The sequence below is a fragment of the Pandoraea bronchicola genome, from assembly GCF_902459805.1.
In the GTDB taxonomy this organism is placed as follows: Bacteria; Pseudomonadota; Gammaproteobacteria; order Burkholderiales; family Burkholderiaceae; genus Pandoraea; species Pandoraea bronchicola.
Map to the genome: position 1 here is coordinate 1 of NZ_CABPST010000016.1, position 115,343 is coordinate 115,343.

General features: G+C 61.9%; 93 protein-coding genes, 1 tRNA gene and 5 pseudogenes (1 of these 99 running past the window's edge). 31 read left to right on the forward strand and 68 right to left on the reverse strand.

What is annotated here, in order from left to right:
- The first annotated feature begins 277 nt into the window (after positions 1-277).
- Positions 278-1,288, forward strand: a complete 1,011-nt coding sequence (locus PBR20603_RS21945) for a serine/threonine protein kinase (RefSeq protein ID WP_150561579.1) — start codon at positions 278-280, stop codon at positions 1,286-1,288.
- A 40-nt stretch (positions 1,289-1,328) separates the two neighbouring features.
- Here PBR20603_RS21945 and PBR20603_RS21950 read toward each other — a convergent pair whose 3' ends face one another.
- Positions 1,329-1,787, reverse strand: a complete 459-nt coding sequence (locus tag PBR20603_RS21950) for a metal-dependent hydrolase (RefSeq protein ID WP_150561580.1) — start codon at positions 1,785-1,787, stop codon at positions 1,329-1,331.
- A gap of 267 nt (positions 1,788-2,054) precedes the next feature.
- Here PBR20603_RS21950 and PBR20603_RS21955 point away from each other — a divergent pair, with 267 nt between their 5' ends.
- From PBR20603_RS21955 to PBR20603_RS21965, 3 genes are all read left to right on the forward strand, one after another.
- Positions 2,055-2,783, forward strand: coding sequence for a transporter (locus tag PBR20603_RS21955; RefSeq protein WP_150561581.1), 729 nt, complete (start codon positions 2,055-2,057; stop codon positions 2,781-2,783).
- Positions 2,784-2,945: 162 nt separating this feature from the next.
- A tRNA-Met gene (locus PBR20603_RS21960) sits at positions 2,946-3,022 on the forward strand.
- 247 nt (positions 3,023-3,269) lie between these two features.
- Entirely contained in the window at positions 3,270-3,830 is a 561-nt protein-coding gene (locus tag PBR20603_RS21965; RefSeq protein WP_150561582.1) for a cysteine hydrolase family protein, read from the forward strand.
- A gap of 17 nt (positions 3,831-3,847) precedes the next feature.
- Here the strand turns inward: PBR20603_RS21965 and PBR20603_RS21970 are convergent, their stop codons facing one another.
- The gene (locus PBR20603_RS21970; protein ID WP_150561583.1) at positions 3,848-4,816 is read right to left on the reverse strand and encodes a bifunctional helix-turn-helix transcriptional regulator/GNAT family N-acetyltransferase; all 969 of its coding nucleotides are present in this window, start codon (positions 4,814-4,816) and stop codon (positions 3,848-3,850) included.
- 103 nt (positions 4,817-4,919) lie between these two features.
- Complete coding sequence (locus PBR20603_RS21975) at positions 4,920-5,258, reverse strand: hypothetical protein (protein ID WP_343041979.1); 339 nt, start codon at positions 5,256-5,258, stop codon at positions 4,920-4,922.
- 306 nt (positions 5,259-5,564) lie between these two features.
- Between PBR20603_RS21975 and PBR20603_RS21980 the strand changes: the two genes are divergently transcribed.
- Positions 5,565-5,906: a zinc ribbon domain-containing protein YjdM gene (locus PBR20603_RS21980; protein WP_150561585.1), complete on the forward strand. Its 342-nt coding sequence runs from the start codon at positions 5,565-5,567 to the stop codon at positions 5,904-5,906.
- Positions 5,907-5,966: 60 nt separating this feature from the next.
- On the opposite strand, the gene PBR20603_RS21985 is transcribed toward PBR20603_RS21980, so the two are convergent.
- The 12 genes from PBR20603_RS21985 to badH form a co-directional block, all read right to left on the reverse strand.
- Positions 5,967-7,145: a CmpA/NrtA family ABC transporter substrate-binding protein gene (locus tag PBR20603_RS21985; protein ID WP_150561586.1), complete on the reverse strand. Its 1,179-nt coding sequence runs from the start codon at positions 7,143-7,145 to the stop codon at positions 5,967-5,969.
- Between the two features lie 9 nt (positions 7,146-7,154).
- On the reverse strand, positions 7,155-7,730 hold the full coding sequence (locus PBR20603_RS21990) for an ANTAR domain-containing response regulator (RefSeq protein ID WP_150561682.1): 576 nt from the start codon (positions 7,728-7,730) through the stop codon (positions 7,155-7,157).
- 99 nt (positions 7,731-7,829) lie between these two features.
- On the reverse strand, positions 7,830-8,636 hold the full coding sequence (gene cobA / locus PBR20603_RS21995; RefSeq protein ID WP_150561587.1) for a uroporphyrinogen-III C-methyltransferase: 807 nt from the start codon (positions 8,634-8,636) through the stop codon (positions 7,830-7,832).
- 90 nt (positions 8,637-8,726) lie between these two features.
- The gene (locus PBR20603_RS22000) at positions 8,727-11,444 is read right to left on the reverse strand and encodes a nitrate reductase (protein ID WP_150561588.1); all 2,718 of its coding nucleotides are present in this window, start codon (positions 11,442-11,444) and stop codon (positions 8,727-8,729) included.
- A gap of 25 nt (positions 11,445-11,469) precedes the next feature.
- Positions 11,470-11,835 carry a nitrite reductase small subunit NirD gene (gene nirD, locus PBR20603_RS22005; protein ID WP_150561589.1) on the reverse strand — a complete coding sequence of 122 codons (366 nt, stop codon included), beginning with the start codon at positions 11,833-11,835 and terminating at the stop codon, positions 11,470-11,472.
- 10 nt (positions 11,836-11,845) lie between these two features.
- Positions 11,846-14,296, reverse strand: coding sequence for a nitrite reductase large subunit NirB (nirB, locus tag PBR20603_RS22010; protein WP_150561590.1), 2,451 nt, complete (start codon positions 14,294-14,296; stop codon positions 11,846-11,848).
- A gap of 314 nt (positions 14,297-14,610) precedes the next feature.
- Positions 14,611-14,892, reverse strand: coding sequence for a hypothetical protein (locus tag PBR20603_RS22015; RefSeq protein ID WP_150561591.1), 282 nt, complete (start codon positions 14,890-14,892; stop codon positions 14,611-14,613).
- Between the two features lie 82 nt (positions 14,893-14,974).
- Positions 14,975-16,144: an acyl-CoA dehydrogenase family protein gene (locus tag PBR20603_RS22020; RefSeq protein WP_150561592.1), complete on the reverse strand. Its 1,170-nt coding sequence runs from the start codon at positions 16,142-16,144 to the stop codon at positions 14,975-14,977.
- 13 nt (positions 16,145-16,157) lie between these two features.
- Positions 16,158-17,828 (reverse strand): cyclohexanecarboxylate-CoA ligase, encoded by a 1,671-nt coding sequence (aliA, locus tag PBR20603_RS22025; protein WP_150561593.1) that lies wholly within the window; start codon positions 17,826-17,828, stop codon positions 16,158-16,160.
- Positions 17,829-17,902: 74 nt separating this feature from the next.
- Entirely contained in the window at positions 17,903-19,057 is a 1,155-nt protein-coding gene (aliB, locus tag PBR20603_RS22030; RefSeq protein ID WP_150561594.1) for a cyclohexanecarboxyl-CoA dehydrogenase, read from the reverse strand.
- A gap of 15 nt (positions 19,058-19,072) precedes the next feature.
- A complete protein-coding gene (badI, locus tag PBR20603_RS22035) occupies positions 19,073-19,855 on the reverse strand; it encodes a 2-ketocyclohexanecarboxyl-CoA hydrolase (protein WP_150561595.1) in 783 nt (260 codons plus the stop codon).
- A 65-nt stretch (positions 19,856-19,920) separates the two neighbouring features.
- Positions 19,921-20,688 (reverse strand): 2-hydroxycyclohexanecarboxyl-CoA dehydrogenase, encoded by a 768-nt coding sequence (gene badH, locus PBR20603_RS22040; RefSeq protein ID WP_150561596.1) that lies wholly within the window; start codon positions 20,686-20,688, stop codon positions 19,921-19,923.
- A 145-nt stretch (positions 20,689-20,833) separates the two neighbouring features.
- Between badH and PBR20603_RS22045 the strand changes: the two genes are divergently transcribed.
- The 6 genes from PBR20603_RS22045 to PBR20603_RS22070 all read left to right on the forward strand — a co-directional run bounded on the left by PBR20603_RS22045 (position 20,834) and on the right by PBR20603_RS22070 (position 26,727).
- Positions 20,834-21,370, forward strand: coding sequence for a MarR family winged helix-turn-helix transcriptional regulator (locus PBR20603_RS22045; RefSeq protein WP_150561597.1), 537 nt, complete (start codon positions 20,834-20,836; stop codon positions 21,368-21,370).
- 194 nt (positions 21,371-21,564) lie between these two features.
- Positions 21,565-22,038, forward strand: a complete 474-nt coding sequence (locus tag PBR20603_RS22050; protein WP_150561598.1) for a MarR family winged helix-turn-helix transcriptional regulator — start codon at positions 21,565-21,567, stop codon at positions 22,036-22,038.
- Between the two features lie 3 nt (positions 22,039-22,041).
- Entirely contained in the window at positions 22,042-24,051 is a 2,010-nt protein-coding gene (locus PBR20603_RS22055; RefSeq protein WP_150561599.1) for an FUSC family protein, read from the forward strand.
- A complete protein-coding gene (locus PBR20603_RS22060; RefSeq protein ID WP_150561600.1) occupies positions 24,048-24,257 on the forward strand; it encodes a DUF1656 domain-containing protein in 210 nt (69 codons plus the stop codon). The genes PBR20603_RS22055 and PBR20603_RS22060 overlap by 4 nt, the downstream gene beginning before the upstream one ends.
- The gene (locus tag PBR20603_RS22065) at positions 24,254-25,216 is read left to right on the forward strand and encodes an efflux RND transporter periplasmic adaptor subunit (protein ID WP_150561601.1); all 963 of its coding nucleotides are present in this window, start codon (positions 24,254-24,256) and stop codon (positions 25,214-25,216) included. Before PBR20603_RS22060 ends, PBR20603_RS22065 begins: the two co-directional genes overlap by 4 nt.
- A gap of 17 nt (positions 25,217-25,233) precedes the next feature.
- Positions 25,234-26,727, forward strand: coding sequence for an efflux transporter outer membrane subunit (locus PBR20603_RS22070; protein WP_150561683.1), 1,494 nt, complete (start codon positions 25,234-25,236; stop codon positions 26,725-26,727).
- 196 nt (positions 26,728-26,923) lie between these two features.
- Here the strand turns inward: PBR20603_RS22070 and PBR20603_RS22075 are convergent, their stop codons facing one another.
- The 3 genes from PBR20603_RS22075 to PBR20603_RS22085 form a co-directional block, all read right to left on the reverse strand.
- Positions 26,924-27,193 carry a DUF4148 domain-containing protein gene (locus PBR20603_RS22075; protein ID WP_150561602.1) on the reverse strand — a complete coding sequence of 90 codons (270 nt, stop codon included), beginning with the start codon at positions 27,191-27,193 and terminating at the stop codon, positions 26,924-26,926.
- A 340-nt stretch (positions 27,194-27,533) separates the two neighbouring features.
- Positions 27,534-28,409 carry a helix-turn-helix transcriptional regulator gene (locus PBR20603_RS22080; RefSeq protein ID WP_150561603.1) on the reverse strand — a complete coding sequence of 292 codons (876 nt, stop codon included), beginning with the start codon at positions 28,407-28,409 and terminating at the stop codon, positions 27,534-27,536.
- A 37-nt stretch (positions 28,410-28,446) separates the two neighbouring features.
- Entirely contained in the window at positions 28,447-29,340 is an 894-nt protein-coding gene (locus PBR20603_RS22085; RefSeq protein ID WP_150561604.1) for a LysR family transcriptional regulator, read from the reverse strand.
- 29 nt (positions 29,341-29,369) lie between these two features.
- On the opposite strand from PBR20603_RS22085, the gene PBR20603_RS22090 reads away from it, so the two are divergent.
- Positions 29,370-30,641: an MFS transporter gene (locus tag PBR20603_RS22090; protein WP_217425988.1), complete on the forward strand. Its 1,272-nt coding sequence runs from the start codon at positions 29,370-29,372 to the stop codon at positions 30,639-30,641.
- Here PBR20603_RS22090 and PBR20603_RS22095 read toward each other — a convergent pair.
- Complete coding sequence (locus PBR20603_RS22095; RefSeq protein ID WP_150561605.1) at positions 30,541-31,494, reverse strand: LysR family transcriptional regulator; 954 nt, start codon at positions 31,492-31,494, stop codon at positions 30,541-30,543. The two genes, PBR20603_RS22090 and PBR20603_RS22095, sit on opposite strands and share 101 nt — an antisense overlap.
- Before the next feature lie 118 nt (positions 31,495-31,612).
- Here PBR20603_RS22095 and PBR20603_RS22100 point away from each other — a divergent pair, with 118 nt between their 5' ends.
- Positions 31,613-32,209: a nitroreductase family protein gene (locus PBR20603_RS22100; protein WP_150561606.1), complete on the forward strand. Its 597-nt coding sequence runs from the start codon at positions 31,613-31,615 to the stop codon at positions 32,207-32,209.
- A 105-nt stretch (positions 32,210-32,314) separates the two neighbouring features.
- On the opposite strand, the gene PBR20603_RS22105 is transcribed toward PBR20603_RS22100, so the two are convergent.
- Genes PBR20603_RS22105 through PBR20603_RS22115 form a run of 3 tightly spaced genes read right to left on the reverse strand, consistent with a single transcriptional unit; the run spans position 32,315 to position 38,165 of the window.
- Positions 32,315-33,778, reverse strand: coding sequence for an efflux transporter outer membrane subunit (locus PBR20603_RS22105; RefSeq protein WP_150561607.1), 1,464 nt, complete (start codon positions 33,776-33,778; stop codon positions 32,315-32,317).
- Positions 33,775-36,921: a multidrug efflux RND transporter permease subunit gene (locus tag PBR20603_RS22110; RefSeq protein ID WP_150561608.1), complete on the reverse strand. Its 3,147-nt coding sequence runs from the start codon at positions 36,919-36,921 to the stop codon at positions 33,775-33,777. The genes PBR20603_RS22105 and PBR20603_RS22110 overlap by 4 nt, the downstream gene beginning before the upstream one ends.
- 2 nt (positions 36,922-36,923) lie before the next feature.
- A complete protein-coding gene (locus tag PBR20603_RS22115; RefSeq protein ID WP_425495838.1) occupies positions 36,924-38,165 on the reverse strand; it encodes an efflux RND transporter periplasmic adaptor subunit in 1,242 nt (413 codons plus the stop codon).
- A gap of 338 nt (positions 38,166-38,503) precedes the next feature.
- On the opposite strand from PBR20603_RS22115, the gene PBR20603_RS22120 reads away from it, so the two are divergent.
- The 4 genes from PBR20603_RS22120 to PBR20603_RS22135 all read left to right on the forward strand — a co-directional run bounded on the left by PBR20603_RS22120 (position 38,504) and on the right by PBR20603_RS22135 (position 42,822).
- Positions 38,504-39,376, forward strand: a complete 873-nt coding sequence (locus tag PBR20603_RS22120) for a LysR family transcriptional regulator (RefSeq protein ID WP_174978024.1) — start codon at positions 38,504-38,506, stop codon at positions 39,374-39,376.
- A gap of 4 nt (positions 39,377-39,380) precedes the next feature.
- Positions 39,381-40,448, forward strand: a complete 1,068-nt coding sequence (locus tag PBR20603_RS22125) for a helix-turn-helix domain-containing protein (RefSeq protein WP_150561609.1) — start codon at positions 39,381-39,383, stop codon at positions 40,446-40,448.
- Positions 40,449-40,564: 116 nt separating this feature from the next.
- Entirely contained in the window at positions 40,565-41,929 is a 1,365-nt protein-coding gene (locus PBR20603_RS22130; protein WP_150561610.1) for a PEP-CTERM sorting domain-containing protein, read from the forward strand.
- Positions 41,930-41,943: 14 nt separating this feature from the next.
- Positions 41,944-42,822 (forward strand): hypothetical protein, encoded by an 879-nt coding sequence (locus PBR20603_RS22135; protein WP_150561611.1) that lies wholly within the window; start codon positions 41,944-41,946, stop codon positions 42,820-42,822.
- Here the strand turns inward: PBR20603_RS22135 and PBR20603_RS22140 are convergent.
- From PBR20603_RS22140 to PBR20603_RS22190, 11 genes are all read right to left on the reverse strand, one after another.
- Positions 42,800-43,282 (reverse strand): YaiI/YqxD family protein, encoded by a 483-nt coding sequence (locus PBR20603_RS22140; protein ID WP_150561687.1) that lies wholly within the window; start codon positions 43,280-43,282, stop codon positions 42,800-42,802. The two genes, PBR20603_RS22135 and PBR20603_RS22140, sit on opposite strands and share 23 nt — an antisense overlap.
- 76 nt (positions 43,283-43,358) lie before the next feature.
- Positions 43,359-44,753, reverse strand: a complete 1,395-nt coding sequence (locus tag PBR20603_RS22145) for a histidine-type phosphatase (RefSeq protein WP_217425989.1) — start codon at positions 44,751-44,753, stop codon at positions 43,359-43,361.
- Between the two features lie 59 nt (positions 44,754-44,812).
- Entirely contained in the window at positions 44,813-47,041 is a 2,229-nt protein-coding gene (locus PBR20603_RS22150; RefSeq protein WP_246174933.1) for a TonB-dependent siderophore receptor, read from the reverse strand.
- Between the two features lie 255 nt (positions 47,042-47,296).
- Positions 47,297-47,716: an ExbD/TolR family protein gene (locus PBR20603_RS22155; protein ID WP_150561612.1), complete on the reverse strand. Its 420-nt coding sequence runs from the start codon at positions 47,714-47,716 to the stop codon at positions 47,297-47,299.
- The gene (locus PBR20603_RS22160; RefSeq protein WP_150561613.1) at positions 47,717-48,487 is read right to left on the reverse strand and encodes a MotA/TolQ/ExbB proton channel family protein; all 771 of its coding nucleotides are present in this window, start codon (positions 48,485-48,487) and stop codon (positions 47,717-47,719) included.
- A gap of 27 nt (positions 48,488-48,514) precedes the next feature.
- Positions 48,515-49,324, reverse strand: coding sequence for an energy transducer TonB (locus PBR20603_RS22165; protein WP_150561614.1), 810 nt, complete (start codon positions 49,322-49,324; stop codon positions 48,515-48,517).
- A gap of 288 nt (positions 49,325-49,612) precedes the next feature.
- Positions 49,613-50,557, reverse strand: coding sequence for an inositol monophosphatase family protein (locus tag PBR20603_RS22170; protein ID WP_217425990.1), 945 nt, complete (start codon positions 50,555-50,557; stop codon positions 49,613-49,615).
- Positions 50,554-51,687 (reverse strand): ABC transporter ATP-binding protein, encoded by a 1,134-nt coding sequence (locus PBR20603_RS22175; protein WP_217425991.1) that lies wholly within the window; start codon positions 51,685-51,687, stop codon positions 50,554-50,556. The genes PBR20603_RS22170 and PBR20603_RS22175 overlap by 4 nt, the downstream gene beginning before the upstream one ends.
- Positions 51,684-53,525 carry an ABC transporter permease gene (locus tag PBR20603_RS22180; protein ID WP_174978025.1) on the reverse strand — a complete coding sequence of 614 codons (1,842 nt, stop codon included), beginning with the start codon at positions 53,523-53,525 and terminating at the stop codon, positions 51,684-51,686. The genes PBR20603_RS22175 and PBR20603_RS22180 overlap by 4 nt, the downstream gene beginning before the upstream one ends.
- 118 nt (positions 53,526-53,643) lie before the next feature.
- A complete protein-coding gene (locus PBR20603_RS22185) occupies positions 53,644-54,816 on the reverse strand; it encodes an ABC transporter substrate-binding protein (RefSeq protein WP_246174934.1) in 1,173 nt (390 codons plus the stop codon).
- A gap of 27 nt (positions 54,817-54,843) precedes the next feature.
- The gene (locus tag PBR20603_RS22190) at positions 54,844-55,815 is read right to left on the reverse strand and encodes a LacI family DNA-binding transcriptional regulator (RefSeq protein ID WP_343041981.1); all 972 of its coding nucleotides are present in this window, start codon (positions 55,813-55,815) and stop codon (positions 54,844-54,846) included.
- Here PBR20603_RS22190 and PBR20603_RS24425 point away from each other — a divergent pair.
- Positions 55,751-55,969 carry a hypothetical protein gene (locus tag PBR20603_RS24425; RefSeq protein WP_246174936.1) on the forward strand — a complete coding sequence of 73 codons (219 nt, stop codon included), beginning with the start codon at positions 55,751-55,753 and terminating at the stop codon, positions 55,967-55,969. The genes PBR20603_RS22190 and PBR20603_RS24425 overlap by 65 nt on opposite strands.
- Before the next feature lie 313 nt (positions 55,970-56,282).
- On the opposite strand, the gene PBR20603_RS22195 is transcribed toward PBR20603_RS24425, so the two are convergent.
- From PBR20603_RS22195 to PBR20603_RS22215, 5 genes are all read right to left on the reverse strand, one after another.
- A complete protein-coding gene (locus PBR20603_RS22195) occupies positions 56,283-56,966 on the reverse strand; it encodes a GntR family transcriptional regulator (RefSeq protein WP_150561617.1) in 684 nt (227 codons plus the stop codon).
- A 126-nt stretch (positions 56,967-57,092) separates the two neighbouring features.
- Positions 57,093-58,544 (reverse strand): aldehyde dehydrogenase, encoded by a 1,452-nt coding sequence (locus tag PBR20603_RS22200; protein WP_150561618.1) that lies wholly within the window; start codon positions 58,542-58,544, stop codon positions 57,093-57,095.
- A gap of 55 nt (positions 58,545-58,599) precedes the next feature.
- Entirely contained in the window at positions 58,600-59,499 is a 900-nt protein-coding gene (locus PBR20603_RS22205) for an acetoacetate decarboxylase family protein (RefSeq protein WP_150561619.1), read from the reverse strand.
- A gap of 108 nt (positions 59,500-59,607) precedes the next feature.
- Entirely contained in the window at positions 59,608-60,471 is an 864-nt protein-coding gene (locus PBR20603_RS22210; RefSeq protein ID WP_150561620.1) for a fumarylacetoacetate hydrolase family protein, read from the reverse strand.
- A gap of 36 nt (positions 60,472-60,507) precedes the next feature.
- Positions 60,508-61,440: a VOC family protein gene (locus PBR20603_RS22215; RefSeq protein WP_150561621.1), complete on the reverse strand. Its 933-nt coding sequence runs from the start codon at positions 61,438-61,440 to the stop codon at positions 60,508-60,510.
- Positions 61,441-61,673: 233 nt separating this feature from the next.
- Here PBR20603_RS22215 and PBR20603_RS22220 point away from each other — a divergent pair, with 233 nt between their 5' ends.
- From PBR20603_RS22220 to PBR20603_RS22230, 3 genes are read left to right on the forward strand one after another with little or no spacing between them, the layout of a single operon-like run.
- Positions 61,674-62,909 carry an MFS transporter gene (locus tag PBR20603_RS22220; protein WP_246174937.1) on the forward strand — a complete coding sequence of 412 codons (1,236 nt, stop codon included), beginning with the start codon at positions 61,674-61,676 and terminating at the stop codon, positions 62,907-62,909.
- Positions 62,910-62,944: 35 nt separating this feature from the next.
- Entirely contained in the window at positions 62,945-64,549 is a 1,605-nt protein-coding gene (gene mhpA / locus PBR20603_RS22225) for a bifunctional 3-(3-hydroxy-phenyl)propionate/3-hydroxycinnamic acid hydroxylase MhpA (protein WP_150561622.1), read from the forward strand.
- Positions 64,546-64,950, forward strand: a complete 405-nt coding sequence (locus PBR20603_RS22230; protein WP_246174938.1) for a nuclear transport factor 2 family protein — start codon at positions 64,546-64,548, stop codon at positions 64,948-64,950. The genes mhpA and PBR20603_RS22230 overlap by 4 nt, the downstream gene beginning before the upstream one ends.
- Positions 64,951-65,074: 124 nt before the next feature.
- Here PBR20603_RS22230 and PBR20603_RS22235 read toward each other — a convergent pair whose 3' ends face one another.
- The 5 genes from PBR20603_RS22235 to PBR20603_RS22255 all read right to left on the reverse strand — a co-directional run bounded on the left by PBR20603_RS22235 (position 65,075) and on the right by PBR20603_RS22255 (position 70,519).
- Positions 65,075-65,668, reverse strand: a complete 594-nt coding sequence (locus PBR20603_RS22235) for a malonic semialdehyde reductase (protein ID WP_150561624.1) — start codon at positions 65,666-65,668, stop codon at positions 65,075-65,077.
- A gap of 81 nt (positions 65,669-65,749) precedes the next feature.
- Positions 65,750-66,181: a nuclear transport factor 2 family protein gene (locus PBR20603_RS22240; protein WP_246174939.1), complete on the reverse strand. Its 432-nt coding sequence runs from the start codon at positions 66,179-66,181 to the stop codon at positions 65,750-65,752.
- Positions 66,182-66,229: 48 nt separating this feature from the next.
- Positions 66,230-67,765, reverse strand: coding sequence for a carbohydrate porin (locus PBR20603_RS22245; protein ID WP_150561626.1), 1,536 nt, complete (start codon positions 67,763-67,765; stop codon positions 66,230-66,232).
- A gap of 48 nt (positions 67,766-67,813) precedes the next feature.
- The gene (locus PBR20603_RS22250; RefSeq protein ID WP_150561627.1) at positions 67,814-69,142 is read right to left on the reverse strand and encodes an MFS transporter; all 1,329 of its coding nucleotides are present in this window, start codon (positions 69,140-69,142) and stop codon (positions 67,814-67,816) included.
- Positions 69,143-69,226: 84 nt separating this feature from the next.
- A complete protein-coding gene (locus tag PBR20603_RS22255; protein ID WP_150561628.1) occupies positions 69,227-70,519 on the reverse strand; it encodes an acyl-CoA dehydrogenase family protein in 1,293 nt (430 codons plus the stop codon).
- Positions 70,520-70,787: 268 nt separating this feature from the next.
- Here PBR20603_RS22255 and PBR20603_RS22260 point away from each other — a divergent pair, with 268 nt between their 5' ends.
- Positions 70,788-72,662 carry a hypothetical protein gene (locus PBR20603_RS22260; protein ID WP_150561629.1) on the forward strand — a complete coding sequence of 625 codons (1,875 nt, stop codon included), beginning with the start codon at positions 70,788-70,790 and terminating at the stop codon, positions 72,660-72,662.
- Here the strand turns inward: PBR20603_RS22260 and PBR20603_RS22265 are convergent.
- The gene (locus PBR20603_RS22265) at positions 72,626-73,165 is read right to left on the reverse strand and encodes a flavin reductase family protein (RefSeq protein WP_150561630.1); all 540 of its coding nucleotides are present in this window, start codon (positions 73,163-73,165) and stop codon (positions 72,626-72,628) included. The genes PBR20603_RS22260 and PBR20603_RS22265 overlap by 37 nt on opposite strands.
- 222 nt (positions 73,166-73,387) lie before the next feature.
- On the opposite strand from PBR20603_RS22265, the gene PBR20603_RS22270 reads away from it, so the two are divergent.
- The 3 genes and pseudogenes from PBR20603_RS22270 to PBR20603_RS22280 form a co-directional block, all read left to right on the forward strand.
- Entirely contained in the window at positions 73,388-74,320 is a 933-nt protein-coding gene (locus tag PBR20603_RS22270; protein ID WP_174978026.1) for a helix-turn-helix transcriptional regulator, read from the forward strand.
- Between the two features lie 116 nt (positions 74,321-74,436).
- Positions 74,437-75,402 carry a 3,5-dioxohexanoate:acetyl-CoA acetone transferase gene (gene kce, locus PBR20603_RS22275; protein ID WP_150561632.1) on the forward strand — a complete coding sequence of 322 codons (966 nt, stop codon included), beginning with the start codon at positions 74,437-74,439 and terminating at the stop codon, positions 75,400-75,402.
- A 227-nt stretch (positions 75,403-75,629) separates the two neighbouring features.
- A pseudogene (locus PBR20603_RS22280) lies at positions 75,630-76,470 on the forward strand (IS3 family transposase); the annotation flags it as partial.
- 75 nt (positions 76,471-76,545) lie between these two features.
- Here the strand turns inward: PBR20603_RS22280 and PBR20603_RS22295 are convergent.
- The 7 genes and pseudogenes from PBR20603_RS22295 to PBR20603_RS22325 form a co-directional block, all read right to left on the reverse strand.
- Positions 76,546-77,610, reverse strand: coding sequence for a helix-turn-helix domain-containing protein (locus PBR20603_RS22295; protein ID WP_150561634.1), 1,065 nt, complete (start codon positions 77,608-77,610; stop codon positions 76,546-76,548).
- Between the two features lie 760 nt (positions 77,611-78,370).
- Positions 78,371-79,450, reverse strand: a pseudogene (locus PBR20603_RS22300) (IS3 family transposase).
- A 136-nt stretch (positions 79,451-79,586) separates the two neighbouring features.
- Positions 79,587-80,273, reverse strand: coding sequence for a hypothetical protein (locus PBR20603_RS22305; protein WP_150561635.1), 687 nt, complete (start codon positions 80,271-80,273; stop codon positions 79,587-79,589).
- A 36-nt stretch (positions 80,274-80,309) separates the two neighbouring features.
- Positions 80,310-82,031 carry a hypothetical protein gene (locus PBR20603_RS22310; protein WP_150561636.1) on the reverse strand — a complete coding sequence of 574 codons (1,722 nt, stop codon included), beginning with the start codon at positions 82,029-82,031 and terminating at the stop codon, positions 80,310-80,312.
- A gap of 14 nt (positions 82,032-82,045) precedes the next feature.
- Complete coding sequence (locus PBR20603_RS22315) at positions 82,046-82,735, reverse strand: hypothetical protein (protein WP_150561637.1); 690 nt, start codon at positions 82,733-82,735, stop codon at positions 82,046-82,048.
- Between the two features lie 62 nt (positions 82,736-82,797).
- Complete coding sequence (locus PBR20603_RS22320) at positions 82,798-84,474, reverse strand: hypothetical protein (protein WP_150561638.1); 1,677 nt, start codon at positions 84,472-84,474, stop codon at positions 82,798-82,800.
- Positions 84,475-84,658: 184 nt separating this feature from the next.
- A complete protein-coding gene (locus PBR20603_RS22325; protein ID WP_174978027.1) occupies positions 84,659-89,149 on the reverse strand; it encodes an autotransporter outer membrane beta-barrel domain-containing protein in 4,491 nt (1,496 codons plus the stop codon).
- A gap of 557 nt (positions 89,150-89,706) precedes the next feature.
- Between PBR20603_RS22325 and PBR20603_RS22330 the strand changes: the two genes are divergently transcribed.
- Positions 89,707-90,093: a hypothetical protein gene (locus PBR20603_RS22330; protein ID WP_150561640.1), complete on the forward strand. Its 387-nt coding sequence runs from the start codon at positions 89,707-89,709 to the stop codon at positions 90,091-90,093.
- A gap of 717 nt (positions 90,094-90,810) precedes the next feature.
- Here the strand turns inward: PBR20603_RS22330 and PBR20603_RS22335 are convergent.
- The 11 genes from PBR20603_RS22335 to PBR20603_RS22385 form a co-directional block, all read right to left on the reverse strand.
- Positions 90,811-91,947: a choloylglycine hydrolase family protein gene (locus PBR20603_RS22335; RefSeq protein ID WP_217425992.1), complete on the reverse strand. Its 1,137-nt coding sequence runs from the start codon at positions 91,945-91,947 to the stop codon at positions 90,811-90,813.
- A gap of 14 nt (positions 91,948-91,961) precedes the next feature.
- Positions 91,962-92,783: a hypothetical protein gene (locus tag PBR20603_RS22340; protein ID WP_150561641.1), complete on the reverse strand. Its 822-nt coding sequence runs from the start codon at positions 92,781-92,783 to the stop codon at positions 91,962-91,964.
- Position 92,784: 1 nt separating this feature from the next.
- The gene (locus PBR20603_RS22345) at positions 92,785-93,711 is read right to left on the reverse strand and encodes a helix-turn-helix domain-containing protein (RefSeq protein ID WP_150561642.1); all 927 of its coding nucleotides are present in this window, start codon (positions 93,709-93,711) and stop codon (positions 92,785-92,787) included.
- Positions 93,708-94,511, reverse strand: coding sequence for a helix-turn-helix transcriptional regulator (locus PBR20603_RS22350; RefSeq protein ID WP_150561643.1), 804 nt, complete (start codon positions 94,509-94,511; stop codon positions 93,708-93,710). The genes PBR20603_RS22345 and PBR20603_RS22350 overlap by 4 nt, the downstream gene beginning before the upstream one ends.
- Before the next feature lie 185 nt (positions 94,512-94,696).
- Positions 94,697-96,742: a hybrid sensor histidine kinase/response regulator gene (locus PBR20603_RS22355; protein ID WP_174978028.1), complete on the reverse strand. Its 2,046-nt coding sequence runs from the start codon at positions 96,740-96,742 to the stop codon at positions 94,697-94,699.
- 22 nt (positions 96,743-96,764) lie between these two features.
- The gene (locus tag PBR20603_RS22360; protein ID WP_281356102.1) at positions 96,765-97,409 is read right to left on the reverse strand and encodes a response regulator; all 645 of its coding nucleotides are present in this window, start codon (positions 97,407-97,409) and stop codon (positions 96,765-96,767) included.
- A 185-nt stretch (positions 97,410-97,594) separates the two neighbouring features.
- Positions 97,595-99,046: an EAL domain-containing protein gene (locus PBR20603_RS22365; RefSeq protein WP_150561646.1), complete on the reverse strand. Its 1,452-nt coding sequence runs from the start codon at positions 99,044-99,046 to the stop codon at positions 97,595-97,597.
- Positions 99,047-99,396: 350 nt separating this feature from the next.
- Positions 99,397-99,849 carry a hypothetical protein gene (locus PBR20603_RS22370; RefSeq protein WP_150561647.1) on the reverse strand — a complete coding sequence of 151 codons (453 nt, stop codon included), beginning with the start codon at positions 99,847-99,849 and terminating at the stop codon, positions 99,397-99,399.
- A gap of 133 nt (positions 99,850-99,982) precedes the next feature.
- A complete protein-coding gene (locus tag PBR20603_RS22375; protein WP_150561648.1) occupies positions 99,983-100,951 on the reverse strand; it encodes a hypothetical protein in 969 nt (322 codons plus the stop codon).
- A gap of 70 nt (positions 100,952-101,021) precedes the next feature.
- Complete coding sequence (gene aqpZ / locus PBR20603_RS22380) at positions 101,022-101,735, reverse strand: aquaporin Z (protein ID WP_150561649.1); 714 nt, start codon at positions 101,733-101,735, stop codon at positions 101,022-101,024.
- Positions 101,736-101,919: 184 nt separating this feature from the next.
- Positions 101,920-102,729, reverse strand: a complete 810-nt coding sequence (locus tag PBR20603_RS22385) for a LysR family transcriptional regulator (protein WP_150561650.1) — start codon at positions 102,727-102,729, stop codon at positions 101,920-101,922.
- A 177-nt stretch (positions 102,730-102,906) separates the two neighbouring features.
- On the opposite strand from PBR20603_RS22385, the pseudogene PBR20603_RS22390 reads away from it, so the two are divergent.
- Positions 102,907-103,625: pseudogene (locus tag PBR20603_RS22390) on the forward strand (SDR family oxidoreductase).
- A gap of 53 nt (positions 103,626-103,678) precedes the next feature.
- On the opposite strand, the gene PBR20603_RS22395 reads toward PBR20603_RS22390, so the two are convergent.
- Positions 103,679-105,040 (reverse strand): serine hydrolase domain-containing protein, encoded by a 1,362-nt coding sequence (locus PBR20603_RS22395; RefSeq protein WP_150561651.1) that lies wholly within the window; start codon positions 105,038-105,040, stop codon positions 103,679-103,681.
- A gap of 1,398 nt (positions 105,041-106,438) precedes the next feature.
- Between PBR20603_RS22395 and PBR20603_RS22405 the strand changes: the two are divergent.
- Positions 106,439-106,897 (forward strand): annotated as a pseudogene (locus PBR20603_RS22405) (IS3 family transposase); the annotation flags it as partial.
- A gap of 56 nt (positions 106,898-106,953) precedes the next feature.
- Here the strand turns inward: PBR20603_RS22405 and PBR20603_RS22410 are convergent.
- From PBR20603_RS22410 to PBR20603_RS24645, 4 genes and pseudogenes are all read right to left on the reverse strand, one after another.
- Positions 106,954-107,334 (reverse strand): annotated as a pseudogene (locus tag PBR20603_RS22410) (transposase); the annotation flags it as partial.
- Between the two features lie 258 nt (positions 107,335-107,592).
- On the reverse strand, positions 107,593-109,215 hold the full coding sequence (locus PBR20603_RS22415; protein WP_150561654.1) for a hypothetical protein: 1,623 nt from the start codon (positions 109,213-109,215) through the stop codon (positions 107,593-107,595).
- A 93-nt stretch (positions 109,216-109,308) separates the two neighbouring features.
- Complete coding sequence (locus PBR20603_RS22420; RefSeq protein ID WP_150561655.1) at positions 109,309-109,842, reverse strand: hypothetical protein; 534 nt, start codon at positions 109,840-109,842, stop codon at positions 109,309-109,311.
- A 394-nt stretch (positions 109,843-110,236) separates the two neighbouring features.
- Positions 110,237-110,362 (reverse strand): FAD-dependent monooxygenase, encoded by a 126-nt coding sequence (locus PBR20603_RS24645; RefSeq protein ID WP_174978029.1) that lies wholly within the window; start codon positions 110,360-110,362, stop codon positions 110,237-110,239.
- Positions 110,363-110,725: 363 nt separating this feature from the next.
- On the opposite strand from PBR20603_RS24645, the gene PBR20603_RS22435 reads away from it, so the two are divergent.
- Positions 110,726-111,064 carry a hypothetical protein gene (locus PBR20603_RS22435; RefSeq protein ID WP_174978030.1) on the forward strand — a complete coding sequence of 113 codons (339 nt, stop codon included), beginning with the start codon at positions 110,726-110,728 and terminating at the stop codon, positions 111,062-111,064.
- Positions 111,065-111,635: 571 nt separating this feature from the next.
- On the opposite strand, the gene PBR20603_RS22440 is transcribed toward PBR20603_RS22435, so the two are convergent.
- On the reverse strand, positions 111,636-112,370 hold the full coding sequence (locus PBR20603_RS22440) for an SDR family oxidoreductase (RefSeq protein WP_150561658.1): 735 nt from the start codon (positions 112,368-112,370) through the stop codon (positions 111,636-111,638).
- A gap of 111 nt (positions 112,371-112,481) precedes the next feature.
- Here PBR20603_RS22440 and PBR20603_RS22445 point away from each other — a divergent pair, with 111 nt between their 5' ends.
- A complete protein-coding gene (locus PBR20603_RS22445; RefSeq protein WP_150561659.1) occupies positions 112,482-113,333 on the forward strand; it encodes a LysR family transcriptional regulator in 852 nt (283 codons plus the stop codon).
- A 1,935-nt stretch (positions 113,334-115,268) separates the two neighbouring features.
- Positions 115,269-115,343 carry the start of a DUF4232 domain-containing protein gene (locus PBR20603_RS24650; protein ID WP_150561660.1) on the forward strand. It continues 453 nt past the right edge of the window, so 75 of the gene's 528 nt are visible here — the first part of the coding sequence; the start codon lies at positions 115,269-115,271; the stop codon falls past the right edge of the window.

Consider the following 115,343-nt stretch of genomic DNA (forward strand, 5'->3'; position numbering starts at 1 on the left):
CGTTCGCTGCCGTAGCAACTCACAAGCTCCAAAACCACTAACCACCGGGCTTTCCAGCCCGTCGCCTCAACCGCTTCACCGCTTTCGCTGCGTCGCTGTCGTTGCGAGAGACGAGATATTAGTCACGTTCGGCAAACTGCGCAAGCACTTTGTGAAACTATTTTGTACACGGCGCATTTCCCCGCGTTTCGTCCGCATCAACGCTGCACGCCTTCATATAGAGAAGACGTCAGACAGAACCAGCGTCGTCCCCGCCGCCTTTGGCACAATAGCGGGCATGAACTCCGATCTTTCCCCCGACGCCTCCGGGCACAAGCATCCCTTCGCAGCCTTGCTGCCCGACGTTGTCATTACCGCCGTCGAGCAATTGGGCAGCTACAGCGATGGGCGTATGCTCGCACTCAACAGTTATGAGAACCGCGTCTATCAGATAGGGATGGAAGACGGGCCGCCCCTGATCGCCAAGTTCTACCGCCCCGAGCGCTGGACCGACGACGCCATTCTGGAAGAGCACGCCTTCACGCAAGCGCTCGCCGAGCGCGAAATCCCCGTCGTCGCACCTCTGGAGATTCAGGGCAAGACCCTGCACCATTTCGACGGATTCCGCTTCGCGCTCTTCCCTCGGCGTGGCGGTCGCGCCCCGGAGCTACAAGACCCCGACACGCTCAACTGGCTCGGCCGGTTTCTCGGACGCATCCACGCACTCGGTGCCGCTCAGCCGTTCCAGCACCGCCTCACCCTGGATATCGACAGCTACGGACACGCCCCCGTCGACTACCTGTGGACGAGCCACTTCATCCCCGTCGACTTGCGCGACGCCTGGCGCAGCATCGTTGACCTGGCGCTTGCCGGCATCGCCCGCGCCTACGAGCGTGCGGGAGACGTGAAGCTACTGCGCGCGCACGGTGACTGCCATGCCGGCAACGTTCTGTGGACCGACGCCGGCCCTCACTTTGTCGACTTCGACGACACCTGCATGGCCCCGGCGATGCAGGATCTGTGGATGCTGCTTTCGGGCACACGCCCGGAGATGACCGCCCAGTTGGACGAAGTGCTCTCCGGCTATGAAGACTTTGCCGAGTTCAACCCGCGAGAGTTACACCTGACGGAAGCCTTGCGAACACTGCGGTTGCTCCATTACAGCGCCTGGCTGGCGCGCCGCTGGGATGATCCCGCGTTCCCCGCGGCCTTCCCCTGGTTCAACACGCAACGCTATTGGCAGGACCGCATTCTTGAGTTGCGCGAACAGGTCGCCCTCATGGACGAGCCGCCACTGATCTGGCGCTGATCGGCCAGCGATCCCCGCCACACCGCCACACCGCCCGCACTCACCACCATCGCCACATGGCGAACGCGAGTGCGGCGGCGACACACCACTCCGCAGCCGACCCCGTCGTGACATACAGCGGCGAGCGAAAGCGCGTGCGCAACGGCCAGCAAAGCGGCACCCCGGAAGGCGTGAGCCAATCTGCCAGAAGATGCGACAGATACCCGGCACATAGCGCGATCGCCCAGGCAGGCACTCGTCCCCATCCATATAGACAGGCGACGACCGCCAGCACCGGCAGCAACAGCGAATGCGTCATGCCACGATGTCCGAACACACCGGAAATCGCGAGTGAGAGCGGCGCGACGCGGCGCCCCAACAGGCTCTTTGGATGATCGACGTCGGGAAGCAACGCACCGACGAGTGTCAGAGGCCACGCATGGACGCTAGCGGCCCATCCGGTGCGATGCATCAGCCAGGTCGCGCCGATACCGAATATGAGATGACTTCTGGCTTGCATGAAAGACCGGCGGCGATGCGCGGGAAGGCCTCGCGCATCTGAAGAGGGGGCCGAAGTCTACCACCGGGCACACATCACTGGCATCTGCGTGACTCCCTGCGCCGATCACATCGAAAACGGGAACGCAACGCTCGAGAGCGACAACGCGCAAATACGCCACATCCCGCGCGATTCGATTGACGGTGTCACACACGGCCCGTACGATCCGCCCGACGGATTTCCAGACTTTCGCGCCCAGACGAGCGAATCGCCCCGCAGGAGTTTTTGATGAAGAAGTTTCTGATCCTTGCCGCAGCACTGACACCCCTTGCCGCACAGGCCGCGAACCCGCTCGTCACGGACGACACCGGCACGCAGGACACCGGCAACTGGCAGCTCGAGCTGAACAGCGAATGGACGACGCAGCAGACGGCGCGCCAGCAGCAGTGGAACAACACGCTCACCTATGGCGTGCTGCCCAACCTCGATGTTGCGATCCAGGCCCCCTACCAACGCACCCGCCCTGACGGCGACGGCTGGACCAACGGCTTCTCCGACCTCCAGTTGCAGGCCAAATGGCGTTTCCTCGAAGGCGAGCAATGGAGCCTTGGCCTGAAGCCTTTCGTCACACTGCCAACGGCCAGCCGCGACCGCAGTCTTGGCAACGGCCGCGCGACGACCGGCGCGAACCTGCTGATGCAATACAACCTCGATCGCTGGACATTCCTCGCCAACGCGGGCTACACATGGAACAACAACGGCATCGGCAATCGGCAAAGCCTGTGGAATGCTTCCACGGCCGTGCTTTTCAGTGCGACGGACACGCTGCGTCTGGTGGCTGACGTTGGCCTTGCGACCAATGCGGACACCACCACCCAAACGAAACCGGCCTATGCACTGGTCGGGGCAATCTACAGCCCGACCAAGGATCTCGATCTGGATGTCGGCTACAAACGCGGCCTGAATCCCGCGTCGATCTCTCACTCGGTGCAGGCGGGCGTCACCATTCGCTGGTAAGCGCCGCCGCCCGGCAGAGCGGCGCGCGCATCGCGATTTCCTTCGCGCGCAAGATGCCGGGAAAATGCACGCCTCGTGCATGATTTTCGGGAAGTTCATAAAACAAATGTCATAAACGCTTGACACAATGCGCAGAATTCCCGTAATATTCAATTCTTCAGACGCGGGGTGGAGCAGTCTGGCAGCTCGTCGGGCTCATAACCCGAAGGTCACAGGTTCAAATCCTGTCCCCGCAACCAAATTCGAAAGCCCGTCGATCGCAAGATCGACGGGCTTTTGTCTTTCCGGGTGGCCGTATCGCAGACGTTGAAGCGGGCGCGCCCAGCCCCCTTCAAATAGACGAAGCCGCTGAGCGGTCGTGATAGAGTCGGCCATCCTTCTCTATCTTCTCTATCGCGTAGCCATATGTCACCTTCCGTTGAACGTGGGCCCGCCGATTCAACCGATCGTCCATCGGGCGTGGACAGCGCCGCCAGCGCGCACAGCATGCCCCTCTCTCCCGCGAAAACCGCCCTGCTGGTCATGCATTACCAGACCGACATCATGGCGCTATTCCCGTCGGTCGCGCCCACGCTCCTGTCCAACACGCGCCAGCTTTGCGACGCTGCTCGCGCCAAGGGCATCAGCGTCTATTTCGCCAAGATTCACTTTAGCCCAGGCTATCCGGAAGTCAGTCCGCTGAACCGGAACGGACAAGGCATCAAGCAACTAGGGCGCTTCGTTGAAGACCGGATCTCGCCCGAACTCGGCCAGCGGGCTGATGAGCCGCTCATCATCGCGCATCGCGCCAGCGTGTTCTACGGCACCGACCTGCAAGTGCGGCTTTCGGCGCAGGGAATCGATACGCTGCTGATGGTGGGCATTGCCTCGACTGGCGTGATGTTGTCGTCAATCGCATACGCGAGCGATGCCGACTTCCGCTTGTTCACCGTCAAGGACTGCTGCTACGACCCGGATCAGGTCGTGCACGATCATCTCTTCTCGACGGCCTTCGACTCTCGCACAACGGTGCTTTCGCTGGCCGATGCATTGGAACTACTGGCCTGAGCGACGGTCTGCGGCGCTCACTCAGCGCGACGCCAGAACCGTTGCTCAACCACTTTGCTTCCCCATTGGTCACCCTCCGACTCGTCGGTCAGCCGAAAGCCGAACGACTCATACAGATGGCGGGCCGCATCCAGCCCCTTGAACGTCCACAGGTAGGTCTCGCGAAAACGCTCGTCGACAAAGCGCATCGCTTGCGACATCAATTGCCGCCCAACACCGGAACCGCGCAACGAATCGTCGACGATGAACCATCGCAGATGCGCGATGCGGGTCGCCTCATTCCCGTCGATGGCCAGAGAGGCGAGCGTCCGGCCATTTTCAACGTATCGCCATAGGGCTTTACCGTCGGCCGGCAGCGCGCCTGCAAACTCGGCAAGCTCCGTGGCCACCTTCTTCTCGAAGAACGCCCCGAATCCCCAATGCGCCGAGTAAAAACGGGCGTGCAGGCCGGCAATGTCGCCGATGCAACCCGGTTGATACCCTTGCACGATTTGTGCGGACACATCACCGTCGGCTGCGCCTTGGGCTGCGTTGTCCTGTGCGAGCGCGTCGGCATACAGCGCGAGTGACCGGACCAACGCCGCCTGATCCGCCGGCACGATCCGCCGCAGCGCGCTGGACACCTGCTCCGTCGCAAAGCGGTCGATCTTCTTCCGGAGCGCCTGCCCGGCATCCGTCAGATAGAGTTCAGACGAACGCGCGTCTTCATTGGCCGTTATGCGCCTCACGAGACCGCCCGCCTCGAGCTTGGCGAGTTGGCGGCTCGTGTTCGATTTGTCCAGCCGCAGGAGATTACCGAGGTCTTTGGCGCTGATCCCCGGCGCCGCCCCGATTTCGATGATGGCGTGCACTGCGGATGGCGCAAGATCGCTGCCCGCCAGCGTCGTTCGCATGAACCCCAGTTCGCGAACCAATCTGCGCGAAAAGTCCCGGAGTGCCTGAATCTCCGCTTCGCGAGGCTTGCCGGGAAGATCGACGAGGTCCATGAGTGATCCCAAAAAGGTTGCGCAATGCAACCAATGTAGTTGCGACACGCAACTTATGCAAGCCCGACAGAATTCGATTGATATCGTGGCCGCTGATGAACGGTCACTGGCCCTCGGTGCCAAAAAGACCGTGGGCGTCCAGAATGGCGTAGGCAATCTCGGGGCGCTGATCGAGACAGCGGCGGATGGCGGCAGGAATCGCCGCGTGGGTCTTCCGGCAAAGTCCTGGCTGCGCTTCCAATCGGATAACGATGCCGCGAACCGTGCGAACTTCGTTCGGACTCGGCGCAATCCGCAGCGCAATGCCAAGCTGGGTATGCATGCGCTGCGCCACGCGCAGCAAGTCGGCGTAGCTGGTGAGCGATTCGATGTGCGCCACCAGCCGCTTCTCCTCCGCTTGCGTCAGACGCAAGATCCGGCGATCACCGTTCGGATCCTGCATGAGACGCTCCCGCTCGCAGGTGCAGGCACCGGGCGGGCACTCCGTACGAATCGGGAAAAGGGTTTCGTCGAGCATCTTGAAGACGGGGATCGGATTGCCGGGATTGCCGCAGCACCGCTATCGTCGGCGACTCAAGTATCCCCATTATGTCGCGGTGAATCCATTAGGGAAGTCCGCGTGGCGGGGCGACGACGCCTCCGTCGCCGAGTGGATGCCGTGAGAAATCGCATGAGGAAGGCAAATTATCAGACAGCGTTATACTCTCGCGCTCTTATTGTCTTCGTCACTTCTCAGGGACTTCATCAAATGAGCGCACTGCCCCCTTGTCCGAAATGCAACTCCGAATTCACCTATGAGGATGGAGGTCTGTGCATCTGCCCGGAATGTGCTCACGAATGGTCGGCACAAGACGCCTCCCCTGTGGAAGCGACCGAGCGCGTCTTCCGCGACGCCACTGGCGCCATTCTGCAGAATGGCGACACCGTGACCGTCATCAAGGATCTGAAGCTGAAGGGTTCAGGCGGCGTGATCAAGATGGGCACCAAGGTGAAGAACATCCGGCTGGTCGATAGCGACCACGATATCGATTGCAAGATCGACGGCTTTGGCGCGATGAGCCTGAAGTCGGAGTTCGTCAAAAAAGTGTGACCTGACTCCACTCGCGCCGCGCAAGCGTCGCGCTCGATGCCACGGTGAGCGCTCGGCCGTTCACCGCGCCCGAATCGCGAACCCGTCGACGTAGGCGCGTAAGCCTGCGGCCTCGGCCGCCCCCCAGACCTTGCCGTCGCAAAGCACCTCGCTCGCAGGTGACGACACCACCGGCACCCCTTCGGCCCGCGCCGCCGCCTCGAACAACGCTGTCTGATTCACCTGGGCCGCCGTCTGCGCGGCACCGGTCACCGTCTCGGCCCCCACCATACCCCAGCGGCGGTACTGCGAGATGAACCACATCCCATCCGACGGATGCGGGTAATTCACTGCGCCTTCATCGAAGAAACTCACCGCGAGCAGGGCGTGCCGCCCTTGCAGGCGTCCGAAGTCCCCCAGCAGACGCGCCGCAATCAGATCGCGCGGCGCACCGACCCAGGCCGGTTCGGCCAGCCATCCTGCCGCTTCCGCCCGATGCCCGGGCATATCCAGCCAGCGGCATGCGCTGAGTAGCGTGCGCACCAGCGCCTGCGCCGTTCGCGGGTAGCGGGCGACGAAATCCCGGCGGCACGCGAGCACCTTTTCAGGATGATTCGGCCAGATGTCGCTCGACACGGCGACCGTGCGCCCCAGCCCGCGCGCCTGCGCCACCGCGTGCCAGGGCTCACCGCAGCAAAAGCCGTCGAGTCCGCCCTCCTCCATCGCGGCCACCATATGCGCCGGAGGAATCACGATGCTCGACACCTCCGAGAGCGGGTCGATGCCCTGCGCGGCAAACCAGTAGTTGAGGAACATCGCGTGCGTGCCCGTCGGGAACGTCTGCGCGAAGACCGGCTTGCGCCCGAGCGATGCCAGCGCCTCGCGCAAGTCGCCCGTACGCGTTATCGCGTCAGCCAGCGACGGCGTCACTGTCACAGCCTGTCCGTTGCGATTGAGCACCATGAGCACCGCCATGTCTTCGCGCGGCCCGCCAATGCCCAACTGCACCCCGTACACGAGGCCATACAACGAATGCGCGGCGTCCAGCTCGCCCGTGAGCAACTTGTCGCGCACGGCCGCCCACGACGACTCGCGGCTCAATTCCAGCGTCAAGCCGTGCTCGTGCCCGAGCTCCAGACGCTTGGCCACGACCAGCGGCGCTGCATCGGACAACGCGACGAACCCCACGCGCAAATGACGTTTCTCTGGCGCACCGTCCGGCGATTGCGCGTCAGAAGCCAACCATGATGACGTCGACATGAGCAGTGTCTACCCCAGTAATTCGGCAATCGAGACGAGTTGGCGCGCCACTTCGACGAGCTTCTCGCCCTGGTCCATCGCCCGTTTGCGCAGGATGGCATACGCCTCCTGCTCGGAAATCCTACGTCGCTCCATGAGCAATCGCTTGGCACGGTCGATCAGCTTGCGGTCGGCCAGTTCGCTCTCGGCCTTGACCAGCCGTGCCCGCAGCTTTTCCTCATGGGCGAAGCGCGCGAGCGCGACTTCGAGAATCGGTGCGAGCCGGTCGACGGCCAACCCCTCGACAGAGTACGCCGTCACGCCGGCATCGACGGCCGCGCGAATCAGCGACTGATTGCCGTCGGCCGAGAACATCAGCACGGGGCGCGGCGCCGCCGCGTTCATCACGGCAAGTTGCTCGAGCGTGTCGCGCGACGGCGATTCGGTGTCGATGATGACCACGTCCGGGCGCTCACTCTCCACCACACGCGGCAACGCCTGCGGCTTCGCAACTTCCGCCAGCATCTCGCAGCCCAGACGCGCGAGCGCCGCCCGCAACTCGCCAATCGGCTTGTCGGTGTCGGTGACGAGCAACACGCGCAGCACGCCCGGCGCTCCTGCCGTCTCGAGATCGGGGGGAGCGGGGGGCGAGGCCGTAAGCGTGGCAGGTTTGCGAGGGGGGATGGCCATGAAGGATATAACGCGTCAGGCTGCCCGGGCGATGACGTCCGGTTCGGCGTGTGTGCAGGCGTCTCCGGTCGCCACGTCGGCACCGGCAAGCGCGGGCGCTGCCGCCAGCGCCGCCTCACTGACCGCGCCGCCCACGAGCAGGATGGCCGGACTGGCGAAACCCCCAGCGCGCACGTCGGCCGCCAGACGCCCCAGCGACGTTACCAGCCGCCGCTCTTGCGGCGTACCGGCCCACTGCACCGCCGCCGCCGGTGTCGTCGCCTCGAGGTGCGCCATCAACGTCTCGGCAAGCGCTTCGACCCGATTCACCCCCATGTAGATCGCCAACGTGGTGCCCGTCGCGGCGAGCGCAGCCCAGTTGGGTGCACCGCCGTCCTGCCGGTGGGCGGTGACGAAGGTCACGCCCGCACAGTGATCGCGATGCGTGAGCGACATCCCGAGGCCCGCGGCCGCCGCAAAGGCCGCCGATACCCCATTGACGATCTCCAACGCCACGCCCGCACGACGCAGCGCCGAGATCTCCTCGCCCGCACGCCCGAACATCAGCGCGTCGCCCCCCTTCACGCGCACCACATGCGCGCCGGCGCGCGCGAACCGGCACATCAGGCGTTCGATGAAAGCCTGCGGCGTCGACCGGCAGCCTCCGCGCTTGCCCACGGCAATCACGCGCGCCCGCGGTGCGAGCGAGGCGATCTCCGGATTGGCCAGATCGTCGACGAGCAGCACGTCGGCCTCGCCGAGCACGCGCGCCGCGCGCAACGTGAGCAGATCGAGCGCGCCGGGACCCGCGCTGAGCAGGGTGACTTTGCCGTTCTTCTTCATGATCGTTCTCCCTCAAATCCTCGATGTCCTGCATGTCGCCCAATTCAAGTCGTGTTGCAGCGTTCGGGATCGAACACCGCCAATCCTTGCTCACGCGGCGTTCGTCGCCATCGGCTGAGCCGCCGTCTTGCCCGAAGCCGCGCACATGCGCTGCAACTCCGGCACACATGAACCGCAAACCGTGCCGCAGCCAAGTTTCGCCTTGAGTTGCACAACGTCCGCCCCGGCACCGATGGCCGCACTGATGCTCGACGCCGTCACCGACTTGCACTGACATACCGTGCGATCGCGCGGCGCGGCCGGTCCGCTGTCGGCCACGAAAACCGCGTGACGCGCATGCGTCCAGGGCGACGTTTCACGCACACGAGCCAGCAGCGACGCCGACGCGGCAACATCCGCCTCACTCCCGGCGACCAGCACGCCGTCGATCAGCGTCTCACGCCATGCCACCCGCTTGGTCATCGCGCGGCGGGCGTCGCGATACTCCAGCAGCGACGCGTCACGTGGCAGCGCCAGTGCAGCGTGCAGACGTTCGAGCCAGGCCGCATCGGGCTGGTCGTCTGCCGCGGTGACCACAATCCGGTCGTCGCCCTCCAGTCGCACCGTCGCAAAACGCCGATCGGCCAGCAACGGCTGCACCGCCGCATGCAGTTGCAGCGCATCACCGCGACGCACCGCCGCAACGCGCCACGGCAACGTGAGCGGATCGACGCGCACGGCGGCGTGCTTCAGCTCCGGCTGCTTCGAGTATTTGTCTACGGTGCCGAGGGTCGTATCGTTCACGCCCCCGCCGCCGAGAAACTGCCCGCTCCAATGCATGGGGACAAAGACCGTGCCCGAGGCGACATCGTCGCTCACGCTCAGCATCAGCACCCGCTCGCCGCGACGGCTCGACAGCCGCACGAAATCCCCTGCACGCAGGCTGCGGCGCGCGGCGTCTGCCGGGTGCATCGTGAGCGCCGGCTCAGGCGCATGCTCGAACAACTGCCCCACCCGCCCCGTGCGGCTCATACCGTGCCATTGATCGCGCAGGCGGCCGGTAATCAGGCGCAACGGATGCCGGGCATTGATCGGCTCCGCCACGGGCCGGTACTCGAACGCGTGAAAACGCGCGCGCCCGTCGCCGGTGGCAAATACACCGTCTTCGTAGCGGCGCGCTTGTCCGTTCGAAGCCCCTGCCGGAAACGGCCACTGCTGGGGGCCACGCGATTCGAGCAATGCGTAATCGATTCCGCCAATGTCGAGGTCACGCCCCACGGTGAGCGCGCGATGCTCGTCGAAAATCGTCTCGATGGAGGAAAAGACGAACGGCTCAGGCGATGTGCCGAGCTGCGGCGCAAGGCGCCGGGCAACCTCGCTGGCGATCCACCAGTCCGGCTGCGCCGCGCCCGGTGCCGGCACGGCGGCACGCACGCGCGAGATGCGGCGCTCCGAGTTCGTGACCGTTCCCGCCTTCTCGCCCCAGCTTGTGGCCGGCAGCAACACGTCGGCATAAGGCACGGTATCGGTCTGGTGAAAGGCTTCCTGCACCACGACGAATTCGGCCGCCGAAAGTGCCTCGCGCACGCGCTCGCTGTCGGGCATCGAATGCACGGGGTTCGTACACGCAATCCATATCGCCTTGATGCGCCCGTCACGCACGGCGTCGAACATCTCGACGGCGGGCAGGCCCGGTGTGTCCGAAAGTCCCTGAACGCCCCACAACTGCTCGACCTCCGCGCGATGCGCCGCGTTGCCGATGTCGCGATGCGCAGCGAGCATCGTGGCCAGCCCGCCGACTTCGCGCCCGCCCATGGCGTTGGGTTGCCCCGTGAGCGAGAACGGTCCGGCGCCTGCGCGGCCGATCTGCCTGGTGGCCAGATGCAGATGGATCAGCGCAAGGTTCTTCTCGGTGCCGTGACTCGACTGATTCAGCCCCATGCAATAGAGCGACAACGCCGCCGGGCTTTCGCCAAACCAGTCGGCGGCCTGCCGCAACGCGGATTCTTCGATGCCGCAGATATCCGCTACGAGTTGCGGCGGATAAGCGCGCAGCACCTGCTTGAGCGCATCGAACCCCTGCGTATGCGCATCGATGTATTGACGGTCGATGCGCCCCTCCCAGATCAGGTGGTGCAGCATGCCGTGAAAAAGCGCGACGTCGGTGCCAGGCGCGATCGCCAGATGCAGATCGGCCATCGCGGCCGTGTCGGTACGGCGCGGGTCCACAACGATCCAGCGAATCGACGGATCGGCCGCCTTCGCCGCTTCGAGCCGGCGGAACAGCACTGGATGCGCGTACGCCATGTTGCTGCCCGCGAAGAGCACGGTGCGGGCGGCTTCGAGATCGTCGTAGCACGTGGGCGGGCCGTCGGCGCCGAGCGCCATCTTGTAGCCGCTCACGGCGCTCGACATGCACAGCCGCGAGTTCGTGTCGATGTTGTTGGTACGCACCAGTCCCTTCGCGAGCTTGTTGAAGACGTAGTAGTCCTCGGTCAGCAACTGTCCCGATACATAGAACGCGACGGCGTCCGGGCCGTGCCGGCGGATGACGTCGGCAAAGCGCGAGGCCACCGTCTCCAGCGCGTCGTTCCAGGTCGCGGGCGCACGCACGGCGTCTCGCGTGCGGCGCAGCTCGGGCATCAGCACCCGGCCGGCGAGCGACTGTGCGGTGAGCGGCAAGGTCATGCCCTTGCTGCACAGGCGTCCGAAGTTCGCCGGATGCGCCGGGTCGCCCTGCACGCCGACGATGCGCTCGCCGTCGCTCTCGACGAGCATGCCGCAACCGACGCCGCAGTAGCAGCAGGTGGTTTGCGTGATGGTGGTCATGGCGGCTCCGGCTGTGGCTCGGGAATCAGGCGGCGGCCGTTGCTTCGGCCGGCTCGGCGCTCGTCGTCTCGACGAGCGACAAATACACCTCACCTGCGTCGATCCGTACGGGAAAACGCTGGGCGCACCCCACGTCGGGCGCGCAAGCCTCGCCCGTCGTCAGATCGATATTCCAGGCGTGCAGCGGACACGTCACCTTCTCTCCATGCACGATGCCCTGCGAGAGCGCACCGCCCTTGTGCGGACATTTGTCGCGCAGTGCGAAAACGTTATCGGTCTCGGTGCGAAAGAGCGCGATGTCGCCGCTCGGATGGCACAGCACGCGTGTGCCCAGGCGCGGGATCGCGTTGACGTCGCACACATGCAGCCAGGTCGGTTCAGATAGCGTCATGACGATCTCCTCAGGCAGTCGCAGGCACCGCGCCCAGAGGCGCGAGCGGTCGGTATTCGTTGGCTTGCGCGCCATCGATGCGTGCTTGCCACGGATCGGGCAGCCCATCGAGCGAGAAAAGCAGCCGCTCATAGAGTGCGCGACGATTGGCCGCATCGTTCACCACGCGTTGCTTCACGTAATCCAGCCCCACGCGCTCGAGGTAGTGCACCGTGCGGTCGAGGTAATAGGCTTCCTCGCGGTAGAGCTGCAGGAAGGCCCCCGTGTACTCCTTGACCTCCTCGGCCGTCTTCACCTTGACGAGGAACTGCGCCACTTCGGTCTTGATGCCGCCATTACCGCCGACATACAGTTCCCAGCCCGAATCGACGGCGATCACGCCCACGTCCTTGATCCCCGCTTCGGCACAGTTGCGCGGACAGCCCGAGACGGCCAGCTTCACCTTGTGCGGCGACCACATGTTCGCCAGCATCGTCTCGAGATCGATGCCCATCTGCGTGCTGTTTTGCGTGCCGAAGCGGCAGAACTCGCTGCCCACACACGTCTTCACCGTGCGGATCGACTTGCCGTAGGCGTGTCCCGACGGCATGCCGAGATCGCGCCAGACACTCACGAGGTCTTCCTTTTTGACGCCGAGCAGATCGATACGCTGGCCGCCCGTCACCTTCACCATCGGGATCTGATACTTGTCCGCCACGTCGGCGATACGGCGCAGTTCGCTCGCGTTCGTCACGCCGCCCTTCATCTGCGGGATGACGGAGAACGTGTTGTCCTTTTGAATGTTGGCGTGTACCCGTTCGTTGACGAAGCGGCTTTGCGGATCGTCGAGCGCTTCCTTCGGCCACGTGCTCAGCATGTAGTAGTTCAGTGCAGGACGGCACGTCGCACAGCCGTTCGGTGTGCGCCATTCGAGGAAGTCGAACGCGGCGCGGTGGGTCGTGAGGTGATGCTCGCGCACCGCGCGGCGCACGTCGGCATGCGAGAGGTCCGTGCAGCCGCACACGGCCTTTTCCTTCGGCGCGGCGTCGTAGGTCGAGCCCAGCGTGCTCATCAGAATCTGTTCGCACAGCCCGGCACACGACCCGCACGAGCTGGCGGCCTTGGTGTGCTTCTTCACTTCGTCCAGCGTGAACAGACCCTTCTCGGTGATCGCCTTGACGATGGTGCCTTTGCACACGCCGTTGCATCCGCAGACTTCATCGCTATCGGACATGGCCGAGGCGCGGTTCTGCCCCTGCGTGCCGACGTCACCCACACTCGACTCGCCGAACATGATGCGCTCGCGCAGCTCGCCCAGCGCGCGCCCTTCGCGCAGCAGCTTGAAGTACCAGGCGCCGTCGGCCGTGTCGCCATACAAACACGCGCCCACGAGCTTGTCGTCGCGAATCACGAGCTTCTTGTAGACGCCGCTCGCCGGATCGGACAGCACGATTTCTTCGGTGCCTTCACCGCCGAGAAAATCGCCCGCCGAAAACAGGTCGATGCCCGTGACCTTGAGCTTCGTCGACAGCACCGAGCCGCGATAGCTGCCGATGCCCATGAGCGCGAGATGGTTGGCGCAGACCTTGGCCTGTTCGAATAGCGGGGCCACGAGACCGTAGGCCACACCCCGGTGGCTCACGCATTCGCCCACGGCGTAGACGCGCGGATCGTAGGTTTGCAGCGTATCGGACACGACAATGCCGCGCGAACAGTACAGCCCCGCCGCTTCCGCAAGCGTCGTATTCGGCCGGATGCCTGCGGCCATCACGACGAGGTCGGCGGCGATTTCCTCGCCGTGACTGAACTGCACGGCTCGCACAGCGCCATGACCGTCATCGAGAATGGCAGACGTCTGATGCGACAGCCGGAACGCGAGCCCGCGCGCTTCGAGCGACTGCTGCAAGAGCTTGCCTGCCGTGCTGTCGAGCTGACGCTCGAGCAACGTGTCAGCCAGATGCACAACGGTGACGTCCATGCCACGCAACTTGAGACCGTTGGCCGCTTCCAGCCCGAGAAGCCCTCCGCCGATCACGACCGCATGACGCTTCACGCGCGCCGTCTCGATCATGATCTCGGTGTCGCGAATGTCGCGATAGCTGATGACGCCGTCAAGATCCTTGCCCGGCACCGGCAGGATGAACGGGCTCGATCCGGTGGCGATGAGCAGACGATCGTACGGGGCTTCGGTGCCGTCGGCACAGCGCACCACGCGGCGCGGCCGGTCGATCTGCGTGACCTCCTTGCCCAGATGCAACGTGATGCCCTTCTGGGCATACCAGTCGAGTGGATTGAGCACGATGTCGGCGAACGCCTGCTCGCCCGCGAGTACCGGCGAGAGCAGGATACGGTTGTAGTTCGGATGCGGCTCGGCGCCGAACACGGTGATGTCGTACTGATGCGGCGCAATCTCCAGCAACTCTTCAAGCGTGCGGATGCCCGCCATGCCATTGCCGATCACGACCAGACGAGGTTTGCGCATGCTGTCTTCTCCTGTTGCAACGCGTGCAGCGCCCGAAAAACAAAACGGCGTCCGTCCGTGCCGAAGCACGGAGGGACGCCGTTGTCCTGTGGGTACGTCGCAGGCGATCCCGCCTGACGTCGCACCTGAATTCGTTGCCGGCGACGCCTTTGCCGCTGGCCTTTACGCTAACGCAACAAGCGTGCCAACCATGCCGCCACTATCGGCAAAGCATTGCCCGGTAAGGCAGAAGAGGAGAAATGTCTATGGGAAACACCCGAAAGTCTGGCGAAACCTGCTGCACCGCAGCAGTGCAAGATGGTCCGGCGCCCACTTTACGCGCACCACGATGAGGCGCTTGAGCGCGCCGCCGATGGCGTATGCCCGCTCACGTGCGCACCCGCATTGGCCAGCAGACGCACACGGTCGATCAACGCCAACAGCGCAGTGGCGGCCACGGACGCGACGGACGCCATGGCGGCGAAGGTCCGCCGGAAACTTGTCACGCTGAACGGTGTGCCCCCCGCCAGATAGGCCGACAAACCGATGGAGGGCTGAGAGAGTGCCACGCCGAAGGCGCGGGCCATGGCGGGCAGTGACTGGGCAGGTTCGGACACGACGGCTCTCGGGGGCAGCGAACGCCAGCGAGTGTATTGCAGCCACCGCGTCGCCGCTGCCCGATGCCGGCCGTCCGGAACGTCAATCGTCCTGCATGAGCGCGCGGCCGATAATCAGTTGCTGAATCTGTGTGGTGCCCTCGTACAGACGCAACAGACGCACGTCGCGATAGAAACGCTCGACCTTGTACTCGTTGATGTAGCCCGCGCCGCCGTGTACCTGAACGCCGCGATCGGCCACGCGGCCGACCATTTCCGTACAGAACAATTTGGCGCACGACGCCCGCATGCTGACGTCGGCATCGCGCTGACCTGCGGGCTTCGCGTCGTAGCGCGCGGCGCAATCCTGCACCATCGACCATCCTGCATAAAGTTCGGCCTGACTGTCGGCGAGCATCGCCTGCACGAGCTGGAAGTCACCGATGCGCTGCCCGAACTGCTTGCGCTCGCGCGCGTACGCCACCGCCTCGTCGAGAATCCGCTGTGCCATGCCGCACGAGAGCGCCGCCACATGCAAACGTCCGCGGTCGAGCACCTTCATGGCCGTCTTGAAGCCCTTGCCCGCCTCGCCACCGATGATGTTCGCCGCCGGCACACGCGCACCTTGCAGCACCACGTCGCAGGTCTTCGTGCCGCGCTGGCCCATCTTCTTGTCGGGCTTGCCGAGCGACAGTCCCGGGGTGTCGGCCGGCACGATAAAGGCCGAGATGCCGCCTGCCCCTTCGCCCCCGGTGCGCGCCATCAGCGTGAAGGCCCCGGCGCGCGGCGCGTTGGTAATGAAGCGCTTCACGCCATCGATCACGTAGGTGTCGCCGTCGAGTATGGCGCGCGTCTTGAGGGCAGCCGGGTCCGAGCCCGCGTCGGGCTCCGTGAGCGCGAACGACATGATCAGATCTCCGCTCGCCACGCGCGGCAGCAGATCGCGTTTTTGCGCCTCGGTGCCGTCCATCAGAATGCCCTGCGAGCCGATCCCGACATTGGTGCCGAACACCGAGCGGAAAGCGAGCGACGTCTGGCCGAACTCGTAGGCCACGCGCACTTCCTGCGCCATCGACAAGCCAATGCCCCCGAACGCCTCGGGAATCGACAGGCCGAACAGCCCCATCTCCTTCATTTCGTCGACGATGCCGGCGGGCACTTCGTCGTGCTCCTCCACGTCGTTCTCAGCGGGCACCAGCCGCTCGCGGATGAAACGTTGCACTGCCGCGAGCAACAGCTCGAACGATTCGCTATCCAGTCCCTTCGATGTCATTTGCCGTCCGTCCTCAAGGCGTATTACCTGTCGTGCCCGCGTGAGATGTCTGAAGCATCTCTCGGAGCTTGAATTTCTGTATCTTACCCGTGGGTGTGGTCGGCAGCGCATCACGCACTTCGAGCCGCTCGGGCCAATACTGCCGTGCCACTTTGTGCGACGCGAGGAAACCGGTCAACGCCGCGAGATCGATCGACTCACCGGCACGCGGCACCACCATCGCGCATGCGCGTTCGCCCAACCGCTCATCGGGGTAGGCAACGATCGCGACTGTGGCAATCGCAGGGTGCCGGTACAGCAGCGCCTCGATCTCGACCACGGGGATGTTCTCGCCGCCGCGAATGATCACGTCCTTGCTGCGCCCCGCGATGCGCACATAACCGGTCGCGTCCAGCCACGCCATGTCGCCAGTGTCGAACCAGCCGTCATCGTCGGTGCCGTTCCACTGCGCACGCTTGAGGTACCCCCCGAAGTTGGAGCACGCGCGCACGAGCAACCGCCCCGTTTCGCCGACGGGCAGATCGCTGTTCTGCGCATCGACCACTCGCAACTCCACGCCGGGCAGCGGGCAACCGTCTGTCGTCGAGGCGCGGGAATCGTCGTCTTCGAGCCGCGTCAGGGTGACCGCGCCGTTCTCTGTCATTCCCCATGCCGAGACGATTTTCGCACCGAGCACGCTGCGCGCGCGCTCGACGACAGGCCCGGGAATCGGCGCACCGGCGCACAGGAACGCGCGCAGACTGGGTACGGTCTCGCCGCTGGCCGCTACCGCCTTCGTCAGGTCGGTGAGGAACGGTGTCGATGCCATGGTGAACGTCACGCCGTGCTCGCGGATCAGCCGCACGGCGTTGGCCGGATCCCAGACGTCGAGCATCACTGCGCTCGCCCCCAGAATGACCGGCATCATCAGTCCGTACATGAAGCCGGTCTGGTGCGCGAGGGGCGAGCCCATCAGAATCACGTCGTCGCGGCCCAGGCGCATGCGCTCCGCATAGGCAAGAATGTTCGAGAACGTGGTGTTCGCGGTATGCATCACCCCTTTGGGCTCACCGGTCGTGCCGGAGGTGTACATCAACTGCATGACATCATCCGGATGCGCTCGCCCCGCCTGCATGGCGGCTCGCTCGGCATGCGAAGCGGCAGGTTCGCCCGCCATGAGTACGGCGTCAAAGCTGTGGTCGGCCAGGCTGTCTTCGCCGACCACGATCACATGCGACAGGTCAGGCAGATCCCGTTGCAGCGTCCGCGCCATTGCCGCGTGATCGAAGCCGCGAAACTGGTGTGGCACGACGAACACCTTCGCCTCGCCGTGGCGCAGCATGAACGACAACTCCCGCTCACGAAAGATGTGCATCAGCGGATTGAGCACCGCACCGATTCGTGCGCAGGCCAGATACGTCACCGCGAACGGCCAGCCGTTGGGCAACTGGCAGGCAACGACATCGCCCCGGCCCACGCCGCGGCGCATCAGACCCAGCGCTAGACGCTCGGCGGCATCGGCAAGCGCGGCGTAGGTCAGGCGCAGGGTCTGTCCGGTGGCCGACGACACCGCCGTCAGCGCGACCTTGTCCGGCGACGCTGCCACGGCAGCATCGAGTGCATCGTTGATCGTGCGTTCGGGCCACCAGCCGCGTGCCGCACTCTGCTCGCGCCTCGGGGGAAGCAATACCGCATCGAATTCCATTGCATCGTCTCCTGTGCTGTCGCATCGTTCGTATCGTTATGGTCTTTCGCCTGCCACCGCCCACATCAGCGTCGTCAAATCGGCACCGCCTCCCTGCCCGCCCGAGCACGGGCGATGATCGTCTTCATGATCTGAGCCGTGCCATCGCCGATCTGGAACCCCAGCACATCGCGCAGTCGCTGCTCCATCACGCCTCGGTCGTAGCCACCGTGACCGAACATGAGCAGACATTGGTGAATCGTGTCGTAAGCGAGCTTCGGCCCCCACCATTTGCACATCGCCGCTTCGGCACTGTGCGGCAGGCCCCGGTCCTTGAGCCAGAGCGTCTGCAGACAAAGCAGTCGTGCCGCCTCGACTTGCGTGTCGAAATCCGCAAGCGGATGCGACACCCCCTGAAATGCGGAAAGCGGCTTGCCGAACGCTTCGCGCTGGGCCACGTATTCCCACGTCTCGTCCAGCGCCGCCCGTGCGACGGCCAGCACTTGCAAGCCGATGAGTGCACGCGAAAAGTCGAACCCCTGCATCACCTGCACGAAGCCCTTGCCAGGCTCGCCGAGCACGTGGTCGGCGGGAATCCTCACGTTCTCGAAGAACAACGAGCCGCGCCCGATGGCACGCTGACCATGACAGTCGAAGCGCTGCCGCGTGACACCCGGCAAGTCGAGCGGCACGAAAAACGCCGAGATGCCGCGCGCGAGGTCGGACACCTCCCCGGTTCTGGCGAAGACAACGGCCGCGTCTGCCTGATCTGCCGCCGAGATCGATGTCTTCTCGCCATTGAGCACGTAATGCGAGCCGTCGAAGTCGGCGCGCATCCGCAGGTTCGCGGCGTCCGAGCCGCCGCGAGGCTCGGTCAGTGCGATGGCCAGCAGCGCCTCACCCCGCGTGAGCTTCGCGAGCCAAGGCGTCACCACTTCCGGCTTGCCATGCTCGGCGAGAATCTGACCGTTGAGCGACGCCAGCAAGTTGACGTACGACATGCTGAGATCGGCGCGCGCGACAGCCTCGTGTATGACCCCGGCCGCCAGACGGCCCATGCCCTGACCGCCGTAGACTTCCGGCAACTCAGGGGCAATCAGCCCCATTTCCCCCATTTCGCGCATGAGCGCGCGGTCCAGCACGCGCGTCATGTCGCGCGCCTGAAAACCGGGTGCGATGCGTGCCTGGGCAAAGCGCTGCGTGTGTTCGGCCAGCGCCAAGAGATCGTCATCGAGATACGGATTGAGCATCGCGGGCTGCCTCGCTTATTTGGCGTACTTACGGAAGTCGGGTTTGCGCTTTTCCTGAAATGCACGCACGCCCTCGCGCGATTCTTCCGTCTCGTAATAGAGCTTGAGCGCATACATGCCCATGCCGGCGATGCCGGCCTGTTGCGCCGTGTCCATATTGAAAGAGCGCTTCGCGATGGCGATGGCGGTCGGGCTGCGCTCCATGATCTCGTCGCACCACTTCTGCACCTCGGCATCGAGCTGCTCATGGGGCACGACAGTGTTCACAAGCCCCATCGCCAGCGCCTCGGCCGCTGTATAGCGACGGCACAAGTACCAGATTTCGCGCGCCTTCTTCTCACCGACCACGCGCGCTAGGAACGCCGTGCCGAAGCCGGGATCGACCGAACCGACCTTCGGCCCAACCTGGCCGAATACCGCTTTCTCAGACGCAATCGTGAAGTCGCACAATGTGCAGATCACGTTGCCGCCACCGATGGCGTACCCCTGCACACGGGCGATGACCGGTTTGGGGACGTCGCGAATCGCGTTATGCAGCTCTTCCATCGGCAGGCCGATGGTGCCGCGCCCGTCGTACTGCCCCTCATGCGCCGACTGGTCGCCGCCGGTGCAAAACGCCTTCTCGCCCGCACCGGCAAGCACGATGCTGCCGATCTCCCGGTCGTAGCCCGCCTTGTTGATCGCGTGGATCAGTTCGTCACAGGTGCGCCCGCGAAACGCATTCATCTTGTCCGGACGGTTGATGGTGATCCACGCCGCGCCGTTGCGTACGTCATACAGAATGTCTTCGTAGTTCATTGCCTTGGTCCTCGCCGCTGGCCGATTGACGGTAGGCCGTATGCGGCATCGTCGTGATGGAAAGGTCAGCCGTTCATCGTGAGACCGCCCGACACGCTCAGCACCTGACCGGTGACGAACGCAGCGTCGTCGCTTGCAAAGAAGGCGATGGCACCGGGCAGGTCGCCCGCCTGGCCGATGCGGCCCAGCGGAATCGCCTTCGTGAACGCCTCAACCAGCTTCTCGGGATTTCCTGCGCCTTCCTTATAGTCAGCGAAGAGCGCAGTGTCGGTCGGCCCCGGGCACACCACGTTGACGGTGATGCCGTGACGCGCATGCTCCCGAGCGATCGTCTTCGAGAACGCCACGATCCCGCCCTTGCATGCCGCGTAGACGGCTTCGCCGGACGAGCCGACCCGCGCAGCGTCCGATGCAATGTTGACGATCCGTCCGCTGCGCCTCGCCACCATCTCGGGTAGCACCGCGTGATGCATGTGCAGCGCGCCGACCAGGTTGATGGCGATCAGCCGTTCCCACTCGGCGGGTTCCGTCTTGGTGAAGGGTTTGAAAATATCCCAGCCGGCGTTGTTGACCAGCACGCTCACCGGTCCGAACGCCTGAGCGACGGCGGCAACCGCCGCGTCGACCTGCGCGCGCACCGTGATGTCACACGCGAATGCTTGCGCCCGCCCGCCCGCCTCGACGATCTCCCCGGCCACGCGCTGCGCCGCCGCCAGATCGCGATCGAACACAGCCACCGCCGCCCCCTCGCTCCCCAGTCGCCGGCAGGTTGCCCCGCCGATCCCGCCCCCGCCGCCCGTCACAATGACGGCCTTGCCTTCGAACCGCTGCATGTCTCGCCTCCAGAGTCGCCGACGGGCGCGGTATCCTTGCTGACCTCTCGGAAACGCCATCCGTCGATTAAATTACGTCAATATGTTGACGTATACTAGACATCAGATCGACGATGCGCAAGCACGCGAACGTGGAGTAATCGATATGGAAAACCCTAATAAAAACGTAGAAATTGCGCGCATGGAGTTAGCCAACCGGCTATTTTTCCGTTTGTATCAATGCGCAAATATGTTGCATAAAACGGGCACGCGCGCCGTCGAGAGCCTTGGGCTGACCACGCAACAGTGGGCCGTTCTGGGCGCACTGTCCCGGCCAGAAGTCCCTGACGGCATGAGCGTGGGCGACCTGGCGCGCTACCTGATGGTGAGCCGTCAGAACCTGTCAGGCCTGATCAGCCGCATGGAGCGCGACGGCCACATTGTCAGCACACCGGACGGACGCGACCGGCGCTCGCGCCGCATCACGATGACCGAGCACGGGCACCATGTCTGGCACCGCGAGGCCGTGCCGCGCATTCATGACTACTACGGCAAGGCGCTGGACGAGTTCTCGACAGGCGATATCACTCACACCCTGCACTACCTGCTGAAATTGCTCGACAACATGAAACAGATCGACGAGGCGTCAGGGTCGATCGAGGCGACGGACGCCCCCGACACGGCGGACGCCACACAGGCATGAAAGGCGCGCCGGGGCCCAGCCTCCGAAAATAAAACGGGCGCCAGCCACCGGAGGCGTCCGGCCAGATAGCGCCGGCTCAGCCACCGAATCGCGTGCAAGCCCTTGCCGGGCCTGCCTCAGGGCGAATCACGCCACCTCACGCAACAAGGCATTAACTAGCATCCTAATTATTAGTTAACATATAATCCATTTCCATGACCTCCCTGGAATCGCTACGCTTCATCTTCACCAGCCACCTGCTGCTGGCGGGCAAGCAATGGCGTCAGATCTCGCAGGGCGCGATCGTCGAATACGGAATTTCCGCGGCGAGCGCCGGCCCATTGCTGTTCATCCGCCGTCTCGGCCAGGGTGTGCGTCAGGTCGAGCTTGCCGAATACGCCGGGCTCGAAGGTGCGTCGCTGGTGCGCCTGCTCGATCAGTTGTGCGCCGCCGGACTCGTGCTGCGCGAAGTCGACGCCAGCGACCGGCGCGCCAACGCGCTGCGGCTCACGCAGGCCGGCGAAGCGCTCGCAGAGAAGCTCGAAATCGAACTCAGCCAGTTGCGCGCGAAGGTTTTCGCGAACATCCCGCGCGAGGATTTCGAAGCGGTACTGCGCGTATTCGAAGCCATCTCCAACGTGGCGAGCCCCGATGTGGGCATCCTCACGATGGAGCCCCCGACGAAGTAAACCGTGTTCAACTGGCCATCCTCACGCGACTGGATTTTCTCGATCAAGGCATTCGCCGCCTCGATGCTGGCGCTGTACATTGCACTGGCGCTCGGCTTGCCGCGTCCGTACTGGGCGATGGCCACGGTCTACATCGTGTCGCACCCGCTCACCGGCGCCACACGCTCCAAGGCGTTGTATCGCGTGCTCGGCACGCTGCTCGGCGCCGCGGCGTCCATTGCCTTCGTACCCGCGCTCGTCGACACGCCTGAGTTGCTCATGGCGGCCGTCGGACTGTGGACCGGCACACTGCTCTATATCTCGCTGTTGCATCGCTCGCCGCGCAGCTATGTATTTCTGCTCGCGTCGTACACACTGCCGCTGATTGCCTTGCCGGCAGTCGGCACGCCCGACGTCATCTTCGATATTGCCGTTGCGCGCGCCGAGGAGATCATTCTCGGCATCATCTGCGCGAGCGTTGTCGGCGCCGTGATCCTGCCCACGAGCGTGGCCAAGGTATTGCACGACCGCTCGGCCCGCTGGCTCGCCGACGCGGCGCGCTGGACGACCGACATGCTCTCGGCCGACCCCGAGGGCAAGGCAACGCGCCACATGAGCCGTCACCGCATGGCGGCCGACATTCTGGCGCTCGACCAATTGATCAGCCAGCTTTCATACGATGCCGACACGTCGGAGCGCGTGCGCGACGCACAGGAATTGCGCGGCCGCATGAGCATGATGATGCCGGTGCTCTCGACGGTGGCTTCGCTCGTTCAGGCCTTGCGTGAGCACCCGAAGGGGGCGCCTGAAGCACTCGAAGCGAAGATGGCGGATGTGGTGGCATGGCTGCGCCGCGGCGCGCCGTCGCCCGCCCCGGCCCACCTGTTGCGTCCACCGCAATCGGCCGGCGAAGCCTCTGACTGGTATGGCGCGCTGGTCGCGGCGACCGAAGACCGTCTGCGCTCGCTGGTGCAGCTCTGGCAGGACTGCGTGTCGCTGCAACGCCGCTTCGGCCAGGGTGATGACCACGACAACGGCCGCGAATGGAAACCCGCATTCCTCCACTGGGAGCTGGGCGGCGCACGCCATTACGACCACGGCCTGCTGTTGTTTTCGACCGTTTCGGCCGCGCTGTGCACGTTCCTCATGGGCATGGTGTGGATCTATACCGGCTGGAACGACGGCGCTGCCGGCGTCTCGCTCGGTGCCGTGGCTTGCTGTTTCTTCGCGGCGATGGACGAGCCCGCGCCGTTCATCCGTTCGTTCTTCTGGGCCACAGCCGTGTGCGTGATATTCGCGGCCGTTTACGTGTTCTTCATCCTGACGAATGCGCACGACTTCGGCCTGCTCGTCGCGCTGTTTGCCGTTCCGTACCTGCTGCTCGGCACGCTCATTCCGCAGCCGCGCTTCACGATGGTGGCCATGCTCGTGGCGGTCAACACGGCGAGCTTCGTCGGCATTCAGGGCGGCTACAGCGCCGACTTCCAGGCGTTCTTCAACGGCAATATCGCCGGTCTGGCCGGCGTGCTGTTCGCCTTGCTCTGGACGTTGCAGACACGTCCGTTCGGCACGCGCGTGGCGATGCGCCGCCTGATTCACTCGAGCTGGCGCGACATTACCAAGAACGCACGCGGCCGCTCGGTGGCCGAACATGGCCGCCTGCGCGCGCGACTGCTCGACCGGCTCGGCCAACTGGTGCCGCGTCTGGCCGCGAGCGAGAGCGAGACGTCGAGCGATGGCTTTACCGAAGTGCGCGTCGAACTCTCGGCGCTGGCGTTGCAGCGCGAGCTGCCGCATCTGAATCCGTCGCAGCGCAATGCCGTCGAGGCTGTGCTCACCGACGTGGCGCGCTTTTATCAGGCGCGACTCGACGAACAGGCGAGCGAGCCCGATACCACGCTGCACGACAAACTGCTGGGCGCGGTGCGCTCATTGGTGGCCCATAGCGATCAGCCGTCGCGCAGTGCGCGCGCGTCGCTCATGGACATCCACGTCGCGCTGTTCCCGGCCACACGTTCCGGAAGTCTCCAATGAGTGGTGAGATCGATATCTACGGCGTCTTCGTGCCGACACTGCTGGCCCTGATGGTCGTGGCTTTCGTGGTGACCGGCGCGCTGCGCTTCGTGCTGGCTCGCATCGGCTTTTACAGGCTTGTCTGGCACCGTTCGTTATTCAACCTTGCTGTGTACATCATCGCGCTGGGCGGCATCGTCGCCATCGCGCGCGCTTGCCAACCATGAAACTGAAACTTCGCTCTCTCGGCCCCGTCGTGCTGACGCTCGCGGTATCTTGCGTCGCGCTCTTCGTGCTGCTGCATCTGTGGGACTACTACACCGTTGCCCCCTGGACGCGCGACGGACGCATCCGCGCCGACATCGTGCAGGTCGCCCCCGACGTGTCGGGCCTCATCACCGACGTCGAAGTCAAGGACAACCAGCAGGTGCACCGCGGCGATCTGCTCTTCGTGATCGATCGTGACCGCTACACGCTCGCGTTGCAGCAAGCCGAAGCCAACGTCGCCGCGCAGCGCGCCACGCTTGCGCAGGCCCGCCGCGAAAACGCGCGTAACCATCAGTTGACGGAAGTGGTGGCCAAGGAAGTGATCGAGGCCGGCCAGGCCAAGGTCGAGTCCGGCGAAGCCGCCGTGGCGCAGGCCGAGGCAGCCGTGCGACTCGCGAAGCTCAACCTTGAGCGCACGCGCGTCCTCGCGCCTGCCGACGGCTACCTGAACGACCGTCTGCCGCGGGTGGGCGACTATGTCAGCACCGGCCGCCCGGTGCTCTCGATGGTCGACGCCAACTCGCTGCACGTGGAAGGCTACTTCGAAGAAACCAAGATGCGCGGCATCCACATCGGCGACAAAGTCGAAGTGCGGCTGATGGGCGAGCAGCATGTGCTGCACGGTCACGTGCAAAGCATCGTCGCCGGGATCGAAGACCGCGATCGTACGAGCGGCGCGTCGATGCTGCCCAACATCAACCCGACCTTCAACTGGGTTCGTCTCGCCCAGCGCATTCCGGTGCGCATTGCGCTCGACGATGTTCCCAAAGACATGCGCCTGGTTGCCGGACGCACCGCGACCGTCACCGTCGTGGAAGGTCAGCAGGGCAAGTCCGGAGAATCGAAACAGGCCGGCGCGACATCCACGACGCTGGCTGCCGCCCACGACACCCGTGCTCAACCGGGAGCCCGGCCGTGAGCACACGATTCCTTCTGATGAGCGCCGTGGCAGCGGCCGCTGCGCTCGTTGCCGGATGCACGACTGTCGGCCCCGACTACCAGTTGCCCGCAAACTCGGTGATGCGCTCGCCCGAAGCGAATGGCCCCATTGCGAACGCAACGCAACGCGCCGTTTCGATTGGCGCCGTGCCCGACGACTGGTGGCAACTCTACGACGACCCCAAACTCGACGCACTCGTGAAAGAGGCCCTCGCCGCCAACACGAACGTTCGCGTGGCGCTTGCCAATGTGCAGCGTGCGGTGGCGATGTATCACGAAGTCGAGTCGGAGAATCTGCCGCAGGGCGGCATGGAAGCCAACGTCGGCCGAGCCCAGCTCTCCGGCGAGAGCTTCCTGAAGGAAGAAAAGCTGCCGGTGGTCAATCTGGCTGCGGCGGCACTGTCTGTCTCCTATCAGATCGACTTCTTCGGCAAGTTGGCCCGTGCGGATGAAGCGGCCCTCGCCGCGGCCGAAGCCAGTCAGGCCGCCCTCGACGTCGCCCGTGTGAGCGTGGCCGCCGAAACGGTGCGCGCCTATGTGCAAAGCTGCGCGGCCAATCACGAATACGACATCGCCAACGAGCAGTTGGCGCTGCAGGAAAAGAGCGTGGCGATCACGCGCAAGCTCGTCGATGCCGGTCGCGATCAGCCGACCGATCTGTTGCGCGCTCAGGCGCAGGCCGACACGTTGCGCGCCGCCCTGCCGCATTTCCAGGCGCAGCATGAAGCCGCCACCTACCGGCTGGCCGTGATGCTCGGCAAGGTGCCCGGCGCGCTCGACGCGAGCGCCGCGCAATGCCGCCGCATTCCTCAACTCGGCCAACCGCTGCCGGTCGGCGACGGCACAGCACTGCTCAAGCGCCGCCCCGACGTGCGCCAGGCCGAGCGCGAACTGGCGTCGGCCACGGCAAAGATCGGTGTCGCCACGGCAGACCTCTATCCGTCGATCCGCCTTGGTGCCTCGATCGGGGCAAGCGGGGTACTGGAACACTTCGGGCAAGGCCGCACGGAGCAATGGACCGTAGGGCCGATGATCACCTGGTCTCTGCCGACCAACGGGGTGCGCGCCCATATCAAAGGGATGGAAGCGGGCGCAGACGCCGCGCTCGCCCATTTCGATGGCGTGGTGCTGAAGGCATTGCAGGAAACGCAGACGTCCCTCTCGGCCTACACGCGCGAGTTGCAGCGCGACGACGCCCTGCGCGACGCACGCGACAAGTCTCGCGCCGCCGCCGAACAGAACCATAAGCTCTATCAGGCAGGCCGGGCGCCGTACCTGACCAGTCTCGACGCCGAACGCACGCACGCCAGTGCCGAGGCAGCCCTGGCCGCCTCAGAGACGCAGGTCGCAATGGATCAGGTCAATCTGTTCCTGGCACTGGGCGGTGGGTGGCAATCGAGCGCCGCGCACGACAAGACGTCGCTGGCCGAAACCCGTGCGACGCCGGAACACGGCAGCACGACCTCCGCATCGACACCGTCGACCCATTGACTCATTGCCCCAGAAACACACAAGCCCCGTCGGGAACGAATCCTCGGGCGGGGCTGTGGTATGTGACGCGCTACGGCGCCGGTAGGGCTGATTCGCGCGGCGCGGGCGAGGCTCGATGGTAAGCCGGGCGGGCCGTCGGCGAATCGGGAACTGCTATCGATAACCGCAATGGTTATCGCGTTGCGAGCATTGCCACTCAGTTGGCAACCGGCGCTTGCTTTGCGCCCGCCTGGTTCTGGGCTTCGATCTTGGCCGTCAACTGCTGCAACTGAATCGACTGCTCGTAGGTGTACGGGAAATTGAATTCCGTCACTGGCGAGAGGCCGAGTTCTCGTGCAGCTTGCAACTCAGCGCGCACATGGGCGCGAGTGACGCCGCCCGTTTGGCTCTGATCTGCCGCAAATGCCGAGCCAGCAGCCATCGTCAGCCCAACGAGCGCGACAGCGGTCAACAGGTTCTTTTTCATGGAAAACTCCTTTTATCGTTCATATGACGCTCATGGACTCGAAAACCGCTAACCGATCAGTTTTCGCCATGAGTAAATTATAGTTTTCCCTTACTAATGAGCCAGCCCTAAAGCGACAACACACTGTTTCGGAAATGCTGTGAAATTCAGCCAGATTCAACGCCCAAATGGCATGAAAATGGCGAATAAGCGGATTGAAACGACGCCAATCTCTCGAAGATCGCGTTATTTCACTGGATGAAAAGTGGTCGGCGTTGACCCGGGGGAGAATCGCGGACAAGCGCCGCCTCGCGAGCGACCGGAAAGCGTGCTCACGAGAAGGCGGTAAAGCGAGGCAGCATCAGGGCGAAATCAGCCCGCTGCTGATCGCGGCGGCAATGGCCTGATGCCGGTTGACGGCACCGAGCTTGCGCTTGGCGTTATTGATATGAAACGTCACCGTGTGCTCGGATATCTTCAGAATCAAACCGATTTCCCACGCCGTTTTACCGCGCGCCGCCCACAATAGACTTTCGATTTCACGCGGGCTGAGCTTTCCGGCGCTGCGACTCGCCACCCACTGCATGTCGAGTTGCTGAATCGCCTGGTGAAAATACACCGCTGTCAGATAGATCTCTCCGAGCATGCGCGCCTCATGCTCGGCCGATTCTTCGGGTGAGCGCGCCGTCGCAGCGCTGAAGATCGCGCGTTCGCCGGCCGCTCCGTAGATAGGAATCGACACCCCGGAGCCGAGACCGTGCTCGCGGGCATCCGCGAAGATGGGGTGGGGTCGCTTCTGCGAGAGGAAAGTGCGCCAGAGTATCGGCAGCGGCGACAAATTTGCGGCGATCAGTATCGGATCGACTTCGGCATAGCCCGCGTTTTGATAACGCTCAATCCATGCCGCCGGAAATGTCGTGAAAATATGCCGGCTCGGCATTCCCTGCGCCGAAATCCACTGATCTTCAATCTGAAATGCTGCGGCCTCTCTTTCCCGGCGCGGCAGCAGCGGCGCATAGAACAACGCGTCATAACCCAGTGCGCGCGTCAGATTCTGAAACTCTGCGTCGAGTGCCTCGACCGAGCGGGCACCAAGCAGCCCTTCATATCGGTAAAGATGATGATGCATTGCGAGTTGCACGTTTCTTAATAATGAAAACGAATTGCCGAGATTCGCGCATTGTAGTCCTAGCTTTGTGGTTTGCGGGCAGTAATTTTTCTGAATAAAACGCGCCATTTTTTACGTGGAGTGCCAATCATTTCCCCATTGCAAATTATGCGGCGCTGCCCAATGCTTCCAAAGCTGAGAGCACTTTGCGCAGCCCGGGTGTCAATGGCTTGTCCTGGCGCACGACAATGGCCAGCGTTCTCGATAGTTCAGGGGCAAGTGTGGAAATGCGCAATCCACGGCGGTAGTGCGCAGCATTGACCGACATGCGCGGCACGATGCTGTAACCCAATCCCGCCGCTACCATTTCCTTGATCGCTTCGATGCTGCCCAGCGCCATGACCGGGCGCACGCGCAATCCGGCTTGCAGGAACCACTCATCGATCAACAGCCTTGTGCTGCTCCCTGACTCGAACGCCACCATCGGCGCGGCGGCGAGCGTCTGTGGCGTCACCTGCGTCGCCCAGCCCTGATCGCCAGCCGGCGCGATGGCGACGAACTCGTCGCGCAACACCGGCGTGATGTGCAGGCTGCGCCCCGCTGCGGGCAACGTGACGAGACCGATATCCAGCCGGTTCTCCGTTACCGCGCTCACCACGTCGTCGGTGTTCCCGGTACTCACGCGAATGTCGAGCATCGGATGACGCTTGCGCATCGCACGCAACATCGGCGGCAACAAATGAATACAGGCCGTTGCGCCAGTACCGATCGCCACTTCGCCCGCCACACCGCTCGCGTGGCTCGACAACGCCTGCAGGGCGTCTTCGACGGCCGCATCGATGCGACGCGCATGCTCGAGCAGCGCCGTGCCGGCAGACGTCGGCTTGAGCCGTTTGCCTACGCGCTCGATCAACCTGACTTTCAGCCGCTGCTCAAGTTGGCGAACCTGCAGGCTGACCGCCGGTTGCGACAGATCGAGACGGGCGGCAGCCGCAGAGAAACTCCCGGCGTCGACGACTTCGGAAAACGTGTGAAGCTGATCCAGATTCAGACGGCGCATCTCAAAGTTTTCCTTATGAGCTGGATAAGATGCCAAGACTTTACCAAGAGATGACGCCGGCGCACCATGCCGATCTTGTCTTCGCGAACCGGTCCCGAGGCGTCATCGCCACCTCTCCTTCTGCCATGCCCACTGTCATCACGCTCGGCCTCGCGCAACTGATCAACTGGGGGGTGAGCTTCTATCTGCCCGGTGCCTTCGCGTGGCGCATCGCCCAATCGACCGGATGGCCGCCGACCTGGGTATTTGCCGGCCCCTCGCTCGCCATGCTCGTCATGGCTGCGGTTTCTCCGCTGTCGGGCCGCTGGCTCGAGCGCCTGGGCGGACGCCGTGTCATGTGCGCCGGCACGCTCATATGCTCGGCGGGCTGTGCAACGCTTGCCACCAGCACGACACTCGTACAGTGCTATGCGGCGTGGTGCCTGCTCGGCATCGGCATGCGTCTCTCGCTTTACGACGCCGCGTTCGCGACGCTCGCGGCCCTCTACGGGCCTGCGGCGCGCCGGCCAATGACACAAATCACGCTCATGGGGGGATTGGCGACGACCGTCTTCTGGCCGTTGGGCAATTGGCTAGGCGATACGTGGGGATGGCGAATCGGTGTTTTCGTGTACGGCGTCATCGGTCTGCTCGCCTGGGCGCTGTTGCGCAGCCTGCCCCCGACACCCTGCCGGACGCTGTCCGCCAATGCGCAGCGTCAGACGCGCTCGCCGCTGCCGTGGACGCCCGGGCTGCTATACGGTGCCGTCATGGCGCTGGCAGCGATTCTGTCGTCGGGGCTGGCAGCCCACCTGACGTCGCTGCTCGGCGCTCACGGTCTGCCGGTCGGGCTCGCCGCCCTGTGGGGATTGGGACAGGTATGCGCACGCACGCTCGAATGGCTCCAGCCGCGTCAGGCAAGTGCGATCAAGCTCAACCTCGTGGTCGGTTGCGGACTGCCCCTCTGCTTCGCGCTGGGACTGGCCGGCATGTCATCCGTGTACGTCGCAGGCGTCTTCATCTTTACGTATGGCGCATTGAACGGTCTGGCCACGCTATTGCGCGCCAGCCTGCCGCTCGAACTCTTCGCGCACGACGCCTACGCGCATGCCTTGGGCACCCTGCTCACGCCCGCGTTTGCCCTGTCTGCCGCGGCCCCGTGGGCGTATGCCGTGGTGCGCGAGCACTGGGGCGATACCGCGATTCTCAGGGTCTCGTTCGTTATCGGTCTGCTGATGGCTGGCGTGGCATTAACGTTGCGGCGTCTGGCGCCGCCAGTGCCTGCGCCACAAACGCTTGCAGAAACGCGATCCAGGTCTTGACCTTGGCGTCGAGGTACAGACGAGACGCGTAGACCGCGTACACATTCGTCCCCTGCATCTCATAGGCGGGCAGCACACGCATCAGCGTGCCGCTGCGCAATGCCGGAAGCGCCGAAAGCAACGGCACAGGCCCCACGCCGCAGCCGCTGATCAAGGCCGCCGCCAGCGAATCGGCCGTATTCACCCGCAAGCGTCCCGAAGGCACCGGCAGCCTCACACGGCCGTCCGGTCCTTCGAAATCCCAGTGATCGACCGAGTAATGCGGCGCAACGAGACGCACCTGCGTATGTTGTGCGAGTTCGTCGAGCGATGCGGGGGCACCATGCTTGTCGAGGTATTGCGGCGCAGCGCATAACACCGACGCCATGCGGCAGATGCGTGCCGACACGAGGCCGGAATCGGGCAATTGCGACGTGGCGAGCCGCAGCGAGACGTCGATGTTTTCCTCGAGCAGGTCGGGCACGCGCGACGACAGCAGGAGGTCAGCCTCGACCTCCGGATACTGTTCCAGAAACCGCGCGAGCGCCGGGATCACGAAGACCTGCCCGAAGCTCGCCGGTGCGTGCAGACGCAGTGTACCGGCGGGCGCAGCACTCGCCGCGCCCGCCTCGGCTTCCGAGACATCGACGAGCGAAATGATGTCGCGGCAGCGAGCGAGATAGCGCTTACCCGCGTCAGTGAGCGCCAGCTTGCGTGTCGTGCGATGCAGCAGCCGCGTGCGCAAATGCGCTTCGAGTTCGGACACCGCCTTCGACGCCTGCGGTGTCGTCATGTCGAGCGCGCGCGCGGCACCGGCAAAGCTGGCTGCGTCGGCCACGCGCACGAAGATCCGCATGTTTTTTAAGGTGTTCATGATGCGTGATGATATATGCACGTGCTGCGATATTGGTTGGGATCCGCATGCTCGCGAGGTATCCTGGCGACCCGCTCAGGATCCACCGACACACTTTTTCCGCAGACGAGACATTCGCATGCCCGATACGACCTCCCGCCAAGCCGATCACCCCATCGACCCGCAGTTCGTTGCCCGCTGGTCGCCCCGCGCCTACACGGACGAAACGTTGCCCGAAGCCACCCTGCTGTCGTTCTTCGAAGCCGCCCGCTGGGCGCCGTCGGCGTACAACGCTCAACCGTGGCGCTTTGTGTACGCTCGCCGTGGCACGCCGCATTGGGAACAGTTCGTCGGCTTCCTCAACGAATTCAACCAGAGCTGGGCAAAGCACGCTGCGGCCATCGTCATCGTGATCTCGAAGTCGACGCTGACGCCGCCGGGCAGCGATCAGGAAGTCCCCGCCTCGACGCACGCCTTCGACGCCGGTGCCGCATGGGGCTACCTTGCGTTGCAAGCCTCGCTCTCGGGCTGGGCGACGCACGCAATGGCGGGCATCGAGCACGACAAGATCCGCAATGAACTCGATCTGTCGCCGAAGTACAAGATCGAGGCGGCCATCGCTATCGGGCGCCCGGGCGACCCTGCGACGCTGCCCGAAGGACTGCGCAAGCGCGAAGTCCCGAGCCCGCGTGAACCGCTGTCGAAGATCGCCGCAGAAGGCCGCTTCGCGTTCTGACGCACAGGGGCCATCGCTGTCATCGACCGCGCGGCCTAAAGGAAAACCCCGCCGGATCGCGAGACCCGGCGGGGTTTTTCGTTACCACGAACCCTGCGCCTCACGTCAGGACGCACCGGTCTCCGGCTGCCAGCCGCCGCCCAACGCGCGATACAGCGCGACATGATTGACCAGCATTCGCTGCTTCACGTCGATCAACTGCTGCGCGGCCTGAAACTCACTGCGCTGCGCATCGAGCAGTTCGAGATAACTCGCCACACCGTTGACATAGCGTCGCTTTGCCAGACGCAGCCGCTCACGCTCGCCATCCGACACGCGTTTTTGCGCCTGAAACTGGCGCGTCAACCATTGCTGCGCCGCGAGTGCGTCATCCACCTCGGCAAACGCCGTCTGAATCACGCGCTCGTATGACACGATGGCCATCTCTTTGCGCACGTTCGCCAGATTCAGGCCCTGGATATTGCGGCCGCCTTCGAAGATCGGCACCGTAATCTGTGGCATGAAGGACCACACCCCGGTGCCCGCACTGAACAGATCGGCAAAGCGCGAACTGGCCGTACCGATCTCCGTCGTCAGTTTGATCGATGGAAAGAACGCCGCGCGCGCCGCGCCGATATTCGCGTTGGCGGCGCGCAATTGCGCTTCCGCCCGGCGAATGTCCGGACGGCGCATCAGCAACGACGACGGCAGCCCGGCCGCGACCGGCACGACGAAGGCGTTGTCAAGCGTAGCGGCCGCAACCGGCATCGCGCTGACATCGCCGGTGAGTACCTGCAACGCATGCACGATCTCGCTGCGCTGGCGCTCACGCTCGGCCAGCGCCGCCCGCGCGACTTCGACCTGCGTCGTCTCGGTGTTCAGATCGAGATCGTCGACCAGTCCGCGCTCGGCCCGCAGGCGAATGACGCGAATGCCCTCCTCGCGCGCCGTCAGCACCTCACGCGCATAGGCGATCTGTTCGTTGATGGCCACCAAGCCGATGTAGGACGTCGCCACTTCCGCTACGAGACTCACCTGTGCTGCACGTTGCGCTTCCTCGCTCGCCAGATACTCCTGCAAGGCGGCATCGCGCAAGCTGCGAACGCGCCCGAAGAAATCGAGTTCGAACGCGCTCACACCGGCCGTGGCGCGCAAGTCGTTGGCAACATAACTGCCTGCGGTACTGCTGCTGCCATTCGGCAAGCCAGCCGCGCCGGAGTAGCGCTGACGGGAAAACGCGCCGCCCGCCTGTACGCTCGGCAGCAGATTGGCTGCCTCGATGCCGTATAGCGCACGCGCTTCCTGCACGCGAAGCGACGCCAGACGCAGATCGCGATTCTGGTCGAGCGCGCGGCGAATCAGCGTGCGCAAGCCTGGATCGTTAAACACGTCGGCCCAGTCCGCGTCGGCGTCGAGCGGGTTGGCGAGCGCGAGCCGCCCCTCGCCGGCCGGCGGGGCAGCGTCGTACGTCGTGGGCATCGGGGCCGCCGGGCGTTCATACGTGGGCGCCAGCGTACACCCTCCAAGCAATGCGAAGAGGCACACACCGGCCGCGGATATCCCGCGCACGCGGGGTCGAAACGTCGTCATACCTTCCCCTCGACGGCGGGCGCACCCTCGCGCAACGCGTCCGTACTGTCCATATTCGGCCGGCGCACAAAGCGGCCGACCAGCAGGAAAAACAGGGGCACCAGGAAGATCGCCAGCACCGTGGCCGTTACGATCCCGCCGAGCACCGCCACACCAATGGCCCGCTGCGCGCCCGACGCCGGGCCCGAGGCAATCGCCAGCGGCACCACGCCGAAACCGAACGCGAGCGACGTCATCACGATCGGGCGCAGCCGCAGACGCGCGGCTTCCACCGCCGCATCGAGCCAGGCCATGCCCTGCTTCGTCAGATCGTTGGCGACTTCCACGATCAGAATCGCGTTCTTTGCCGACAGACCGATGGTCGCGATCAGCCCCACCTTGAAGTAGATGTCGTTGGGCATGCCCATCAGGCTCACCGCACCGAGTGCCCCGATCACGCCGAGCGGCACCACCATGATGACGGCCGCCGGAATGGCCCAGCTTTCATAGAGTGCGGCAAGGGCAAGAAACACGACCAGCACCGACAAGGCGAACAGCATGGGCGCCTGCGCCCCCGAGACGCGCTCCTCCAGCGACTGCCCGCTCCACTCATGGCCAATGCCCTTGGGCAGTTCGGCCATCAGTTGCTCCATGCGGGCCATCGCTTCACCGCTGCTCTTGCCCGGGGCAGCTTCGCCCTGAATCGTGAACGACGGATAGCCGTTGTAGCGCTTGAGCTGCGGCGATCCGAGCTTCCACTTGAGCGAGACGAATGACGAGAGCGGCACCATGTCTCCATTGGCATTGCGCACGCGCAGATTGCCAATGTCCTCCGGCGACACGCGCTGCTTGCCGTCTGCCTGCACGATCACCCGGCGATTCTCCGTGCCCAGCATGAAGTCGCCCACGTAGTCGGAGCCGAACATGATCGCGAGCGTCGCGTTGACGTCGTCCATGTTGACCTTGAGCGCTTCCATCTTGCGCCGGTCGATGGCGACGTCGATCTGCGGCACGTCGCCCTGTCCGGCGAAGATCACGTTCTTGAGCAGCGGATCTTGCGCGGCCTTCTGAAGCAGTTCGTCTCGGGCGGCAACGAGCGTGTCCTTGCCCACCCCGGCGCGATCCTGCAAACGCAGGTTGAAACCGTTCGACGACCCAAGCTCCGGCAGCGCCGGGCTGTTCATCGCCATCATCATGCGATCGGGTTGACCGGCGAATTTCTCGTTGACGCGATCGACCACGGCCTGCACGCTGTCGTGCTTCGACGTGCGCTCGTGCCAGTCCTTGAGCGTGACGAACAGCATGCCGCCCCCAGGCCCCGAACCGAACTCATTCCATCCGCCGAGCACGAAGACGTGCTTGACCGGCTCGTCCTTCATCAGATAGCTCTCGATGCGCTTGAGCGCGGTCATCGCTTCGGGCAACGTCGCCCCCTGCGGCTCCGACGCCATCACCATGAAGCTGCCCGTATCTTCCTCGGGAATGAACGCCGAGGGCAGACGCATGAACGCCAACGGCACCGCGATCAGCACGATTGCATAGACCAGGTACGCGCGCCACGGATGGCGCAGCGTCCTGCTGACCGTGCGCGTATAGCGCTCGGTGCCGAGGGCGAACGTCCGGTTGAACCAGCCGAAGAAGCCGCGCTTCTCGTGGTGATCGTGCGCAATCGGACGCAACAGCGTGGCGCACAGCGCAGGCGTGAGCGAGAGGGCAAGGAACGCCGAGAACCCGATCGACACGGCCAGCGTGAGCGCGAACTGCCGGTAGATGTTGCCCACGGCGCCCGAGAAGAACGCCATCGGCACGAACACCGTGACGAGCACGACCGTGATCCCGACGATGGCCCCGCTGATCTGCGACATCGCCTTGACGGTAGCCGCGTACGGCGAAAGGCCCTCTTCGACCATGATCCGCTCGGTGTTCTCGACCACGACGATGGCGTCGTCGACCAGAATGCCGATGGCCAGCACCATGCCGAACATGGTGAGCGTGTTGATCGAATAGCCGAGTCCCAGCAACACGCCGAACGTGCCCAGCAATGCCACGGGCACGACAAGCGTCGGGATCAGCGTGGCGCGCAGGTTCTGCATGAACAGATACATCACCAGAAACACGAGCACCACAGCCTCGAGCAGCGTCATGATGACCTTCTGGATCGAGACCTTCACGAACGACGCGGTTTCATAGGGAATCTGATACGAGACACCGGCGGGAAACAACGCCGATTGCTCGTCCATCACCTTATGCACCGCTTTCATCACCTCTACCGCGTTGGAACCCGCGGCCAGCTTGATGCCCATTGCCGTTGCCGGCATGCCATCCACACGGGACGAATAGCCGTAGTCGGACGCGCCCAACTCCACGCGAGCCACATCGCCCAGGCGAATCGCCGAGCCATCGGCACGCACACGCAGCGGGATGTCGGCAAACGCTTCCGGCGTCGACAAGGCACTGTCCGACACCACGTTGGCGTTGATCGGCGCCGAGGCAGGCGTTGCGCCCGCACCGATATCGCCGACCGTCACGCGCGCGTTGTAGGCACGCACCTTCGAGACGACGTCCGACGCCGTCAGGTCGAGGGCCACGAGCTTCGCGGCATCGGGCCAGATGCGGATGGCCTTTTCGGTCCCCCAGAACTGCACCTGCCCGACACCGGGAACCCGTTTGAGCTGGTTGACGACCTGCGCCGCAGCGAACTCTCCGAGATCGAACTCGCCGATCGCGGGATTGGACGACGCGAGCGTGACCACCATATGGATGTTGTCGGCAGCACGCTCCACGACGACACCGTCGCGACGCACGACCTCAGGCAGCCGCGATTCGACGGTCTTCAGCCGGTTCTGCACTTCCACGGCAGCCAGATCGAGATTGGTGCCCTGACGGAAGGTGAGGTTCACCGACGAGCGGCCGTTTCCGCTGGACGCCGACGTATACATCAGCCCCGGTGCGCCGTTCATCTGGCGCTCGATGAGCGCCGTCACGGAGTCTTCGACCACTTTCGCCGATGCGCCCGGATAGCTGCTCCACACACTGACTGTCGGCGGTGCGATGTCCGGGTACTGCGCGACGGGCAGCGCGCGGATCGCGAGCACGCCCACCAGCGTAATCAACAGGGAGATCACCCAGGCAAAGACCGGGCGATCGATAAAGAAGCGAGCCATGGTTATTGCGTCTCCGCTTTGGAGGCCGGGCCGGCGCGCGCAGGCGCTGCCGGCTCGGCGTTGTCTTGCGGCTTCGCGTCACGGGGCGCCTCCGACTTGGCGGGGGCTCTCGTGGCGTCGGTGGCTTCAGCCTTGAGCTTGACTTGCATGCCGTCGGAGAACTGCGCGACGTTTTGCACGATGACCTTCTCGCCTCCCTTGAGTCCGTCCGTCACCAGCCAGTCGCGGCCATCCATCGCTTCGGCATGTACCTTCGTGTCGCGCACCTTGCCCTGCGCATCGACCACGCGCACCACGGCGCCATCGACCGTACGCGTGAGCGATTCGCGGGGCACGCGCACGATGTTCGGGTTCACCGCCCCTTGCATGCTCACCTTCACGAACGCGCCGGGCAGCAGTACGCCGTCAGGGTTCGGCAGCACGGCGCGCATGGCGATAGTGTCCGTACCGGGGTCGACGGCCAGATCGGTGAAGAGCAGCTTGCCGGGCAATGCGTACTCGCGTCCGTCGGGCAGCGTCACGCGCACCTGCGGCGCAGCCGTCTCGTTGCCGTGTTGCAGCTTGCCGGCGCGCAGATCGCGCGTCATGGCATAGACTTCGGCGGCCGGTTGCGAGAAGTTCACGTAGATCGGATCGATCTGTTCCACGCGCGTGAGCAGCGTGGCCGAGTCGAGTCCGACCAGCGCGCCCTCGGTGACTTCGGCGCGACGCACGCGTCCCGCGATGGGCGAGACGACGCTCGTATAGCCGAGATTGAGTTCCGCCTTTCGGACTTCCGCCCGGGCCGCGAGGACTTCCGCGCGTGCGCGCGCTTCGGCCGCGCGTGACTCGGCGTCTTCGCGGGCACTGATGGCCCGCTCTTCGAGCAAGCCGCGATAGCGTTCGATCTTGTCGCGGGCCGAATCGTGTTCGGCCTGCGCCTTGGCCAGCGCGCCGCGCGCGGCATCAAGCGCCGCCGACAGCGGTTGCGGGTCGATGCGGAACAGCACATCGCCCTTGGCGACCTTCTGACCTTCCTGGTAGCGGCGCTCGATGACGACGCCGCCCGCACGGGCGCGCACGTCGGCACTGCGGTAGGCCTCCAGGCGTCCCGGCTGCTGGGTCGTGAGCGGTTCGGCGCGACGCTCGACAGTGCGCACGACGGCTTCGGGCTTGGCGTCGACGGCGTCCTTCTTGCCGCGATCCGAGCAGGCGGCGAGCAAGAGAACACTGGCGATCAGGCTGGCGGACACGCCAGTTAGCATTCCGAAACGGGTTCGGTTATCGATTTTCGGTGACATGTAAGAGCGTTGGATTTACGACATCCGGTCAGGGTGTCGAGGCCGCGTTCGGTGCGCGACATCAACCAGTGGCGAAGCCAGTGGTGGGAAACCGGGAGCCCACATCTCTCCAGGCGCGCCGTGGGTGGCAGGTGCGCGTTGCGCGAAGGGGGTCTTTGCCTGAGACCACCGGACCGGGGGATCCGGTCGTCTGCCGCCTCGCCTATGTTGGCGTTTCAATCTGGCGTTTTATATTGGAGAAGCGCAATTCTGCCCCGAATTTGTTGTTAGAAAAAGTTGGAACCTATCTATAAAATGGATGAATGAACTGGACAATAGAACAATTGCGCTACTTTGTGGCGGCGGCGGAGGAAGGATCGATATCGGCTGCTGCCCGGCGGCTGGGCAAAGCCCAGTCGGCGGTGAGTACGGCGATTTCGCTGCTCGAAGCCGATTTGGGATTTGAACTATTCGACCGGAGTCGCCGAAACGCGAGACTCACCGATCAGGGTGAGGTGATGCTGCTCGAGGCCAAGGAACTGTTGCGGCAGGCCGAGGGCCTGAACCATCGCGCGAATGCCTTGGCGTTCGGCGAGCAGCCGCAGTTGTCGCTGGCGCTCGACGAGGCACTGCCCTATCAGGCCGTGAGCGAGCTGGTACGCGATCTCGCTTACCAGTTCGCCTATCTGGAGCTGACCCTGCTCAACGGCACCTCGACCGCGGTCGCCGAATACGTCGAGAAGCAGCGTGCAGACATCGGCTTTCACGTGGATCGCGGGGCGATTTCGTCGGCGCTGGGACACAAATATGTCGGCTCGGCCGTGCAGGGGGTATTCGTCGCGGGCGACCACCCGCTGGCGTACCGCGATCAGGTGACGCGCGGCGATCTGGCGAAGTACCGGCAGATTCTGTTGCAGATGAACGACTTCACGCCGTTGCAACTCAGCCCGTCGATCTGGCGGGCGGACAGTTCGTATGTGATCGCCAGCATGGTCGTCGACAAACTTGGCTGGGCCGTACTCCCCATCGATATTGCGGAGTACGAAGACCTTCACGAACTGCGCTGCGACGATCTCGGTCTGCCGCAGTTGCCCGTGCGAATGCTCTGGCGTTTCGGGCGGGATCCCAATGATGTGATGCGGTGGTGCGAGGCACGTTTTGCCGAGCTGCTGCGGGTGATTTCACAGGAGACATAAGCCAATGCACGACGCGTCACGGCAGTTCGCCGCCCGGTTCGACAGCCAGGTGCTTCCGGAAGCGCCGGAGGTTTGGCGTACGTTGGTGCGTCCCTACGCCGATGTCCGAATCGAGGCGAGTCCGCACGGCTTTACGGGCGAGATGAGCGGCACGCATCTGGGCGACAGCCTGATCAGTCGCACTGGCTGCTCTGCCACCATGGATCATCGCCGCAACGCGATCGATGTCCGGCGAAGCCACGTAGATCATCTGCTGATTGTGCTTTTCACCTCGGGACGCGTCCAAGGTGAATATGGCAAACGCACCCTCAATGCAACGCCCGGAGCGATCGGCGTGCTGGATCTGGGGCAGACGTTCAAAAGCCGCACCACGTCGCTCTCGACCATCACGCTGACCGTACCGCGCGACCGGCTCCCGACGTCGCTACGCAACCGGAAGCTGCACGGTGCGGTGCTTGACCCCGGGCTGGGTGTGACCCGATTACTTGCGTCGCATATGACGGAGTTGTTGAAAAGCGCCCCCACGCTGACGAACGAAGAAATGACGGCTTCCGTGAATGCAAGTCTGATGCTGCTTGGCGGTGCACAGTCGAAACTGCTGGACAGTGCAGGCGACGCGCAGCAGGTTGTACGCGAAGGCGTGAAGCGGCTGGTTCGGGAGCATATCGATCACTCTCTGACTTCCGAGGCCTTATCGCCAGAGCAGATTTCGGCGGCAATGGGCCTCTCTCGCTCCAGCCTGTATCGACTGTTTCAGGCGGACGGCGGCGTGCAGGCCTACATTCAGGCACGCAAGCTCGACCGGTGCTTCGACGAATTGCTGCTATCCACAGGCAATCGCATCACCATCATCGAGATTGCCTATCGCTACGGTTTCTCGAGCGAGAGCGTGTTTAGCCGCGCCTTCCGCCGCCGGTTCGGTGTCAGTCCGCGCGAAGTGCGGGCCAGCGCCGGACGGACGAAGGATCGCAAGCCTGTCGGACCGGCATCGCCAGACGACGAGGCGACTGTGCGAGGCTGGCTCGAAGGTATTCAACGCACGCCGGCGGCGCGGACGGAGACATCTACCTGAGGCAAGGGGGTACGTGAGCCTCATCCGTGAGATCGGCAGTCAAGTTTTCCGGGACGTGGGGCTGGGTATGGAATTTTCGATTCGTGGAAGATCGTGTCTTTTCGCGACCCTCAACGATGAACCCCACCCTCCCGTCGCGTCGAAGCGCCTACCCACGCATTTCGCTCCTCGCCCTATCGATCGGTGCGCTGTTCGCACCGGCGGCATACGCAGCCGATCCTGTGATTGCGGACGCCCCCATTCTTTTCGGACCGAGTAACGGCGGCTCGGCAAATTCCGTCGCCATGAGCGCAGATGGCTCCACCATCATCGGAACTGCCACGCCGCCTCAGGGCATGCCACAGGCCTTTCGCTGGACAAGCGCCACCGGCATGCAGAATTTCGGCACACCCGATGGCAGCTATATCCGCGCGGGCTCGGTCAATGCCGATGGTAGCGTCGTCGTCGGTCAATACACGCCGGTGCTCGGCGCCGGTACGTTCGCCTTTCGCTGGACGGCGAGCGCGGGTGTACAGAGTCTCGGCACGCTCGGCGGCGCAACCTCCAATGCGTCTGGCGTGAGTGCCGACGGTGCCGTCGTCGTGGGCTCCTCTTACACTACGGACAACGTCAACTTGCGCGCCATTCGCTGGACAGCCGCCACCGGCATGGTGGATCTGGGCACGCTGGGCGGCAGCGATTCCACCGCAATTGCCGTGAGTGCCGATGGCAGCACCGTCGTAGGTCTGGCAACCACAAGCACCAATGCGTCGCATGCGTTCCGTTGGACATCGGCCAGCGCTATGCAGGATCTGGGGACGATCGGTGGCGAAAGCTCGTATGCGACAGCGGTGAGTGCCAACGGTGCCGTCGTGGCGGGACAGGCGATGACCCCGGGCTACGAAACGCGTGTGTTCCGCTGGACGAGCGCCACCGGCATGAAAGATATCGGCACGTTGGGCGGAGACACTGCCAATCTCTATGGCATGAGCGCCGACGGCGCCGTCCTCGTCGGAAGTGCCGCACCAGCCGGCAACACTACGCTTCACGCCTTTCGCTGGTCAAGCGCTACGGGTATGGCAGATCTGGGAACGCTGGGCGGCATCGCTTCCATAGCGACTGCGGTCAATGCCAATGGCGCCGTGGTCGTGGGGATCGCCATTATGGCCGAGGGCAATCCACGCATCTTTCGCTGGACGAATGCTACGGGCATGCAGGATCTGCAAACGCTGCTGGCGAATGCCGGGGTCCGCATGAACGGTATCTCCCTGAATTCGGCAACGGGTCTGTCATCGAACGGACAGTACATCGTCGGGGATGGCGGCGGGCCGGCGACGAACGGCACCGGTCAGGTTTATCTTGTCCGATATATCGATGCGACGATTTTGCATCCCCCCACAACGGACCCGGCTACCCCTGAGCCGGGGGGGGATCGACACCCGCGACACCCACTACACCTACGACGCCTACGACACCTTCGGCACCCGTCATCGCAGGCGTAACGACGCCTGCGTCAGTGCAAGCCTCGGCGAATCAGTTGGGTCAGGCGCGTCAAAGCATCATGGGGCAGATGCACGGCTTCGCCGACCAGATGCTGGGCGAAGGCTCGTGGTCGGGCGCGCCGAGCGGGGTGTCGGCTTTCGGCTCGGTCGGCTCGCTGGCCGCAGGGATCACGGGGCACTTGAATCTGGCGCCGTTCGAACTCGTCGCGGGTCTTGGCTACGCGTCCGAAAGCTATTCCGATACAGAGATGAAGGGCGCCTTCACCGCAGCAGCCAAACTGCGCTACACGCACATGTTCAGCGAGCGGCTCGGGTGGTTCGGCGAGGTCGGCGGCTTCTACTCGCCCGACAGCAATTATCGATTCTCTCGCAACTACGCCAACGGCTCGGGCACGGCGACGGGCAGCGGCAGTACGTCAGGAAAACAAGCCTATGGATTTGCGCGTCTCGGCACGCTGATCAACGTGACGGCGGACGATCAACTGACGCAGTCCATCGAAATCGGACGCCAGGTCCTGCATACGGGGTCGTATAGCGAAGTCCTGTCGCCGGCCAATCCGTTCGAAGCGAACCTGTCGGCGTCGTCGTCCACCATGAACGTATTCAAATTCCGCGAGAAGTGGGTGCATGCGTTCACACAGAGCATCGACGCCGCCATCTGGGGCGCGTGGGCACACGGTTTCAGCTACCGGGACAGCTCGCAACTGAACGTCGGCGGCGTTGGCGCGCTCTCGCCGCAAGTGTCGAGCAGCCTCAATTGGATGGAGTATGGTGCCCGGGTGGGCTATCGGGTGAATCAGAAGGCGAAGGTCTCGGCATTCATCAACGGCGTGGCCGGCGGTGACGTCGGCGCGCGCACCCACGTCGGGGTCAATCTCGAGATGTTTTTTTGATGGCATTGCCTGACGCGCGGTGCCGGGCCAGAAAGCGATCGAGCTGTCCAGCGAAGGTCTTGCTGTCACGCGCACTGTAGGGGTCCGGACCGCCCGTGTCGATGCCCGCAACCCGCAATTGATCCATCATGTCGCGCACCGTCAGGCGCTCCTGGATGTTGTCCCGCGAGAACCAGTTTCCACGCGGGTCGAGCGCATGGCCGCCTTTGTCGAGTACGGCAGCCGCAAGCGGGATGTCAGCGGTAATCACGAGATCGCCCGATGTCACCAGCTCGACGATGCGCGCGTCGGCGACGTCGAAACCCGACGGCACCTGAATCGCCTTGATGAACGGGGACGGCGGCGTGCGCAAGAATTGATTCGCGACCAGCGTCACCGGCACCTCTTCACGCCGTGCGGCGCGAAACAATATTTCCTTGACGGCTGAGGGGCAGGCATCAGCGTCGACTAGCACTTGCATGAAGGTCGTTTCCACCGTGAAAACGAGCATCATATGCCAATCGACGCTGATCCCGCCCCTTACCCCTGTTGAATCGCTACTGAACCGTGGCGTATGTCTCTGGCGCGGTGGCGTCCGGATCGATCGCCGCATCGACGTTCGCCCGGAACTGATCGACCGTCATCCATTCGAGCCCCCCGTGCCCGGGCCGATAGACTGCGCGAAGCGGCAGTTGTCCCTCGCCAAGCGGCGTCAGATTGCGCATCTGGTCCAGGCTTTGCGCCAGGTACGAAACCCGCACGAAGCGCTTGCCGTCCCGATCGCGCACGAAGCGCTCGAACAGCAGCGTGCCGCCGGGTACCGCGTCGTTGTCTCGATAATTGCCGAGCTTCCAGTCGAAACCAAGCATCGCGCGCAGTTGCGAGATATTGGTGTCATGCGCGACGAACACCGTCAGACGGGCGGGCGGCGGACCGCCCTGCACGTCGTTACGGGCTTCGACAGCCATCGCCACCTGACTGAGCAGTTGCGAGCCGCCGCGGCGCGCCAGATACGGTGTGTGATTGACAAGGTCGTACTTGGCGCTGCGCAGCCCCATCAGACGTACGACGTCGTCGGCACGCTTTACGTGTCCGAAGGCGATGCGCTTGAGCGGCCAGCCGTCTGCGTACTGCATCCGAATGGTTTCGCTCATGCTCGCACCGACCGAGACCGGGCCCGTCAGGCCGACCTTGCCGTCGTCCTTCACGCCCCAGGCCTTGGCATACAGACCGCAGGCGTTCGCGCTACGCTTGGCCACGCAATCGGCAGGGGCCCCGACAGCGGCAGCCATCGCCGCAACGTCCGCCGCGTATTTGCGACGCGCCAGCTCGGGATTGCCGCCCATCGCCTGCAAAATGGTCGCGCGCGCCTTGGCAGGGTCGGCTGTCCCGAGCCCAAGCTCGCTACCGTGGAACAGCGTATCGGTCGTCTGAGTGGCGTGCCCGACCGGCACCTGACAGCCCGGAAACATGCCGTCGAGCAGCGCCTTGGCGGTCGCCTGCGTACGCGATGCCGGGCTCGACCAGACAAACGTGTCGCCCGCCACCTCGCAACCGCCCCCCGACAACAGACCGAGGCGTTCAAAGTAGTCACGCTCCCAACGGCCCAGCAGCACCACCGCTTGATAACCGTGCGGCGTGAGCTGACCGTCCTGGACTTCGAACGCGGGCCAGTCCTGCGCCGAGGCGGCGTTCATCTTCGGCGTGTCCGTCGCCGCGCGCACACCATGTCGCATGACGATGACCGCGCGTTCGAGATGCATGTCCGGCGGCACGGCACCGGACGAGCGCGGCGCGTGCGAATGCACTTGCCCATGTTCCGGCACATCATACGCAGCCGGATTCGTCTGCGCGAACGCCGACGTGGCGGGCGTGGCCAGCGCCTGCAAAGCCAACGCCGCGACCAGAACCCGCAAGGCGGGACACAGGCCGCGTGGGTGTTCTTGCATCATGCTCGTTCTTCCGGTGAGGTAGTTCATTTCACGATGGTCTGAGGTGGTACCGCGCGCGATCAGAAGTCGATCCGGGCATTCAGGCTCAACGTGCGCGGCGCGCCAACCTGCAGGTAGTTTTCCTGGTAGTAAGTCCAGTACTTGTGGTTGGTCAGGTTGGTGACGTTGGCACGCAGCGTGACCATCTTGCCGTACGCGCGGGTACGGTAGCCGACACCGGCGTCGACCAGCGCGCTCGGGTTGATGAAATGCACGTTGCTCGAGTCGATTGCCATGCCCCCGAGGTACCGCACACCTGCCTGGAAGTACAGCCCCTGAACGGCCGGCACTCGCCACGTCGCTTGCATGGCGGCCTGCCAGTTCGGCGCGCCGACGGCTCGTTTGCCGCTCACGCCGGCCGCAGCGTTGACGTACTTCGCGTCGAGCCCCATCAGGCTGGCATCCAGTGTCAGGCTGCGCAGCACGTCCACCGAACCGTTGAGTTCGACCCCTTGATAGCGCACTTTGCCGTCTTGCACGAAGTAGTTCGCACTATTGGTGTACTCCGCGCCGCGCTCGATACGGAACACGGCGGCGGTGGCGCGCCAGCGGCCCTGATCGGTCTTCACGCCCGCTTCGTACTGACGGCTCTTGATCGGCGCCATCTGCTGATTGGCGTTCTTGGTCGAGCTGTCGGCCGTGCCGCCCTGCTCCAGTGCTTCGACGTAGCTGGTGTAGAACGTCAGGTCGCTGCGCGGCGAGAACATCAGCGCTACGGTCGGCGTGACGGGCGACGCGTGATAGTTGGTGGCCGCCGCCGTGGCGGACGCGTGCGCGACTTCCTCGTATGACTCGTAGCGCACGCCGGCGAGCAGCGACCACGGGCCGTAGGAGATGCGATCGCTCGCGAAGATGGCCCGCTGCGTGAGCTTATCGTCGCCGTAGGTGCCACCACTGAAGTTGATGCTTTCGGCGGAGTAGATTGTCGGCGAATAGATATTGCCCGTGCCAACCACGGTCTTGGGCGTGTTGACCGACTTGTTGGAAAGCAGTACCAGCGTGCTGGCGCCGAGCACCACCTCATGCTTGAGCGGGCCGGTGTTGAATTTGCCTTCGAGCGTGCCCTGCACTTCGTCGAATTCGTAGCTGTGATATTCGGCGCTGATGCGATCCGAGTAGGCGCCCGCATTGCTTGTGATCGAGTACTGATCTTTCTTGTACTGACGCACCGAATCCGAGTAACGATACGCAACCTTCGCGACCCAGTCGGAAGCGATCTTGTACTGCACGCCCAGCGTGGCCATCTTGTACGTCACATCGGTGTACGACCCGTTGCTGTATAGACGCGAGCGGCCCGAGAGCGGGTCTGGCACGGCGTACTTGCTGCTGGTGATGACGTCGACGCCGCCCGAGGTGCGGCGGTCTTGCCACATCGTATCGAACGTCACCGTGAGGTCGTTGCTCAGACGAGCATCGAGTCCGAGGCCCACGGAGGTACGGTTGATCTTGGCGCTGTCGGCAGCGGCGTTGCCTTCTTCATGCACGGCGTTGAAGCGAAAGCCGAAGCGATCGTCCTTGCCGAAGCGCCCGCCGGTGTCGACGTGTTCTTTCCAAACACCGTCTTCGCTCCATCCCTGGTCGTAGCTCAACGTGAACTGCTCGGTGGCGCGCTTGGTGACGTAGTTCACGATACCGCCCGGACTGCCGAAGCCATACATGAAGCCGGTCAGGCCCTTGAGCACTTCGATACGGTCGAACATTTCCAGCGGCATTTCCACGCCGCGATTCACGCTGGCCATGCCGTCGATCTTGTAGCCGTTCAGGTCGTCGAGCGGCAGACCGCGCACGGCAAGCGTTGCCGGGTGCGTGCTGTAGCTCGTGCTGATCGACGTGACCGAAGCATCGTACTTCACCGCTTCTGACAGGATGTTGGCCTGGCGGTCCTCGATCTCTTCGCCCGAGACGGACTTGATCGAGAACGGCGTGTCGATTTCTGCGTGATCGCCAAGCGCGCCGGCACTGGCGCTGCGCTTGAGGCTGGCCGGCGAGAGGATCTGCGAGGCAGACACGCTCACTTCGGGCAATGTGGCTTCCGTGCCGGTATGGGCGCTCCCCGAGTTGGCGGCGTCGGCACTGGCCTGGGCTTGTGCGCAGAGCGGCAGCAGCCCCGCCAGGCACAGGCCTGCCCCGACAAGTCGGGCGTATAGCACCGAGGCAGACGGCGCGGCGCGGCGTAGCGGTTGATGCGAGCCCTGCGGGCGATAAGTCAGAGGCAATGGATCGTGGCGCATGGTCATCGAGAGGTTCATGTGGCGAGTGCGGGTGAGCTTCTTGTGATCTGTTTCGCCGGGGGATTACCGCGCCTCGCAGCGAAGAGCGCGCGCAGCGCTCCCCGCCGGGGGCGTGGGCCGGCCGGCGTGCGTGATGAGTGCTATCGGTGTTATGGGGGCTTCGTGCCGATGACGTCCGGCGGCGACCGCGACGTGGCGCAATGCGCCGGTATCGTCAAAGGCTGCTGCGGGCTGTCCCGGACAAGTCGCGCGAAGCGATCGAACAGCGAGCCGTCAGTGCTTGCCCGCCTCGCTCACGAAACCGATCTTCGCGAGCCCGCCCGACTGTGCCGCGGCCATGACCTGCATCACGTCCTCGTAGGGCGTCTTGCGGTCGGCGCGCAGGTGCAGCTCGGGTTGCGGCTGCCCTCGCGCGGCGTCGGCAATCAGCGCTTTCATCCCGTCGATGTCGACGACACGGTCGTTCCAGTGAATGCCCCCGGTGGCGTCGATCGCCACGTCGATGGTCTGTGGCTTGACCTCGGCGGGGGCCGACGCAGCGCGCGGCAGATCGATCTTCACGGCATGTTGCAGGGCCGGCATCGTGATGATGAAGATCACCAGCAGCACCAGCATCACGTCGACCAGGGGTGTCGTGTTGATCTCAGGATTGAAATCGTCGTCCAGCGCTTCGTGCATCGTGACGCCGGCCATTTACGCAGCCTCCGGCAGGGTGTCGCGACGGTGCTCGCCCGATTCACCTGCTTTCACGGCGTGTAGTTCGCCGCCGGTCTCGCCGTCGTCAGGCAGGCGCTGACCGGCCACGATCATGTCGTGCAGGCCGTAGCTGAATTCCGACAGCGATGCCACCGATGTCTTGTTGGCGCGCAATAGCGCGTTGTAGGCCAGCGACGCGGGAATCGCCACCGCGAGGCCAAGTGCCGTCATGACCAGCGTCTCGCCGACCGGACCGGCCACTTCGCCGATGCTGGCCTGCCCCGACGCGCCGATGGTCATCAGCGCGTGATAAATGCCCCAAACGGTACCGAACAGGCCGATGAATGGCGCACTGGATCCGACCGTGGCCAGCACCGGCATGCCGCTTTGCATACGCACCTGGCAGCGCGAGATACGCTCACGCAGGGCACGCACCAGCCAGTCGGACAGCACCGGTGGCGTGCGCCCGGCGTTGGTGGCCTGATGGTGTTGCAGCGTCGCGCTCAGGCTCGTACGGGCCAGATCGACGAACGGATTGCTGCGGGCGTCGCCGCGCAGCGACTTGACACCGTCGCGTAGCGAGCCGGCGTGCCAGAAATCGCCGGCGGCTTGCGCGGCCATGCGGCGAAGGCGCCAATGGGCGATCGCCTTGGTGACAATGACGTACCACGACGCCACCGACATCACGAAAAGCATGAGCGCCACACCCTTGATCACGCCGTCGGACTGGGCCCACAGTGCGTCAAATCCGAATTGAGGAGTTGCCATGATTAGCCTCGAAAAAAGGAAGACAGGTCAAGTGTCGAGCGAGAAGCGCAGCGGCACGATCACATAGACGGCTTGCGGCTTGCCGTCCTCGGTATAAGGTTTGAAGACCGCCTGCTGCGCGGCGCGTATGCCTGCGGCGTCCAGGCTGGGCGAACCCGATGACTGGCGCACGATGACTTCGCGCGGCAAACCGTCGGCGCCGACGAACACCCGCACCGTCACCACCCCTTCCTCGCCCATGCGGCGCGACGCCTCGGGATAGACAAGCACAGGCGCGCGCAGATACTGCACGCCGTGAGTGATGGTGCGCGGCGGGGCCGGCACGACAGCGGCGGGTGCCGTCGACGGTGCAGTGGACGCCTGCGATGGCAACGACGCGTCGGTCTGTGCCACCGCGCCCGGTGCCGCGGCAGAGGCCGGTACGGTCGAAGGCACGGGCGTGGGCGCGGGCACCGGCGCGGGTGTCGGCTTAGGTGTCACGCGCGGGCTTACCTGCGGGGTCGGTTTGGCCGGTTGCACGGGCGTCGGGGGAGCCGGCGGGGTCAGTTGAGCCGGCGCGTCCTGCACCAGCGTTGCATAGATTGGCGCGGGCCCCTTCACCACCGGTGGGTCGCTGGGCAGATGCATCACCATTGCGAGACCGCCAGCGTGCGCGACGGCGATGAGGCCGAGCATCAGAGCGCGCCGCCCCGCCAGCCAACGTGTGGCAACGTTGCGTACGCCCAGGCCGCCATGCTGCAACGTAGCGGGCGAGCGCGCCGTCTCGGGCGAGCCGGCCAGCCAGCGAGGCAATGGCGAAACTTGCAGCGGCAGCATCGTGCCATTCGCTCCGGACATCAAACTCTCCTTGCGCGCCACATGCGGCGCAGGTCAATCAACGGCACCGAATCCCGCTGGCCCGCCGCAACGATGCTTCAGTTATTTTGCACACGAGTGCAAAATCAGGCGGGCCGCATTCGATTCGGACAACGACGTGAAGTGTAGAAATCGCGCATTACGTCACCGTGACAAGGCTGGCGGCCACGAGTGAATTTTTTGTGTCGTGTGCGTGTCAGTCACGTGCAGCGAAACGCGCGCCGCACGCCATCGAAATTGCACACAAGTGCAATCGCAGTGAAATAAACGTCACACCGCTCCCTCACCAACATCGACCGCATGACGCCATGAAGCCTTGACTACCGTGTCGAGCGTGTCGAACAGCACGGGCCCGGCGGCGAGGATCGGATTGCCGCGCAGCAGGCCGTCATCTGCGAGAAAGTCGTTGGCGCGGCCGCCCGCCTCCTTCACGAGCACGATCCCCGCGAGACAATCCCAGGCATGGATGTGCGGTTCGTAGTACCCGATGAGGCGTCCGGCCGCGACGTAGGCCATCATCAGCGCGCCCGATCCGATGCGCACGAACATGCCGCCGCGGGCAAGCCAGGCGTCGACGAAGGCCAGAAACGCCGTGCGGTCCACACGATGCGACACGCCCAGCCCAAGCACGCCCTCGGTCGGTGCGGTGACTTGGGCCACCCGCAGCGGCGTCGTGGCATCCCCATCGCGGCATTCGGCCTCATCGTCCGGATGGCCTGACACGGCCGTTCTCTCTCTCCTGGCATTGACGACAAATGCGCCACGGCCCTTCGCCGCGTGAAACAGTTCGTCGGCGTTAGGATCGTAGACCGCGCCAATCACGGGCTCGCCATCGATCATCACCGCCACCGACACGCACCACGCATGCATGCCGTGCAGAAAGCACGCCGTGCCGTCGATCGGATCGACCACCCACACCACTCGCGACGTCTTGGGAAAGCGGCCAGCGGCCGCGCTCTCTTCGCCGAGAAAGGCATCGTCGGGGAAAGCGGTGGCAACGCGTTCGCGCACCAGACGCTCGATCTCCCGATCGGCCACGCTAACGACGTCCTGCACCCCTTTGTACTCGACGACGAGCGAGTCACGCTCGCGAAACATGCCGAGTGCGCGCAGGCCCGCTTCGCGGGCCACGGCTTGTGCCAGGCGATAGCGGGTATCGAGGGCGACGTCGCGCACGGCGTCATAGCCGGTCATTCGATGATCGAGGACGGTCATTGCGCGGCACCGACAATGGCTGCGCTATGCGCATTCAGACCGATGGCCACACGCGTGCCGACGGGGAACGGGGTTTCAAACGGATGAGACAAGACCACAAGGGCTCCTGCGGAGGATTGAACGAGGTATTGCGTCGCGCGCCCCAGATAGGTGGCGCGCCGGATTTCGCCATGCAGGCCGCGCGGCGCTTCGGCACGGCTGCCCGGCTCGGGAAGTGCCTGCAGCGTAAGCGCTTCGGGCCGGATCGCCACGCGAGCGGCGGCCAGCGAAGGGCCGTCGTAGCGCAGCGTCAGCGGCAAGCCGTGGAAATCGCACTGCACCTGGCCGGTGCCGTGTTGCGTGACCGGCAAGTCGACGAGATTGGCGTTGCCGATGAACTGTGCGACGAACGCGTCGGCCGGTTGCTCGACAAGCGCACGCGGTGTGTCGTGCTGCGCGATACGGCCGTCGTGCATCACGATGACTTGATCGGAAATCGCGAGCGCCTCTTCCTGATCGTGCGTGACGTACACAACGGTCAGGCCAAGCTGTGTCTGCAGATCGCGAATGTCGTCGCGCACGCGTACGCGCAATTGCGCATCCAGATTCGAGAGGGGCTCGTCGAACAGCATCACCTCGGGGGCGAGCACAAGGGCTCGCGCGACAGCAACGCGTTGCTGCTGCCCTCCGGAGAGCGATGCCGGCATGCGCTGCACGTGCGAAGCAAGCCCGACGCGGGCGAGCGCTTCGAGCACTCGCTCGCGGATCTCGCGCTTGGGCACGCGCGTGACCGCGAGACCGTAGGCCACGTTGTCGAACACGCTCATGTGCGGAAACAGCGCATACGACTGGAACACCATGCTGACATCACGCTGCTGCGCGCCGAGCCGGGTCACATCGCGTCCGCCGAGCGTGATACGGCCTGCGTCGGGCAACTCCAATCCGGCAATCAGACGCAGCGTGGTTGTCTTACCGCAACCGCTGGGCCCAAGGAGCGTGGTCAGCGTGCCCGGTGCGACGGTGAATGACAGACCGGGAATCGCGACGTGGGCGCCCCATGATTTGCGTACCTGCTCGAACACCAGCGCACCGCGCATGCCACTTTCGGCAGGGGCATCGAGGGTATCGAAGGACAACTGCGAAGCGTTCATGTCAGAGACTCCTTGGCGGCCCGCGTCACCGCATGGTTGTGCCGGGGTGCGGCGGCGAGCCGGCGCTCGCCGGCACGCAGCGCGCCCTCGAGCGACACGACGACGATGAACAGCGCGACCACCAGCACGCCGGCGTACGCCAGCGCCGGACCATAGCTGCCGTTGGAGATCAGGCCGATGAGATAGGTAGTGGCGAGGTCGTGATCGGCGCTGACGAGGAATACGACAGCGCTCACCGCCGTGGCAGCGCGCACAAACCCGTAGATCAGCGCCGCCGCGCACGCCGGGCGCAACAGCGGCAGCAGCACGCGGCGCAATGTGGTCCAATGACCGGCTCGCAGCGTGGCAGACGCTTCATCCAGACTCGGATCGATCTGCGCCAGCGCACCGACGGTGGTGCGCAGCCCCATCGGCATGTTGCGGAACACGAACGACAGCACGAGGATGCCCCCCGTGCCAGTCAGCATGAGCGGCGCGGCATTGAAAGTTTGTGCGTACGCGAGCCCGATCACCGTGCCGGGAATCGCGAACGCGGCAACAAGCGCGCCCTCCAGCCAGCGGCGGCCCGGGAACTGGCGACGCGCAATCAGCCAGCCGCCGAGGATCGCCACCGCAGCCGTGAGCGGTGCAGCGATTGCCGATAGGCGCAGCGTTTCGAGCGCCGACGGCCAGGCCTGGCCGGTCAATGTCGGCGCCCCGCCATCGAAATCGATACCGAACACGTCGACCAGATGCGCTGTCGTCCAGTGGAAGTCGACGCCCCACAACGTGACGAAACCGCCTGCCAGCAACGTGCCGTAGACGGCTGCGGTAAGCAGACACCACGGCATGACGAGCACTGCCAGCCCCCACGACAGACGCGTGTCCAGCGGCAACGCTGTCGTCGCGCCGCCCTTGCCGCCCAAGGCAACAAAGCTGCGCTCGCCGAGCCAGCGGCGTTGCAACGCGAAGACCGCAAGCGCGAGCAGCAACAACCAGACGGCCAGCGCCGCCGCGCGTCCCGGATCCTGCGCGGCGCCCACGACGGCAAAGTACAGATCGGAGGACAGCACGCGGAAGTTGCCGCCGAGCACGAGCGGGTTGCCGAAGTCGGCGAGGCTTTCGATGAAGCAGAGCAGCAGCGCATTCGCGAGGCCCGGGCGCATCATCGGCAAGGTCACGGACTTGAAGGTTTGCCAGCGCGAGGCGCGCAGCGTGGCGGCGGCTTCCTCCAACACGGCCGGCAGCCGCTGCACGACGCCGAGCACCGTGAGAAATGCCACGGGGGTGAACGCCAGACACTGTGCGAGCCACAAACCGATCGGACCGTACAGCCAGCGGCCGGCGGGAATGTCGAACAGGCTGGCCACGGCGCGCGTGATGGCACCGTTACGACCGAGTAACAGAATCAGCGCGAGTCCTACCGCGAACGGCGGCGTGATGACCGGCAGCAACGCAATGGCGCGCAGCACCGCACCGCCCACGCGTGAGCGAGCGAGCCTGCCGCGCGACACCAGCAACGCCAGCGCTGTGCCCAGCAGCGTCGACGACACGGTTGCGGCAACGCCAAGCGCAATCGTGTGCCAGCCGCTGCCACAAGCGCCGTCTGCGCGCAGGCACGCGAGCCGCCATACGTCCGGCTGCAGTACACCGAGCTTGGCGGCCGCACCGCTGCCCGCGCTGCGCCACGCGCTCGCGAGTCCGGCGAGAGTGCTGTTCGCCAGCGGCCAGACGATGAACACGAGCAGCGCCACCACGGTGGCCAAGAGCACCGCGCGCGTGAAGCCGTCACGCGGCAGTCGAGAGGCCACCGACAGGCGCAGGCGCAGCGCGCCGCCGGGGGCGTCGTCAATGGCCATCGTGGATTGAGAGGTCGCGGATCTTGTCCCGGCAGGCTTGCCGACAACGACGCGAGTCCCTCCCGGCATCGCCGACCATGCCCTGCCCGAGGCATGCGAGTGCTCTGTCGCGCGAGGTTTAGCGGGCATGCGCATAGATCTCGGTATTCCAACGCTGCAGCAGCCGCTTGCGCGTGGCGGGGTCGCCAAAACGAGCGAAATCGTAATCGATCAGCTTGATGCCGGAGGGCTGAGGCGCCAGCTTCGGCACCGTGGCCTGCTTATTCGATGGCAACTGATAGGCGTGTGCCTGATTGGCGAGCGACTGCACGTCGGCGCGCAACGCGAATTCGTAGAACTGCTTTGCGATAGCAGGATGCAAAGCGCCTGCCACGAGGCTCATGCCGCCAATTTCGTAGCCGGTGCCTTCGCAGGGTGTGGCCGTCTGGATGTCGAAGCCGGCCACACGTTGCTTGACGAGATCGTGCAGAAATTCGATCGCCACGCTTGCTTCGCCGCGCGACGCGGCTTCGCCCGGTGCGACGCCCGTCGCCGTGTACTGGCTCACGTTGGCGTTCAGGTTGCGCATGTAAGTGAAGGCCGGTTCCTCGCCCATCAGTTGCACGAGCGTGGCAAGCGCCACGTAGGCCGTACCTGAAGAGTTCGGATTGGCGATCTGAATCTCGCGCTTCAGGCCGGGGCCAAGCAGATCGCGCCAGCAGCGCGGCGCGTCGATCTTGCGGCGGCGCAGCTCGGCCACGTTGTAGCCGATACCAAGCAGCCCCTGATACACGCCGACGGTACGATCGCGTCCGACCTGCGCGAAGCGCTGTGCCCACGGTTGCAGTTGCGGCAGCGCTGACGAGCGGTAGGCTTCGGTCAGCCCTTCGAAAGCGGCCTGCAAATGCGAGTCGCCGGAGCCGGCCCACCAGATGTCGAACTGCGGACGCGCCCGCTGTGCGCTCAACAGCGCTAGCGCCTCACCCGCGCTCTTGCGGATCATCGCGACGCCGATGCCCGTCTCCTTCTCGAACCGAGTTCTCATCAACTGACACCACTCGAGATCGGCCGAGCACAGCAAACTCAGGCGATCCGCGGCGTGGGCGCGCGACGGCATCAGCGCGGCGCCCAGCGTCGCGGCCATCAGCGCGGCGACAAGCGGCGCGACGCGCAGGTGGCGGGCGCGCAGCCGCGCCACGGCTGACTTCAGCGATTCGGCAAGGCGTGCGCGATGCGAAATACGGACGGCGCCAACTTTGCACTCGTTTGCAAAGCTCGGCGTTTTTCGAGGGAAGGCTTGTGTCGTAGACATGGGAATTCCTGGAAGAGGCGCGCCGGCTCAGCCTGTGGTGGCGCGGCGCACGAAGGCGACCGGGGCGATGCGCACGTCAGCCGGGCGCGAGAAATCTGCGATGCGTTGCGAGAGCATATCGACGACGCTGTTGGCGAGCATGTCGGTGTTCTGGGCGATGGTGGAGAGGCGATAGCTGTCGAGCGCGGCGTGCTGAATGTCGTCGAAGCCGACGACGCGCAGGTCGTCCGGAATGCGGCGTCCGAAGGTGCGGCGCGCTTCGTCCATGAAGCCGAGCGCGACCATGTCGGTGGCGCAGAACACCCCATCGGGGGCGGTGTCGGCGGCAGCGAACAGCTCACGCGCGGCCAGTTGGCCCGCCTCGTAAGAGGCGATCAGCGTATTGCAAAGTGTCACCCTGGATTTGCGTACGCCAAGGCTAGCGAGCGCGTCGACGAAACCGCCGCAGCGCTGGCGTCCGCCGAAGTGCGTCGTGTGCGGGCCGACGAACGCGAACCGGGTGACGCCCGAATCGAACAGGGCGCGGGCCGCGAGCGCGCCACCGCTGGCGTTATCGCTATTGATAACGTCGGCGCCTTCAAGCTCAGGCGCGCGGTTGATCATGGCCACGGGCACACGGCGTTCGAGGTATTCCCGAGCGAGCGCGAGCGGCGGTGCGCCCGAGGTCATGATCACGCCGGCGATACGATAGTTCAGCAGCATCTGCAGCGCGTAGCCGGTCTGATCCGGATCGTCGGCGTTCATCAGGATCGGCAATAGACCACGCGTGCTGAGGTGATGCGCGATTGGCGCGAGCAATTGGGCACGGAAGGGACTGACCAACGCCGAGGTGATCACCCCGACGAAGGTGCTGCGCCCCCGGATCATGTTGCGAGCGTTGATATCGACGTGATAGTTCAGCGTCTTGGCGGCCTCGAGCACGCGCATGCGAGTCTTGGCGGACACGCTGGCGCCGGGCGTGAAGGTGCGCGAGACGGCCGAACGCGAAACGCCGGCCATGCGCGCCACGTCTTCAGCGATCGCCCAGCTTTTTTCTTTGTCGGTCATCGAAGCGGTGTTGGCTGAAAGCGAGGCAGCCGACGGCATCCTCCCCGCCGGCGCAATGACCCAGCAGCTTAAGGACCGCTTATGTCGAATATGTGACAGCGCGTGAGTTCCACGAGTCGCTGACGCGCTAAAAATGGAGGTTTGGGGTCGAGGCGGCCCTGTGGCCAGGCGACATCATTTCGACCGAGTCACGGTGCAGAAGGAAGCCACGCGCCGTCAGTTTCCGACGGACCAAGGGCGCCACCCTCGAGCGGAAAAAGCACTAGCGCGAACCGCCGAAAAATCAGCAGATTCAGGCTCGCAGAGAATGAGCCACGGTCGCTCAAGCCTGGTCGGAGTCTCTGGAGAACACGCCTGCCGCAGGCATCGACAGAAAACGAAGGGAAAACGGGTAACTCGCGCAGAAGCGAAAAAAGCGCTCACTCGCCGTTGAAAACGGCCTTCAGCACGATCTCGGTGGTAGCCCAGTAGTGCGCGCTAAGCAATCGGGTGGCGAGGGCCGCATCGCGCGCCATGACGGCATCGACGAGTTCGCGATGCTCGCTTTGCGCATCGCGCGCGCTGGCGGTCGTGTATTGTTCGGCGAGATTGCGGTACCGCTCCGACTGATCGTATAGCAAGTGGCACAGGCGCAGGCTCCAAGGCGACCCGCACCCGGCCAGCAAGACTTCGTGAAAATTGCGGTGCGCGAGCGACCAGGCCTCGTGAAGTTCAGGTGACGTCGGCGTCGGCGTGCGCTGCAGGCGATGCAGCGCCGACATCAGATTCGACTCCCAATCGATGCCGCCGCGCGCCAGCGCGAGACGCAAGGCACTGCACTCGATGTCGACGCGCGTTTGCGTCAGATCGACGAGATCGTCGCGCGAAACAGGCGCCACACAAAAACCACGCTGGTCCTCACTGTCGACCAGACCGTCGGTCACCAGACGCGACAACGCCTCGCGGATCGCCGTCGCGCCGATACCATAGCGCTCGCTGAGTGCCTGGATACGCAGACGCTCCGCAGGCCGCAACTGTCCTTGCAGGATCTCACCACGAAGCAGGTCGATCGCAAGGGTCGTCAGGCTGCTCTTGTTCGAAGCGGGTGCGGCGGTAGTATCCATGGCTTGTTCAGTGCGAGAGAGATGGCACTATACAACCGCACCCACTCAAAATCCACTATTGCCAATAAAACCAATAAATCAATAAGTTGTGGATTTTTCCAGGTCTGGGCCAGCGTGCCCCGCTGATCAAATGGGATAGTGTCGCGGGCCCGTCTGGATCGTGATCCAGCGCAGGTCCGTGAACTCCGCGATCGACGCCTTGCTGCCGAAACGGCCGTAGCCGCTCGCCTTGACACCCCCGAACGGCATCTGCGCCTCGTCATGCACCGTCGATCCATTGATGTGGCAAATGCCGGACTCGATGCGCTTCGCGACGCTCAGTGCCCGCGCAATGTCGCGGCTGAATACGGCCGACGACAAACCGAACTCGCTGTCGTTGGCCACGCGCACGGCTTCGTCGTCACCGTCGACACGCTCCACGGTCAAGACGGGGCCAAACGACTCGTCGCGATACAGACGCATTGCCGGCGTCACGCCATCGACGATGGTCGGCTGCATCACCGCGCCCTCGACCTTGCAACCGAGCGGCAACGCTGCGCCGAGCGCGTGCGCCTCCTCGACCAGCGCTTTCACCCGCTGCGCCGCGCCCACACTCTCCAGCGTGCCGAGCACCGATGTTGAAGCTGCCGGGTCGCCAGCCTTGAGCGTGCGTGTCTTGGCGATGAGCTTGTCGACGAACGTATCGGCCACCTGGCGTGCCACGATGACCCGTTCGGTCGACATGCAAATCTGGCCTTGATTGAAGAACGCGCCAAACGCCGTGGCTTCGACGGCGGCGTCGAGATCGGCATCGTCGAGTACCAGCAGCGGTGCTTTGCCGCCCAGCTCCAGCAGCGCAGGCTTCAGATAGCGAGCCGAATGCTCGGCCACGATCCTCCCGACACGCGTTGAGCCCGTGAAGTTGACGCGCTTGACGGCCGGATGGGCAATCAAGCGCTCAACGATGGCGGGCGCGTCTTGGGGAGCATGCGTGACGACGTTGACGACACCGTCGCCGAGCCCCGCATCGTGCAGTACCTGGCCAATCAGACGATGCACGCCCGGGCAGCCCTCCGACGCCTTAAGCACGACCGTGTTGCCGCAGGCGAGCGGCATCGCGAGCGCCCGCGTGGGCAGAATCACCGGCGCGTTCCACGGCGCCATGCCCAGCACAACGCCGCACGGCTGGCGCAAGGCCATCGCGATATTGCCCGGCACATCCGACGGAATCAGCGCACCGTCGATTTGCGTAGTCATCGCGGCGGCCTCGCGCAGCATATTGGCCGCGAGCATCACATTAAAGCCATACCAGTTCGCCATCGCGCCGGTCTCGGCCACACCGATGTCGACGAACTGGTCCGTGCGCGCATCCATCAGATCGGCCGCGGCAAGCAGACGCCGGCGACGCTCGGTCGGCGTTAACGCCGACCACACCGGGAAAGCCTTCGCGGCCGCGTCGACGGCCGCATCCGCATCGGCAAGCGTCGCTGCGGCTGCTCGCGTAGCGATCTCGCCGTTCGACGGATTCACGCGCACGAACGTCCGCGCATCCGACGCCGTGCGGTCCTCGCCGCCAATCAGCAGATTGACTTCGTGCATGTCCTTGTCTCCTATGTTCTGTTGTCGTCGGCGACATGTTTCGCCGTCGCGACGTTCAGCTTTCGTCGGCAGGGTCGACCGGGCGGATCACGTTGGCGCTCACCGCAATACCAGGCGCCGAGAATTCCGTCAGTTCAAAGCCAACGTACTCGAGTATGTCGAGATCCGCGAGGCCGCCCACCACATGGAACGTCGTCGGCAGTTGCTCGAATGTGGCGCGATGCCACCGCACTTCCCCGCCTGTGCCGACCCACTTGCGGAAGTTGGCTTCCTGGAACTTGATCGGCGACGTGTCGCCCGTCGCACCCGGCAGCGGCTGCGACGTTGTCACGTAAGCGACATCGCGCCCGCCTTGGCCGAACGGTCCCGTGCGCGGCATGTACTTGTAGAACAGGGCCGCCCCACCCGGTCCGGGCAGCTTCGGAGCGTCTTTCACTTCGGTGAGACCGTGCAACGAAAGATCGAAGAACGGGAAGTCGAACCAAGATGCCGAACCGCTCGCCTTGCCGCGCGCATGATCGATCGAGAGTGCGGGGATATCAGCGAACAGCTTAGGGAAACCCAGTTCCTCACGACCGGTCATGATCGCGTCGGGACGGCCCTCCCAGAGGACTGGTGTGAAGGCACCATCAATGACTTCATGCTTGCCCGTGTAGACCACGGGAATGTCCACCGAGAGGATGCCGTAGCCACGCCCGGCAAGCCAATACAGATTATTGAAAAACGCGAGCGACACATGCACTTCCGGCTCGCCGCGCAGACGAAACCCCGGCGGGAGGATGCGCTCCAACGACTCGCGTCGTGTACGGTACGCGATCGTCATCCACTGCGCGTGCATCGTGCCCGATTCCTCGGCCGTCCACGGCGTGCCATCGGGTTTCTGGCGCGGCCCCGGTGCGGGACCGAATACGGCAGGCATCCGATAGCGCACGCCCGGCGCAAATTCAACTGTCATCTCATCACTCCTGGTGTCATTCGGTAATCATTCGTGCGATGGCCGCGGTGTTTGCTTGGCCTTGCGTGTCGGCAGCCGCGCGTCACGGCGCTCTATCCAGGCGCGTCGTCAGGCTGGCTCGGCGACGACGGTGTTCTCGATATGACCGAGGCCGCTGATCTCTACGCGCACGACATCGGCCGGCTGCAGGAACTTGCCCAGCGCGATACCGACGTTGGCGCAAGTGCCTGTCGCGATCAGGTCGCCCGGCTCCAGCGTCATCACTTGCGACAGTTCGTGAATCTGTTCCCAAATGTTGTAGATCATGCCGCCCGTGCTAGCCTGCTGGCGCAACTCACTGTTGACCCATAGCTTCATCTCCAGCGCATGCGGATCGACAATCTCGTCGGGTGTCGTGATCCACGGACCGATCGGGCCATGACTGTCGAACGATTTGCCCAGCGTGAAGGTCGGGCTCTTGAACTGCCAATCGCGCGCCGTCACATCGTTGGCCACGAAGTAGCCGCCGATCACACTTGGCGCATCTTCGACGCTGACGTATCGGCAGCGCTTTCCGATCACGACGCCGAGTTCGGCTTCATAGTCCATCTGGTCGGACACACGCGGCTTGAAAATCGGATCGAACGGGCCCGTGATCGACGACACCTGCTTGTTGAACCAGAGCTGGTGTTTGGGCACTGGCACGCCGGCCTTGGCAGCCTCCTCGGCGTGGTCGTGATAGTTCATGCCAATGGCCATGTACTTCTGCGCGTCGGGAATCGGCGCCTCGAGCTTCACGTCGCGCAAGGCCACGCCGTCCTGCGCCTGCACCAGCGCTCGCTGCAGGCGTTCGATCAGTGCAGGGCCGGCAGCGAGGACTTCGCGGATGGTGGCGGGCGCTGACGCGTCGAGCGTCGACAGCGCAACAATACGGTCGCCGTGTACGGCGCCGATCGTCGTCACGCTCTCATGGGTATAGCGGGCGAGCTTCATGCAATGGGTTCCTGAAAGAATGGAAAAGCGTGTGGCTTATCGGAAGAATTCGGGCGCGAGCGGCGGTGCCCACTGCCGCAACTCATCGGCAGACATCTCAGCGTGGCCCGTCGTCATCGCGTCGTTGACGAGATCGCCGTCAGTCCAATGCTCGATCTTGTTGCCGAACGGATCGCGCCAGTAATCGAAGACCTGGCTCCCCTGCACATGACGGCCGATGCCCCAGGAGTGCGTGTAGCCGCGCGCGCTCAAGTGCTCGCCGCCAAGTGCGACATCGTCAAGATCGAGCACCTCGAATGCCGAATGATCGAACCGGGTGCGACCGTCCTGTGCGGCGATCAATGCAATCGTGTGATGGTCGGTCCACTGCTCGCCGAGACCACAGTGCAGGAACGCGGCAATCGTATTGCCTGCATGCCCGGCCCAGTACGTATCCGATGCGCGAAAGCCGAGAACGTCCTCGTAAAACGCGAGCGTCTCGCCGAAATTGGCGACCTGCACCGCCACGTGCCCGAGGCGCATCACCGAGCTTGGGCTCGGCGACAGACGCACGGTGCGCCCCACTCGGCGGCGATCGCCCGCGTTGTTCATAACGACGGCGTCGCGCACCGGCAGCGGCGCATGCCGCGCCTGAGCGTGGATCACATCGACCTCGAAGCCTGCCGGATCGATAAATCGCACACGCTTTCCGCCGCCAGGCGCCGGATTGTCTTCGACCGGCACACCAAGGCGCTGCGCAAGTTTGACCAGATCCTGCTCGTCGCGCGCCTGCAAACCGAAGCCCAGGGTGCGGCTCTCGTTGCCCAACTCGCTGACATGAACATGGTGCGCGGCACCATTCGCACGCATATACAGTGCGCGGTCGTTTCGCTCGACGCGATGCAAGCCGAAATCGGCCAGGAAGGCCTCCATGCGATCGAGATCCGTCACCTGGTAGCGCACGTAAGCAATGTCTTGAACAGCAATCACAAGCCGTCTCCTTTCAACATCTCTTTTTGGGTTCAAGGGCATGCTTCGCATCCCGCTTCGAAGATTTTGAAAAAAGATAACACACCAAATTATCGATAATCAATAGATAAATCTACTTTATTGACCTTCAGAGATCATTCGACAGACAATCCCTGAACACTCAAGATCGGCATCGGCGGGCGAGGATTCGCGTCACAACGAGCACGCCGGTCGAAAAGCATTGGAGACTCACCGTGCAAACGTCCTCACCACACGCGTCGCCCCGGGGTTATGAACTCAAGACAGTCACTCTGCTGACGCTGGGCCTCGGCATGGTCGGGCTGGACCGATTCATCATCAATCCGCTGTTCCCGGTGATGCAGCAATCGTTAGGGCTCGATTACCGAGATCTCGGCCTGATATCGGCGGTGCTTGCGCTGGCCTGGGGGCTGTCGTCGATCGTGAGCGGGCGGCTGACCGACCGCGTCGGTTTCAAGGTGGTGCTGATCCCGGCCATGACGGTGTTCTCGCTGCTGACGTGCTTGACCGGGTTGGCGGGGGGACTGGGGAGCCTGCTGGTGATTCGCGCCGTGATGGGCCTGGCCGAGGGCGCCTATCTGCCCGCCTCTATCGTCGCAACCATCGACGCGTCCAAACCGTCGCGCGTCGGACTCAACATCGGACTGCAGCAGATGGCGCAGCCGGCCATCGGCCTGGGTCTCGGCCCATTGATCGCTATCGGCCTGCTTCACATGCTGCCAAGTTGGCACTACGTGTTCGCGGTGGCTGCGCTACCGGGTCTGGTGCTCGCGTTCCTGCTCGCGCGCGTGGTGCGTCCTGGGCCGCTTGCTGCCACCACGCGTGCGCATGAGGGTGGGCCGGGCTGGCGTGCCGCAGCGACGCACCGGGTGGTGATCGTGAACACCGCTTGCATGGCTTGCTATCTCACCTGCCTGATCACGCTGTCGACGTTCATGCCGAGCTATCTGACCGATCAGCTCAATCTGGGACTCGACACGATGGGCTTCGTTCTGGCAGGCCAGGGCGTCGGCAGCCTCATCGGCACGGTCGCCGTCCCTGCGCTGTCCGATCGTATCGGACGCAAGCCGGCCATACTCGGCGCGCTGGCGATCGAATTGGTTGCGCTGTGGTTCTTGCCATCGGCCGGCCGCGAGCCCGTAGTGCTTTTTGCGCTGCTTTTCCTGATCATCTTCATGAACGCGGGCGTGCTGGCTGTCACCGTCGGCCCGTTGACGAACGACGGCGTACCGCCAGCCATCGCGGCGTCGGCCATTGGCATCGTAGTCGGCGTCGGCGAGATCGTTGGCGGTGCGCTGGCGCCAGCCGTGGCCGGCATGCTCGCCCATGCGATCGGCATCGCCGTCATTCCCCGCATTGCCTTGGGCGCTATCACCATCGGGACACTCATTGTGGCCTTCGGGGTACTCGAACCGGCACGCGCGACCGCAGCGCCACCTTCACTTCACTGACAGCGGATTCATTCACGACACTCCGGAGACGACAATTGACAACCTTTAACGAGCATCGTGACAACGATGCCGCCGACGTGATCGTCGTTGGCTACGGGCCTGTGGGGCAAGCACTGTCGCTGCGGCTCGCGCAACTGGGCCATCAAGTCATCGTCATTGAGCGCTGGGGCGATCTCTACGGACTGCCGCGCGCGGTGGGCCTTGATCACGAAGCCTTGCGCATCCTGCAATCGACCGGCGTCATGCACGATTTCTCGGAGCACATGGTCCTGAGCCACGTCTACGAATGGCGTAACGGGCAGGGCGACGTGCTTACCGCCTTCCCGGGGCTGGACCAGCCGTCGGCTTCGGCATGGCCGAATCGCTGCTCGTTCCATCAGCCCGCGCTCGAACGCCTGCTCGACGAGCGGCTGCGCAGCGCCCACCGGGACCGCGCGCGTGTGCTGAATCGACTCACCGTGTCGCGCATCGTCGCGCATGACGACGGCGTCCTCGTGCAAGCGCATCCCACCGACAATCCTGATGCCCCGGCACATGAGTTCCGTGCCCGATATGTGGTCGGATGTGACGGCGCCGGCAGCTTTGTGCGTCAGGCGATGGGAGTATCCGTCACGGACCTCGGCTTTACCGCCGACTGGCTAGTTGTCGATCTTCGTCCGAAAGACCCCGCACAGTGGCGCAACGACCTGATCCAGGTCTGCGACCCTAACCGCCCCACCACGATGGTGGCGGCGGGACCGGGACGGCGACGCTTCGAATTCATGGCCCTCGCTCATGAGAAAAAGGACGACCTGAACAACGTGCAAACGGCGTGGGGTCTGCTCGCGCCGTGGGGCTGGAACCCGGAAAACGCGGAACTGGAGAGGCACGCCGTCTATACCTTCAGGTCGATCGTCGCCGACACCTGGCGGCGAGGCCGGCTGATGATCGCCGGTGACGCCGCGCACCTGACGCCGCCGTTTGCCGCACAGGGACTGTGCGCCGGTTTGCGAGACGTCGCCGCGCTGGCATGGCGCCTCGATGCCGTATTGCGCGGCGTAGCTCCCGAGGCCATGCTCGACGACTATTCCGACGAACGCCGTCCGCACGCGCGGGCGCTCGTCGAGTTTGCCGTCATGCTGGGGCACATCATCTGCGAGCTCGATCCCGATGCCGCGGCCCAACGCGACCTCGCACTGCAAGAGCGGGCCAAATGTGCCGACCAGCGCGAGCCCACCCCACGGCTCGGCCCGTCCGCACTCATGCGCGACGGCGACGACACCTCCGGCACGCTTGGCAGGCAAGGACATGTACGCTATCAAGGCCGCACCGGACGTTTCGACGATGTCGTTGGCAGCGGCTTCGTGCTGATCGGCAACGGCCATGATCCTCTGCGCTCGCTCTCTCGAGCGCAACGAGACTTCCTGACGCAGATTGACGCCACGGTCGTAGGTGTCGGTGCCGAGTGCGATGTCGAGGACATCGGCCACACCTATGCTCAATGGTTCGAGACGCTGGGCTGCGACACGGTCCTGGTACGCCCCGACTACTACATGTTCGGCAGCGGCGAGGCCAGCGCGCTTGTCAGCGACCTGATGCAGGCATGGCAGCGCTCAGGCAGTCAAGCGACGTTGCGCCGGCAACCAGCGGGGGAAATGTGATTCGCACCGACAGTCCGGATCGGCGACACGACCATCCAGCGCTCGCCTGCGAAGATCGCCGCATTGCGCTGCTGAGTGAAGGCCGGCTCGACGAGCTGGCTGACCTGTTAGACGACGCGCTGGTATATGTTCACTCGACCGGGCTCGTACAAGACAAGGCCGGCGTGCTCGATTTCTTTGCCCGCGTGCTGCGCGTCGAGCGCATCGAGCGGCACATCGAGCGCATCCTCGGCGAGAGCGATCTCGCCGCCATCGACCTTACGCAGACGATGCATGCCACGCTGCGCGCCAACGAGAGCACTCGCATCGCTGCCAACAGCTACGTTCATACGCTGTGGCGGCGCACTAACGGCACGTGGCGTCTGCTGCACTTCCAATCGACCGCCGTGCCGGCGGCCTGACTGCTTCGGCGCGTACCAGCCAGTGCGCACGCGCAAATACTTCAATGCCAAAGCGCGCGGGCCGCGCGAGCGCCAACGGCGGCTAGCCAGCGCGGCCCGCATTCCTCACTACGGCCGGACGCTGCTATTCGATACGCGCGATCTCGTCGAACGACAAGCGTGGTCCACGCGGACGGAAGCCGGCCGGATCTCCCACACCGAGGTTGAACAGGAAGTTCGCGCTGTATTGCGTGCCGGCGAAGAATGCCTCATCGATACGCGCGCGATCGAAGCCGCTCATCGGCCCGACATCGAAACCCGCCAGCCGCGCGGCCATCATCAGGTAAGCCCCTTGCAGGCTTGAGTTACGCAAGGCTGTCTCGGCCGCCAGCGCCGGATTCGAGGTGAACATGCCGGCGGCGTTCGGCACGGCCGGGAACTGCGTGGCCATCTGCGTATGAAACTGCTTGTCAGCGGCAACGATAACCGTCACTGGCGCGGCCTGAGTCTTCTCGACATTGCCCGGCGCCAAGGCTGCGCACAGCTTGTCCTTGGCCATCTGGCTACGCACAAAAACGAGGCGCATCGGCTGGCAGTTCATCGAGGTCGGGCCGAACTTGGCCGCGTCGTAGAGCGCGCGCAGCGCCTCGTCGGACACGGGTTCGGAGGTGAAGCGATTAGCCGTTCTGGCTTGCGTGAAAGGCAGCGCAAAGATGGCGGGATCGATTGAAATTGTCATGATTCAGAGCGTTGAAGAAAGCGGCGAATACCCGACGCACGCATCGGGGACGGTGACGTGTGCGCCAGTCCATCACGACGGCTAGGGATGCCGCGGGGGCGCGATTTTGTTGATGCTGTTCCAGTGTTCGCACAACTTACCGTCACGCAGACGGAAAGCATCGAACACGTAGTAGTCATAGAACTCACCGGGTGCGTCCGGGTCTGGTTGCGGCACATAGCCGGCGATGACGACAGTGTCGCCCTGCGCCACGAACAGCGCCGGCGGGAACATCATTTCGTCTCTCACCGGCTGGGGCGGTGAATCGCCGAACAAGCCGCGCAAGTACCGCTCCAGACCATCCGGCCCACTCGGAATATGGCGGCAGTGCTGGCGATAGTCGTCGGTGACGAACTGCCGCACGGCCGCCGGATTTCGTGCTTCGAGCACGTGACGGTAGAAGTCGGCCACCACCTGGCGGTTTTTCTCCTCCAGGGTCCGGTCTTGAGAGGGAGTCATGCTCATGGATGTCATACCTTTCGTAAAAAACCTGTTGAACGCCGGGGCACTGGCCCCGCGTGCTCACATCTTCACCAGGCCACTCAGGCGGCCGATATCGATGACGAGAAATGCCCCGAGCATCCAGCCGCTACGCGATTGAGACGTCGAAACCTGAGCCAGCACGGAGGTATTCGGATGCACGAAGTACTGCGCGAAGCCCTGCAAGAGGACGCCGGGCGCGATCCCCATTTGCCCATGCACATCGAAAGTGAAAGTGTTCTGCGGCACGGTCTCATTGACGGTGCTCAGCGCGCCCCCGCTCATCATGCTGAGCATGTTGGTGAACGAATAGCGGGCTTGTTGCTCGTAGCGGGACCGTTCGTTGCTCAAGCGGATATAGCGCACCGTCGAACCCACCAGCGCGGCGGGGTTGTTGGCGAGGAAGCCGCCGTACTCCATGCCCGCATATGCTTCAATCGGATAGCTCTGACCCGCGCCCGGCGTGATGAACGCGCCGCCGTAGACGGCGACATTGCGCGGCACGGGGCCGTGCGACTCGGCGTCACGCCAGATGACCTGGCGGCCTTGGCCGTAGAAGCCCCACGTGCCGCCCGTATGCTTGAGTGGCGTACCGGTCGGGTTCAGTGCCTGGCTAGTGCCATCGGTGTTGTATAGCGTGTCGGTGTACGGCGCTGTGGCGTGATAGACGCCGACTTCATAGCGCGTCGGCAGGCGTTGCTCCATGAAATTGGTCTCGTGCATCACGTTGGCCACGCCGATGTAGCCGGTGCGCGTGCTCGTCCCCCAGTTCCAGCCTTCCGTCGCCGTCCAGTTGGACGAGTTATCCTCGATCACACCGAGTCCGAGCTTCGTGTTGTTCGTGAACTGCCATGACGCACGTGCCCCCCATACCGATTTGGTGACACCGGGTGCGTTCAGCGTGATCGCCGGCGTCGACACGACGCAGCCGCTGCACATTGTCGTCACCATGAAGTTGTCGGTGAGGTTCATGCGCCCGTACTCGAGATGCAGGCGTCTGTCGAACAAATCGTGCGAGAGCGTGAATTTCACAAGGTCGAGACTCTCCGGCACTACCGGGAACGGCGTGAACGCCGAGCCCGTCTGGAAAAGATAGCCCTTCGTGTTGTGCGACGGCTTATTCCACGCTTCGGTGAAGTTCAATTGCGTGTTCGGAAGACCGATCAATTTGTCGAGGTCGATCGTGGCCGACATGAACAATGCGCCGTAGTTGCCCGACTTGCCCGGCGAGATGCCCGTCGACGGGTTGGCGAAGTAGCCATTCGTGAACACCAGGCCGAGGTTGACGCCGTAGTTTTCTAGCCAGTTGCCAACGCCGGCAAGCGGCCCCAGGCGCTCGGACGGGGGCATGCCATTCGGCGCAGGCATCGGCATGCCGATATTCGGAATCTCCTGCGGACTGATCAGGTTCTGTGCCTGCTTCGTAGCCTCACCGCCTTGCGCGACCTGCACTGCGGCGGTTGCCGTGGCGTGCGCGTCACTGCCGGCGTCGCTGCCCGAGGTCACTGACTGGGCGTTGGCGGTCATGGCCGCAAGGAGAAGCCCCCCTGCCGCGATCACGTTGTGGACGAGTTTCATTTTTGACTTTTGATTTCGCTATGCGTGTGGTTATGGCGGGATTGGGCTTCAGGAGATGCCAAGCACGGCCTTCTGGCGCTGACGCCGCGCGTCGGGCGACGTCGCGAGGCCGATGGCGATCGTCGCGAGCACCGACAGCGCGACGCACAATACGAACACGGGCGTATAGCTACCGGTCTTGTCGAATACCGCCCCGCCGCCAGCAACCAGCACTGCGGCTAGCGCCGTGCCGACGGCGAGCAGCAGACCAAGCAGTTGGGGGAACGCCCGGGCACCGAAGTATTTGCCGAGCAAGGCCATCAGACACACCTGCGACGCGCCATACCCCAGACCGACCGGCACCGCGAAGTACCACAGACCGGCATCGCCGCGCGGATGCACCGCTGCGGCGAGTCCGACAGTCAGCAGGCCCATTGCCACCACACCGATACGGCGTGCCGAGATGCGATCACCCAGCACGCCGGCAAGCACGTTGCCTGCCAGCGAAGCGGCCACCATGATCGCCACCGCGAACGCCGAAGCCCCCGAGGAGTAACCACTGTCGTGCAGATGGATCACGCCATGCGCCATCATCAGCATCCAGTCGAAGCCGACGACGCATGTGAAGACCAAGATCATCCAATAGGTCCGCGTGCGCAGCGCGTCGCGGACAGTCCACGCCGCTTCGAGTTTGCCGCCCATGCCAGCCTGGACTTCCTGCACGGTAGCCGCGAACGGATCTGCGGCAACGCCGGCCAGGTCACGCCGGATCGCAAGAACTGCGATGGCGAATGCGGCCAGCCCCATCGCGAACATAGCGAACCACCCTGACCGCCAGTCTCCGCCTTGCTGTGCGATCAGCTTCTCAAGCACGGGGGGCGCCACCATCCCGCCGATGTCGATGGCCGACAGCACGATGGACACCGCCAGCGCACGGCGATCGGGGAACCATTGCGCCACGGCAGCCTGGGCCGGCAATACCCCTGCACAAGCCACCCCCGCCCCGACGACCAGACCGAAGGCGAGCGGGAATTGCCAGGGCTGCGTCACGCTCGTGGCCATGACCAGACTGCCCGCACTCAACAACGCGCAGCCCGCGACGATGACGCGTTTGACGCCGAAACGGCGGATAGCCGCGGCGACCAGCGGCCCCGGCACGCCCATCGTCAGTACGAACAGGCCAAAGCCGATGCCGATGACGGTGCGGTCGAAACCGAGCGCCTCGGCCATATGAGTATTGACGACGCTGGCGCCCACGCTGGGCATCGCCACTGCACACACGATGATGACCCACAGGGCGCCGAGCAGACGCCATCGGTAGCGGGTGTGGATAGGCAGCGCTGTACCCGCCGCCGGGGGACGATCCTGCGCCGCAGGACCCTCGTGGATACTGTCCATGTCTGTCTCCGGATTTATCGATGTTTTGTTTTGGGTGCTACACGGGCGCCGCCGCCCTCCTGCCAGCCTCCTCGCTGGCAGCAATCAACGCGGCAGCGGCCCCTTCGCGTCCTTGGGCGTGGCGACGTCGGGCAGCCCGCCGGCGAACATGCCGAACGGTGGGCGGCCCAGCAAATGGCGCCCGTGAATTTCGCTGAGCGGATCGACGCGCGTCGCACCGTGCAGATTGGCCACACGGATATCACGCACAAAGCGCTGGATCGGGTTGCTGTCGCGTGCGGTGGACGACCCGAGGCACAGCTGGATCATGCCGACTGCGTCGTCGCAGAGCTTGGCGCCGTAGACGGTATGCATGGTCATCTGCGCCTCGGTTTCCGCCGGCATCGAAATGCCGTCGATCGCCGCACGGTCGACGGCTTCGGCATAGCGATGGATCATCGCCTGCGCCGCACTGATCATGGCGTCGGCCTTCGCCGCCACCATCTGGGCCGACGGCATGTCCGCCACCGTCGCATACGGGAGGTTGAACGGTTGCAGGCGCTGCGCCTGCTCAATGAAACATTCGAGCGCGCCACGCGCCATACCATGCACCACCGACATCACCGTCAAATGGGTCACGAGCATGAGCCCACGCATGTCCATGCGGTAAGCCACACCCTGGTACTTGCCGCGCAGCGCGTCCATGCGAGGCCCCAGATCGGCCATATCGAGAAACCGATGCGCAGGCACGAAGACTTCCTCGCGAGCGGTCACACTATTGCTGCACGTGCCTCGCATGCCCATCACATGCCAGTCGTCGAGGACCTCGTACTGACCGCGCTTGAGCAGCACCATGCCACGGCGCGGCATGCTTCCCGCCTCCTTGATTTCGACACCGACGCTCACCCAGCCCGCGTGTTTGCAACCGCTACCGAAATGCCACGTGCCCTTGACCATGAAGCCGCCTTCGACACGGCGCGCTTCCCCGACCCTGGTCGAGAAAATCGATGCGCCTGCGGCGATCGGGCCGACCCAATCGTCGTGCTCTGCAAACACTTCCTCCACGGCCTGCGCCGGAAACGGCAGCAGATTACGCGTGCCACCTGCCACGAATGCCATCCAGCCCGCCGCGCCATCCGCCCTGCCGACTTCGGACACGACATCGACCACATCGCGAATACCCAGCGCATAGCCGCCGAACTCAACCGGCGTGGTCAGTTTGAAAACGCCGGCCTGCGTGAGCGCCGCCAGCGTCGGCTCGGGAATGGCGCCCAGTCTTTCGCCTTCCAGTGCATGCTGCCGGATCAGCGGCACCAGCTCGGCAACCTGTGCACGAATGCGGCGGCCCTGCTCGGTGGTCAAGGCGGGTCCGCCGTCGGCGGGATACAGCGCGGTCATAGTCATCAATTTCCTCTAGATAGGGCAAACGCCCCGCCCAATGCCCGAGGCGGGACTTGCGTGGCCCCCTAATGTGCGCCGTGACCGCCACCCAATGAAGTCACAAGACGTCTAACGGCCGTTGTAATGCCCCGTTCGACCATGTCTCACCACGTGCAGGACAGCCAGGCTGCACAACGACGCCGCACTCATTCCCCGCGGACGGCCGCCAACGTGGGGTTTTCTCGGGGTGGTTCGAAATGGGGTATCGCCCTAACATCGAGCGCTGTTGATTATCGATTTTGTGGGGATTTATCAATTGGACGACGCACAGGAAGCCGATCGCGCCCTTCCTGATCGGGCCGATGCCCCCGATGCGGCGAGCGTACGCGGCGAACTGGCGCGAATCCTCGCCAGTCAGAGCTTCGCGACGTCCGAACGGATGCGCGCACTGCTCGAATATCTGACCGTCCAAACGCTTGAGGGTCACGCCGACCGGCTCAAGGAATACACGATTGCGATAGACGTCTTCGGGCGAGGAAGCGATTTTGACCCTCGCATCGAAACTGTCGTGCGCACCGAGGCGTGGCGTCTGCGAGCGCGGCTCGGGCGGTATTACGAAACGGAAGGGGCGGCCAATCCGATACGCGTGCAGTTGGCCAAACGCTCCTTCGCGGTCGTGGCGCAGCGCGTGCCCGAGCAGACTCGCTCTCTGACTTTCGACTCCCCTGTTCGCAGCGCTGCCGCTCGCGTAGCAGTGCTACCGTTTGTGGCTGTCGACGACGATGGTTCGCTGCGCTGGCTCGGGGAGAGTCTGGCCGACGAGTTCAGCCACGCACTCGGCCGTGTGCCGCGCATCGAGGTGGCTGCGCGCTCCTCGTGCCGGGTGATGGCGGCCTCCGCAACGATCGATGCATGTGAAGCGGCGCGTCGGCTCGGGTCAACTCTGCTGATCGAAGGCAGCGTGCGCCGCACCGGCAGCGAGGTGCGTCTCCTGATTCAATTGATCGATGCTCGGAGCGGCTGTCAGCTTTGGGCCTTCGCCGACGAACTGGCCTGGCGTGACGAGGCCGGCTTTGTCGCGAGCACGGCGCACCGGCTCGTGACCGAATTAATGCGCAGCGCGCCCGCATGGCAGACGCCCCTGGCCGAAGCCTTCGTCGACACCATGCGGCTCGATGCGGATTTGCGCCAGATTCTTCGCGTCGGCTTGGGCAGTGCGCCGTCCGAACTCGACATCATGCGCCAAGGCATCGGCTGGCTCGAAGCACGCTTGCGGCATGCCCCTCAAAACGCCGAATGGCAGTTGGCCCTGACCAATCTGCTGGCAACCTTCATTACGGTCGTGCCGGCGTCCAGCGCCGATCTAATGCCGCGTTTGCGCCGTTGCGCGCATGCGGCCACCCTTGAGCCGGGCACCGCCACTGAAGGACTCGTCGCGTTGGGCATGGCGTCTCTGTTCGTCTGCGACTGGGGCACTGCGCAAGATGCCCTGAGCCGGGCACTGTCGCTGTCTCCTCAGGATTGTGGCGCCCTCACGGCGCGTGGACTGCTGAATTTACAAGTGGGCCGCCTGAATGAGGCGCTCGACGACATCCGTCTCGCACGTGAACTGCATCCGCTGTCTGCCGCGGTGACCGGCACAGCGGCGGCTGTGCTGGTGAATTGCAGGCGCTATGGCGAAGCAGTCGATCTGGCGCGGCGGGCCGTTGGCCTCGACTCGGATTTCAAGCCGGCACAAGCCTTGCTCGCAGACGCCATGTTCTGGGACGGCCGCGTTCACCAGGCACTGGGGCGCCTCGAGGAACTCACGCAGATCGAAGGCCGGACCGCTTATGCGCTGGGAAAACTCGGCTACGTTAGCGCTCGCGCAGGGCTCGCCGACAAGGCACGCGAACTGCTGCACGAACTCGACGATTCCGACGACGATCCGGCACGCGTTTCGATGGCGCGTGTGCATATTCAGCTCGGTTTGGGCGACCACAACGCTGCGTTCTGCGCGCTGGACGAGGCGCTCGAAATGCCGACGGCGCCCGAGTTGCTGCTCTGCAGTGCGCCGCAATTCGACCCGATCCGGGACGACGGCCGCTTCGCCGTGCTACTCGCGCGCCTGAGCAAGGGCTCCGGTCAGGCGAGCACAGCCGCCAGACCGGCCGCACTTTGATCGCTGCCGGACGGCTCGGCAAGGTGCCGGTAGCGACCGCCATGAAACACCAGAGGCGAAGCCCCGGCGCGCTGATCGACAGCCAGCACGCGGCCGATCAACACCGTGTGATCGCCGCTCTCATGCAATGAAAAGGTCTCACACTCGAAGCGGGCCGCACAGCCCGAGAGCAGCGGCGTGCCGCCGTGGCCCTCTTCGATGTCGAGTCCGGCGAACCGGTCGATGCTGCGTGAAGCGAAGCGTCGCGACAGCGCCTCCTGCGCTTCGGACAGCACATGCACGGCCCAGTAGCGTGCCGACGTGAAGGCCGCATGCGACGACGATTGCCGGCTCAGACTCCAGAGCACGAGTGGCGGATCAAGCGATACCGAGTTGAAGCTGTTGGCGGTCACACCGACACGCTGTCGCCCGGTGTCGCGCGTGGTAATGACAGTGACGCCGGTTGCGAAGTGTCCGAGCACGCCACGCAGGACGTCGGCGTCGAAAGATGGATGAGATGGCATGACGAGAGACCAATCGAGATAGGAACGTCGCCATGATTCACGCATTGACGATCACCGGGAAGTCACAAGATGTCTCAGCCGCCGTCCCGCTCCAGCGACGACGCGGCGCTTGCTCGCCCAGAGCGCTGGCGCGCCGTGCCGGTGACACGAACATGGCCTGACGCCGCGCGAGCCGTGCCATTACCGATCACTACAAACCCTTTCCGATTGCACCGACGAACCATGACGCCGAAGTCCCTGCCTCCCTCCTGCGCCAATCTGATCGATTCGGCACGCTGGCGCGAGCTCGATCACATGATGGTGGACGACCCGACCACCGGGGTGCCCGCGTCGCAGCTCGGACGTAGCAGTCGCGGCATGCCCTGGAATGGCATCTCGGTGTGGCACCAGGTGGGTCCGGGTAACGAGCTCTATATCCCGGCCACACGCCGGCATACCGTGTTTCTTCGCATGCCGATGGCTGCCCCCGCACGCATGGTTCGCATCGACCCTTTGGGTGCCTGCGAGCGACTGTGGTATCCGGGGGAGGTTGTCATTGTGCCAGCTGGCACTCCGACGTTTTGGTACAGCGACACCTTGCGCGACAACGTGCATGTCGATCTCGATCCGGCCTGGCTGGGCCGCGTGATGCCTGAAGCCGGTGACGGCAAGGTCCCCAGGCTGCTCAGTCGCACAGGGGCGCGAGACCCCCTTATCGCGCATCTCGCCGGCACGCTGTTGGCTTCGCTCGACAGCAATGCCGCATTGCACCCGGGCTTTGCCGATGGATTGGCGGGCAGCCTGTCGATGCATTTGCTGGAGCATTACTGCGAAGTACGCCCGCACGCCGCGCCTGCGCTTTCGCAACGCCAGATGAAACGCGTACAAGACACCGTGTGCGCCAGCCTCGACGACACATGGACGACAGCACGCATGGCAGAATTGCTCAACCTGAGTCAGTTCCATTTCCAACGCTGCTTCAAAGCAGCCTGCGGCATCTCCCCGCGCGCCTGGCTTTTTCAACGGCGCATGCAGTATGCACGCGAGCAAGTCTTGTCGACGCGCCGCGCGCTCGCCGATATCGCATTGGACGCCGGCTTTGGCTCGCTCTCGCACTTCAGCAAGGCTTTCCGCCAGAACTGGGGGCAAACGCCTTCGTCGTTGCGGCGAAACTAAACGCAAGAATTCGCTAGTCACCGCAGGAATTCGCCAGCGGTGAGCGCCACGTCTTCGGATAATTTCTCGTGCCCGTGCCAACGAGCGCATGCGTGAAATATTCCGGAGACAAATTCATGAAGCCACCGCGCCGAGAAAGACGCAGCGTGATCCTCACTTGCGCGATTACCGGATCGATCCACGTTCCGAGCCAGTCACCCTATCTGCCGATTACGCCTGCGCAAATCGCGCAGGAAGCTATCGATGCAGCCCGCGAGGGAGCGTCGATCATCCATTTGCATGCGCGCGCCCCGACCGATGGCAGACCGACTGGCGATCCGGCCGTGTACATGCAATTCTTGCCCCCCATTCATGACAGTACCGACGCCATCATCAATATCACCACGGGAGGGGCGCCCGGGATGACGTTGGACGAGCGCCTGGCGGCGGCGCGTCTGGTCAGCCCGGAAATGACCTCGCTCAACATGGGCACCATCAACAACGGCTTTTTCGCGAGTGCAGACAAAATTCGGGACTGGCGCCACGATTGGGAGCGCCCGTTTCTCGAGGGCACGTATGACGGCATATTCAAGAATACATTCAAGGACATCGAACACATCATGCGCGCCCTGCATCAAGACCTTGGCGTCATGTTCGAGTTCGAGTGCTACGACGTAGGTCAGCTCTACAACCTCGCGTATCTGCTCGATAAGGGACTTTACCGGGGACCGCTGTTCATCCAGTTGATCGTGGGCATTCTCGGTGGCATCGGTGCCGGGCTCGACAACCTGCTCCATATGCTGCGCACGGCCGAACGCCTGTTCGGCCACGAGTTCGAATGGTCTGTCCTTGCGGCGGGTCGGCATCAGTTGCCGATGGGTGTGCACAACGCCCTGCTCGGCGGCAATGCTCGCGTCGGTCTGGAAGACAGCCTGACGGTTGGGGGATCTCGTGAACTGGCAACCAGCAACGCTGTTCAGGTCTCGCAGATCCGCGCCGTGCTCGAGTCGCTGGGGCTTACGATCGCGACCCCTCGGGAAGCACGTGAACGGCTCGGCCTCAAGGGCCGCTCACAAACTCGTCTGGACAAACTGGGGCGCTGAGGGTGAGGCAAGCCGTGAACCTCGCCATTCGGTCCACGGCAATCCCGCAATCGCCCGCGAGTACCCGTCAACTCGCCACGTCAAAATCGTAAAGTTCGGCGGGGTTCTCGACGAGAATCCGATGTGACACCGCCTGATCCGGGGGTAATGCCCCGGAAATCCGGCGTCGGGAGAAGTGGCGTTTTCTCGTTAAGAGGGAGTTCCGCAGATGAAGAAGTCGCAGAGGCGTTGGCAAAAAAATGGTGAAGCGATCTCGCCGCCGCGAGATGGCAAAGCGTGCTGTTCTGGAGCGAGGACTGACGATACGTGCGGCCTGCGCCGGGTTTGGCGTCAGCGAATCATGCTATCGATACGAGGCGAAGCTAAACATGGAGAACGAAGAGATTGCCGACCGGCTGTTGCGCGTCACGGGCTGCCATCGCAACTGGGGCTTTCTGCTGTGCGACTTCTACCTGCGTAACGCGAAGGGGTTCGGCTGGAACCACAAGCGCGCTTACCGGATATACCGCGAGCTGGAGTTGAACCTGCGTATCAAGCCGAGGAAGCGCCTAGTGTGCGAAATGCCGAAGCCGCGATCGGTGCCGCAGGCCATCAACGAAGTGTGGTCGATGGACTTCATGCATGACCCGCTCGCTCACGAGCGCAGCATCCGGACGCTGAACGTGATTGATGATTTCAACCGCGAGGCGCTAGGCATTGAGGTGGATTTCTCGTTGCCGTCCGAGCGAGTAATTCGCACGCTGAAACAGCACATGGAATGGCGCGCGGCGAGCCGAAGGGGATTCGTTGTGACAACGGCCCGGAATACCTGAGTGCGGCCATTGTGACGTGGACGCAGAAGTAAGGCATCCGGCCGGAATACATCGAGCCGGGCAAGCCGCAGCGAAACGCGTATATCGAACGCTTCAACCGGACCGCGCTATGAATGGCTGTCGCAGTATCTGTGGGAAGACCCGGAGCAGGTTCGCGAAGCGGCGGCCGACTGGATGTGGACTTACAATCACGAGCGCCCGAATATGGCGTTGGGCGGTTTTACCCCCGAAGCAGCGGCTGGCCATGGCCGCTTAGTTTCCACTTTTGCCGACCGTGGAAAACGGGGGCATTACCCTGGCGTTCTCCGCATCACGATCAGCCAGAGGTAAGCTACGCGCCCGGCTGCGCGTATTTGGCAAAATGCGTCTGGAGCCCAGCGATTCCCCGATTAGCGAGATGAAACGTGAATCCAGCCTCTCGCGCTTCACTGGGGGTCATGCCAAAGCGCGCACGGAACGCCCGCAAAAAATGATTGCTACCAGAGAACGACAACTCATGCGCGAGACGCGTAATCGATTGGTCGCGTCGGGAGCTACCGAGAACTAACGCGGAGTAAGCGGCGTCCAAGCGCCTGTCTCGAATTGCACTCGCAATCCCGCCGTCTGCAGCAAAAATTCGATACAAGTGTGCACGCGATACACGGAACCGTTCCAGAATTGAGGCAAGCCCCAGATTCGGCGATGTGAGATTTGCGTCAATGTAAGCCAACACCTGACTTCTGAGTACTCGAGAAAGCACTGGATCATCTGTCACAGACGCAGATTCGAACTTCCTGACCAGTGCCTCGGAAAGCAGATTCACCGCGCCGGCCTCGACGGCAAGCGCTTCGGCGCCTTTCATTTGAGGCGCCAGTTGGTTCAGGGTCACGATGAAACTCGCGAGCAGCCGAGTGATCGGCCAGTCCGCTTTGAGTACAGCGCCGTGAACACTGCGTCCGGAGGCCACCTTGTCGACCCTTTCTCGCGGCAGGAAAATAGTTACCGTCGTCCCAGGACTCACTTGTGTATTGGCCACTCGACTTAGATCCAACGCGAAGATGTCACCAGGCCGCACAGAAACAGGTAGACCGCAACAATCACCATCAAGCGCTCCTGATATGAACAGCTGGATCATGTACTGATCGAGTCCACTGGCTAGCACCAGCTTCCGGCTCCGGTCGTACCGCTGCGCGTTGAACGCCGTCCCCCCAATAAGCAACGTGCCCACGCTGTGGGACGTCACTGCCCCCTCAAGAAGAGGGCCTTGCTCATTCTCCACGGGCAATGTATCGAAGAACGGGCTGATGATCTCCCGCCACACATCGACCCTCAACTCCGGTGTTAGGTAGTCCGTCGAAAATGCAATATTGGTAGCCGGCCCAAGTGAACTCTCATCGGTTGAAGCGTCAATGCTCATGAGGTTGTCTGCCCTAACAACGTGACCGACGGAAATATGACTAGCCTGACATTAGCGCAGCTCTGGGCCGAGGAACAGCCTTAGTGGAATGAGGCCCACGCCCACCGATATTCGGTCTAATGTCATTGCTCGGATCCGCGCCCCGGGCTTCCCTCGGCGCAAACCCGAACTTGCGACGAAATGCATTGAAGAATTGCTGAGAGCTGGAGAATGTTCACACATAGGCAATCTACGAATTCGACGTTCCGTCGCCCCGGGAGAGCTTTGAAAACGCAGCGTTCTGGGGATGACTCTCGCAACACCACCGCCCCCCTCCGGCGACATCGGCAACTCTCCATTGACGCCCCCCCACGAAAGAGGTGTTGCCTTTTCTCCCGTCAGCGGCCTCGATGCCAAAGATCAGTCGCGTCATTTCGCGCCAGTAATTGCTTCGTGCCTGCAGTTGGACTGCTCTCAGGAGAACACACTACGTCAATGGCCGCCCCTTCCTCCCACAGAAGACCGATCAAGACTTATGTATTTTCAATACCAGCTTTGGAGGAATATACCAAAAAATAACTCAGGATAGCCAAGAAAGAATTCGATAGAAAAAGCCCCAGGTGACTTCTCCAATGAGGTCGCGACGCATTTATTTGCTTTGAAAATCCTGGACTGATTCGAGAGTAAGTTGCGAGCCTCAATTCAACCGGTCGATGTCCCCCGCTTTCGTTAGCACTCGGCCTTAGCGTCTAAGGGTAATGTTAACCGCCCCCCCCCCCGCTTAACCGAGCACCTCGGGCTGGAGATTTCCGGCGTCAAGGCGTGCGAGTCGTAACTCACACGGGGTCAGAGCGCCTGGCGAGCTATGCGGTCTGAGATCGTTGTAATCCTGTCGCCAGTGCTCGATCTTCTCACGCGCATCTTCCAATGACAGGAACCAGCGCACGTTACGGCATTCATTCTCGAAGCCGCCATTAAATGATTCGATAAATGGATTGTCCGTGGGTTTGCCTGATCGAGAGAAGTCCAAGGTTACGCCATTCTCATACGCCCGGTAGTCCGACGCGTACGAAATGAACTCGCTGCCGTTATCGACCTGTATCCGCTTCGGTGTACCGCTCAGCGCTTTCAGATGCCTTCAAGGCGTAACCGACGGTAATCGCCAAGCGCTCCCGACCCAAATTATCGACAACAGTTAAGGCCCGGAATTTCTGTCCATTGAACAACTGATCGACCACGAAATCCATGCTCCAGCAGGCGTTCACGGTAGAGACTTCCGGACGTTCCATGCGGTGCGCGGCAGCGAGGTCGCGTACGCCGCAGATTCAGCCCTTCCTCACAGGAGATCCAGTACGTCTTCGTGTGATTGATCAGCCAGCCTTCGCGTCGCAGCAAAACATGAATACGCTCCGCACCATAGCGTATCCGCGTCTCGGCAATCTCCCGGATACGCCGCCGCTCAGCACGGTCATCGCGCGGGCGAGGCCGATAAAAATACGTGGCCTGACGCAACAGCAGCACCGCCGTCGCGCGCCGGATGCTCACCCGATACGCCCGCATTAAAAAGGCAGCCAAGTCGCGCTTACGGGCCAGCTTCACAGCTTTTTTACACCACCTCCTGAAGCATCTGCTTGTCCAAGCTGAGATTGGCCACCATGCGCTTGAGTCGGGCATTCTTCTCTTCGAGTGGCTTCAGGCGCCGCAACTCGGAAAGCCCGAGGCCGCTGCACGTCGTCTTCGAGTCGTCGAACGCGGCTTCGGAAATACTCATCTTCCGGCACACTTCTGCCACCGTGGCACCCACTTCGGCTTGCTTCAGCGTGAAAGCTATCTGCCCGGCGGTGAGCTTCGATTTCTTCATACAAATTTCCTGTCCGTCAGTGCTTCAGATTTGCCAGAAATCTCCAGTTTTGGATGCAGCAGTTCTTCGCGGGGAGGTCAGAGGTCACCGACAATCGAATACGGCAAAAGCTAATCGCGAGCGCACCGAATGCGCATCAAATCGAATACTCGAACGCCAATTGCACATTGCCTGCACCGTTTTGAAACAGCCCTAGCTGATCGCCGCGGGTCAGATCGACATCGGTAGCCGAAACGTAAGTCCACGATCCACTCTCAAAGACGAAGTGCCCCAGAAGCTCGTCCTTGTCGCGAGATGACATCAGACGCTTAAGTGAAAGACTAGCGTTGTCCGCATTCGTCCCCACGCTGAGCGCAGAGAACGCAGCGCTGGTCGCGACGTCCAGGTGATATGAAGACGCCACAATCCAGCTGTCAAGCAATCCAACGCCGTAATTCCCGAGAAGGAGCCCCTCATAGCGCTGCGTTGAGTCATTCTCTTTCGCACGCGCAACAACTTTGAGACGCACGGGGTCTGACACCGCCCCTGCACCCCCACCGCGTGTCAATGTGACAAGCACGTCCGCTTCGCTCTCAGGCCATGCGGCCACATCGACTGAAATGTCATAAATTCCTCTGTCGATGTCGCTGACCTCCAGTGGCTCACCAAGTCGAGCACCTCCGAATGTCAGCGTCAATACGTCGCCCGCTTGTGCATCTCCAAATGGCACCGAAGCAATGATCGGGACGCCAGGTGCAATGTTTTGCTTCTTGAGCAGAAGCGCGCCTTGCGGCGCTCCCTGCTCCGTTGCCTGGAAGAAGTAGGGGGTTCCTAGCGAATCCATTTTCAGTCCTTAATCAGCATCCTCAATCGACGTCGGTCAGACGGTCTCGAAATATTCGCCTACGCCGGTAGGGGGAAGCGTATCGATAAATGACACCAACACTTCGGAGGTGACTGACTTTCCATGCTTCTGAGGTGAGATCGTGTACTGGATCGAACAGCGTCCCATGCTCCCCTCCGGAGACTGACCAATTCCCCAAAGAAAGATCCTAGGGAACCAGACGTACGCATATCCTTGGGCGATCTCGGCGGCGGAAATTTCGCGAGTGAGAGAGCCTTGCAGACCTTCAACTTCCAACGCCTCCGAATTGTCCATCCAGCCAACCAGCGTAGCCTGTACATTCAGGTAGAACCGCTTGTCACCCCACCCAAATACTGCAGGATTGTTGTCCTCGCCGACAGGAACGGCAACCGTAATTCCGTTCATCGTCGATTCGACGTTCATCACAACGCCATTGGCCGAGACGCCAGCGACAATGCTCGGCGCCGGCGCAGCGCCAGCGGCATCTAGCGTTACATGGCCTGGGTCACCCTTAACAAAAAATGCATTCGTAGTAGATAGCTTCGCGGGCTCTTTGACCGGCAGCACAATATAAGCGAGTTCATTACGATCGCTGCTATAGGCCTTGTTATGCAAACCGAATTTCGAGAAGCCCATCGCCTGCCTACCTGTATCGGTTCTCTGAACGAAGCTTTTATCGACTTGTTGCATTCGCTTGTTACAGAGCAGAAACAAATAGTCTCCGATCGCAGCGCTGTCGTAGGATGGCACAACGCACTGAAGTGATCCGCTGTCATCGGGAGTTACAACCAATGGCGATGCTACCGAAGGCCCAGGAAGCAGCGAATCTTCGGCACCTGAGAAATCTGGCAATACATAGTTGAAGCACGGTTGCTCCAGGGTACCTGACTTCGCAAACAAGCGCCCAGCATAGGTACCGCCAGTATTTGCCGCACATACGAAAACGCTCGCGACACCGTCAACGCCAGTGACGATGTCAACATAGAAATTTCCGGGAATTCCGCTCCGGGGAGGCAGTGGCATGACGGGCAACGCCTCGGTGGCCTCGAAATTTGAGAAAAACCGAACACCGGAAAAGGAGTAATCCGCATCCGAATACAATCTGATACAGACATTCTTTAATGGGCCACCGGGACTACCCTCCGCATCCCTGCTCGCCACATATACCTCCCAACGGAAAAAATTTCCCTCACTCGTCGACGGGGTCTCATTGCGGCCACTTGCGGGCAACAACTGAAAGGTATTTTGCTCAGTCGGAATACTCGGAGAAGTATCCTCGCCAGAATATGCGCTCGTAAAACGTGTGGGCACGGATGTGTTCGCCGAAGCGCGGAACTCGCCGGTCCATTGCGACTCTGGCGGCTGAGAACCATCTAGCACCGGCACATACATAGCGATGATTTCCGCCACCGCGACCGACCTATCACTGCCAACACTACGCGCAATCACGTCAAATGAGCCGTCGACGCTATCATAGGTCGTATCTGCATCGACGCCGACTGTGCGATAGAAAGCGAAGTCGGCTTCGCGCCCGTCACTTGAAAATGCGGCGCCAATGCTGTGGAAAGCTATGGTCCTTCCATCGGCGACACCACCGGGCACTTGTAAAGTCGCAGTGAACTTGACCAGTTGCCAATCATAGAAGTGATAGGCACCGCCCTCCGTATCTGGCACCACGTTCAGCGTTGGTGCAAGATCAAAGCGATTCAACTTCATAAGCGCACCTTTTTTGCTCATTCGTATTTGCGGCGTCAGACCGTAACCGAGACTGACAGGCTGGTGTCGGCTGAGAGATAGAACGATAGTTCATCTCCGGCGCTAACATTCACCGGCCCTGCACTCAAAGCGAATTGCCAAATGCCTGAAGCGTAGGTCAGATCTCCTACCTTCACCTGCTTTTGGCCGGATGGCCGGCGGTACAAAGTCAATTTGGCCGGCACCTGCCCGGATGCGTCGGGCCACTTAACGCTCTTAACATCCGACTCGCTTGTAATGCTGTAGGCGAAGGGTACGACCCATGAATCGACGACGCCGCTCAAGTACTCCCCCAAGTATGTTGCCTGGTGATATTGCACGTCTGACTCCAAAGATTTTTCATTCGAGACAACGATGCCCGTCTCATCCGAACGCGCGATATTGCCCGCCCGGCTCTCAATCTGATAGGTCACTACGTACTTTCCATTGCGGAGCACCGATAGCGGCTGAATATCGACCTCGAGCCCAAGCGGCGGGAAACTCTGACCGCTCAAAATGTACGAATAGCGTTCAAAGTCTCTCTGCCCCTCCTGCCCATTGAATCGCACCGTAACCTTGTCTCCGTCGTCAATCTGCTCGTAGGGCGGGATTTTCACCACTATGACGCTGCTCTTAACCGAGCTCACATTCAACACACCGCGGCTAGCCTGCGGTAATAGTGGTTTATCGAGAAACTGCTCTTTCATTGACCTCGACTCCTTCCCCCTCCGCTGGAGGGGGGGAAAGGTTAGCAACGTGACGAAGTCAGTTAAGCTACCTCGTGACTGTAAAACTCATCTGTAATCGTGGGCGAGACCATTGTCGGGTCATTGTCGAATGTTTCCGGAGCCCCAATACACCACGTGACCATAATGGTACCCAGGTCGCCCGTAGCCGGGTCGTCGCGGTATCCGGCCGTGACAAACGGATTGAACTGAAGCGTCGCGGATTTTTTCTGCACGTCGTCTGCAGATATCTCTATCGACGTTGTTTGTCCTGTGCCATGCTTGGCGTCCCCCGTCGTCCAGTCCCAACCGGTCATAGAAATACTCGCGGAGACGCTCGTACCCACCGTCATTGAGGCTTGCTCCTTCGTGCCGTCCCAGCCGACCTGTACCTTAAGCCCCGCCTTGCACATAGCAGGTGTTACGCGATTCGGAAATGCCTTATCAGCTTCAGGCAACAACGGCTTGGGAAGATCCGAACTAGAGAGCGGTGGTGTCACTGGCGGCACTACCGGAGCGGATTTCCAGATCCGAAGCATCGTGCTAGCTGACATCTGCGCCACGCCGGCAGCCGTAATATAGATGTATCCAATGCGGTTAAGCACCCCTCCGCTCTGCGAAGAAGACGTTTTTTCCGGGAGAGTGAAGCTACTGGTCGCAGCCTGAAAGCTGCTAATACCGCTCCACTGGAATGCGTTAATCCACGTCTTCTTCCCAATGAAGTTGATGGCGGGCTGCTTGCCGTCATCATTCCATGAAATAATATAGATATCCGAATTATGCGAAAAATTTCCAGAATTATTAAAAATCGCACCCTGCACTGTGCTGACGATTGCTGCATCGACGACGTTCATCGAAGCCGGTCCAGTCAATACGGGAGCATGAAGTCGAGGGTTCGCGCCGTTGAGGTCCGTAACGATAATCTGGCCGGTGGCGTCAGTTGTATTACCCTCAATATCCAGGTGAAGCAGACCATTCACCGGAGTGTCCGCGCCACTCACGTAAACTTCAAATTTTCCGCCAGTCGTGTAAAGCGTGACAAGATCGCTATCGGCGGTAACCGTCTGCGTTCCGGCCTTATCTTTGTAGATATTCAAACCTTTTATACCCGCCTCGCCTGTGATCACCTCGCCATCGGCGTTCCTCAAACAAAGCGCTCCAACAAATTCCGCAGGCGCCGTACCAGCATCGTTCATAAACGGGGTTCCATCGTGATGGACGGGCTTGTATGAGATCTTGAAGTAGTTTTGAAGCTGATCATCCGGCTTCTGCGTGGGTGCTCCCGTGGCAACGATTTTCGTACCAGCCCCCAGATAATCGGCGGCGGGGATGAAGGACGCAGCAACGGGTCTTGTGACCGGGTCATCTAGAGACGCCAATACTGTGGCTTCCCCATTTACAAGCCTACAGAGGTCCGCCTGGAACGTGACGGAGCCCGCATCCAGTTCAGTGATGTACACGTCGACCTTTGCACCCGCCGTCTTGCCCTGATTGCCCAGGTCTACCTTCACAGCATTGTGGTTCGCAGTGATCTTCGGATCGATTGCTCGAATACCAACATTCGCCTCGGTTGCCGGATCATCCAAATAAAAGTGCACATAGTCATTTGCTTGAAAGGCTTCGGCATCAGAAGAGAATTCAACCGAGAATTCAAAGCACTGACTCCAGCCTAATTTGCGATCCGAACTGACTGGCGATGATGAAGTTGCAGTAATAGTCATTACGCTATTCTCAATAAGAGTTTACGAAAGGAAATCGGACATCTCAGGTTTTATTACGTGAGCCTCTACCCAGAAAATAAGTCTTCACTCTCACGTGTCGCAATGATTGCAGCCATGATAATTTTCAACGTTTTGTTTTTCATTGATCTCATTTGAATGCTGGCCAATCATCTTCCAAATCCCATCAAAACTCGTAGCGAATAGCAAACTTTCCGCCAACCCCAGAGTTTCCATATCCACCGGTACGAATCTGGCCACTGATTTCCGCATAGGCTTGCAGCCTGTCGCTAATCTGGCCGACCACACCGGCCGCAAGTTGTATGGCGCCGCCCGCGTTGCCTGTCATCAACGATGGCAACCCCGTCAAGTTGACCTCTCCACCGTACATTTGCGTGAAGCTCCAACCGATGTCGACATAGGGCCGCACTGTCGACGTCGCACCTTGCACCGGGTAGCTGACGCGCATGCCGGTACCCGCGGTAATCGAGCGACTGCTGTTGATCGACACTGAAACGCCATCGGCATCCGTCATGTGCCGGAAGTTCGCGGTGTGTCCCAAGAGTTGAACGCGAGGCTCAAGCATGAGACCAGACGGCAGTTCGATTTGACGACCACCTTCCAGCGCCAGATCCCACCCAGTGCCGTACAGCGTGCCGACGTTTCGGCTCAGGCTATTGACACTGCTTCGGTAGAAACTGCCGCCTAACACCGCGTCGGCATACCAACCTTCTCGGGACATCCAGGTCGCAGTCAGCGCGAGCGTTTGCGCCTGCATCGACAGGTCGCTACTGTTGTTTGCCGCCGAAGCTCGCGGTGTCGCGTGCACCGAACCGATCGCCGCAGCCACGCCTACACGAAGCGCATCGCCGCCTGAGGTCGTGTAACGCAGGACGTTACCGCCGAACTGTAGCGCCTGTGTACGCTCGTCGTAGCCGTAACCGAATTGAGTGAACGGCAGGTTCGTCGCGTAGCTGCCCGTATCACCAAACACCCGCGCAAACGCTTCGCTCCCCACCGGGGAGGCCCCACCGCCATGACGGATGTCGCCCAGCCGTGAATGCAGTCCATCCATCAGCGCAGCACTGTAGCGCTGCAGAACAAGCGGCGCGATCAGATAGGAACTTACCTGTGGCACCAGCAGCGGCCGACCCGGATTGTTTTTGGGCGTCCCCGGCGTGATGTTGCCCCTATCGTCTTCGTACGCTGTCTGAAGGCGATAATCCCACGTGATATCGCCATTCGGGAGCGCGCTTTGTGTTGGGTCAGCGGCGCCCCAGGTGGATCCGGTCCCGTATGCGAACAGTCGGTACTGGTAGGCGCTATTGGCGCCAGTGACGTATGGCCTGTCGAGCTGAAACGATGTCGCTGTTGCATTGCCACCGACCTGCACGAGCGAGATCCCTTCGTCAGCATGGGCCTTGTTGTCATCGCGCACATTAGTATTCGCCCCCATGCCGGACGCTGTCACATGCAGTTGGGTCGTTCCGCTGGCATTGCCGCTGATGAGCACCTTATCAGTCTGCTGCCCCTGCGCCCCCCCTACGTTTAGGGAGGTGTTCAACCCAATCGTTCCGCCTCCTGCGTAATCGCCTGCTATCGAAAGGGTCTTGTGTTGAGGCACACCGTCCAAGACGTATGGAGTGGCAAACGTGATCGTTCCACTATTCGCTAGCTGCTGTACCGTCGAGTCGCCGCTCAGATTCCAGACCGAGCTAGTATCCGCAAGCGTAGCATTGACGCTGCCACCACCGGACTGTGTGATAGCGCCATCGAACTCACTGCCGCCGGAGAGCTTGATGTGGACGTTTGCACCGGTGACGCCAGCATTGATGTTGCCTTTGATAAGGGATGCGCCAGAGACAGTCAAGGTGCTGCTGCCTGCAGACGTCAAGTCGTAGGCGAGCCCCGCACCGCCATCCACAGTAACGCCCGAGAGCGACACATTCGCGCCGCCAGCGGCACTAATCGCCGGACCGCCATTGGCCTGACTGATGGTACCGCCGCTAGCAGTAAAGTTTCCGGCCGTCACAACCAATCCGCCGCTTAATGCCACGTACCCCAGCGTGAGCGAGCCAGTACCGTCCTTGATAAAAGTGGCGTCGCCGCCGGCGCTCCGACTGCCACCAGAGTCGACATAGGTCGCAGCACTGCCGAACGTGGCATCTACGCCCGCGTCAACGGTAACCGTAGCGTTTTTCGTCACTTGCAGTTCGCGGCTGGAAGTAAATGGCGTGCCGCTTGCATCCGTCGCAACCCGCAGGTTGCCCCCCTGCAGGCGCACTTCGCGCTCGATGGACGTATTGCCTAGATTACTGTCACGAGAGACCTGCAGCGTGCCGCCATTTATTTGGGTGTTGCCAACGTAAGAGTTATCGGCCTGGAGCGTGGTCAAGCCGGCGCCATTCTTGACGACATAGACGCCGTCGCCATTGGGCGTGGTGCCCCCGTGGCCGATGTGATAACTAATATCCCCGTCTGCGACGTCAATTTTGTCGTTCGAACCAATCACGCCCCCAGTACCGCCGGGCGAATATTGCAGATTGAGGTCATTCCAGTTCGCCGCAGTATTGGGATGGTTTGGATCGAACTGAGCGTTGGTCCCAGATAGATCCAACCAGCCGTTACCGATGGTTATGGTTTTGTTAAACGTCGATGGGTCAGTAAGACCTGTGATCACCAAAACACCACCATCGACTTTAGCGGTGTTGATGCCGCTCCAGGTTTGATCTCCGGCGAGAACCTGGGTGTTGGCGCCCGCCTTGTCAATATCGACGGAACCACCGGTGAACGAACCGCTGAACCGATAAGGTCCGCCGCCTTTCAACTGGTCGCTGCCAAGGGCGATGGTCGTGCCGGCGCGCACTGCAATCTCGCCGTTTCCGGTCAGGGCGCCAATCGCCAAGGTTGCGTCATGGGTTGTCGCGTCGAGTTTGCCGCCAGCCACTGACGCTGTCCCCGTCGAAGGGGGCAACGGCGCGTCGAGTTGTACGATACTGTCTGCTGCCGACGAGGTCCCTTTAAAGACCAGCGTTCCACCCGCAACTGCTCGCATCGCATTACCGTTGGTGGACACGCCGGCATCAAGCGTGATAGTGCCTCCCTGGCCAGCAACAGCGCCCCAATTGGCCGGAACACCACTAAGAATTGTTGAGGTTCGCGGCGCAAACGGATTTTCCGCCGTTATCTCGATGGCGCTCCCGCCATCGGCATAGATGAGCGCACCGTGATCCGATGAAATGTTGCTAAGTTGAAGACCTTGAGCGTCAAAAACGAACGCGCCTCCCCCCGACAAGCTAAATCCGTTGGCATCCTGCCCATGGGTCTTAATCATTGCGCCGGGGTTAATGGTAAGTGCTGCGCCCGGATCAGAAATCACCACTCCGGCCGCGCCAGTGCCTGAAGTTTCAATGATTGTGCCGCCACCGAGGACCGCCGTACCGCCGGAAATCGCCACACCGGGAGACCCATCATTCAACGTGGTAATCTGCGTGTCCGCGATGGACACATTTCCGCCCGCCGAAACGTTGACGGCAGGCGAATTAAGCCCTTGCGTTTTGATGACTGACTGCCCACCAACCGTAAGCGCACCGGCATCGACCTGAATGCCTGTCGAATTGTCCCCCTGCGTCGTCACATCGGATTGCGAAACGTCCAGATGACCACCGGCCCACCCCACATGAATTCCGGTTGAGTTCCCACCATACGTCCTAATTCGCGTATACCTTAGCGACGAATTTGTGCCAACGGGCGCCGTCAAGGCAACCCCAGACGAGTGGTCGCCGTATGTCTCGATCTTGCTTTTACTCAAGTCCAGACTAGCGCCCGCTGAGTCCAGCGTAACCCCCCCTGTTCCGCCGACCGTCACTCCGATCGAGCGATCCCCCGTTGTTTTGATCTGAGAGTCGAAAAGGGCAACATGATCTGTGGTTCCGACCGCGAAAACGCCAGATGCCCCGTCTGCGCTGCTATTAATTGCAACGTCTGTCGCATCGAACGCGCCGGGAAATGAGGTGGTCCCGGAAACATTGACCACCGTTCCGCCACTACCAATGGAGATGTTCTTGAGCGAGACACTACCGCCGAACGCTTTCACTGCTGTACTAACGGCCTGAATCGTGCTGTTCCCATCGCCCGTAATTGATATCTTGCCAGCATTACTCACACCGATCGCGGACACCTTTCCTATGCCCAATTGATTAATATCAATATGGCCAGATAGCGTCACAGAACCACTTCCAGACGAATAGACTCCCCACGACCCTCCATAGCTTTTGATCGTCGTATCGGTCCCAATCAATTTCCCTGCCGCCACGAAGATAGCAGCCGAAGTCGCGTCATAAGCGTTATCCGAGTTCCTGACAGTGATATCGACCGGGCCGTTCAGAGTGACGGTCCCAAGGTACCCATCCAGAGTAATCCCCGCCCAACTTTGGGAACTCGGATCATGGGTTCCATCAATATTCATCGTCAATCTTGCTCCAGGCGCGAGCGTGAACGAAGTCGAACTTGCCCCGTCCACCGAGATCCCCGCCCACCAATCTCGGTTCAATTGCCGCCCATTTATCGACAAGTTGATATTGAGATCGCCCATTGCCTCGAGAGACGCATTGTTAGAAATCACAATGCCGCCCGCCCATCTTCTATCCGCATCGGTGCCGACGCTCTGAATCGTCACCTTGTCGCCGGCCGTATAGGAAGAACCTCCGCTCAACAGCCACCCATAGAGATCTCTACTGTTCGTGACATCGACTGTCGTGCACGCACTCAAACTTTGATTCGTGACGCCTTGGTTAATGAGCACAGGCGTACACGCTGCCTTGGCTCCGCGGCCCCATAAGCTCATGGCTCCCACCAGGACTAGCGCCATCACGAGTCGGGTCGGGCGAAAATTTGACGCGTCTTTCATTGGTTTAAAGAATCGACGAGCAGATCTGTCGGTATATTGACTTCGGCGGCGGCCCAGCCGCTGAGGATTCTCTAGGTTCATAGGGCAAAATGCTCGCCTCCTTTGGCCTTCTACGCCTTTGATTTTTATCCGCCGACCATTGAATACCCCCCCACTTACAAACACGACGCGTCTGTAGTGCTTCCCCTTCCCATCAGAAAACGGTACCGCTGAGAATTGGAAAATCCGTCAGGTCAACGCCAAGAAGACGAGCACGTTCACCGAAACACAGGCCGCGCTTGCGTTGAGGCAGGCGGACCTGTGTGCGACGATCGAATTAGTGAGCCGTGAGCCAGGCAAATGAAAAACTCGACGGAGAATCGCAAGTCGGGATCGCCCGTATCGAGGCGAGCGATCCGGAGCAAAATATTGAGCCAAGTACCGGTACGTCGACCTATGACACGCTGCCACCGGAGAAAAAAGCGAGATTCACGGGGATTGCGCTTGAACTTCAGATCGAACGGTATTTCGGTAGAGGCGCCGTCAATGCACTGGCGCCGGCCCTGTCTGCCATTTGCCACGACGCAATGCATTGCTGCACGCGAGTGAAGCAGTTCCGCGAGTTCAAAGAAGGGATCATTGCAGCGATGAACAGCGGCATGGATTACGAGGCGCTGCATGCCCAACTGACGAGCTATCCGGTCCGCGAAGAAGTGAACCGTGCCGATGCCTAGTTTCCGGCAACTCATGACACCTAAGACGCCACGCGTACCGACAAAGCCGTCACCTGGCTGCGCGTCTCGTGAGCGCTCTCAGGCGCTCGCTCAACCCATCAACGACCGGGTTCCCGACCGATACCGGTGGCACGCACCGTCCGACCACCCCATGCTGTTGATTGGCCATCGACTGCGGTGCATAGGCGACGCTGACACTAGCAGCCACCAAATTCAGCGCCAGCGCGAATGACTCCGCCTGCGTTGCTGGCGCAATATCGGCGCACGCCCCATTAAACGCATGGAGCACCTCGTGCGAAGGATGCGCCGGACAGGTAATCCAGTTCCCGTCGCCTATTCGCCCCAGCAATGAATTGGCTCTCATCGTCCGCTCATGCCAAGACGGAACCGCTAGCACGTAGGGATCTGACCAGAGCGGAAAGAATGTGTCGCGGGCGCCACACATCGCGCCTCACTCCCCAGCCAGAGATCGTCTCTCTCACCACTGCGTGGGCTGATCCGCAAGGATGGGCGAGCCGCACAGATCATCTCCACGAGAATCTCGACCTCGGCACCCGAGATATCCTGGCTCACGCCAACGTCCAACATAGCCGGCGCCAGCCCGCCCCCCTGCGCCCGCCAACATATTCATTCTTATTCTCGATCTCCGGGCCTTAAGGCGCGTTCCCGGCAAACGGATACGGCAAGCGCTTAGCGCCCCACGCGCCGCGTCGACTGTCACTGCCGATACGTGACCGCAACAGGCGCGTCCGTAAGCGAACCGATCGCGCTGGACGTCTGGAACGGAATCTTCACGATCGACGTTCCATTCAGATCCATGCCATCAAAGCCAACACCCCTCAACACCGGGTTGTCGTAGGTCTTGATGTAATAGCGCAGACGCTTCAGATCCGCAAAAACCGTCCACTGTGTGTACTCGGGCGCGTCGGCTTCGGTAGTCTTCACCCATCCCTTGGGAATGTCGAAGCTATTCGCGACATGCTCAGCCAGACGCACGCCGGGATCGCCGCTCGGCACCCGTTGAACGGAGATGGTGTAACCAATCGCGCGAATGAAGCGGGCCGGTGGCGTCGTGTCTCCAGGAATACCCTGCAAACCCGACCCCTGGCCAAGCGGCGCGAGCTTCACGCCACCGATCTCTTTCGTGGGCGCATCCGCGGTCGTCAGATTGAGATAGTTACGCAGGTTGATCATGTGCCACTCGAACGGAGGCGAGTTCGTGAGCACGCCGATCGGGTTGTCGTAAACCTTCAGTTCACCGTGAATCGGCTCGATCACGATCGACGCGCCAGTCCGGTCATGAAGCGTGAAGTGCACCGGCGGCACGATCCCCATGTCCGCTTGCTTCATGTCGACGAGGGCAATCTTCGGTAGCGCCGCCTTGACCTCGGCAACTGAGGCAAAATTCGTTAGCGCCCACGTGAGGAAATCCCACGGCGCCATCATCTGACGCCCATTCGCATCCGGCTGCTTCGTGTACTGCGCAAACCCTGGGAAATAGAGAATGCCGCCGGCGAGACCATTCTCGTTCATCCCATCGACAAGACTGGGCAGCCCAAGACCGTTCATGCCGATCGCCGCGTAGCGACCATGCCACTCAGCCCGATGCTCCTTCCCGGGCAACGTCGCGTTGAGCGCAAAACCGCGCGGGATCAGGATCAGGTCCGACTTCATCGGAAACGCGAACTCCATCGTCCGCGCATAGACTCGCCCGCCGTCGCTCGTGTTGAGGATGAAGCTCGTGCATGCCAGTGCTACGTTGGACACGAGAAGTACCGGCAATACTGCAACGCCCACAAGCGTCGAAATACCCTTGCCCACCCATCGCTGAATGAACGCTTCATTGTTACGCATACATCCTCTCAGAGTCAAAAGACCATGGAAAGCCCAGCAACCGGGCCATGCTGTGTCACACGCCATGCGAAGCGATCAATGCCACCACCATCGTTGACATAGTCCTGATACCAAACGCGGTATCCGAATCGCAAAATCGTCGGCTTGTTGAAGACGAACGTCCGATAACCGAAATACGTTTGCAAATTGGCGCTGAATCGCGAACCGATACCGAAACCACCGATGTCGCCCTCGGCGAAGAGATTCCAGCGCTCCGAGAGGTCAGCACTCACGCGTACGCCGATGAACGGGTCAACCCAGCGCTCGGTATGTGTGCCTACGATCGGATCGGCAGAAGCATTAACCTGCGTCCAACGCAGGCCGAAGGTCGGCTCGATCGTGACGGCACGCGATTTCCCGAACAGGGTATTGCCGGGCTTCTCGATCGACCAAGCATGGAAAAAACCGCCCAGTGTCACCATTTTCGCGGTCGTGCCGAATCGCACTGCAGCCCCGGCTACCGTTGCGTCCTTGGCGTCGCTCGTGTACTGGCCATCCATATAGACGCCATAGCGCCCGTTGGTGAGTTCGACCTCTCCCATCAATGCAAGATCGAGGTTGCCCAAGATTGTCGAGAAGGGAACACGGACCGGCACGTCGTATCGGCCGATGGCCCCATTACCGCTGAGCGATGCCGCCCAGATATATGGGCTGACGACCACGGACCAGTTGTCGTTTCCCGCTATCTCTGTCTGGCCTGTCTGGCTCACCTGCCCCAGCGCAGATATGGGTGAACCCAGGGCTGCGCACATCGCCAGTGCAGCGACGCCGTGTGCGAATAAGTTGCGACAGGTCATCTCAGCAAATGTCCTCTGTGTGACTTGCGCCGCGAACCTGACGATGGAAGTCACGATCTCGCCCGCAGCCGTGCGGACTGTCCGCCTGAGCACTTTCGCCCGAACGCTGAGGTTCAGCCGAAACTCGAAACGCGGAAGGTGACATGCCGCTGTGGCGCTTGAACGCCACACTGAAGTTGCACGGGCTGCGAAATCCCGCCTCCTTCGCCACTGCGCGCACCGCGACCCCCGTGTTCCTGAGCAACCATGCAGCCCGTTCCATTTTTTCCATGCGCAAATAGTCCGCCACAGACACGCCCAGCGACGCCTTGAACTGATCGGTCAATCGCCGGTCGCTCAGTCCGAGCCGGCTCGCGAGTGACTTGCTGTTCCAGCGTCCAAGTCCTTCCCCCTTGATCAGATCAATGGCGTATTGGGCGGACTTCGCCATGGTGGATTTCGACTCTGGTTTCGCATCACCCTTACTCTGACGTCCTTGACGAGCTGCCCTGATCTGCCAGCCCAGCCGCGCAACTAACTCCTCGGCAAGGAAGGGATACACAATGCAGTCGGATGCCCCGGAGACAAACGCCCGTGTGCGGGCATCGCTCGAACGACCGTCGTCGACCACCACCAACGGCAGTCTCAAAAGCCGGTCCACGCCACGTATGAGGCTGCAGAACGCGCAGGCATCCATGCCGCGCAACGCCCCATCAACCACGACCACGTTGGGTGGTGAAAAAAGCGCATCGTCGTACGTCTGCCATCCATCGGACACGACGCGGACGTCGAACAGTTGTTCGCGCAGGGCTGCAGTTGCGCGCTCGAACATCGACTCTCGCTCCGTCAATAGCCAGACCGTCGCTTGCGAACGAATCGCCCCCGACGAACGCCGGCCAACAGGTTCTGTCAGAAGGGTCGCGCATTCCATGTCATCGTGCCGGTTCATGATTCGATCACTCCCAATGAACTGCCGCTGGCGAACTCGCAACGTGCGTCCCGATACCGGGACGGGCTTTGTCCGACGATCTGGCGAAACGCTGTCGCGAAGTTCGCACTATCGGAAAAGCCGAGCACTTCGGCGATGCTTGTCACGCTCAGCGAACTGCTTTTGAGTAACGTCCGAGCGCAATCGATACGGCGTTGCCGAAGAAAACGCGACGTGCTGCAACCGGCCACTTCGCGAAATGCCAAATCCAGGTTGGCAGTGGACACGCCGATACGCGACGCCAAAACCGACTTTGACATTTCGCCGATCTCGCAGCTCGCCAGATACCGGACCGCGAGGCGATAGATCTCGTAGCGACGAGAAACTCGCTCGACGGCTGGCAATCCCATCGATGCTGTCTGGGGCGCATTACACTCGCTCCTCAGACGTGCCCTGACACGCACATCGATCTCGGCTCGTCCCGAACCGGCATCGACATAGTCCACTGCGCCAGCGCGGAAGCACTGAACGCGCAGGTACGGCGAGTCCGCCGGGCCGACTACCATGAGTGGTAGCGCCTCCGATACCGCATTCTTAAGCAGCCGAGTGCAGCGGATCACGGCATCGACCGTCCGCTCCGTGACGGACATCAGGACCAGCGCAACGGCATTCGCAAGCTCGGCGGAGTACAAGGCCTCTGCGATATTCCCGACGATGCGGTAATGCACGTCGCCCCCATCGGGGCTGAGTGTTACGCCGTCCGTTCCGGCAATACCACTGTCCACCAGAACGATGCGTTCCCCATAGTGTGATTTGATCAATATATTGCTCCCCCGCAAATTCGCGTCGCATGCGCTTGAATTTCCAGCGTCAATATCTGGACACAGCGGGGCTTGGCGCCACCTATCCGTATCCGATCGCAACCGGCATGACAGGAAATGAGCCCCCGATCAGACGGTCGAGTTCATTGTCGGAGAACCAACGAGGCATAACTCGCCTCTATGTCTCACTCGTTTCTCCCTGGTATCTCCCCCCCCACCCCCCCGTTTTCCTCTGGGTAACCACGGATATCCGCCGGAACGGAAGTGCCCGATTCGGGGCCGGCCACCTGCGCTATGGAGGTCGCGATGGCACATGAAAGGGAGATCGTCATTTCGGCCAGTGGCTTGCCCCGCATACCAGCAAGCACCGAGTCCTCGGTCTCGCGCGCGATCTGGGCAAGTCCATGTAGACCGAACCAGGCAGCCGCGCCCGCCGCACGATGTGCAAGCTCACCGATTCTGCTCTGATCCTGCTCTTGGTCCAGCGTGGCTAGCGACGCGCGAATCTCGGAAAGACTATTGAGGAAACGCCGCTTCAGCTCGGGGTTTTCACTGAGAGAAAGTGCTTCCCGGGCTCGCTCCAACGCAGGATCGGACATCCGACTTTGCGCCAGCACAGCGCGTAGCGTCGCCAGGTCGACAGGCTTGATAAGCACTTCGTCCGCCCCTGCGTCCATGCAGGCCTGGCGTAGCGAAGGTGTGGCGTTAGCGGTCAGGGCATAGACTGGCAAGTGGTGGCACGCGGGAAACTGCCGTAACCGGGCGATCAGCTCGACGCCCGACATGCCCGGCATCGTGCAGTCGGTAATGACGGCGTCGTAGTTGACGAGCGTCAGCTGGTGCAGCGCTTGCGTGGCATCCTCGACCGCGTCACACGTCATTCCCAAGCGCGATATCTGCAATTTCAGAAGATCCCGATTCAGCGCCTCATTTTCGACCACCAGGAGGTGCATGGGTGCCGCCGCCCCCGTCACCGGATCTGGCTCCATGTCGACATCGGGCCTCAGCGCATCCGTCGCGGCCAGCTCATCGACGGCGATCGCCAAGGGAAGCGAGACCAACATCGTGGTGCCACCGCCATCGCGCTCGGTCACCAGAATTTCCCCTCCCATCGCCTTTACCAGTCCGTGTGTGACGGCAAGCCCCAACCCCACGCCACCGACTTCGTGGCCGGCGCCCTTGCCTCGTACGAAGGGCGAGAACACTCGCGTCCGCTCAGATGGATCAATACCGATGCCCGTGTCGCTCACTTCGAACAGCACGGTCTCGTGGCCTGGCGCGGCGGCTTCGGAAAAGACGCGCAACGATACGCCGCCCACCTCGGTGAATTTCACCGCGTTGCCCAAGAGATTCAAGAGAATTTGCCCGACGCGACGGGGATCGGCCATATAGGCGGGCGCAAGGGCGGCCGACAGGTTCACTTCGAAGTCGAGCCCCTTCTTGTGCGCCGTCGGTGCGACCAGTTGACCTATCTCACGGGAAACACAATCAATCGACACAGGAGCAATTCTCAGGGCTGGCTTACCATGTATTGCCGCCGAGTACGTGAGCACGTCGTCAAGGATTGATGTCAAGATGCCGGCCGCCGCGCGCGCGGTTCCGACCAGCCGCTGGTTCTCGCTGCCGATATCTGCTACGCCAAGCAATTCGAGCAGGCCAACAACGCCACTTAATGGTGTGCGCAACTCGTGACTGACTGTCGCCAGCAAGGTGTCCTTCGCAGCGGAAGCCGCTTCCGCAGCTCGCTCCATGCGTCGAAGATCGGAGACATCGAGAAATGCGGCCAATACGGCGTCTATGCGGCCACTGGTGCTCACGCATGCGCGCACCCAATAGAGCGCCTCGCGACGCTCACCGTCCGCCGTCATAAAGTGTATCGAGTCCTTGACGCGCACTCCTGTCGCAAAGACCTGTTGCAGGCTGTTCCGCAGCTTCGCCCAGCCGTGCGAATCCAGCATGCCGGCGTCACTCACCGGGCGGCCGATCAATTGGTCCGCCCTCAGGCCCAGTGCATCTTCGAATGCCGGATTGACGGCGAGATAGCGGCCTTGTCGATCCTGGACGAGAATGGGCGTGGGCGTGGCATCCATCACCATCGCCTGAAGTTCTTTCTGAAATGTCAGCGCCCGTTCGGCACCGCGCCGTCGCGACCGCTCCACGCACAACCAAACCACTGCGAAGACCAACGAAACCACGAGCAACGGCACAAACACGACCGTCCAGTCCGGCATCAAACACCGGAGGTCAAACGTACTACCGCATGAGCTTGTCATTGTTTCTGCAAAAATCCAGCAATTCTTGGTTGGTCGTCAAACCAAGCTTCTCCTGCGCATTGCGCTTATGCTTGCTAACTGTCTTTGGACTGCGTTGCAGGCGCTTCGCTATATCGAGAATGGGCAGCCCTTCGTAGGCGAACATTCGAACCACTTCGATCTCAGAGCGCGTGAGCGCCGCCTCGCGTTGCAAGTGACTCTCGGGGATACTCACCTCGCGCAGCATCGTCTGAATGCTCGCACTGATGTAGACTTCGCCGCGCGCCGCCGCGCGCAAGGCGAGTACAAGGTCTTCGACCCCGCCCCCCTTATCGACCACCGCAATTGCACCACGCGCGATCAGCATATTCACGACCGCGAGATTGCGCATCGCCGTAATCACAACGACAGGCGTCTCGGGAGAGATGCGCCTCAAACGCTCCACAAGGAGCACGCCATCTCGCCCGTTCGAAGACGGCATCGACAGATCCGTCACGATGACATCGCAAGGATGCTGCACGACCGCTCTGACGAGGTCCTCAGCCGCGCCGACTTCAGCAATGATCCGTCCGACCCCACTTGCCTCGATGACAAGCCGCATGCCGTAGCGCACGATCGGGTGATCGTCTGCGAGAATAATTCTCACTATTGCCTCCCTGACCTACGTGACCATGACCTCAAGGGTTACCTGCCTCATCGGGTGCGGCAGTCGACTTATTGAGCGATATTCCATGACATCTTCACGTCCGATCTGGAGTAGCGAAGGACAAATGCTACGCATTCGGCGCAGCAACGTGAATGAGATAAATCTTGAATAGAATATTTTTATCGCTACTCGAAAATTGCAGCGCAAACCTCGGACGTCGTTCCATGCCTGTGCTCGCCAAGACGCCGAACAAACTCTTCCGCAGGCATCGGCCGCCCGAACAGATAACCTTGGAGAATCGGTACGCCGCGCTCTCGCAGAAATTCGGCCTGAGGCCACGTCTCCACGCCCTCGGCTATCGTCGTCAGTTCCAGGTTTTTTGCCAGATCCAGAATGCTGTCGAGGACCCGTTCCGAAAGCGGATGGCCACCGATTTTGGCGACGAATGACTTGTCAATCTTGAGCGCGTCCATCTCAAAGTCGCGCAAATAGGTGAGGCTGGAATGTCCGGTGCCGAAGTCGTCTACCGCCACTTTGATACCCATGCCGTGAAGTGCGTCGAAGATTTCGCGTGTCGCGCCGTCCGAAGTCAGCAACTCACGCTCCGTCAACTCCAGCACGAGCTGCACACGCCACTGATTGAGTCTGCGCTGCAGCGCCTCGCAATCCTCGATGATCGATGCGCATTGCATGTGGCGGGCGCTGATGTTGAAGCTCAGCCGAAACCCATTGGGAAGATCGACTCCGCTCAACGCCTTCGTCACTGAGTGGAAGAGCCCTCGCGTGATCGGCACGATCAATCCGCTCGACTCGGCCAATGGAATGAAACTGTCCGGCTGGACCAACCCTTCTTTCGGATGGCGCCAGCGTATGAGAACTTCTGCCCCCACCCAACGCTTGTCAGACGAGTTCACCAGTGGCTGGAAAAATGGCACGAACTCGCCTAACCGCAATGCGCGCGACATCTCGTGACGCCGCGAACCAACATGACTGAGCCCTCGCTTGACGAAAATCCCGAGAAGGATGCCGAAGACCCCGAAGGCGATAATCAAACCAAGGTAGTCGGACGCCATCCGGTTCAGTAGCACCCCTTTCGGCATAACCGCCCAAACCCGGAATGGGAACGTCGCGGAACGTTCGAATATCACGTCCCCGCCGATACTGGCGTCGTTGGACTTCAGGCCGTCCGCCCCGAGCAACTTTCCCCCTACGTCCAAAATGAGCCCATCGCCGTTTCGACCGAGCAGTTGGAGCGCATCACGGACGTGTCGCCCGTCAATCGTCACGACGGCGCCCCTTCCTCCCTCAACCCACCGATAAATCAGTAGCGTTGAATCCGGAGAGGTACCGCTATGGGGCTGCAATCGAAGTCGCCCGTCGACATAAGCGCTCAAATCGATCGTCTTGTGATAGACGCCGTAGAGCGAACTGCAGTAGATCTCCCGCTCGTCGACCAATACATCCACCGAACGAACAAACAGAACCGAGTCGACTTGCTTTCGCAAGTCGAGCTCAAGGTCATCACACTTCGTTCCGGCGCGCGCGCCAATGCGCCGGGCGGTCTGTGAGGCATTGACCAACATCCGGTCCACTTCTACCACCGCCCGCATGGCCTGCGCCTGTGCCTCGAGCTCCATGGCCCTTCGGGCATGCCAGTACGACAGCAAAAGTCCGCAAAGCAACGGAACGAATGCAGAGAGCAATGCGAGCCATTTATGCCACCGACGGGGAACGGCGAGATAGATCTGCCGAATTCGCAAGATTCGCCTCCGACAAGTGACTAGGACCGTTGTCCTGTTGATGACATCAGCGTATCTGCTACGCGCGACAACCGCCTTTCATTGGCGACCGCATGCATTTGAATTCGCGTGCGAATCATCGATCTGCGCCACCGAGGAATCCTGCTTTCGGTTCCTCGTCGGAGCGGATGCGGAACGCCGAAATCGCATCCCCGAATTGCCCTGGACTCTAGATTTCCCCTTCCATCTCAAACCGTAGAAGGCGGGGTAATTAACACGAGGAATTTCTCTACCTTTGCCGTCCTCGGATCCATCAGGCATTCGAATGAAAAGTCGCGCCACCCCCCCTCGAAACGCGCCCGGCCGACCCCCACCAGCTTTCTCGCCTTAAGGAGGGTCAAGCTGTCGGCAGCGTCCGTGCCGAGGAACACGCGATCCACGCCTTTGAGCTTTTCGGCAATCGCAGGCTGCGCCGACGGGCGGCAAATGAATTCGGCAACCTGCTTTGCCGCGCCCCACCCTTGCGCGATTGAACGCTCCTCACTCAAACGCAGTTTGGCGATACCAGCGTTGATCCTGCGTTGCTGGGCCGGGGATACATGATCTTCGGCCGCCCCGCCCGCATGGCTAACTGAACCGATGCAACAGAAGAGAACGCCAATAAGTAGCGCACCTACGCCGGGAAATGAATTCCTTAACATTGAAAATTGTCTGCCTAAAAATGTGGACGTGATCCAGCCGCCATTCCTCGCGGAGTTCGCGTCAAAAGGACTCCGGAGATGACCCGATTAGCTGACATGCGCATATCTGTCGCCCCCCCCTTTATCCGCGCGCTCAGTACCTATAACCAATACCCGCCAGAAAAATATCGCTGTCGCGATCAAACCCAGATACAACACGCGCCCAGGACGCGCGGGCAATCCATCGCGGGGAAAGCCGGTAAGACGCACTCATCGTAAGCAACGCTGCCACGACATTCTGCCGCCCCGCGGCTTCGGGGTTGGTGTCGTATCGAGACCAGGTTACGTAGGGACCGAAACCCAGCGATAGCTGCAAACGGTCATCGAAAAAGCCATGCTTTAGCCATAACTGGGCGGCCATTCCCTGGCGATGCCCAATATCGCTGCACCCCTCGTCGATGAGGGCAAGCGAGGCGTCGAGCCACTCGGCGACCTCTCGCCGATACTCAAACGAGTAAGCCCTCGCGTTCTGGGACGTCAGGCTGTTGACCACAGAAAGTCCGCTGTATACCGAAACAACACCATGCCCCGTCTCGGTGTTCCGCCGTGATGGTGAGACTCCGCCCGGCGCAGAACCGAAGCGATAGCCGAGCCCAACAACGTAGGAAGATGTATCGATACTGCTACCGGCGCGCACCCAATTGGCGCGCAACGTTATCGACCAGTTCCAAGTGATGTACCAGGCGAGATAAGTGCTCGCCATGAGGCCGTAACCGTGGCGGTCGTCATAGGCACGATTCGGACCAGCGGCGACAGTGTCAAAGAATCGATATGGGCCAACACCGACCCCGAGATCGGCGCGCCCTCCGAATAGCATTTGGTGAGCCCAAAGCTGAACCGCAAAGCCATCACGGTGATGATCGGTAACATGACCTTCGTTTAGCCATGAGAAGGATGTTGCGATATGTGGCGTGATCGCTTGCGCGTAGGTGAAGCCCCATGCGTAGCTGCGCTCAGTCCGGTTACCTGGCGATTTCATGCCGCCAGCGTACACATCCACCTGCTGTGCCTGCACCAGCGCAGACCACAGCAGAACAACAAAACACAAGCTTCGCCGGATCACGTTTCTATCCTATACTCCGCTCACTTAGATCCGGCCAGTCCTTCATTCTCGCGCAGGCTTTCGTTCCAACTCACGCATCGCAATGTCCGCGCTCGTCCAAAGCGCCCAACGCGCGGGAAATCGCGCCGCCGATCACGGCGCCGACTACGGGAACCAGCCAGAACATCCAGAGTTGCTCAATCGCCCAACCGCCTTGGAATAGCGCTACGCCCGTGCTGCGCGCCGGATTGACCGATGTGTTGGTCACGGGGATGGAGATCAGATGAATCAGCGTGAGCGCCAGACCGATCGGAATCGGTGCAACGGCCGCCAAAGACTGGCGGGAAACCACACAGTTGATAATCAGTACAAAAAACGCTGTGAGCACCAGCTCAATGATCGCGCAGGCGAGCAGCGAATACCCTCCCGGCGAGTGCTCGCCGTAGCCGTTAGACGCAAAGCCGGATGCAGATGCATCAAATCCGGCAGCGCCGCCGGCAACGATATACAGCACAGCTCCGGCCGCAATGCCTCCGATCACCTGGGCGCCAATATAGGGCAGAACATGCCGCGCCGGGAATAACCCTCCTGCGCACTGTCCGATCGTGACCGCAGGATTGAAGTGACCGCCGGAGATGTGCCCGACGGCGTACGCCATCGTCAGGACGGTCAGACCGAAAGCGAGTGCCACTCCTGCAAATCCGATACCCAGATGCGGAAATGCCGCCGCCAACACAGCGCTACCGCAACCGCCAAACACGAGCCAAAACGTCCCGAAACCCTCCGCCAACATTCGTCGCAACATGTTTTCTCCAATTTTCGATGCAGTTGCCAACCCGCGGGACTCACCTCACCAGCCCCCAAAATTGCCCGCATGGCAGCGATTTAACATTGGCTTGGCACGCCGCATGTTTAAGGATTGTCTACAGACTTTTGATTTTTCGTCAGATATCGAGATAACCATACGTATGATCTGCGCTGCGCCGCCGTCAGAGAATTTCCGCGTACAGCCATGAGATATGCGGAGTACTCAGGGCCTGGGCGCCAATACACAGGCCCACGCGACGTTCCAGGGTCATGGCGGGAATCGATCGCCACCGAATGCCAGATCGCTCGGAGACAAGCGAATGTGGCGCGACCGCGACGCCCTGCCCGGCTGCGACAATATCCAGCGCACGCCGCAGTGACGTCGCCCTCGCGAAAGGTGCGTCCGCGCCTGGACCATAGAGAGGAATCAGCCGTTGGTGCGTGCTGTGCGACGGACACGTAACCCATCTCGGGTTCTTCAGAACGTCACTGCCGGCCGCGTAAGCATATGACCCAGCGGTGGAATGCGCGAGAACGTATGGCTCGACCCATAACGGCGCAAACAGCTCGTCCTCACGCAGACTCTCTTCGCTAGCGAGCCTGACACCACCGTAACACCCATCGTGGAGATGAAGCGTCACATCGGCATTAAGTCTCTCGATACGCTCGGCCAGCGCGCACACCATGACGCCGGCAATGTCGTAATCGACGCCAAGTTCTAGCGTGACTCTACATTCAGGCTGACGAAATCGCTGACGAAGGCGATCCAATTCGGCAACCATGTTTCGAGCGAGTGGATAGAGGCGTCGCGCACACTCCGTCACTTCGACGCCCCTGGCGTGGCGCACGAACAGTGCGACGCCCAGCGCGGTTTCCAGTTGCTTGACGATACTGGAAATTGCCGGCTGCGTAAGGTTCAGGCGATTCGCTGCCGCGGTAATGTTTCGCTCCTCAAAGACCACTATGAAAATACGCAGATGTCGATATTCCATAAGCAAGCCATAACAGAAATTAATGCATGGAAAAGGAACTCACCGTTTCTCGGCGGCGGCGCACATCGGTACATTGAAAAGCACTTTCAGGACAACACTGGTCTTTCACGTCGCACATCTTGATCTTGTTATTGCGTTTGACTTTTCAATCAGGAGGAAACATGACTGCCCACCCGAATCGCCGTTACTGGCGCCAACGCAGGTGGGCTAGCGACAGAGCGCAACTTCGCCGCGCTCGGACACTCGCTGCTGCTCATCGCCCGTCGAGCAGGCCCGATGGCAGTGCTCACAAGCCCGACCACGATCGTCGCCTCATTCGCCGCCACCAACCGCCGTGTGGTCCTAGACGCCGTTGCCGCTACACAGTCTCGATTCGGCCCGACCGATGCCATCGCCAATAACGCGGACATCATGCTGCTCGGGGAAATCACGCGACAGGCTCCGGAAGAATGGGCTCGTATGAGCGACGTCAACGTCTGCGGCCTGCTCAACTGCGTGCTGGCAGTCGCAGGAGCAATGTCAAGCGTCGACGCTGCACTATCATCAACGTCAGCGCCATCGCCGACCGGAAGCGTGTTCCGAAGCTTGTTGCCTATGTCGGCAACAAGCTTGCCGTCTCTGGCCTATCCGAGAATCTCCGCGAAGAGCTCTCCGCCAGTAACGTCCGAGTAACCGCCATCGAGCCAGGCGCGGTGGAAACCGAATTGATCGAGCGCACGACGGATCGGCGATCAAGGCGAGCTATTAGGAGCAGAAGCGAGACATGGGCGGCATCGTGCCGGGCGCCGACGATGTTGCGAATGCAACCCTTTACGCCTACACTCAGCCGCACCATGTCTGCATTCGCGGGATCGTACTTGCAGCAACCCGACAGTCCGCGTAAATCCCCCGTCTGAGCCGGCGAAGTCAACCGCCCTCGCTCAGAGGCCCCGCGCTTTCCATTTATCCACTAACGAGTCATCGACGACTTCGCTCCGGAAATCATCACTTCGCCCACCGCGCGAAATGCGGGTAATGTGACCCAATCATTCGCCTCGTTGGCCGCTCGCGGGCCAGACGCCAGCCGCACGATGGTCATTTCGGCCCTCGGATCAACATAGATCGCCTGACCGAAAATGCCGCGTGCTTCAAATGCGCCGTGGTCATCGTGTGAGACCCACCACATACTCGTATAACTCCAGCCAGGCAATGTCTCGTACCCTGCCTTCGCGAACCGAGCGCGATTACCGCCGCGTCGAATCCTGGATACGGCATCCGCAGGCACAATCTGATGACCGTTATATCGGCCGTTATTGCGCATAACTTCGCCAAAGCGGGCCAGATCCCGCAGCGTCGCGTTGAATCCGCCTCCAGCACACTCCGTGCCTTGGCTATCGATATCGAAATAGCCGTCCTGCTCTGCCCCCATGGGCCGCCATATCATCTCTGACACCAGATCGGCCAGCGACTCCCCAGTCGCGCGTTTGAGCACCCAGCCAAGTGCCTCGGCATCCACCGTTTTGTATGAAAACTCGGCGCCATGCTCCCCGTCTCGCTTCAACGCTTTCAAGAAATCGTAAAGGTTAGCCGGACCGACATACCCCACCGGGCGCGGCGCCACCCCTACCGCACGAAAGTATGACCAGATCTGCGCGGACGGATCTGCATACTTTTCGGAGTACTTAACAGCAACGGTCATATCCAGCAGTTGGCGAACGTTTGCTCCATCGAACGCCGTACCCGCAAGTTCCGGTACATAGTGAGTTACCGGCGCTACGGGATCGAGTCGCCCCTCTTCGACCAGCATTTCCGCCAGCGTGCCCAACAACGACTTCGTGACAGACATTGCGGCGTGAGGCGTATGCGGGCGCAAGACGCCAGCATACCGCTCGTACACAACTCGCCCCCGGTGAAGCACGATGATGCCATCCGCATCCGTCAACGACATCAGTTCCGAGAATTTGTGTGTCCCTCCTCGCATGTCGGTAAACGGAATTTCAGAAACGCTGAATTGAATGCCGTCCGCCGGCAGCAATGGGGCAACAGGCCCCTCACCACGCCAGACATTGGCGGTAGGCAAGAGTCGGCGCATGTTCGAGAAACTCCATCGGCTTCTCGGATAGCCAAATCCACCATTGGCAAGCGTCACCATCCTGTCGGCGCTGGGAGGTGCCCCCTGCATCCACTCAGTCGGCGCCGGATCGGACGGCAACGCTGCTGTGCCAGGCGCGGCTACCGCCCATGACATCACACCGATCAGCGACGCGCCGACCAGCGCCTCCCGCCATCTGGCAACTGCCGATGCTCTCACATCGCTCAACGTCGCAAGCATTCTGTCTCCCATTTCTTTCGGTGTCACCGCTGGATGAACCGCATTTGCAGGCGGACTAGCTGCCCGCTTTCGATCAACCTCTCGCCGCCATCTCATCTCCGAGTCGCCCCTCGTCACTCTGCTGGGATTCCACCTTCGGAGGTCCCGCCAGCCAATAGGGCTCCGACGTATTCAACCAACCACATGTCGATACGATTCAACTCGGCATTCGCGCGCAACATTTCGATCTTGACATCGAGTATTTTGAGCGCGACAGCGCATAGGCGGCACAGCCCTTCGCCTACCACGGGTACGTGACTCATCGTGAGTCCAGTCGCGAGCGCCACCGCCGCCGCGACAGTCCTGTGCGGTCGCGCTTCGTAAGCACCTCCCAAAATGTCGGGCCGCAGCTTCCAGGTCGTATCCACCAACAATTTCGCGACATGATTCACTCGTACGTCACGAAAGGGCCAACCATCCGGAAACTCTGAACTCGGTTGGTCCAGCACGTTCGCCACAAGGCCCGACGCCACCACTCGGTGGACACAAACTCGCACCATCGCGCCAGATCGACGCGGTGATGCCGACAAGTCCGGATACGCCATCCATAAGACGCTCTGCAGCCGCTACCGCCCCTCCCTTTCTACCTTCGGGATACGGCACTTCGCGTCGCCGCCTCGCCGCCTCGCCGCCTCGCCGGACAACATATAACGCGTACTGACGGTCGCGGGAATGAGAAAAACCTTGATTACCGGATCAAGCAGAGCATGAGTCAACTTGGAAATCGTTGGGATACTCAATGAATGAAGTTAGTCTGAATTCGACCACAGCGCGGCCGAGCATTCAGGGGGCGCGGGTGTTCGCGGGCGGTCCTCCCTGCGGGGCATGCGCCGCATTCTCCACGACTTGCCCCCCTTTTCTCGGCGACATGGAGTTCATGCCGCCTCCCCAAGAAGCGACTTTGGTGATCGACTGCCACACGAGAGAATTGCTGGGTTAGGAGCTGTCGCGCAGCGGTAAGGCCTCCACGGCCTCTCGAGCGTTGGAGCAAGCACTGATGGCTCGTTTCGGCACGTTGGGCCGTGTGCCGGAGCCATTTCTGATGCGAAGCGACGATGGGCTCGTCTTTACCCGCCGAAATTGCACGGTGCTGGTTCGCAGCCATGGCCTGCGCCAGGAACTCATTACGCCGCATTGTCCCAGTCAACCGGCATGGTGGAACGCGTGATTCGCACGCTTAAGGGGCAACCCGCTCGAGCGCCTGATGCGTCTCGATAGCTGTTGCAACGTCAGCGAATACCGCAGCGCAAATTACTCAGAAAACCCTTACCCTCGAACCACTGCCCAATTCACCTTGCCCTCGAAAAATGCATCCGTTACTGAAAACGTGTAAATACTTCAGTGCCGCAAGATTGAACAATGGGTACGCCGTGGGCGCGGTACAGGCTGGAGTTCAAGATTGACGTGCTGCGCATGGTGCTTGACGGCCAGAGCCGGTCGGCCACGGTGAACACTCTGGGGATGGGCACGCAGACGCTGGCACCTGGATCAACGCCGACGATGCGGGCGGGCTCATTGGCGCAGGCAAACAGGTATCGGCAGATACCGATCGAGATGACGCGGCTGCGTGCCGATCCGGCCCGCGTGACGATGAAGCGCGACTTATTGGAAATAAGCCACGGCGCACTTTGCAAAGGTGTCGGGCCCGGCGGCTATCACGACCGGAAGGCGTGCGACGTTGATCCTGATCGCCCGCGCCACCGTATCAGCAACGATGCGCTGCTGGTCAAAGTTCGCGCTGTCCATGCCGAATCTAAGGGCAAGTATGGCTGGCCGCGCGGGTGGAAAAAGGGGCTGGCGCAGGGCATTCAAGTGACAACGTTCTTGCGCCAGATAAACCAGGCGCACCGTCAACGCCACATTTTGCCGCCCGGTCTCGCATCGTAACGCGGCACCCTGCGAGAACGTCCGACAAGCCGGCAGGCGCAGCGCCCAGAGATGCTGACCTCTCCCCAAATCGCCACTACAGCTTCTCGCTTGGCTTACCGGCTCAGGGCTTTTCCCCTGGCGACGGCCTTCAACGCTTCCATATCAAGCGTCGCATCGACCAGCAACGTCTTCAGCCGGACTTTCGCCACCTCGCACGCTTTGGCCCCTCGCGCATCCGACAACTCCGTGCCGCCGAACGTCGCACGCCAGTCGTAGAACGACGCGCCACTGAACCCGTGCATCCTGCAAAGTTCGTTGACTGGCATACCGGCCTCGGATGCTTTCAGAAGCCCGATTATTTCCTGTCCTGTAAAGCGCGTCTTCATGCCCCTGTCCGAAAACGAACTTTACTGGACTCCGGCGGGCCCTATTTGTCTGGGCGAGTCAAATGGGCGTCGATACGTTCCAGAGCCAACGCGGGGCGCAGGATGCACTGGTCGCTTCGCGGCAGCCGCGCAAGCGTATTCATCGCCCATCTATTGAATGTGCGGAGCAGCTTCAGCGGGGCCGCGCGTCATGGGAAGCTCGGTTGCACCAGCATAAACTCGGCACGTACCCTGCTGAACCGTTCGCCTGATTACGTATCAATTGGTTGTGGTGAAATTCTCGAAAGTGACCAGAAGTTTGTTTAGATATGTACCGAATTTCATGGGGCGCACGTATAAGAAGGAGGCTTGCGTCCCAGGTTCCAAGACACACACATTTTCGGAGGATCCCGAGTGATCTTGGTGGTAATCAAAGGAAAAACCGTCACCAATCCGCACGCTGAGCTTCTGTTTCGTCCCATCCTTACAGAGGTTTTTTACGTATATGAAATCCGATTGATTCAGTGCAGAGAGGGTTGCTGTGTCCAGATATATATCGTAGTCCACATCGAAATTATCAAATGACGTGAGCACGATCCAGTCTCCACCGCGAAAATTCGCGATCACCTCAGGAAGAGAACAACCCGGCTCTAGTAGTCCCGGCAGAATGACCTTTCGTTGCGGCATCGCTACACCCCCGTGTTCAAATTGTTGCTTTACCCATGCAGCAGTTACCAACTCTCGGTCGGCAACCGTATAGTTGGGGGCCGTCTGATCCTCGGAGATCGTGACTGCGCCGTCGACCGCCGGATTCGATTTCGGCAAGTATGCGCTCTTGATGCTGGCAGACGTCACTGCCTTAGCGCTATCGGCACCCGTCGCCACTTCGCTCGTGCTGGCAAGTTGCACAATGCCGGCAACCGACGCCGACGCCGTATTCACGTTGAGCGCGCCGTTGCTCTCGCTCATTCCAGTACCCAGCTTGACGACGCCGTACTGACTGGTGGAGGCACGCGGAAACTTATCCACCACCGTGATGTAGTCCACGGCAAACACGCCATTGATGCCGGTCAGCCCATCACCGGCCTTGGCCGTACCGTATGCATTAGCGCTGGCGTAACCCAGGTGAGGCGTCAGGGCAGCGGCATCGACACTTAACTTACCGTTCGAAACCGTGACATAGTCGCCCTGCTTGATACCACCCAGTTGGATGGTGCTTGCCTGTGCCAACGACGTTGTACCGTCACTCGCCACGTGCAGGCCATCGCCCACGATGACGCCGCCAAGCGTGCTCGTCGTTGCTGCGGGCAGCGTGATACTGCCGGGATCGGCCACTGACAATGTGCCATCCGAGTCAATTTTGACGTTCGCGCCCTGCTTGACGCCACCCAGCGTGCTTGCCGTCGCAGGCTGTAACGTATAGCCCTCGCCGCCGCCCGCGGCGCTCAGCACACCGTCTTGCGTAATCGCCAAGCCCTCGCCTACGACCACGCACCCCAAATTCGTCGCGGACGCCACCGGTAGCGCCTTGAACGTGAAATCCCGACTGCCCGCCACAGCCGTGTCACGGCCCAATACTGCACTGAGCGTGACCTGTTCCGCGCCTGTGCTCTGGAACTTCAAATCGTTTTGCGTATCCACGCCGAAATCGCCCGAGTCCAACATCCCCACGGGTAGCGTAACCACGGTCAAGGTTGTGCCGTAAAAGCTCGCACCCTCGCCGCTGAGGGTGAACAGGATTTTGTCGCCTCTCTGGTAACTATAATCTGGGTCGACAATTACCGCGCGTGCCCAGGCGTAAGCTGTGACGTACTGGCCCGCGGCCAGCGGCTGAAAATCATGCCCCGCTTTCGGGGAAATCTCGATACCGCGGATCAGATCGTCTTGCTGGGTTGTGGTCATGTTTGCCATCCTAAAAAATACCGTCGTTACTACAGTCCCAGCCCGTGGCCGCGCTCACGTCAGCCAAGCGTCTGCAGTGACTACCCTGTGCGCTTATTTCTGCGCGCTGATCTGCTTTTCCAACGCCTCAACGCGTTTCTCAAGCGCATTCAATTGCTGAACGTTAACTGAGTCGTTTGGACCGATGCCCGCCGCCACATATACAATCCGGCGATAGCCGCCCGGATTCCCTACGGCGACCACGTTCGGCTGCGTTGCGGTTGAACCGTATCCGATAGCCACAGAAAACTCGCTCTGAACCGACGCCTGCGGGCCGAGCGCTACCCCGTAATCGGCAGACACGTTCGCGTTCGAACCGATGGCGGCCGCCCCTAGCCCGCTGGCCTCGCTATGCCAGCCCAGGGCAACAGCCTGCCCCCCAGCCTTCGACGAAGCGCCCACGGCGACGCAAGTGCCTGCGCCGCCGAGCATCGCGGCCCTATTCCCCGCAATCACAGAATTTGCATCGATGATCAGCTTGCCGTTATAAGTCGTGCGAATCACGCCATTCTCGGCAACGATGTCGTTCTGATCGTCTAGTTGCACACCGCCGACAGTTTCGCTTGTTGCAATAGGCAGTACAGGCATGTAGCCGCTCCTTGAATGAATCACTGAGTTGATTCATCTGGCAAACCATTTCACCCCAGATGTCGTTGACCGAATTTAGCTGCCAACCCGACTTTCCACGTTTCTGAACTTGACGATGTCGTTTGATTTTCCGCCGCGCTTGAATCTCTGCCGGGCATTCACGCTTGAATCGTCGCCTCGATATGATTTTCATAGCCGGACACTTTCCACGTCGATGGTTCCGTGCTTGGGAATGTGGAAGAACCCCGACTGCGCGCACATTCACGGCCGGCGCTTTACGACGCATCGTGACGCAATGGACGAGGTACTTGACTGCTTGCGCGTCTGCAATCATGGGCGTATGCACTCGAAGTTGAGCTTTTAGGCACCCTCATTGACCAAGATTCACGACAAGTCAGTTCGTCCGGATTCTGCTGCCCACCCGCTCGATGCCCGCAGAGCGGCGAACAACGCTACGTGCTCCGTCAGCACCAATGACGTACCAGGCATCGCAAAGGCGAAAAGCCGGCCAACGAACCAAATGGTCAGTGCGAGAACAATGAGCCCGAGGAACGCACGAATATGGCGCGAGGCCAGAAAGGCAAGCTTTTTCGTGGATTTATCCGCAAGTCGGATCTATCGGGCAAAGACGATTTCGACGCGCCAGTTCTTTGCTTGCGCTTGAGCCGTGCGATTGTCACCTCGCGATGCTCATGCGGCTGCGTCAGCAGGCGACCGATCAGGAGATGGATCTTGTGGCCCGCCGTGGAATCCTGGTGAAACCTGATGGCCAGGCTAGACTGCCCCCCCAACATCGAGGAAGTTCTTTTGTCCTGCGCCCACGCGGCTTGCATGGCGGCCTCGCCGAGAGCCGTGTATAGGCAAGCATGCTGACCCCGATCATGTGATCCCTGCGGACGTTTGCCTGTATGCGCCACGACTTGGACGCTCTCACTTCGAGCGTCGGCAGATCAAGCAAGCGATCAACCAGGGCACAGCGGGCGTGCTCAATTCAGAGGCTTCGCTAAGCCTAGCTAAACCGATTGAAGACGACGACAAAACCGTCGGTGTGATGGCGTTCTTTCGTAACCCTGGAAAGCAGGTGACATGGAAGTGTGTCATTTCCTTCAAGAAACGCTGCGCCGATACGCCGTTGAAGCTCCAGCTTTGTGATCGGCAAATCGATCAGATGAGCGGCGAGGACCATGCTACCGATTCGCAATGTGGGATCGCGGCCGAATAATTCGACAGTTCGCTCGGGCAACGCAACACGTCGGATCCGAGAATTATCTCATCGGAGAGAACGACGAAAAATGCTATTGGTGGAGTTTATTCACTATGGAGTGCTCCAGATGCAGCGACTCTACTCATTGGCTAAGAAAACGCTGTTTGAGATGACAACGGTACTGGCGGTGATGGCTGCCGTTGCCAGTGTCATGGCACTGGCAATTCTGTCCGCACTGACGTTTTGACCGTAAATTCATAGAAAGCAGAGCCAAGCACCCATGTTGCAGCTCCGATGGCAGATGACCTAGGGTTGTTTCGCTTTGATCGGGATGTGCTTAGGCGTCAACTGTGCAGCAAGCATCGCGCGACGCTTGCCCGAGCATTGCCAGAAATTGTTAGGCGCCATGCACCAGCATGGCCCACCCTCCGTATCAAATGTCAGTCAAATCGGGACAACAATAATCTGCCACTGCGATAGGTAGATGATGAGATCCTCCGACGAATCATCCGTCACCGGAGTACAAGACTGCCGAAGCAAGGCCGTGGAATATTGAAGCGCTCGCGAGCGTGGCTTGCTCCCAACGAACTCAGGCCTGCTGACGGGTTGCCGCCATCACGATCTCGCGAATGCAAACGCCATGCGGCCTCGAATACGCAAAGTCGATTGCGTTTGCGACGTCCTCGGCCGACAAAACCTTACCGCCCATCTGCGCCTTCCAATCACGATAGCCCGCCTTGATCGACTCGTCCGTGGTATGGCCCAGCAATTCAGTTTCGACAGCGCCAGGCTCGATCGTGATGACACGCACATCGTGCTGCGAAAGCTCTTCACGCAGATTCTCCGAGAGTCCCGTCACTGCGAACTTCGTCCCAACGTAAGCCACATGTCCAGGGAACGATTTCCGGCCCGCGATCGAACTGACATTGATGATAGTCCCGTGTTTGCGCTCCACCATCCCCTTCGCAACGGCCAAGACGCCGTTGAGCAAACCCCTGACATTGACATCGAGCATCCGGTCCCATTCCGTCGGATCTTGCCGGGCGATCTCACCCAGGAGCATCAGACCTGCGTTGTTCACCATGGCATCCACCGGCCCGAAGCGTTGCTCCGCATCTTTGACTGCATCGGTCAGCGCATCTCTGTCGGTAACATCGACCGGCAACGCCAGCGCATTCGGAAGTTCGAGTGCCAGCATGGGCTCAAGGCGACGAGCCAATAGCAGAAGCGCATGGCCCCGTTGGGACAGACGCCTGGCCGTGGCCAGACCGATCCCTGAACTGGCACCGGTGATAACGACGAGGGGCTTGTGAGCTTCCTTCATGACGAACTCCTAAAACTCAAGAAATCAATGGTCGAATAACAATGGCAATTCTGGTCCTTGTATCCGCTTCAGAAAAATGGTTTATTTCTCTTTCATCCATCGGAATTATCTATGGCTAGAGCACCTGACTACCGACAACTCCAAGCCTTTGTCGCTGTATTCGAAGAGCGCAACATCACTGCGGCCGCGCGCAGCATCCACCTTAGCCAACCCGCCCTGTCTAGTTCCATCAAGCTGCTGGAGGAGACACTCGGCACCACCCTTTTTGTCCGCCTGGCACGTGGCGTAGAGGTAACCGAAGACGCCCGGGTGCTGTATCCGACGGCGCGCCGGATGATCGCGGATGCAGAAGGCCTGTCCACGCGCTTTCGAGCACAACGCGATCGCGCACCGCTTCATATCGGCATCGAATGCGATATCCCCAAAGCATTGGTTCGTTTGCTAATCAACGAGGCTGCACCTGCAATCCCTCATCTTTTGCTGAAACTCCTCGACGGCTGCCAAGGCGACGCTCGTTTGGCAAGCGAGGAGCTGCGCTGTGAAGACGAGTTGTTTCTCCCACTTCAGGAAGAGCCGTACTTACTCGCAGCCCCAAGTGGGCATCCACTGGAGCTCGGTCGCGCGGCACCCACCTCGACCATGAGTTCTGTCTCATGGATCACCTGCCCGACACATCCCATTCATCAGCGACTGTTGCCTCTATACGGCCTTGCCGCCAGCGAACCCGCGGCGCAAGCCAATTCGCTCGAGCTTGCCCTTATCCTGACGAGCGCCGGACGAGGCGTGACCATCGCCCCCCAGTCATTGATCGCTGAGCACGATGGACTCATTGGACTAGCGCTCCCTGGACTGGAGCTCAAGCGCCGAACAGGACTTTGTTATTCCGCGCAAGCTTTGAGCAATCCGGCATTGAGTGCGCTGCGCGATACTCTTGATAGGAGGGCAAGACACCCCATCGAGTGACCGCTGGACATCAAGTGCAACCTCGAATCCGAGTCGCGACGTTGCGCTGGATTAGTACGCGTTGTCTGACAGCGTCATCTCAGCCGAGTCGTCACTAGTCCATCAGGCGAAGGGGAAACCACGAAACGGGATGCAGCTCAGGTACAACGGCATCATCGGGAAGCATGCTCGAGATTGCGCAGATGCGCGGCGCCGAACCTCGATCACCGTACAGAAGATAATCTGGATGACAAATTACGAAACGACCGGCCAAGCTGGCGCGCCCGTCGCTATCGCAGGAATTGAGAATAGATAGCCACTAAGCGACGGCAATGCGGTCAGAGTTTCATAGCCGAGCGCGGTCTCGGTTGTGCGCCCCTTGTTCGCTGACAGTGTTTTGGCTAATCGCCACATCCAAAGGAAGCCAACGAACGCGAAGATCGGAATGGGCACGAGATAGGCAGGCATTAACATCGAGGATATCTCCTAATGCTATTTGACCATTCTCAAGTGGTAGTTGGGAATGTGACCTACCGCTAGGTTGGCTTGCCAGCTTACGCTAGCTGTGTCGGAGTTGGGCGTGTCGGACGCGATTCTGCGCAGAGACACTGCACTCTGCCAGTACGCACCCAGATTGATCGCAGCAAAGAGAATCGGCACCACCAACGCAACAATCACCGGGCGGATGACACGGGCGAGCCTGAAACGGAATGTCAGTCTGAGAACGAGCGACAGGCGGCGTGACGCGATCACTACGGCATTTCCGAGATTTGATGCGCCAGCCATTTCTGTGCGACAGAAACTTGGTAGCCTTACGTGTCGCATGCGTGCGTGTGCGACACTCGTTGTGCGCTCCGTTTCTGCGTCAAGCTGCAACGGATTGAGCCGCTTCCTTCGGGAAGCGGTTTTTTTATGTTGACGACACAGCAATGCATTGGTGGTAGCGAATCGCCTATGACAATGCACGCTGCGAAAAAGAAAGGTGCCGCCCACGCCGAGGCGGCACCGAAAGAGCACACCAGAGGAGACAAGACTTGACCGCTCGCTACAGGCCCCCGACAGTTCCAACCGCGACATGGGCGATTGCAGAGTAGGCACTAGGCGGTGCGAAAGCAACAAGAAGGTCGCAGCTAAAGCGATTGGGGAATCCAACTCAACAGCGTTATCTGATTTTCCAAAGGCCTCTCCGACCACGGCACACCTTCGCCGCTCTCCCCGTGCGTCTCAACCCTGCTGAACCCAGCGCGCTGCTCGCACGCTTCGTTCAGGGAGAATATGGAGTCGCGCCGACCTACAGCACGTTAGGGCGGTGATCGCACCGGCACCTCCCTTAATTGCTCGGCCGCAAAAAAAAGCCGCCTCTGACAGAGGCGGCGTAGGCTCCTTGCCTCCGAGGGACCAGGACAAGGAGAGGTGCGGTGGAGGTGCACCGCAGGGAGAACTACCCGCCGATATCGATCCCGTCGGATCGCGCTGCGCAGCAGTCCAATCCAGACTACCCGCTGTCGGCCAAATTCCGCAAGCACGCCGAAGCGAAATTTCGAAGCTCGCGCGCACGATCAATTGGCGAGACGGAAAATTCAAAAGAGGGGGAAGCAAAAAAGACGCCGCTCCTTGGGGAAGCGGCGTCAGACCCTTCGTTACGGGGGAAACCGAAGGGGAGACCATCGAAGCCGTGCAGCCAGATGTGGGCCGACGCGACGTCCATACAGACTAGTACGCGTCGCGAAACAACGCTCGTCTCACACGTCGATTCCACGATTTTTCTCATGAACTTTCGTCACCCTGAACTCCTTCCATCAGCAGAGGAACACGCTGGGCGACAAAGAGGGCAAAGATCAACGCTAGTCCGATTACTCGACGCACCAAAGGTCTAGGGCCGCGGGAATATGAACCACCACGCGCCGATTCTCACGGTAGTATTCGGCGACGCACCACTTCACTGAGGCTTCTTGCATGAAACACTCATACGGGCGATACGTCGGCGCGCTGTTGATCGGCAGTTTTGGATTTGCCCAAATCAGTTCTGCG

Excerpts from the sequence above, each read along its gene's own strand:
- PBR20603_RS22295 (WP_150561634.1), bottom strand. The coding sequence starts at position 77,610 with ATGAGCATTGACGCTTCAACCGATGAGAGTTCACTTGGGCCGGCTACC.
- PBR20603_RS22255 (WP_150561628.1), bottom strand. The coding sequence starts at position 70,519 with ATGACCGCGCTGTATCCCGCCGACGGCGGACCCGCCTTGACCACCGAG.
- PBR20603_RS22205 (WP_150561619.1), bottom strand. The coding sequence starts at position 59,499 with ATGACAGTTGAATTTGCGCCGGGCGTGCGCTATCGGATGCCTGCCGTA.
- PBR20603_RS22185 (WP_246174934.1), bottom strand. The coding sequence starts at position 54,816 with ATGTCTACGACACAAGCCTTCCCTCGAAAAACGCCGAGCTTTGCAAAC.
- PBR20603_RS22160 (WP_150561613.1), bottom strand. The coding sequence starts at position 48,487 with ATGGCAACTCCTCAATTCGGATTTGACGCACTGTGGGCCCAGTCCGAC.
- PBR20603_RS21955 (WP_150561581.1), top strand. The coding sequence starts at position 2,055 with ATGAAGAAGTTTCTGATCCTTGCCGCAGCACTGACACCCCTTGCCGCA.
- PBR20603_RS22115 (WP_425495838.1), bottom strand. The coding sequence starts at position 38,165 with ATGCTAACTGGCGTGTCCGCCAGCCTGATCGCCAGTGTTCTCTTGCTC.
- PBR20603_RS22345 (WP_150561642.1), bottom strand. The coding sequence starts at position 93,711 with ATGAACCGGCACGATGACATGGAATGCGCGACCCTTCTGACAGAACCT.
- PBR20603_RS22065 (WP_150561601.1), top strand. The coding sequence starts at position 24,254 with ATGAAACTGAAACTTCGCTCTCTCGGCCCCGTCGTGCTGACGCTCGCG.
- PBR20603_RS21975 (WP_343041979.1), bottom strand. The coding sequence starts at position 5,258 with ATGCAGGATCCGAACGGTGATCGCCGGATCTTGCGTCTGACGCAAGCG.
- PBR20603_RS21980 (WP_150561585.1), top strand. The coding sequence starts at position 5,565 with ATGAGCGCACTGCCCCCTTGTCCGAAATGCAACTCCGAATTCACCTAT.
- PBR20603_RS21965 (WP_150561582.1), top strand. The coding sequence starts at position 3,270 with ATGCCCCTCTCTCCCGCGAAAACCGCCCTGCTGGTCATGCATTACCAG.
- PBR20603_RS22125 (WP_150561609.1), top strand. The coding sequence starts at position 39,381 with ATGCACGACGCGTCACGGCAGTTCGCCGCCCGGTTCGACAGCCAGGTG.
- PBR20603_RS22170 (WP_217425990.1), bottom strand. The coding sequence starts at position 50,557 with ATGACCGTCCTCGATCATCGAATGACCGGCTATGACGCCGTGCGCGAC.
- PBR20603_RS22175 (WP_217425991.1), bottom strand. The coding sequence starts at position 51,687 with ATGAACGCTTCGCAGTTGTCCTTCGATACCCTCGATGCCCCTGCCGAA.
- PBR20603_RS21945 (WP_150561579.1), top strand. The coding sequence starts at position 278 with ATGAACTCCGATCTTTCCCCCGACGCCTCCGGGCACAAGCATCCCTTC.
- PBR20603_RS22075 (WP_150561602.1), bottom strand. The coding sequence starts at position 27,193 with ATGAAAAAGAACCTGTTGACCGCTGTCGCGCTCGTTGGGCTGACGATG.
- PBR20603_RS22305 (WP_150561635.1), bottom strand. The coding sequence starts at position 80,273 with ATGGATTCGCTAGGAACCCCCTACTTCTTCCAGGCAACGGAGCAGGGA.
- PBR20603_RS22120 (WP_174978024.1), top strand. The coding sequence starts at position 38,504 with ATGAACTGGACAATAGAACAATTGCGCTACTTTGTGGCGGCGGCGGAG.
- PBR20603_RS22395 (WP_150561651.1), bottom strand. The coding sequence starts at position 105,040 with ATGCTTGCGACGTTGAGCGATGTGAGAGCATCGGCAGTTGCCAGATGG.
- PBR20603_RS22385 (WP_150561650.1), bottom strand. The coding sequence starts at position 102,729 with ATGGAATATCGACATCTGCGTATTTTCATAGTGGTCTTTGAGGAGCGA.
- PBR20603_RS22165 (WP_150561614.1), bottom strand. The coding sequence starts at position 49,324 with ATGTCCGGAGCGAATGGCACGATGCTGCCGCTGCAAGTTTCGCCATTG.
- badH (WP_150561596.1), bottom strand. The coding sequence starts at position 20,688 with ATGCAGCGGTTCGAAGGCAAGGCCGTCATTGTGACGGGCGGCGGGGGC.
- aqpZ (WP_150561649.1), bottom strand. The coding sequence starts at position 101,735 with ATGTTGCGACGAATGTTGGCGGAGGGTTTCGGGACGTTTTGGCTCGTG.
- PBR20603_RS22045 (WP_150561597.1), top strand. The coding sequence starts at position 20,834 with ATGGAAAACCCTAATAAAAACGTAGAAATTGCGCGCATGGAGTTAGCC.
- PBR20603_RS22235 (WP_150561624.1), bottom strand. The coding sequence starts at position 65,668 with ATGACAATTTCAATCGATCCCGCCATCTTTGCGCTGCCTTTCACGCAA.
- PBR20603_RS22265 (WP_150561630.1), bottom strand. The coding sequence starts at position 73,165 with ATGCCATCTCATCCATCTTTCGACGCCGACGTCCTGCGTGGCGTGCTC.
- PBR20603_RS22315 (WP_150561637.1), bottom strand. The coding sequence starts at position 82,735 with ATGAAAGAGCAGTTTCTCGATAAACCACTATTACCGCAGGCTAGCCGC.
- PBR20603_RS22340 (WP_150561641.1), bottom strand. The coding sequence starts at position 92,783 with ATGACCTGTCGCAACTTATTCGCACACGGCGTCGCTGCACTGGCGATG.
- cobA (WP_150561587.1), bottom strand. The coding sequence starts at position 8,636 with ATGAAGAAGAACGGCAAAGTCACCCTGCTCAGCGCGGGTCCCGGCGCG.
- PBR20603_RS22070 (WP_150561683.1), top strand. The coding sequence starts at position 25,234 with ATGAGCGCCGTGGCAGCGGCCGCTGCGCTCGTTGCCGGATGCACGACT.
- PBR20603_RS22105 (WP_150561607.1), bottom strand. The coding sequence starts at position 33,778 with ATGACGACGTTTCGACCCCGCGTGCGCGGGATATCCGCGGCCGGTGTG.
- PBR20603_RS22355 (WP_174978028.1), bottom strand. The coding sequence starts at position 96,742 with ATGCCGGACTGGACGGTCGTGTTTGTGCCGTTGCTCGTGGTTTCGTTG.
- PBR20603_RS22090 (WP_217425988.1), top strand. The coding sequence starts at position 29,370 with ATGCCAAGACTTTACCAAGAGATGACGCCGGCGCACCATGCCGATCTT.
- PBR20603_RS22310 (WP_150561636.1), bottom strand. The coding sequence starts at position 82,031 with ATGAGCAAAAAAGGTGCGCTTATGAAGTTGAATCGCTTTGATCTTGCA.
- nirB (WP_150561590.1), bottom strand. The coding sequence starts at position 14,296 with ATGCGCAAACCTCGTCTGGTCGTGATCGGCAATGGCATGGCGGGCATC.
- PBR20603_RS22190 (WP_343041981.1), bottom strand. The coding sequence starts at position 55,815 with ATGGCCGGCGTTTCGCGTTCGGCCGTCTCGCGCACCTTCACGCCCGGC.
- PBR20603_RS22245 (WP_150561626.1), bottom strand. The coding sequence starts at position 67,765 with ATGAAACTCGTCCACAACGTGATCGCGGCAGGGGGGCTTCTCCTTGCG.
- PBR20603_RS22095 (WP_150561605.1), bottom strand. The coding sequence starts at position 31,494 with ATGAACACCTTAAAAAACATGCGGATCTTCGTGCGCGTGGCCGACGCA.
- aliA (WP_150561593.1), bottom strand. The coding sequence starts at position 17,828 with ATGGAATTCGATGCGGTATTGCTTCCCCCGAGGCGCGAGCAGAGTGCG.
- PBR20603_RS22150 (WP_246174933.1), bottom strand. The coding sequence starts at position 47,041 with ATGAACCTCTCGATGACCATGCGCCACGATCCATTGCCTCTGACTTAT.
- PBR20603_RS22320 (WP_150561638.1), bottom strand. The coding sequence starts at position 84,474 with ATGACTATTACTGCAACTTCATCATCGCCAGTCAGTTCGGATCGCAAA.
- PBR20603_RS22140 (WP_150561687.1), bottom strand. The coding sequence starts at position 43,282 with ATGCAAGTGCTAGTCGACGCTGATGCCTGCCCCTCAGCCGTCAAGGAA.
- PBR20603_RS22180 (WP_174978025.1), bottom strand. The coding sequence starts at position 53,525 with ATGGCCATTGACGACGCCCCCGGCGGCGCGCTGCGCCTGCGCCTGTCG.
- PBR20603_RS21950 (WP_150561580.1), bottom strand. The coding sequence starts at position 1,787 with ATGCAAGCCAGAAGTCATCTCATATTCGGTATCGGCGCGACCTGGCTG.
- PBR20603_RS22155 (WP_150561612.1), bottom strand. The coding sequence starts at position 47,716 with ATGGCCGGCGTCACGATGCACGAAGCGCTGGACGACGATTTCAATCCT.
- PBR20603_RS22445 (WP_150561659.1), top strand. The coding sequence starts at position 112,482 with ATGGCTAGAGCACCTGACTACCGACAACTCCAAGCCTTTGTCGCTGTA.
- aliB (WP_150561594.1), bottom strand. The coding sequence starts at position 19,057 with ATGCTCAATCCGTATCTCGATGACGATCTCTTGGCGCTGGCCGAACAC.
- PBR20603_RS22335 (WP_217425992.1), bottom strand. The coding sequence starts at position 91,947 with ATGCGTAACAATGAAGCGTTCATTCAGCGATGGGTGGGCAAGGGTATT.
- PBR20603_RS22210 (WP_150561620.1), bottom strand. The coding sequence starts at position 60,471 with ATGAAGCTCGCCCGCTATACCCATGAGAGCGTGACGACGATCGGCGCC.
- PBR20603_RS22240 (WP_246174939.1), bottom strand. The coding sequence starts at position 66,181 with ATGACATCCATGAGCATGACTCCCTCTCAAGACCGGACCCTGGAGGAG.
- PBR20603_RS22250 (WP_150561627.1), bottom strand. The coding sequence starts at position 69,142 with ATGGACAGTATCCACGAGGGTCCTGCGGCGCAGGATCGTCCCCCGGCG.
- PBR20603_RS22270 (WP_174978026.1), top strand. The coding sequence starts at position 73,388 with ATGACGCCGAAGTCCCTGCCTCCCTCCTGCGCCAATCTGATCGATTCG.
- PBR20603_RS22145 (WP_217425989.1), bottom strand. The coding sequence starts at position 44,753 with ATGATGCAAGAACACCCACGCGGCCTGTGTCCCGCCTTGCGGGTTCTG.
- PBR20603_RS22020 (WP_150561592.1), bottom strand. The coding sequence starts at position 16,144 with ATGACATCGAAGGGACTGGATAGCGAATCGTTCGAGCTGTTGCTCGCG.
- PBR20603_RS22100 (WP_150561606.1), top strand. The coding sequence starts at position 31,613 with ATGCCCGATACGACCTCCCGCCAAGCCGATCACCCCATCGACCCGCAG.
- PBR20603_RS22085 (WP_150561604.1), bottom strand. The coding sequence starts at position 29,340 with ATGCGCCGTCTGAATCTGGATCAGCTTCACACGTTTTCCGAAGTCGTC.
- PBR20603_RS22370 (WP_150561647.1), bottom strand. The coding sequence starts at position 99,849 with ATGTTAAGGAATTCATTTCCCGGCGTAGGTGCGCTACTTATTGGCGTT.
- nirD (WP_150561589.1), bottom strand. The coding sequence starts at position 11,835 with ATGACGCTATCTGAACCGACCTGGCTGCATGTGTGCGACGTCAACGCG.
- PBR20603_RS22420 (WP_150561655.1), bottom strand. The coding sequence starts at position 109,842 with ATGCCTGTACTGCCTATTGCAACAAGCGAAACTGTCGGCGGTGTGCAA.
- PBR20603_RS22080 (WP_150561603.1), bottom strand. The coding sequence starts at position 28,409 with ATGGCGCGTTTTATTCAGAAAAATTACTGCCCGCAAACCACAAAGCTA.
- PBR20603_RS22050 (WP_150561598.1), top strand. The coding sequence starts at position 21,565 with ATGACCTCCCTGGAATCGCTACGCTTCATCTTCACCAGCCACCTGCTG.
- PBR20603_RS22195 (WP_150561617.1), bottom strand. The coding sequence starts at position 56,966 with ATGGATACTACCGCCGCACCCGCTTCGAACAAGAGCAGCCTGACGACC.
- PBR20603_RS22415 (WP_150561654.1), bottom strand. The coding sequence starts at position 109,215 with ATGACCACAACCCAGCAAGACGATCTGATCCGCGGTATCGAGATTTCC.
- PBR20603_RS21970 (WP_150561583.1), bottom strand. The coding sequence starts at position 4,816 with ATGGACCTCGTCGATCTTCCCGGCAAGCCTCGCGAAGCGGAGATTCAG.
- kce (WP_150561632.1), top strand. The coding sequence starts at position 74,437 with ATGAAGCCACCGCGCCGAGAAAGACGCAGCGTGATCCTCACTTGCGCG.
- PBR20603_RS22060 (WP_150561600.1), top strand. The coding sequence starts at position 24,048 with ATGAGTGGTGAGATCGATATCTACGGCGTCTTCGTGCCGACACTGCTG.
- PBR20603_RS21985 (WP_150561586.1), bottom strand. The coding sequence starts at position 7,145 with ATGTCGACGTCATCATGGTTGGCTTCTGACGCGCAATCGCCGGACGGT.
- PBR20603_RS22440 (WP_150561658.1), bottom strand. The coding sequence starts at position 112,370 with ATGAAGGAAGCTCACAAGCCCCTCGTCGTTATCACCGGTGCCAGTTCA.
- PBR20603_RS22365 (WP_150561646.1), bottom strand. The coding sequence starts at position 99,046 with ATGGAGCTCGAGGCACAGGCGCAGGCCATGCGGGCGGTGGTAGAAGTG.
- PBR20603_RS22130 (WP_150561610.1), top strand. The coding sequence starts at position 40,565 with ATGAACCCCACCCTCCCGTCGCGTCGAAGCGCCTACCCACGCATTTCG.
- PBR20603_RS22000 (WP_150561588.1), bottom strand. The coding sequence starts at position 11,444 with ATGACCACCATCACGCAAACCACCTGCTGCTACTGCGGCGTCGGTTGC.
- PBR20603_RS22110 (WP_150561608.1), bottom strand. The coding sequence starts at position 36,921 with ATGGCTCGCTTCTTTATCGATCGCCCGGTCTTTGCCTGGGTGATCTCC.
- badI (WP_150561595.1), bottom strand. The coding sequence starts at position 19,855 with ATGAACTACGAAGACATTCTGTATGACGTACGCAACGGCGCGGCGTGG.
- PBR20603_RS22200 (WP_150561618.1), bottom strand. The coding sequence starts at position 58,544 with ATGCACGAAGTCAATCTGCTGATTGGCGGCGAGGACCGCACGGCGTCG.